We start from the raw sequence: 113,470 nt of genomic DNA, 5'->3' as shown, positions 1-113,470 counted from the left end.
TACGGAGGCGGGCGGGGGCGCGTGCCGCGTTTGAGCGTTCTTTCGTGGGTTGCTCACGGTGTTGCTCGCGGGGTGGCCACTATGGCTTCCACTGGGGATCACGTCCGCTCAGTCCGATCGCCCGGTCGAGCAGTGGCTCGTCGTCCGGGACGGGCACGACCGGACCGAAGATCTCGCCGCGCGACGGGTCGTCGACCGACTCCTCGAGGAAGGCGTGCGTCGCGGTGAGGGCCGGCGGATCGGCTTCGTAGGGCTGACCGGTCGCCCGGGCGAGGTCCCAGCCGTGCACGACGAGTTCGTCCGTCGCCACGGCCCCGGCGACGGCCCCCGGCAGCGGCACCCCGCCCGCCCGGGTCTCACCGGTCCACGCGGCCGGGTCCCGCCATACTTCCGCCAGCTCGTCGAGCACCCGGGGCAGCGCCTCGCGCCAGCCGGGCCCGAGGTCGGGCAGCGCCGCCTGCGGGGCGGTGTCCGTCGTGGCCCCCAGCTCCTTGCGGCCCGCGTCCCGGAAGGCGGTGGCGAGCCCGAGCAGATGCCCGAGGAGATGGCGCACCTCGTACTCGGGGCACGGGGTGCGGCCGGAGAGCTGGTCGTCCCGGACGGCCGCGACGAGCCGGGCGACGGTCCGGGTCTGCGGGCCGAGGTCGAGCGGGATCGAACCGTGGTCGGTCATGCGGTACTCCTTCGCCGGGCTTCGTCCTTCGTGTTCGGTAGACCGCCGCCGCCCCGGGAACTCATCGCCCGCGTGCCGCCCACCCTTCCCGGTGACGATTCCTAGGGCATCCGCCCGATCCGCCCACCCGGGCCTTAGAGCCACGCTGACCAGCCATGACACCCAAGACACCCAAGACACCCATGACATCCACGACATGGGCGGTGCGGCGCGTGCTCCGGGACCGCGACGGGGGGCTGTACCTGGCCGGGGTGGTGGTCTCGGGCCTCGGTTCGTCGGCGATGTGGCTGGTCGCGGGCGTCTGGGTCAAGGACCTCACCGGCTCGGACGCGCTGGCGGCACTGTGCGCGTTCGCGCTGTGGGCCCCGCTCCTCGCCGGCCCCGTCCTCGGCACGCTCGCGGACCGGGGCCACCGCCGCGTCCTCCTCATCACCACCGACCTCGCCCTGGCCGCCCTCCTCCTCACCCTCTTCACCGTCGACGCCCCGGGCGACCTGTGGCTCCTCTACGCGGTCCTCCTCGTATACGGCGCGGCGGGTGTCGTCCACGACGCGGCGGAGTCGGCCCTCGTCGCCACCGCCGTCACCCCCGCCCTCCTCGGCGACTTCAACGGTCTGCGCATGACGGCGAACGAGGGCATGAAGCTGCTGGCGCCCCTGGCGGGGGCGGGCCTGTATACGGCGTACGGCGGAGCGACGGTGGCCCTGCTGGACGCGGTGACGTTCGTCGCGGCCGCGGGACTGTACGGGCTGGTGCGGACCCGGGAGCCACGTCCCGCCCCCCTCGACCGCCCCGCCCCGGGCCTTCGCACCCGCACGGCGGAAGGTGCCCGCGCGGCGGAAGGTGCCCGCCACCTCCTCACAGACCGGCGCCTGCGGCCCCTGGTCCTGGCCGGCGGCACGACCATGCTGCTCTCCGGCGTGAACGGCTCCCTGATCTTCGCGGTGGTCGACTCCCTCGGCCGCTCCCCCGCCTACACCGGCCTGCTCCACGTGGCCCAGGGCGCCGGTTCGGTCGTCGTCGGCCTGGCCACGGGCTTCCTCCTGCGCCGCCTGGGCGAACGCCGCTTCGCCGCGTACGGGATCGCCCTGACCGGGGTGGCGGTGGCCCTGCGTGCCGTGCCCGACGACGCGGTGGCCCTCATGTGCGGCGCGGCGATCGGCGCCGGGCTGCCGTGCGTCCTTGTGGCCACGCTCACCGCGGTGCAGCACGCGACCCCGCCCCACCTGCTGGGCCGCGCCACGGCCACCGCCCAGACCCTGCTGTTCGCCCCGACGGCGGTGGGCATGGCGATCGGCGCGGCCCTGGTGGGACCGGTCGACCTCCCGGTGCTGTCGGTGACGGTGGGTGCCGTCTCCCTCCTGCCGGCGGCCGCACTGCTGCGCCGCCCCTGAGCCGTGGGGGACCCTGTACGCATGGGCAAAGTGGGCTGTGACATCACGATCTCGCTCGACGGCTACTCGGCGGGGCACCACCAGACCGAGGAACGCCCCTTCGGCGACGACGGCGGAGACGGTTCGGGCGCCGCGCTGCACGCCTGGATGTTCGACGCTCCCGACGAGAACCGGGCCGAGATCGACCTGCTGGGCACCGCCGGTTCCTTCGTCATGGGGCGCAACATGTTCGGCCCGGTGCGCGGTCCGTGGGACCGCCGGTGGAACGGCTGGTGGGGCGACGATCCGCCGTTCCACGCACCGGTGTTCGTCCTCACCCACCACCCGCGCGAGCCACAGCCGATGTCCGGCGGCACCACGTTCCACTTCGTCACCGAGGGCATCGCCGCCGCCCTGGACCGGGCCCGCGCGGCGGCCGGCGAGGAGGACATCACCGTCCTCGGCGGCGCGACCACCGTCAACCAGTACCTGGCCGCCGGCCTGATCGACGAACTACGCCTGCACGTCACCGCATTCACCCTCGGCTCCGGCACCCGCCTGTTCGAGGACGTCCCGCCCCTCCGGCTGGCGCAGGTGGCCTCCCGTTCGACCACCCTGGTCACCCACCTGACCTACCGCGTGCGGCGCTGAGCCGGGGGCGCCGCGATCCGCCCCGCCCGGCTCACCCCGCCCGCCTCACCCCACCGCCGTCAACGCCTCCCGTACCGCCGTCAGGTCCTGGTCCGAGGCCAGGCCCGCGTGGTACAGCCGGAGTTCCGTCGCGCCCAGTTCCGCCGCGCGGCCCGCGTCCTCGGCCAGGGTGACCGGGCTGCCGCCCATGCCCGAGACGATGCCGAAGTTGGCGGCCAGCACGGTGTTCTCCGCGCCGACCTCGGCGAAGGCCGGCAGCAGTCCCGGGCCGCCCGCGCACGGGACGACCACGCCGTCCGCCACGCCGAGGATGTGCGCGGGGTCGACCCCGGGGTTCGCGCCGCAGTGGTACGTCACCGGGTCCGCGTGCAGCAGGATCTGGAACCCGGCGGGCGCGGCGGCCCGTACCGCCTCGACGGCCGTCTCCTGGAGGGAGCGGGCGATCGCGTCGCGCCACGCGCGCGTGGCCGCCGCCGGCTCCGCGCCGAGCAGCTTCTCCACGGCCGGCCAGCCCTCGTCGACGGCCTCGCCCCGCCACAGCGGTTCCAGCGCACCACGGACGGCCGCCGCGAGCTCCTCGGGGTCCCGGCCCGCTTCGGCGTAACCGGCGCGGCAGGTCCCGCAGAAGCAGAGCGACATCAGGTACTGCCCGGCGTCCCCGAGCCCGACGCCGCCCGTCTTGTCGTGGGCGTGCAGGTGGGAGATCCCGTACCAGCCGAGCGACTCCAGTTCCGTGCCGCGGGCGCCCGGCCGGACCGCCGCCTCCACGGCCAGGTCGACCAGGTACTCCCGGGTCGCCTCCTGCGCGACACACGGGGCCCACGGATACCGGTCGCCGTAGGCGTTGACCACGGAGGTCGACGGGTGCTCGGCGCCGAGCCGGGAGTTGTGGGCGAGGACGACCCAGGTGTGCACCTCGAGGCCTGCGTGCGCGAGGGACGTCGCCGCCTCGCCGAACGCGTCGCCCGGCGCCCACTGCCCCGCCGGGTACGGCCGCAGCGTACGGCCCTCCCAGCGCACCCCCGGCGGATACAGCACGGCCGCGTGCTCGGCGGTGACGATGCGCTGCCGGGGGTGGCGGGGGGTGAGCGCGCGGGTGGAGTGGTACGCGGAGGCGAGCGTCACCTGACTCACGCCCAGCCCCGCGATGCGTTCCGCGGCGGCCGGGTCCCCGTTGACGTCCCACGGGTAGACGAACGTCGACGCCTTCACTGGCCCTCCTGGCACTCTTCCAGCAGCGCGTGTCCGCGCTCGATCAACTGGCCCAACTGCTTGACGTGTTCCTCGGCCGGCTCGTGCAGCGGCGGCCGTACCCCGCCCACGTCCAGTCCCCGTAGCCGTACCCCGGCCTTGACCAGTGACACGGCATAGCCCCGGCCCTTGGCGCGGAGTTCGACGAAGGGCCGGTAGAACCCGTCGAGCAGCTGTTCCACGATCGCACGGTCACCGGCTTCGAGCGCCCGGTGGAAGGCGAGGGCGATCTCCGGGACGAAGCAGAAGACGGCCGACGAGTACAGCGGGACCCCGACGCCCCGGTACGCGGGCTGGGTCAGCTCGGCGGTCGGCAGGCCGTTGAAGTAGAGGAAGTCGCCGGCGGCCGGGGCCTCGGCGCGTACCGCGCTCACGATCCGCGTCATCAGGTCGAGGTCGCCGACGCCGTCCTTGAGGCCGACGATCCCTTCCGTGCGGGCCAGTTCGACGACGGTCTCCGGGGTGAAGACCGCGTTGTCGCGCTGGTAGACGACGACCGGCAGGGAGGTCGCGGCGGCCAGTTCCCGATAGTGGCGCAGCAGCCCTTCCTGGGCCGCCACGACGAGGTACGGCGGCAGGGCGAGCAGGCCGTCGGCGCCCGCCTCCTCCGCGAGGCGCGCATAGCGCACGGCGAGGGCGGTGCCGTAGCCCGCGCCGGCCACCACGGGCACCCGGCCGGCCGTCTCCGCGACGGCGGCCCGGACGCAACTCTGGAACTCCTCGGGCGTGAGCGCGTGGAACTCGCCGGTGCCGCAGGCGACGAAGACGGCGGCCGCCCCGGCGTCGACGCCCTGGCGGACGTGCGCGCGACAGACGTCGAGGTCGACACCGCCGTCCGGGCCGTACGCCGTGACGGGGAAGAACAGCGGTCCGGTGGGGATCCTGAGCCGGGCGGCGAGAGGGGCTGACGTCACGGGCTCTCCCAAGTCCATGTCGCTGATCAGTGTTTACATTTCTGAACAGCAGCACGCTAAGGCGCATCCTTGCGGCCGGTCAAGCCGGGTAACCCGCACCGCACCAGCGATTTCGCGCCGTGGCGTCACACTTGACGCACGGGGCCCCCGCTCCCTAGCGTGTCCATGAATGTGAATAACGGACGCCCATGTGCACGGTTGGCGATGCAAGGAGACCCGAGGATGCCCGCTCCCCGCACCGTTCTGCTCACCGGCGCCGCCGGTGGACTCGGCACCCTGATGCGGGAGCTCCTCCCGGCGTACGGCTACGAGCTGCGCCTCCTCGATGTGCGCCCCATGGAGGGCGAACCGGACGCGATCGCCGCCGATCTCGTCGACAAGGAGGCCCTGCGCGAGGCCGTGCGGGGCGTCGACGCGATCATCCACCTCGCGGGCATCTCCCTGGAAGCCCCCTTCGAGAAGATCCTCAAGGCGAACATCGAGGGGACGTACAACCTGTACGAGGCCGCCCGCGAGGAGGGCGTGCCCCGGATCGTCTTCGCCTCCTCCAACCACGCGGTCGGCTTCACCCCGAGGCCCCGGGGCGACGACCCCCTCATCCCCGTCGACGTCCCCCACCGCCCCGACACCTTCTACGGCCTGTCCAAGTCCTTCGGCGAGGACCTGGCCCAGTTCTACTGGGACAAGCACGGCCTGGAGACGGTCTCGGTCCGCATCGGCTCCTGCTTCCCCGAGCCGACCAGCGTGCGCATGCTCTCGCTCTGGATGAGCCCGGCCGACGGCGCCCGCCTCTTCCACGCGGCCCTGACCGCCGAGCACGTCGGCCACACCGTCGTCTACGGCTCCTCCGCCAACACCCGCCTGTGGTGGGACCTCTCCACGGCCCGCGCCCTCGGCTACGAGCCGCAGGACGACTCCGAGCCGTACGCCGAGAAGCTCCTCGCCGAACAGGGCGAGCTGGACCCCGGGAACGAGGCCCACGCCAACCTGGGCGGTCACTTCGTGAGCGACCCGCCGATCTGGCCGTACTGACCGCGCCGGAGCGGACCCAAGGGTTCGTGCGCCGTACGGGAAACGAGGGCCGTGCGGCGCACGGAAGGAGCGGGCGGGCACCGAACGGGCCCGCCCGCTCCCGTATGCGGGCACGCCCGTTGCCCGATCCCCCCTCCGCCCCAGGTCCGCGACGGGCCCCGGCCGCCTGAAACGGTCAGGGACGGGCAGCATCGGACGCGCAACAGGCCTGGTCGGCGCCGCGCACCCGCTGTAGAACTTCCCCCAGGGCCCGCAGCGGGCCCGAACGGGCAGCAGCAGGGGAGGCGAGGGAGAGCGGGTGTCGGCCATGAGCGCGGAGGAGAGGCAGCGCGAGATCGTCAGGGCCGCCCGCCGCACGGGCGCGGTCGACGTCGCCGACCTCGCCGTAGCCCTGGGCGTCGCCAAGGAGACCGTACGGCGTGATCTGCGCGCCCTGGAGGACCACGGGCTGGTCCGCAGGACGCACGGCGGCGCGTATCCCGTCGAGAGCGCCGGCTTCGAGACGACGCTCGCCTTCCGCGCCACCAGCCACGTGCCCGAGAAACGCCGGATCGCCGCCGCGGCGGCGGAACTGCTCGGCGACGCGGAGACGGTCTTCGTCGACGAGGGCTTCACCCCGCAGCTCATCGCCGAGGCGCTCCCCCGGGACCGGCCGCTGACCGTGGTCACCGCCTCGCTCGCCACGGCGGGCGCCCTCGCCGAGGCCGGCAACACCACCGTGCTGCTGCTCGGCGGCCGGGTACGCCCCGGCACCCTCGCCACCGTCGACCACTGGACGACGAGGATGCTGGCCGGTTTCGTCATCGACCTGGCGTACATCGGCGCCAACGGCATCACCCGCGAACACGGCCTCACCACCCCCGACCCGGCCGTCAGCGAGGTCAAGGCCCAGGCGATCCGCGCCTCCCGGCGCACGGTCTTCGCGGGCGTCCACACCAAGTTCGGCGCGGTCAGCTTCTGCCGGTTCGCCGAGGTCGGCGACCTGGACGCGATCGTCACCAGCACGCTGCTGCCGACATCGGAGGCCCACCGGTACTCGCTGCTGGGACCCCAGGTCGTCCGCGTCTGACACCACCGCCCCCCTCCCCTCCCTACCTCACTCCACCCCACCCCACTCCATCTTCCCCTTGCCTCGAAGAGACCCTTTTCTCCCCATACCTCCAGGAGCGATCCATGCGAATCCCGAGCCGACGGAGGCCGCGCGCACTCGCCGCGGTCGCCGCAGGGACGCTGCTCGCCCCGCTTCTCTCCGGCTGCTGGACCGGGGCGGGCGGGGCGGGGTCCGGCGGCGACGCCATCAACGTGCTGATGGTCAACAACCCCCAGATGCAGGAGCTGCAGAAGCTCACCGCCGCGCACTTCACCAAGGAGACCGGCATCGAGGTGAACTTCACCGTGCTGCCGGAGAACGACGTCCGCGACAAGATCAGCCAGGACTTCGCCAACCAGGCGGGCCAGTACGACGTGGCCACGCTCAGCAACTACGAGATCCCCATCTACGCCCGCAACGGCTGGCTGGAGGAGCTGGACCCCTACGTCGCGAAGGACCCGGCCTTCGACCAGCAGGACATCCTGAAGCCGATGCGCCAGTCCCTGACCGGCGACGACGGCAAGCTCTACGGAGAGCCGTTCTACGGCGAGTCGTCCTTCCTGATGTACCGCAAGGACGTCTTCGCCGAGCAGGGCCTCACCATGCCCGACCGCCCCACCTGGCGACAGGTCGCCGACCTCGCCGCGAAGGCCGACGGGGCCGAGGACGGCATGAAGGGCATCTGTCTGCGCGGACTGCCCGGCTGGGGCGAGGTCATGGCACCCCTCACCACCGTCGTGAACACCTTCGGCGGCACCTGGTTCGACAAGGACTGGAAGGCACGGCTCAACTCCCCCGAGTTCGAACAGGCCACCAGGTTCTACGTCGACCTCGTGCGCGAGCACGGCGAGTCCGGCGCCGCCCAGGCCGGCTTCGCCGAGTGCCTCAACAACATGACCCAGGGCAAGGTCGCCATGTGGTACGACGCCACGTCCGCCGCCGGTTCCCTGGAGGCGGCCGACTCCCCGGTGAAGGGCAAGGTCGGCTACGTACCGGCGCCCGTCGAGAGGACCGAGTCCTCCGGCTGGCTCTACACCTGGGCCTGGGGGATCCAGGCGGCCTCCCGGAACCCGGACAAGGCCTGGAAATTCGTCTCCTGGGCGTCGAGCAAGGAGTACGAGGAACTGGTCGGCGACGAGATCGGCTGGTCGAACGTCCCCGCCGGCAAGCGGGAGTCCACGTACGCGAACCCCGACTACCGCGAGGAGGCCGCCGCCTTCCAGGAGATGACCCGCGAGGCCATCGAGGGCGCCCGGCCCACCGACCCCGGGGTGCAGCCGCGGCCCGCGCCCGGCATCCAGTTCGTCGGCATCCCCGAGTTCACCGACCTCGGCACCAAGGTCTCCCTGGAGATCAGCGCGGCCATCGCCGGACGCCAGTCCGTCGCGTCGGCCCTGAGGAAGTCGCAGGAGCTCGCCGAGCAGATCTCCGAGGAGTACGAGGGACGATGACCGCGACCACGACAGCGCCGGCGGCGGTGACCCCCGTACGCACCGAGAGCCGGCCGAACGCCCGGCTGCGGGCCTGGGCCACCCGCGCGCCGCTGCTGCCCGCCCTGATCTTCATGATCGCCGTGACCCAACTCCCGTTCGTGGCCACGCTGGTGATCTCCTTCTTCGACTGGAACTCCCTCTACCCGGACGCCCGCGGCTTCGCCGGCCTCGCCAACTACGCCGAGGTCCTCACCGACCCCGACCTGCGCCGCTCGGTGTGGACGACGATCCTGCTGACGGTTGCCGTGGTCCTCGCCAGCCTGGTCCTCGGCCTGGGGCTCGCCCTGCTCCTCGACCGAAAATTCCGGGGCCGGGGCATCGTCCGCACCCTCCTCATCGCCCCCTTCCTGGTGGTTCCGGTGGCGGCGGCCCTGCTCTGGAAGCACGTCCTCTACAACCCCGAATACGGCCTGTTCAACGGCCTGTTGCACTACGTCGGCGGCCCCCAGCCGGACTGGATCTCGGACACACCTCTGCTCGCGGTCGAGGCCTCCCTGGTGTGGCAGTGGACGCCGTTCATGATGCTGATCCTGCTGGCGGGACTGCAGTCCAGGGACCACCAGCAGATCGAGGCGGCCCGGGTCGACGGGGCCGGCGACTGGCAGATCTTCCGCCATCTGACGCTCCCCCACCTGCGCCGCTACCTGGAACTGGGCGCGCTGCTGGGCTCGATCTACATCGTCCAGAACTTCGACGCGGTCTTCACGATCACCTCGGGCGGCCTGGGCACCGCGAACCTGCCGTACACCGTCTACCAGACCTTCTACCAGGCCCACGAGAACGGCCTCGCCTCGGCCGCGGGTGTCCTGGTCGTCATCGGCTCCATCATCATCGCGACGTTCGCCCTGCGCGTGGTGTCGTCGCTGTTCCGCGAGGAGGTGGGCCGCTCATGAGGCCGACTGCCATGAAACACAAGGGAATCGGCCTGGGCGTGGCGGCCTGGCTGCTCGGTCTCCTCTTCTTCCTCCCCATCGCCTGGATGGTCCTGACCTCGCTGCACTCGGAGCCGGACGCGGCGACCAACCCCCCGTCCTGGGCGGCTTCCCTGACCCTCGACGGCTACCGCGAGTTCTTCGGCATGGGCGGCGGGGCCAGCCCCTGGCCCGCCCTGATCAACTCGACGGTGGCGTCCCTGGCGTCGACGCTCCTGGTCCTCCTTCTCGCCTTCCCGGCGGCGTACGCGCTGTCGATCCGGCCGGTGAAGAAGTGGACGGACGTCCTGTTCTTCTTCCTCTCCACGAAGATGCTGCCGGTGGTGGCGGGCCTGCTCCCCCTCTACCTCTTCGCCAAGAACACGGGCCTGTTGGACAACATCTGGCTGCTGGTCGTCCTCTACACCTCCATGAACCTGCCGATCGCCGTCTGGATGATGCAGTCCTTCCTGGCGGAGGTCCCGGTCGCGGTGATCGAGGCCGCGCAGCTGGACGGCGCACGGCTGCCGACCGTCCTGGCCCGCGTAGTGGCGCCCATCGCGGCCCCGGGGATCGCCGCGACCGCCCTGATCTGCTTCATCTTCAGCTGGAACGAACTGTTGTTCGCCCGCGTACTGACGGGCGTCGTCGCGGAGACCGCCCCCGTCTTCCTGACCGGCTTCATCACCAGCCAGGGCCTGTTCCTGGCCAAGGTGTGCGCCGCGTCGCTCGTCATCTCCCTGCCGGTGCTCGCCGCGGGGTTCGCCGCCCAGGACAAGCTGGTCCAGGGCCTCTCCTTGGGAGCCGTCAAATGAAGGCCGCCGTCATCGAGTCCGTGGGCAAGGCCGTCGTCGCCGAGGTCCCGGACCCGACACCGGGCCCCCGCGAGGTCGTCGTCGAGGTCGCCGCGTGCGGCCTGTGCGGCACCGATCTGCACATCCTGCAGGGCGAGTTCGCCCCGAAGCTGCCGATCGTGCCCGGCCACGAGTTCGCGGGCGAGGTGGTCGGCGTCGGCGGCCGCGTCACCGAACTGTCCCTCGGCGACCGGGTGGCCGTCGACCCGTCCCTGTACTGCCACGAGTGCCGCTACTGCCGTACCGGCCACAACAACCTCTGCGAACGCTGGGCCGCGATCGGGGTCACCACGGCGGGGGGCGCGGCACAGTACGCGGTGGCGCCGGTGGCGAACTGCGTGCGGCTCCCGGAGCACGTCCGTACGCAGGACGCGGCGCTGGTGGAACCGCTGTCCTGCGCCGTACGCGGCTACGACGTCCTGCGCGCCCGCCTGGGCGCCCATGTCCTGATCTACGGCTCCGGCACGATGGGTCTGATGATGCTGGAGCTCGCGAAGCGGACGGGCGCGGCGAGCGTGGACGTGGTCGACGTGAACCCCGCCCGGCTGGAGACCGCGCGGCAGCTGGGTGTCTCGGGGGCGGCGGCGGGGCCCGACGAACTGGACCGGCCCCAGGGCTGGGACGTGGTGATCGACGCGACGGGCAACGCCGCCGCCATCCAGGACGGCCTGGACCGCGTGGCCAAGGCGGGCACCTTCCTCCAGTTCGGAGTGGCCGACTACGCGACCCGGGTCACCATCGACCCCTACCGCATCTACAACCAGGAGATCACCATCACGGGCTCCATGGCCGTCCTGCACAGCTTCGAACGCGCGGCGGAACTGTTCGCGACCGGCGTCCTCGACCCGAACGTCTTCATCAGCGACCGTCTCCCTCTGGACCAGTACCCGCAGGCCCTGGACCAGTTCGCCTCGGGCATCGGCCGCAAGATCGTGGTGATCCCCTGACGGCACCCCGCCCGGCGCGGGTCCGGCGGTGTCGCCCGCTCACTTCTCCACGAAGACGATGTCCTTGCACGGGCGGGTCATCTTCACCGTGTTGTCGGTGGTGACCTCGACGATGTGGTGCAGGCCCCGGTGGAGCCTGCCGGAGTCCGGGAGGCGGTACTCGTCCTGGGCTCCGGCCAGGAAGGCGCGGAAGCAGGCCAGGGAGGGTGCCGGGCCCGCGAAATCCAGGTAGTCCTTCAGGCGGCGGAACAGCTTCGGCAGGATCACCACGCCGGTCTTGTCGTCCGTCAGGGAGGCCATTCCCAGGACCTTCACGCCGTCGAGAGTCCTGTCGACCTTCCACACACCGACCTCGGACGCTATCGCCTTCTCCGCGGCTTCGGCGAGCAGTTCGCGCAGGTGGAAGGGCAGGCCCGAATAGAAGGTCGGGTAGGCAAGACCGAGCAGGAGCAGGCGGTGGTTGGCGGTGCGCTTCAGCAGGTCCTCGTCGACGCCCGTCCAATAGCCGCTGTGGACGGGCGGGGTGCCCTTGCCGACGAAGCCCACGCAGCGGCCGTAGGTGTCGGCGCCCCGGGTGAGGATCCAGCCGGGCACGCTGTCCGGCACGGTGGCGACGGTCTCGTCGTCGTCCCGGAGAACGGTCTTGAAGTCGAGGAACTTCAGCAGTTGGTCGGCGGCCGCGTGGGCGAGACCCCTTGGCTGGTGCTCCACGTGCGGCTCCTCGCCGTAGTGGGTCTCCAGGGCGTCGATCCCTTCGAGCCGGATACTCGCGCGCCCGTCGGCCTTGGGCACGATCGGTGTGTCCCCAGGGACCAGTTTCCAGTCATCCACGTCGTCCGGGATGAAGGGGAGCGTGTCCCCGTCCGGCTTGGCACCCCCCTCGACCTTGAACCTTCCTCTGATCAGCAGCATGGCCATGGCGGCACCTTTCCTCACGGACGTCACTGTGGGTATGCATCCCACGGACAGCGCACACGCGGATGCATGTCCCAAACTAGGACAAAAGACTCCAACCGGCCCTTCCGGGAGAACTGATCATGGAGAGGGGGCCCGGCCGTGGATCCGTCCCGCCCTCCGCGGAGCCCTCGCCGCACCACCCCCACCCACACGGCCCCAACCCGGACGGTAAGGGAACGGTAAAGCGGCTTGAATCGTTCACCCGGCATGACCGCTATGACCCCCGGCTCGAACATCCCGCTGCCCGTCACCCGCGTCGCGGTGGACGTCGCCGCGCCCGTGCGGCTCGACGTCTCGGGCCTGCTGCTCACCGCCGACGGCAAGGTCCGCTCGGACGACGACTTCATCTTCTACAACCAGCCGAGCGGCCCGGGCGTGACGTACCGCTCCGGCGGCGGCACGACCCCCGACTCGATCACGGTGGACACCACGGCCGTCCCCCCGGGCATCGAGAAGATCGTCGTCACGGCCAGCCCCGACGCGGCCGGCCAGACCTTCCAGGGCGTCGAACCGACGGCCACGATCCGCGACGCGGCGAACGGCTCGGTGATCGCCACGTTCACCCCGCCGCAGCTGGGCACGGAGACGGCCCTGGTGATCGTGGAGGTCTATCTGCGCAACGGCGCCTGGAAGGCCCGCGCGGTGGGCCAGGGGTACGCGAACGGCCTCGCGGGCATCGCGACGGACTTCGGCGTCACCGTGGAGGAGCCCGCCCCGGCCCCGGCGCAGCCCGTCGCCCCGCCCGTCGCCCCGCCCGCCCCCGCGCCGCAGCCCCCGGCCATGGACCCCCGCGTCGCCGCGCCCCCGGCGCCCCCCGCCCCTCCGGCCCCGCCCGCACCCGGCGCCGGGAAGATCAACCTGGACAAGGGCCGCGTCAGCCTCCAGAAGAACCAGACGGTCTCCCTGGTCAAGGGCGGCCGCCCGCTGCTCTCCCAGGTCAAGATGGGCCTCGGCTGGGAGCCGGCGTACCGGGGCAAGGACATCGACCTGGACGCGTCGGTCATCGCGTACGGCCCCCAGCGCAACCACATCGACAGCTGCTACTTCGGCAAGCTGTCCATCGTCAACGGCGCGATCAAGCACTCCGGCGACAACCTCACGGGTGAGGGCGGCGGCGACGACGAGGTGATCGTGGTCGACCTCGGCCGGCTCCCCCAGGACGTCACCGGACTGGTCTTCACCGTGAACTCCTTCTCCGGCCAGAAGTTCACCGAGGTCGCCAAGGCCTACTGCCGTCTGCTCGACGCCGCGACCGGCGAGGAACTGGTCCGCTTCGACCTCACCAACGCCGAGGCCCAGACCGGCGTGATGATGGCCAAGCTGATCAAGCAGTTCTCCGGCGAGTGGGAGATGACCGCGATGGGCGACTTCGTGAAGTCCCGCACAGTCAGGGGGATGGTGAAGCCGGCGGCCCAGGCCCTCTGAGACAGATCGCCGGGCGCCCCGCCCAGTAGGGCGCCCGGCTCAAGAACGCGTCCCGCTCAGGAAGGCGCCCGGCGTCACTGGATCACGCCGCTGTACGCGTTCAGCGCCGGCTGTCCGCCGAGGTGTGCGTAGAGCACGGTGGAGTCCGGGGCGATCTCGCCGCGTTCGATCAGGTCGACCATGCCGGCCATGGACTTGCCCTCGTAGACGGGGTCGGTGACCATGCCCTCCGTGCGCGCCGCGAGCTGCATGGCGACCAGGGTGGCGTCGTCCGGGACCCCGTAGATCCCGGCGTGGTAGCGCTCGTCCAGCTCGACGTCCGCGACGGTCAACTCCCGCTTGAGACCTATGAGTTGCCCGGTGTTGTGGGCGATGCGCGCGACCTGTTCACGGGTGGTTGCCGGCTTGGCCGAGGCGTCGATGCCGATCACCCGGCGCGCCCGTCCGCCCGCCTCCTCCAGCGCGGCGAAACCGGCGACCATGCCGGCCTGCGTCGAGCCGGTCACCGAGCACACGATCACCGTGTCGAAGAAGACGCCCAACTCCCGCTCCTGCTCGGCGACTTCGTACGCCCAGCCGGCGAAGCCGAGGCCGCCGAGCGGGTGGTCGGAGGCGCCGGCCGGGATGGCGTAGGGCTTGCCGCCGCTCTCCTCGACCTCCCTGAGCGCCAGCTCCCAGCTCTCCTTGAAGCCGATGCCGAAGCCGGCCCGGACGAGCCGTACGTCGGCGCCGGCCAGTCGGCTGATCAGGATGTTGCCGACCTTGTCGTAGACGGCGTCCGGCCAGTCGACCCAACTCTCCTGCACGAGCACGCACTTGAGCCCGGCGCGAGCGGCGACGGCGGCGACCTGGCGGGTGTGGTTGGACTGCACACCGCCGATGGAGACGAGGGTGTCGCAGCCCTGCGCGAGCGCGTCGGCGACCAGGTACTCCAGCTTGCGGGTCTTGTTGCCGCCGTATGCGATACCGGAGTTGCAGTCCTCCCGCTTGGCCCAGACCGAGGCCCCGCCCAGGTGGGCCGTCAGGCGCTCCAGGGGGTGCACCGGCGAGGGCCCGAACAGGAGCGGATAGCGCGCGAAGGAAGAAAGGGACACGGGTCCTCCTGGAGTGGAGTGGGTCAGTGGTCGGCTTCGAGGGCGGGCCCGTCGACGGCCTCGCCCGCGGATCCCTCGACGGCCTCGTCGACGAGTGCCGCGAGGCCCCGCCAGATCTCCGCCGTCACGCGGACCGCCTCGTCCGTGTCGCCGGCCGCGCAGGCCTCGATGAGCTGGTCGTGCAGGCCGGCCGAGCGGCAGTTGCCGCCCTCGCCGAAGCGCCGGCGCTCCAGGCGGCGGATGAGCGGGGTGTAGCGGGCGATGGTGGCGGCGGCCGCGCGGTTGCCGCTGACGCGGACGAGGACGTCGTGGAGTTCGTCGTCGGCGACGAGGGCGGCGTCCACGTCGCCGGTGCGGACGGCCGCCGCGAACCGCTCGTTGGCCGAGCGCATCGTCTCGACGTCCGCCGCGAACAGCCGGGGCACGGCGATCCGGGTGGCCAGCTCGTGCATGGCCCCGACCACGGCCGCCGCGTCCCGCACATCGGCGGCCACGACGGCCGTGACCCGTGTGTAGCTCTGCGGCTTGGTCTCCAGCAGCCCCTCGTCGACCAGCCGGGAGAACGCCTCCCGCACCGGCGCCCGGGACAGCCCCAGCAACTCCGCGAGCTCGGCGTCGCGCACCACCGCACCGGGCTCGATCTCCCCGGCCACGATGGCGTCCCGGATGGCTTGGTAGGCACGGTCCCTGAGAAGGGTGCGCCCGACCGGTCGTATGGCCTCCATGACTGAAATGTTAGATGTCAGTGTGAAGTTCAGACAAGGGGGGCAGAAGCGTTGCGCCTCCCGGCCATGGAACAGCTCCAGAACCAGGCCGCGCGGATGCAGTTCGTGTGGCGGCGAGCGATACACCCATGTTTGGTGCGCAGAGCCTGGCAGGCTCGTCTTGATCTCAGACATGAGGACCTCCGCCAAAGACGCCCAGGTAGGTCTCCATGCTTGAGCTTCACGTCACGGCATCAGAGAATGCCGCTTGCTTCATCCTCCTGCTGACAGCGGCTGCAGGAGGCATCCCGTTGGAGCTGCACGAAGAATGTCGCTCTCTGGCTGGTACGCGGCCGTTCCGCGTACCAGCCGTTACCTGGCGCCTAGCACAAGGCCGTTGACCACGAACAAGCCAGAGGGAGATGCCAGTACACCATGAACGCTTTTGACACCAATCGACTCAATGGTCTTCACTCTGTCCAAGGCCACAGCTTCGTCGTAGCCATGCATATCGCTGCACGCCGGAGCTACGTGGCCGACCAGCTGGGCCAGTCGCTGCAACTTGCGAGCTTTGTATCCGATACGAAGCTCCAAAAGACCGGCAAGACGGACCAGCGCTGTCGCTCGCGAGACTTCGACGATGCAGATCGGGCGACGACTCTCAATCCGAAGGCCATTGATGGAATGATTCCCGCTGCGCCGCCGTTCGACGACAGTGAACCGACTGGCAACGCCGAGGCGCAACAAGGCATCGGAAACCTGAGTCGCCAACTCTGGCGATACTGTGGCGTACTCGACGGAGCCATGCGCCGTACCTCGCGGATTGATCCTCTCCCGCACACAGCCATCGGTGTCGATGAGCCCCGAGAGACATCCGAGCCAGAAATCACGGCTAAACGCATAAGAGGGCAAAGACTTCCGGTCGCACCGCTGACCCCACACACCGTAGCGACGAAGGCATTCAGTAATGGGGTTCCGATACCCTGACCTGAACGGGAATCGCATGCGCACGATCGAACCATTCGGGGTTTCACGCACACCGCATCCATGCTCAGAGGCAAAGTCCCGCATGAACGCTGCGACTCCGTCACACGGGTCACCGTGGAACTCAGGAGTACACGAAGTCATTCCACCATCGCCGAGCATCGCTCCAACGAAGTACCCTTCGCGAGCATCTCCCTCGTTTCCGAAGTAAGCAGCAGCCAATGGAAGCGGTACCCGGTCTCCAGTAGCCAGAGCGTCAGTCCGCTTCCATTCCCATGCCTGACGCCCCTTTCGTCGCTGTGTCACCCACGGCTGATCACCGCTCACTTCGATGATGCGTCCAGATACGAATCTGATGCTGTATGCCTCGCGCAGAACGCTACCGGACCAAGTACTCGGCACGACACTGGTAAGTTCGCCGACCGAATGGTCACGTGACCCTTGATTGGCTCCGTACCGAACTGGTCTGGTGTCCCACTCCTTGTTGTACGACAACACAGGAAGACGTTTCGCGACCACTTCCTCGATCGGTCTTGCCGAGCCATCCGGAAGCCACACGCGAGAACCTTCGGAGATGCCGCCCCGAAGTTCCTTGTCCATGATCCTCTCCGTCTCGAACGGCCATCAGTACGATGCCCAAACGCTATGTCGAGACGGAGAGGTGCTCAGGGTCTTCGATCAGAGCCACTCGATCGGGGGACCCGACGCCACTACCGCTTCTGCCGCTTCCAGGGACCGGTGATCGCGAGCAGGATTCCCGGGGTCTGGATGTTTGCGTAGAGGGTCTTTCCGTCGGGCGAGAAGGTGACGCCGGCGAACTCGCTGTACTCCGGCTCCTCCTCGGTGCCGATGTTCAGGTCGTTGCGCGCGATCGGGTACGTACGGCCGCTGTCGGTGGCGCCGAACAGGTGCGAGACGCCCTCACCGTCCTCGGCGAGGACGATGCCGCCGTACGGGGAGACGGTGATGTTGTCGGGGCCGTCGAGGGCGCCGTCGACGGACGGGTCCGGGTTGACGCCGAGGAGGACCTTCAGGGTGAGGGTGCGGCGCTTGGGGTCGTAGAACCAGACCTGGCCGTCGTGCGCGGCACCGGGGCTCTCGGCCCGGGCGTACGAGGAGACGATGTACGCGCCGCCGTCGCCCCACCACATGCCCTCCAGCTTGCGGGCGCGGGTGATCTCGGTGTCGGTGAACTGCTTGCGCACGGCGACGGTTTTGGCATCGCGGTCGGGGACGTCGATCCAGTCGACGCCGTACACCGTGCCGATCCGCGTGGCGCGGGACAGGTCGTCGACGAACCGGCCGCCGGAGTCGTAGCAGCGGGGGGCCTGGAGGACGCCCGCGTCGTCGGCGAGGGTACGGAACTTCCCGGGGCCGTAGGTGAATCCCTTGGGCGGGGTCCAGCGGAAGAAGAGGCCGTTGGGGGCCGCCGCGTCCTCGGTGAGGTAGGCGTGGCCGCGCTTGGGGTCGATGACGACGGCCTCGTGGTCGTAGCGGCCGAAGAACTTCAGCGGCTTCGGGGCGCGGTTGGCGCGGCGGTCGCAGGGGTCGACCTCGAAGACGTAGCCGTGGTCCTTGGTCATGCCGTTGACGCCGGCCCGGTCGGAGTTCTCCTCGCAGGTGAGCCAGGTGTTCCAGGGGGTGCTGCCGCCCGCGCAGTTGGTGGAGGTGCCCGCGATGCCGACCCACTCGGCGACGCGTCCGTCCGGCCGGACCTCGACCACGGTGCAGCCGCCGGCGGCCGCCGGGTCGTAGACGAGGCCCTCGGTGAGCGGCACCGGGAACTCCCAGTTGGCCCGGGGGCCCTTCAGCTCGTGGTTGTTGACGAGGAGGGTGGTGCCGCGGGGGCCGGGGAAGGCGGCGGTGCCGTCGTGCTTGCCCGGGGTGTACTCGCCCGACTCCAGCTTGGTCTTCCCGCTGTGGGTGAGGATCCGGTAGGTGAAGCCCGCGGGCAGGGCGAGGATGCCGTCGGGGTCCGGCACGAGGGGGCCGTAGCCGACGCCGCGGTGGCGGTCCGCGCCGCGCTCGGTGCCGTCCGCTGTGGCGTCGCGGTCCGCTCCGGTGTCCTGGTCCGTCGACGCGAGGGCGTTCGGCGCGGTGGCGAGGGCGCCCACACTGCCGGCCAGGGCGACACCGGTTCCGGTGGCCGCGGATCGTCTGGCGAAGTCCCTACGGGTGAGCGACATGCTGTCTCCTGCGTGGCGTGGGCTGACCGTGGGGGGCGGACCCTGACTGTCGCGCCACACGCTCGCGCTCCCGCCTGAACACCGACTGAACACCCCATGACTCGGGGGTGCCTGTGTGGGGACGGGTGCGCCCGGTGACTCGGGGGTGCGTGTGGGTTGGCGGCCGCGGGTCCGGTGGGGCTTCTCGCGCCGTTCCCCGCGCCCCCGAAAAGCATGGGGCTACGCCCCATGCTTTTCGGGCCCGCAGGGCCGTGGTCTTTCAGGCCCGCAGGGGGCCTGTTCTTTTAGGGGCGCGGGGAACGGCGCGAGAAGCCCCACGCACCCGAACCCGCCCACGCACCCGCACCCGCACCCCACCCCATCAAGCCCCCGGCCCCATCTGCGACCGTGCCTTGAACGCCGCCTTGCGTGCCTCCTTCGCCACCTTCTTGTCGGGGTGGATCCTCCCCATCGCCTCCAGCACATCCGGTGTGGCAGGGTGATCCACCCGCCACGCCGCCGCGAAGAACGACCCGTGCTGCGCCGCCAACCCCTCGACCAGCGCCCGCAACTCCGCCGAGTTCCCCTCCGCGGCCAGCTGCGCGGCAACCGTGTCGATGGTGAGCCAGAAGACCATCGCCTCCGACGGCGCGGGCACATCCCCGGCACCCCGCTCGGTCAGCCACACCCGGGCCAGCCCACCCAGCTCGGGGTCGTCCAGGACGTCCCGGAGGGCCGGCTCCGCCACCGCCCCCACGAGCGACAGCGCCTGCTGACAGCGCAGCCGCCGCAACGGCGCCCCCGGGTCGGAGCCCCGCGCGGCGGCCAGCAGCTCCCGCGCCGCGTCGAGCGACTCACGCCGCGCGAGCCACTGCTCGGTCTCGGCCTGGGCCGCCCCCGGCGGGAACCCGGCGGTGCCGTCGAGGAGCACGTCCGCGCCCTTGTCGACGAGGTCCCCCACGGCGGGCGCGACCACGCCGGCCTCCTGGAGCCGCGCCCGCACCCCGTACAGACCCAGCGGGGTGAGCCGGACCATGCCGTACCGGGTGACATCGGTGTCGTCGACGGCAGGCGCCCCCGCCCCCTCGGCGGCGGCCGCGACCTCCTCCGCGTCCGTCATCAGCGCCTCGTCCACCGGCTGGTACTCCACCAGCCCGATCGGCTCCAGCACCCGGAACTGGTCGTCGAGCCGCATCATCGCGTCCGAGACCTGTTCCAGGACGTCGTTGGTGGGCTCCCCCATGTCGTCGGGGACGATCATCGACGCGGCGAGGGCGGGCAGCGGCACCGGCCCGTCGGGGCCGTCCTCGTTGACGGTGAGGAGGTAGAGGTTGCCGAGCACCCCGTCGAGGAACTCCGCCTCGGCCTCGGGGTCCCAGTCCAGCTCGGAGAAGTCGATCTCGCCGCCGGTGTCCATGGCCTCCACGAGGCCGTCGAGGTCGGGCACACTCGCGTCGGCGAGGGTGGTCTCCAGGGCGGTCAGCCAGATGCCGAGCACGTCCTGCGGTCCGCCCGAGGTGAGGAGCGCGAGGTCCTCGCCCACGGCGACCGTCCCGGCCTCCTCGTCCACGATCTCGACGAGCCCGGTGTCGACGGCCACTCGCCACGCCTCACTCGCGAGGGCCGCCGCGTCGCCCCCATCGACACCGTCGCCCCCGCCGGCCCCGTCGACACCATCGGCGCCACTGAGCCCGAGCACCTCGGCGGCCGCGGGCAACTGCTCCTCGACGAGTTCGCCCCCGGCGCCCACCCGCGTGTCCGGGCCGGCCCAGCGGGCGAGCCGCGCGGCGCGCGAGAGCAGCGGCGTGGCGAGAGCCTCCCGCGCCAGCTCCGCTTCGGGGAGGAGCCGCACCGGCGGCAGTGGCGAGCTGTCTGACATCGGCGGGGATCTCCTCGGAACATCGGAACGTCGGAACATCGGAACGTCGGAACAGATTCGGAACATCGGCACAGATGGTGACGTACGACGGCGAGCGGTTCGGGGCCGCCGGGGGACGTCGCCCGTGAGCGATACGCGTACGAGTACGCAGCCGCTCAGCCTAGACGGATTTGAACCCATGCCGCCCGGTTCATGTACCTGCCAGGAGTCGGGTGTGGCTGAAACCTTGACAACTGGCCTGAGCAGGCAGGAGATTGACGCGCGTAGAAACTCGCGGGTAGCTCTGGGCGGATTCCAGGGCCGCCCACAGAGGCGACCGTCCGGGTCCACCGGATCCCTCGGTGCCCGTCGGAGTTCTACGCGCGTCGCACCGCCCCACCGGTCGCAGGCCACCCCCCGTCCACTCTCGTCCCGGCGCTCACGTACGTCCCCGGAGGGATCCCCTTGCCGAGCAAGAGAACCGCGCGCATCGGCGCGCTGACCGTCGCCACCATCTGCTCCACGGTGTCCGCCGTGGTCCTGACCTCGCCCGCCGAGGCGGACTCCATACGCATCCACGACATCCAGGGCACGACCCGGACGTCCCCGCTCGCCGGTCAGCAGGTGACCGGGGTGGAGGGGATCGTCACGGGCGTCCGCACGTACGGTTCGCGCGGCTTCTGGATCCAGGACACCCGGGCGGACGCCGACCCGGCCACGAGTGAGGGCGTCTTCGTCTTCACCAGCTCCCGGCCGACCGTTTCCGTGGGCGACGCGGTGACCGTCGCGGGCACTGTCTCCGAGTTCGTGCCGGGCGGCACTTCGTCCGGAAACCAGTCCGTGACGCAGATCACCCGCCCGACGATCACCGTGGTCTCCACGGGCAACGCCGTCCCGGCCGCGACCGTCGTGAACGCCAGGTCGGTGCCGAGCCGGTACGCCCCGACCGGCGACACCGCCGCCGGCGGCTCGGTCAACGGCCTGAAGCTCGCCCCGGCCACGTACGCCCTGGACTTCTACGAGTCCCTGGAGGGCATGAACGTCCAGGTCGCCGACGCCCGCGTGGTGGGCGCCACCGACCCGTTCACCGAGCTGTGGGTCACCGTCAAGCCCCTGGAGAACGCCAACCGCCGCGGCGGCACGGTGTACGGCTCCTACTCCTCGCAGAACACCGGCCGTATCCAGATCCAGTCGCTCGGCGCGGTCGCCGACTTCCCGAAGGCGAACGTCGGTGACGTCCTGGGCGGCACGACGGCCGGCCCGCTGGACTACAACCAGTTCGGTGGCTACACGCTCGTCGCCAACCAGCTCGGAACCTTGAAGCAGGGCGGCCTGGAGCGCGAGACGACCCGCAGGCAGGGACGCGGCGAGCTGGCGGTCGCCACGTACAACGTCGAAAACCTGGACCCCTCGGACGCCACCTTCGCGGACCACGCGGCGGCGATCGTGCACAACCTCCAGTCGCCCGACATCGTGACCCTGGAGGAGATCCAGGACAACAACGGCGCCACCAACGACGGTACGGTCGCGGCCGACCAGACGGTGAAGAAGCTGGTCGAGGCCATCGCGGCAGCCGGCGGACCGACGTACGACTGGCGGTCCATCGACCCGGTGAACCTCGCGGACGGCGGCGAGCCCGGCGGCAACATCCGCCAGGTCTTCCTGTTCAACCCCGAGCGGGTCTCCTTCACCGACCGCGCGGGCGGCGACGCCACGACCGCCGTCGGGGTGACGAAGGCGTACGGCAAGGCGCGGCTGACGGTCTCCCCCGGCCGTATCGACCCGGCGAACGCCGCCTGGACGAACAGCCGCAAGCCGCTCGTCGGCGAGTTCTCCTTCCGCGGCAAGTCCGTCTTCGTGATCGCGAACCACTTCGCGTCCAAGGGCGGCGACCAGTCGCTGCACTCGGAGTTCCAGCCGCCGAAGCGGAGCTCGGAGACCCAGCGCCACCTCCAGGCGACCGCCGTGAACACCTTCGTCAAGGAGATTCTGGCGAAGGACAAGAACGCGGACGTCATCACCCTCGGCGACATCAACGACTTCGAGTTCTCGAGGACCACCGAGTTGCTGGAGGACGACGGCGCCCTGTGGTCGGCGGTCAAGTCGCTGCCGAGGAGCGAGCGTTACTCCTACGTCTTCCAGGGCAACACGCAGGTCCTCGACCAGATCCTGATCAGCCCCTCGATCCGGCGCTCGTGCGAGTTCACCTACGACAGCGTGCACACCAACGCGGAGTTCAACGACCAGATCAGCGACCACGACCCGCAGGTGCTGCGCTTCAAGCCGTAACGGGCGCGGCAGGCAGTGGTTTCTCAGGGCTGGCTGAACACCCCGTTCAGCCAGCCCTTCCACGCGGTCTCGTCGGCCTCCACGTCGGCGCCCGGCGCGAAGTCGTGGACGCTCATGCCGACGACGTGGCCCCAGTGGTTGCGGCCGAAGAACCGGATGAGGGCGTCGTCGGTGCGCAGCCCGATGAAGTACGGGTCGCGATAGTCGACGACGGCCTCGAAGCGCTGCCCGCCGGGCCCCTCGGCCTGGACACGGGCGCCTTCGGAGGTGTCGTCCGCGAGGCCGAGCGCCCGCCCCACGACGGTGAGCGCGTCGGCGCCGCCGGACGCCTCGGGTCCGTCGAAGGTGGCGAACGCGCTGATCTTCCGGCCCGCGAAACGCGTCAGGTACTGACGCAGGGTGTGCAGGTAGAAGACGGTGTGCTTGGCGGCGCCGTCGTACTGGTTGTCCCAGTCGTCGACGAAGACGCCACTGTGCACGTACCGCACCCAGGCGCGCCGGCCGTCGTCGCGCGGCTCGATCGTGTAGTCGAGCTGGTTGAGGGTCTGCTCGGAGATCCCCTCCACGTCCTCGACGCGGTTGGTGTAGCGGTGCGGCGGGTCCCACACGGTGACTTCGGAGCCGAACGGCCCCTTGCCGCCGACCCGCGGCTCGGGTGCCTCCATCGGCCACAGCCACCCGCCGGTTCCGGCGGTGACGGCCTCCCACACCTCCTCGGGGGTGGCGTCGACCTCGAACTCACGGGCGATCTCGAATTCCTTGGGCATGACAGGCTCCTCAGCGGGTCTCAACGGGTCTCAACGGGTCTCAACGAAAGGGCGGTTCGGGTCGGACGGGAAGGGCGGACGGGTCGGGCTCGCCGACGGACCGGTCCGGCTCGTCGGCGGATGGTTCTGGCTCATCGGCAAGCCGGTCCGGCTCGTCGACGGACCGGCCGGGCTCATCGGCGGGCTGCGGCTTGAGTGTCGGATGGACGGCCACGACGATCCGGTGCCCCCGGCCGCCCTGGGCGTCGGGGGCGTCGTACTTGCGGACGAGCGCGCTCACCCCGGCCGTCAGCTCCTGGACGAACGCGGCCCGGTCGGCGGCCGAGGCGAAGGTGACCTCGCCGTCGAGCGCGTAGGTCGCGAGGCGCTTGCGGGCCTTGGCCGCGCCGGTGATCAGCGATCCGACGTCCCGGACCAGCCGGGCACCGAGCGCCAGCAGCCACCGCGCGGAGAGCTGGTCCCGGAAGCGGTCCGGGTCCGGCTGCACGGCGGCGAGCGCGAGCGGTGAGATCACGTACGACGCGGCGGTGGCCCGCATCAGCCGCTCGGTGACGTTGCCCTTGCGGCGCTCCCCCGCCAGCTCGACCAGGCCGTGCTTCTCCAGGGCCCTCAGGTGATAGTTCACCTTCTGCCTGGGCAGCCCGACCTTCCCGGCCAGCATCGCCGCCGACGCGGGCCCGGCCGCCAGCTCCGCGAGCAGCCGGGCGCGTATGGGATCCAGCGAGACGGCCGCTGCCTCGGGGTCCTCGATCACGGTGACGTCCAACATGACTCCACCGTCTCACCGACAACTTTTTTTGTCCAGACTGTTGGAATTTTCGGTGCGCGGCGGGCCGCCCGCGAGTGGCCGGGAGCCAGTCGGGACTCGGGCGGGAGTCGGGCGGGAGCCGGTCGGGAGTCGGTCGGAACTCGGGCGGTGCAGGAGAGAGCCTCCGGCCTCAGTCGGGGACGAGGCCGAGGGCGTACTCGTACCGCTTGACGGAGCCGGTCCGCAGCAGTCCGGGCCAGTTCTGGACGCGCTCCCAGAGCGGTGAGGGCGAGCCGACGCCGTCGCCGGGTGCGGCAAGGGCGTCGATGTGGTGCCGGGCGGTCTCCCACTCGGCGTAGTTGAGGACGCGGGTGCCATCGGTGCCGAGGTGGAAGTGGGCGGAGATACCGCCGGGGTGCGCGTCCGGCTCGGCGGCGAGCGCCTCCTCCACGGCGTCCACCCAGGCCCGCTGCCGCGCCGGGTCCGGCCCGTCGAACCGGACGTCGACGATCACGACACACCCCGGCACGCGCGCGGGCCGCCCCTCGCCGCCCGTGAGGCTGCGGTACCGCCGATAGCGCGCCAGGCCCACCCGCTCGATCCCGGGCACGGCGGTGTCGATGGCGTCGTTGCGCTCCTGCCGATGCGTCTTGACGAAGGCTTCGTACGCCTGCTCGTCGGCCCACTGCGAGTGGTGCAGCAGACCGGAACCGTCCTCGGCGGTGTAGACGAAGTACCCCAACAGCCCTGCCGCCGGCCACGGCCGCCGCTCCCAGGTGTCGGCGATGGCCTCGACGGTCCGCCGCTGCCGCTCGGGCGTGCCCACCTCCCAGGTGCTGAAGAGGGACGCCCCTACATCGGTGCGGTCGAGGACGGGATGGAGGTCCGTACGACGGGTCATGCCACTCTCCCAAGATCGGTGCTCGGTGGATGCATGACCACCTTTCAACCTCAACCAAGATTCAGGTCAAGTCCGCGATTCGGGGCCCGGTTTCGGGAGACCCGCCCGCTCATGGACGAGAAGCGGCCGGAGGCCGAGCGGGTGGGGAAGGCGCCGGAGACTGGCGGGGAGGGTGGTCCCACGGGGCTGCCGAAACGCTCGTGGTGGGCGGTGGTGCGGCGTACGGTCGAGGAGTTCCAGGACGACGAACTCTCCGACCGGGCGGCCGCGTTGACGTACTACGGCGTCCTGTCGCTGTTCCCCGCGCTGCTGGTGCTGGTGTCGATGCTGGGGGTCGTCGGGCAGCGCGCGACCGACAAGATCCTGGACAACGTCGGCGACCTGGCCCCGGGCCCCGCGCGGGACATCCTGCGGGACGCGGTCGTCCAACTGGGGGACAGCGGCGGTACGGGCGGGGTGCTGGCGATCGTCGGCCTGCTGGCGGCGGTGTGGTCGGCGTCGGGATACGTGGCGGCGTTCATCCGTACGTCCAACGCGGTGTACGACCTGCCGGAGGGCCGCCCGGTGTGGAAGCTCACGCCGCTGCGGATCGTGCTGACCCTCGTGCTGATGCTGATGCTGGCGGCGAGCGCGCTGATCGTCGTCTTCACGGGTCCGCTGGCCGAACGCGCGGGCACGACGATCGGGCTCGGTGACGCGGCCATCGCGGTGTGGGACATCGCCAAGTGGCCGGTCCTGCTGGTGCTGGTGACGCTGATGATCGCGTTGCTGTACTGGGCCGCGCCCAACGTCCGTGGCCGGGGCTTCCGTTGGGTGAGCCCCGGTGGTGTCCTCGCCACGCTGATCTGGCTCGCCGCGTCCGCGGGGTTCGCCGTCTACGCGGCCAACTTCGGCTCCTACAACAAGACCTACGGCACGCTCGCCGGAGCCGTCGTCTTCCTCATCTGGCTCTGGCTCACCAACCTTGCGATTCTCCTGGGCCTCGAATTCGACGCGGAACTCTCCCGCGAACGCGCCATCGTCGACGGCCGCTCCCCCACGGACGAGCCCTACGTAGAACCCCGCGACACCCGCACCTGGCCACCCCGCCTACGAGCCCTACGGGAATCCCACGGCCGAACGACGGCCGGGCCGGAGTCGCTGGGTGAGAAGTGAGGGGAGGGGGCGGGGCCGGGGGGCCGGGGCCAAGGAGCCGGGGGCCGAGGAGCGCCACGCGGCGAAACGCACCCAAGCCGTGGACCGGAGAGGGAAACCGGAAACCGCTGCAGGTGCGCCGACAGCCGTCGAGGCAGCGCATCCCCGTCCACAGCCGCAGCACGCCGCGCTCAACCAGGGCGCGGGGCGCGGGCAGCGCGGGGCGCGGGCAGCGCGGGCCGCGGGCAGCGCGGGCCGTGAGGTGACGGCGGGGTCCGCGTCGTTACCGGCCGGCACGCCCCGCCCTGCCTCGGCGCACCCCTCCGACAGCCAACCCGAACCACAGCGCCGCAGGCCAGCCACAGCGCCCAGCACCGACCCCCAACCCTGCCGCTCCCATGTGGCCGCCCAGACCCACAACCCGCCCCCTCCGGCGTCCCGCATACCCACAGCCCAGCGGGCCAGTCGGGGGGTCTCAGCGCCCAGCACCGCCCGCCCCACCGCCTCCGTCCCGCCCCGGCGGCACCGAGCCCGCCGGGTACTCGGTGCGGGTGGCGGTCAGGCGGCCGTGGGGGTCTTCAGGCTGGGCTTGTCAGCGGGGCGAGTCGGGTGGGTGGGCGGGCAGGGCAGGGCAGGGCAGTTGGAGCGAGGCGTGATGTGGGCCGGCAGTCACTCGTGGTAGTGGCGCCAGGCCAGCACCCCCGCCGCCACCGCCACGGTCGCACCGCCCACGACGACCGCCTCCCTCGGCACCCGCTCCCACGCCGAGTGCACCCTCGCCTTCACATCGGCCTTGGCGGCCAGTTCCTCGACCGTGTCGCCGAGCTGCGCCCGGGTCTGCTCGATCTGCCGCCGCAGTTCGTCGGGCCCCTTGGCGCCCACCGAACCATTGGTCTCGCCGCCGGAAGCACCGGCCGTACCGGATGCGTGCGTCATCGCCGAGCCCTCCCCTTGATCTCGTCCACGTCGGCCTTGACGCTGTCGAGCGCCTGCTCCGGCCGAGGAGGTGTGGCCCGCCGCAGCTGCGCGCGCCCCATGGCGGCCAGCACACCGGCGATCACGAACAGCACGGCCATGACGATGAGCGCGGCGGCCCATACGTCCAGCACCAGCGACAGCGCGGCGACCCCGGCGCCGGCGAGGGTCATGAACCCCACGTAGGCGACAGCCCCGGCCATGCCGAGGAGCCCACCGCCGCGCCCCGCGCGCCGCCCCTTCTCCGCCAGCTCCTCCTTCGCGAGGGCGATCTCCTGTCGTACGAGCAGGGAGAGCTGTTCGGTGGCCTGCCCCACCAGCTCGCCCACGGAGTGATGATCGTGTTCTACCGGCCCCGGACGCGCAGATCGCACAGAGCGCACGAATCGCGTGGGCCTGGTCTCGGTGGTCCCGGTCACGGTGTCGCCTCCTCACACATCGGGACGCCCCGAGTACCCGCACCGGCCCGCGCTACCCCTGCGTCACCAGCGCGTCCTGCCACGGCGGGGCAGGCGGCGCCCCCGCCTGTAGCGATGCTTCGCAATATCTCGTAGAAGAATTAAGTGGAGCTTCACAATGAGCCCGCCGAGACTACCCCCATGACACGCATCCACCGCCCCGCCCCCTTCGGCCGCGCCCTCTGCGCGATGGTCACGCCCTTCACCGCGTCCGGCGCGCTCGACCTCGACGGGGCGCAGCGGCTGGCCGACCGGCTGGTGCGGGAGGGGTGCGACGGGCTGGTGCTGTCCGGTACGACGGGCGAGTCGCCGACCACGACGGACACGGAGAAGGCGGAGCTGGTCCGCGCGGTGCGCGCGGCGGTCGGCGGGCGGGCCGCGATCGTGGCCGGGGTGGGCACCGCCGACACCCGGCACACCGTGGAGCTGGCGCTGGCGGCGGAGAAGGCGGGCGCGGACGGCCTGCTGGCGGTCACGCCGTACTACAGCCGGCCTCCGCAGGACGCCGTCGAGGCCCACCTCCGCGAGCTGGCCGACGCCTCGGGGCTGCCCGTCGCCCTGTACGACATCCCCGGCCGCACCGGTACCCGCATCGAACCGGAGACCATGATCCGGCTGGCGGAGCATCCCCGGATCGTGGCGGTGAAGGACTGCGCGTACGACCTCCTCGGCACCCAGAAGGTGCTGGCCGAGACGGAGCTGGCGTACTACACCGGCTGCGACGAGTACGTTCTCGCGCTGTACGCGCTCGGCGGGTCCGGTTACGTGGGTACGGTCGCGAACGCGGTGCCCCGGCACTTCCGCTCGATCCTCGACGCGTTCGACGCGGGCGACACCGGCGAGGCGGCCCGCCTCCAGCGGCTGGCCGTCCCGCTCACCGAGCTGATGATGGCCCGCGGCCTGCCGGGCTCCGTCACGGCCAAGGCGCTCCTCGGCCGGCTCGGTCTCCCGTCGGGCCCGGTCCGCGCACCGCTGCGGCCCGCCGGCCAGATGGTGACCGACGGGCTGCTGGCGGCGTACGAGGAACTGGTCGGCTCCGGCCACCCGGTAGGAAGGTAGGAAGGTCAGTCGGCCCAGCGCTCGGTGAACACCGGGACCCAGCGGCCGGGGTAGTCGGCTGAAGCCTTGCGGAACCCGCTGAGCTGGACGACCTTGTCGCTGCCGATCGTGAGGAGGATGAGCTGGTTGCGGAACTCACCCTTGCCGCTGCACCTCTTGGGGTCGCAGCCCCAGGCGATGACCCGCTCGTCGTCCGCCCAGGCCAGGAGTTGCTGGCCCGGCACGGTGGTGACCCTCTTGCCGGTGCGCGAGTCGACGATCGCGGAGGAGATCTTCTCCCCCTCTCCGGCGAACTCGCCCCCGATCAGCTTCCCGTTGGGCGACAGACCGGCCTCCGCGTAGTTCACGTACTTCTCAGCGGCGGGCACATCGATCTTGTCGCCCTTCAGGTCGTAGTACTGCCGGAACGGCTTCTCCCCGATGTCCGAGAAGACGGACCGGCCGTCCTGGCTCCACTCGATGTCGTCCCGGCTGTTGTAGAAGAAGCCCCACTCGTCCTTCCAGTGCGGTGCCTTGTGCCAGGTCTCCTCACCCGAGTCCACGTCCACGACGGAGAACCCCGTACGGCTGGCGACGGGGCCCGGCACTTCCTTGCCGTTGACGTTCTGCGGGTGGTCGGCGAAGTTGCGGTCGGGGTTCTTGGAGTACGTCGTCGCGAGGAGCTTGGTGCCGTCCGGGGAGAATTCGACGGACGCGACGCCGTGGTCCACCGGGATCCAGCGGTCCACCTTGCCTGTGATCATGTCGAGCAGCCCGATTCTTCTGGCGGGCAGTTCGCCCTCCAGTACGGCCGCGGTGCGCATACCGGGTGCGACATCCAGGAAGGCCCACTTGGTCTTGCGGTACTCGGCCGTCTTCTGGTCGAGGAGGCCGTACACGCGGGTGTTGACGATGTCCCCGCCCGGCTGCTTGACCGCCTCGCGCACATAGAACGCGGAGAGCGCGGTGTCGCCCGCCGCGATCATGTTCCGGGGCGGCGACTGGTTGGGGTGACCGATGATGTCGCTCTTGTTCATCTCGCTGGCGGGCCGCACCTCGTCCCCACCATCGGTCGTCAGCAGGGGCACGCCCACCGCGACGGCCACGACCGCGGCCGTGGCGGCGGCGGTGCCCGCGATCGCGCGGGTCCGGCGGCGGCGCCGGACGGTCAGCACCCGTTCGGCGAAGTCAGCCCCCAGGGACGGCTGTTCGGCGGCCTGCTCACGCAGGGCGTCACGCACGAGTTCGTCGACGTTCACGGACGCACCTCCACGGGCGAGAAGTCACGGGACGGCTGCTGCTCGACCGCTGCGGGGCCGAGTGCGGCCAGTTCGGGCGCGAGTTCGCGCAGGCGGGCGAGCGAGCGGTGGGTCGTGGACCGGACGGTCCCCACGGAGCACCCGAGGATCCGCGCCACGTCGCCTTCCGGCAGGTCCTCGAAGTAGCGGAGCACGAGCACGGTCCGCTGCCGGGCGGTCAGCCGGGCCAGCGCCCCGCGCATCACCAGCCGCAGCTCCACACCGGCCACCCCGTCGACGGCGCCGCCGCTCTCGGGCGGCTCGGCGACGGTCAGCTCCCGCCGACGCCACTTCAGCCGCCACCGGCTGACCTGCTGCCGGTAGAGGATCTGCCGTACGTACGCCTCCGGCTCGTCGATCCGCTGCCAGCGCCCGGCTGCCTTGATCAGCGCGTTCTGCAGCAGGTCCTCGGCGGCGTGCCGGTCCCCGCCGCTCAGCAGCACGGCCGTCTTCAGCAGTGCCGACGACCGCCCGGCCACGAATTCCCGGAAACTCTCCTGCCCCGCGGCATCCATCGTCACCTTCTCTTCCCCCGGCGGTCCCTGTGTCCGCCCTGTGTCCCATGAGACGCCTCGCCAGGCCCACCGCTATGCCAGTCCGACGAAGAAAGTGCCGGGAAACGGGTCCGGGGCCCGCACACGTGTGAACGCGCGCGGGCCCCGGGCCGTGTGACGGCCGTGCCGTGCCGGTCAGCCCCAGCGGTACCCGTCGCCGAACAGCAGGGTGTGCTCCAGCACGTCCTCCATCGGATCGTCGACCTGACCGACGTTGACGAGTCCGATCCGGGGACCGTTGTGCGAGGCCTTGTTCGTCTCGTCGGCGTGCGCGGCTCCGGCCGACACCCCGCACAGCAGCACCGTGGCCAGCCCTGCCATGCCCACTCGCGCCACGGTCCCCGCCCGGTCGTTCCTCATCCCTCGGCCCCTCATCTCATCGTTTCGGCCACTGATCGGACACTGCGTCCGACAGTTCATCTGCCAACCCCACGACGAGGTCACGCCGAGCAACCCTTACGGGGTCAGTTGTGGCTGTGCAGGATCTCGTTCAGGCCGCCCCAGACCGCGTTGTTCGGGCGGGCCTCGACCGTGCCGGTGACCGAGTTGCGGCGGAAGAGGATGTTCGAGGCGCCGGAGAGTTCGCGGGCCTTGACGACCTGGCCGTCGGGCATGGTGACGCGGGTGCCGGCGGTGACGTAGAGGCCGGCCTCGACGACGCACTCGTCGCCCAGCGCGATGCCGACGCCCGCCTCGGCGCCGATCAGGCAGCGCTGGCCGATGGAGATGATGACGTTGCCGCCGCCGGAGAGCGTGCCCATCGTGGAGGCGCCGCCGCCGATGTCCGAGCCGTCGCCGACGATCACACCGGCGGAGATCCGGCCCTCGACCATCGACGTGCCGAGCGTGCCGGCGTTGAAGTTGACGAAGCCCTCGTGCATGACCGTGGTGCCCTCGGCGAGGTGCGCGCCGAGCCGGACCCGGTCGGCGTCGGCGATCCGAACGCCCTTGGGGGCCACGTAGTCCGTCATGCGCGGGAACTTGTCGACGGAGGTGACCTGGAGGTGCAGGCCCTCGGCACGCGCGTTGAGGCGGACCTTCTCCAGCTCGTCCACGGCGACCGGGCCGAGCGAGGTCCAGGCGACGTTGGCGAGGAGGCCGAAGATGCCGTCCAGGCTCTGGCCGTGCGGCTTGACCAGGCGGTGCGAGAGCAGGTGGAGGCGCAGGTAGGCGTCGTGCGTGTCGATCGGCTTCTCGTCGAGCGAGGAGATGACCGTGCGGACCGCGACGACCTCGACACCCCGGCGCGTGTCCTGACCGATCGCGGCGGTCGCGCCACCGCCCAGCAGCTCCGCGGCCCGCTCGGCGGTCAGCCGCTCGGTGCCGGAGGGGCCCGGCTCGGCGGCGAGCTCGGGCGCGGGGAACCAGGTGTCGAGAACGGTGCCGTCGGCGGCGATCGTGGCGAGGCCGGCGGCCACGGCGCCGGTGGTACGAGGAGCAGTCGTGTCGGTCATGAGGGCAACCTAACCGGGAGGGGGCCACACAGGCCAACCCGCGGCGCGGGCGTCTCAGGGGCCGGGCACTTTGCGGACATACGGTACGGCGGACCTACGTGCGGCGGACATACGGCCCGCCCCACGGCGCCGGGCGGCCCGCCCACCCCCGTGGGGCGGGCCGTCCGTACACCGTGGGGGGTCAGCGGCGTTCGCCCGGCCTGTCGACGACGACGGCGACGACGAACGCCTTGCCGGAGACCATCTTCCCGTTCTGGAGCATCCGGTCGCCGAGCACCTCGTACGTCACCGGGTCGATCAGCCACTCCCGCTCGACGCGTTCGTCCCCCGAGTCGTTGCCGCTGTAGCGGAGGGCGATCGCCCGCTGCCCGGCCGCGTCCTCGACCATGCGGTCGACCACGTCGAGGTGCGGCAGCGTGGCGAGTGCGCGGTAGAGGCCCGCCAACCCCTGGGGCGGCTTGATCGGGGCACCCAGCAGGCCGGAGATCTCCATGTAGTCGGCGTGGGTCCGGTCCCTGCCGTGCGCGTCCGGTACCGCATTCTCTCTGCGAAGCGCCGTGAGCACGCCCTGCGCGTCGGGGGGCAGGGAGACGAGGAGGCGGTACATCTCGCGCGGGGAACGCCCGTCGTCCTCCTCCGTGCCGTTCTCGGCCTCGTTCTCCATGTCCGTCTCGTCGACGATCATCCTGGGCTTCTGCTTCTCGACTTCGGCATCCAGGAAGGCCATCTCCCCGCCGTCGTACCGGATCCATCTCTCGTCGGAGAAGCCTCCGTCCGACAGGCTCTTCGCGAGAACCGGCGTGTATTCGAGCGCGTGGCGGGTGTAGATCCACTGCTTCGCCCGCGGCTCCGCGACCGGCGGTCGCCCCTCCACCGCCTCCGCCGCCCGCTCCAGCAGCTCGGCCGCGGTCATCCCCTTCAAGTCCGCGTTCGTGAGGGTCGCCGGGGTCGTCAAACCCCGTGTGTCGTCCCTCCCCACCAGCAGCGACGCGGCCACCGCCACCGCGGTGACGGCCGCCGCCACCCCCACGATCACGAACCTGGGGCGCGCCCACACCCGGTGCCACCGCCGGTCCGTCCCGGCCGCGTGCAGCAGCCGGGCGCGGCCGGGGGCGAGGCGGGCGCGGTCGGGGGCCGGCACCTCGGCGCGCAGCTCCCGCACCCGGGTCACCTCGTCGATCAGCTCCTCCATGTCAGACCACCTCCGCCGTGTCCCCGGCGAACGCCGGACCGTCCCCCACGAAGGCCGGATCGGCCCCCAGCGCCGTACGCACCTTGCGCCGCGCGCGGTTGAGCCGCGAGCGGACCGTCCCCACGGGAATGTCGAGGGCCTCGGCGACCTCCTGGTAGCCGAGGTCGGCCCAGGCGACCAGCAGCAGGACGTGCCGGTCCCCGGCCGACAGCGCCGCCAACGCCCCGGCGAGCGGCCCCTGCGCCGCCACCCGGCTGTCGGTCCGCTCGACCCAGGTCTCGCTCCAGGACGCGGCGACCGGATCATGTCCGGTACGGGCCAGCGCCTTGAGCGCCCGGACCTCCGTACGGCGGTGCTTGCCGATGAGGTTGCCCGCGATGCCGTACAGCCAGGGGCGGGCGTTGGGGTGGGCCCCGTCGTAGCGGGCCCGGATACGGAACGCCGTCAGGAAGGTGTCGGCGGTGATGTCGTCGGCGAGGGAGTCACCGAGGCGCCGGGCCACGTACCGGTGGATGTCCGGCGCGTAGCGGTCGTAGAGCCGCGCGAACGCCTCCGGCTGTTCCAGCGACCGGGCGACGACCTCGGCGTCGTCCGCCTCGCTCCCATCGGCCCGGCTCGCATCGGCCCGGCTCGCGTCAACCCCGCCCACGCCCGCCCCGCCCGCCCGTGGTGGTGGTCCGCTCACCGGGTTCTCCCCCCGCTCGTCACAACCGCTCTCCTCCGCCGCATCCGACATGCCAGCGCATCCGACATGCCGGCGTGTCCGACATGCCGGCGTGTCCGCCACGTCCGTGCGTCCACGTGTCCGCCGCGTCCGCCGTGTTCCTGTCACCCCCTGTTTCCCGATGGCCCGAGAAAGGTTCACGGTTCGCGCGAAGTCGTCCTGCGAGCCGGTCAGGGGATGACGCGGGCCAGGGCCTCGCGCGCGTACCGCTCGTCGTAGGGCGCGCCGGTCAGCAGGACCTGGAGGCAGATGCCGTCGATGAGGGCGACCAGGGCCCGCGCGGTCACCGGGTCGGTGCGCTCGGTGAGGAAGTCGGCGAAGTCCCGGCCCCACTCTTCGGCGACGGGCCGGAGCGCGGGGCGGCGCAGGGCGGCGAGGTAGAGCTCGTACTCCACCTCCAGGCCCGTACGGTCCCCGGCGAACCATTCGCCGCCCAGCGCGGCCAGTTCGGCGGCGAGGTCGGTGGCGGGGTCCCGCAGGGCCTCGCGGGCGGCGACGGACTTCGCGTAGCGCTCGTTGGCCTGCCGCAGCGCGGCGACCATCAGGTCGTCGAGGGTCTTGAAGTGGTACGTCGTCGAGCCGAGCGGGACGTCCGCCTCGGCGGCCACGGTGCGGTGGCTCAGCCCGGCGATGCCCCTCTCCCCCACCACCCGGATCGCCGCGTCGATGATCCGCTGCCGCCGCTCGGGGTCGTAGCGCCGGGCCATCAGTGGGCGCCTCCCAGGTTCAGCACCACGACCCCCGCGATGATCAGCACGATCCCGGCGATCTTGGCGAAGCTCAACCCCTCCCCGAACAGCACCAGTCCGAGGGCGGCGACCGTCGCGGTGCCGACGCCGGACCAGATCGCGTAGGCCGTGCCGATCGACATCGACTTCAGTGCCTGGGCGAGCAGGACGAAGGAGATGACGTACCCCACCCCGGTGACCAGTGACGGCCACAGCTTGCTGAAGCCCTCGCTGTACTTCATGGCGGTGGTGGCGGCCACTTCGGCGGCTATGGCCGCGGCGAGCAACAGATATCCCATGTGTACGATCGTACACATGATGCGTACGCCTGTACACATCGCGTGGCACAGGCACGCTTATGGGCGGAATTGACCATCGCAGAGGGTCAAGAGGCCCTGCATTCGGGGCCGTTCCGTTATGGAAGCGCTCTCCGAAAGGGCTCCCCGCACGTCCCTTGGTCCACTACTGTTTCAACGGTCAATCTCCCGATTGTGTGACGACCGCCAGGGTTTGCGCACACGGGTGACACGTACCACCCTCCCTGATCCGCATGACGATTCGCGTCCGCCTTTGGCGACGCCGAAGGAACCGCGCATGCCGCCACACAAGCCCGGATCTGATCCGGACCAGACCACGCCCAACCTTCCGGTGCTCAGATCCGCGAAGGTGTGGGAGACGGGCGTCGCCCCGAACGACACCCGAATACCGGGCACGCGCCGCCTCTGGCTGGCCGGCGCCCTCGCTCTCGCCGTCGTGTCGTCCTGTGTCACCGCGATCACCCTTCAGGGCAGCGGACCTGACGACTCGTCGGAGACGAACGGGCGCACCACAGCCGCCGACGACCGGGTACTCCCCTCCCTCTCGCTCCCGCCCACGTCGCCCCCCGCGACCTCGGCACCGGACGGCAAGAGCGGACTGTCGGAGCCCCAGGGCGCCGAGGGCGCCGTCGAGGAGACCGACGGCAAGGGCAAGACCGAGGACGCCGACGGCGCCAAGGGATCCGACTCCTCCGACGACAAGCAGCAGGGCGGCGCGAAGCCGACCTCCGAGCCGCCGAAGGCGCCCGCGCCCCCGAAGAACCCGCCGTCCACCTCGACCACGCGCAAGTCCGTACGGTCCGTCAACCACCCGGACCGCTACTGGCATCTGCGCAACGGTGTGATCCAGCTGGACCAGGTGAGCTCCCGCAGCGGCAGCGAGACCAAGGAGGACTCCTCCTTCAAGGTCGTCTCCGGCCTCGCGAACTCCTCCTGCTACTCCTTCCGCATGGCGGACGGTCGCTACGTGCGTCACCAGAACTTCGTGCTCCGCGCGTCCGGCAACGACGGCTCCAGGCTCTTCCAGCAGGACGCCACCTTCTGCCCCCGCTCGGGCTATTCGGGCTCGGTCCTGCTGGAGTCGGTGAACTACCCCGGCTACTTCGTGCGCCACCGCAGCTTCCAGCTCCGCCTCGAACGCGCCGAACACAGCGGCTACTTCTACGCGGACGCCACGTTCAGCCTGGTGAAGGGCTTCTCCTGACCGGACGTCGGCAGTGCGGACAAGGGTGTGGCCCCCGGCGGTTCGCCGGGGGCCACACCCTTGTCACTGGTCTCAGACGTTGAACCCGAGCGCCCGAAGCTGCTCACGGCCGTCGTCAGTGATCTTGTCGGGGCCCCACGGGGGCATCCAGACCCAGTTGATGCGGAGTTCGTTGACGAGGCCGTCCGTGGCGGACTTGGCCTGGTCCTCGATGACGTCCGTCAGCGGGCAGGCCGCCGAGGTCAGGGTCATGTCGATCGTCGCGATGTTCGCGTCGTCGATGTGGATGCCGTAGATCAGGCCCAGATTGACGACATCGATACCCAACTCGGGGTCCACGACGTCGTACAGGGCCTCGCGGACCTCCTCCTCGGAGGCCGGCTTCATCTCCAGGGTCTCGCTCATGCCGTCTTCCTTTCGACGTCGGCGTCGGCGCCCAGCGCCTGGGCCGTCGCGTCCTTCCACGCCATCCAGCTGAGGAGGGCGCACTTGACCCGGGCGGGGTACTTGGAGACACCGGCGAACGCGACCGCGTCCTCCAGCACCTCCTCCATCGCGTCGTCCGGCTCGATCTTCCCCTTGGACTGCATCAGCTCCAGGAAGGTCTCCTGGATCTTCCGCGCGTCCATGAGGTCCTTGCCGACCAGGAGATCGTTCAGCACGGAGGCCGAGGCCTGGCTGATCGAGCAGCCCTGGCCCTCGTACGACACGTCCGCGATGGTCGTGCCCTCGTACTTCACTCGCAGGGTGATCTCGTCGCCGCACGTCGGGTTCACGTGGTGTACCTCGGCGTCACCGTCCCGCAAGCCCCGCCCGTGGGGGTGCTTGTAGTGGTCCAGGATGACTTCCTGGTACATCGAATCCAGCTTCATGCGATCGCTCGTCCCCTCAGCCGAAGAAGTTCCGTACGTGCTCCAGGCCGTCGACCAGGGCATCGATCTCGGCCGGCGTGGAGTACAGATAGAACGACGCTCGGGTGGTCGCGGGAATTCCGTACCGCAGGCAGACGGGGCGGGCGCAGTGGTGGCCGACCCGGACCGCGATGCCCTGCTCGTCGAGGACCTGGCCCACGTCGTGCGGGTGGATGTCGCCGAGGGTGAAAGAGATCGCCGCGCCCCGGTCCTCGGCCGTGGCGGGGCCGATGATCCTGAGGTCCGGGACCTCGGTCAGCCGCTTCACCGCGTACTCGGTGATCGCGTGCTCATGGGCGAGGATCTTGTCCATGCCGATGGAGTTCAGGTAGTCGATCGCCGCCCCGAGGCCGACCGCCTGCGCGATCGGCGGGGTGCCCGCCTCGAACTTGTGCGGGGCGGGGGCGTACGTCGACGAGTGCATCGACACCGTCTCGATCATCTCGCCGCCGCCGAGGAACGGAGGCAGGTCCTCCAGGAGCTCCTGGCGGCCCCAGAGCACGCCGATGCCCGTCGGACCGCACATCTTGTGGCCGGTGAAGGCAACGAAGTCGGCCTGGAGCGCCTGCACGTCCAGCGGCATGTGCGGTGCGGCCTGCGAGGCGTCGATGCAGACCAGGGCACCGACCTCCTGCGCCCGGCGCACTATCGCCTCGACGGGGTTGACCGTGCCGAGGATGTTGGACACCAGCACAAAGGAGACGATCTTCGTCTTCTCGGTGATGATCTCCTCGATGTTGGAGAGGTCGAGGCGGCCGTCGTCGGTCAGCCCGAACCACTTCAGCTTCGCGCCCGTGCGCTGCGAGAGCAGCTGCCACGGCACGATGTTGGAGTGGTGCTCCATCTCCGTGATGACGATCTCGGTCTCGGCGTCCACGCGGTAGGGCTCGTCGGCCCAGCCCAGCATGTTCGCCACGAGGTTGAGCGACTCGGAGGCGTTCTTGGTGAAGATCACCTCGTCGCGCGAGGGCGCGTTGACGAACTCCGCGACCTTGTCGCGCGCGCCCTCGTACAGCGCCGTGGCCTCCTCGGCGAGCACATGCACACCGCGGTGGACGTTGGCGTTGTAGCGCTCGTAGTACTCGCTCAGGGCGTCCAGCACCTGGCGCGGCTTCTGCGAGGTCGCCGCGTTGTCCAGGTACACGAGCTTCCGACCGTCGTGGACCTGACGGTCCAGGATGGGGAAGTCCTTGCGGATCGCCTCGGTGTCGAGGAGGCCCGGCAGCTGTGTCACGCGGATGCGCCACCCTTCACGTACTTGTCGTAGCCCTCGGCCTCGAGCTGGTCGGCGAGCTCCGGTCCGCCGGACTCGGCGATACGGCCGTTCGCGAACACGTGCACGTGGTCGGGCTTGATGTAGCGCAGGATGCGCGTGTAGTGCGTGATCAGCAGGGTGCCGACCTCGCCGGTCTCGCGGACGCGGTTGACGCCCTCCGACACGATGCGCAGCGCGTCGACGTCCAGACCGGAGTCCGTCTCGTCGAGGATCGCGACCTTCGGCTTGAGCAGCTCCAGCTGGAGGATCTCGTGGCGCTTCTTCTCACCGCCGGAGAAGCCCTCGTTGACGTTGCGCTCGGCGAAGGCAGGGTCCATGTTGAGGCGCTGCATGGCCTCCTTGACCTCCTTCACCCAGGTGCGCAGCTTGGGGGCCTCGCCGCGGATGGCGGTGGCGGAGGTGCGCAGGAAGTTGGAGACGGAGACACCCGGGACCTCGACCGGGTACTGCATCGCCAGGAACAGGCCCGCGCGGGCGCGCTCGTCGACGGACATCTCCAGGACGTCCTCGCCGTCGAGCAGCACGGTGCCGCCGGTGATCGTGTACTTCGGGTGACCCGCGAGGGAGTAGGCGAGGGTCGACTTGCCGGAGCCGTTGGGGCCCATGATGGCGTGCGTCTCGCCCTGCTTCACGGTGAGGTCGACGCCCTTGAGGATCTCCTTCGTGGCGTTGTCGGCCTCGACGGTGACGTGCAGGTCTCGGATTTCAAGCGTTGCCATGGGTGCCTCAGGACTCCTGGGTGAGGGAGACGAGCACGTCGTCCCCTTCGATCTTTACGGGGTATACGGGGACGGGGCGCGTCGCGGGTAGGCCGGACGGCTTGCCGGTTCTGAGGTCGAACGCGGAGCCGTGCAGCCAGCACTCGATCTGACAGTCCTCCACCTCGCCCTCGGAGAGCGAGACGTTCGCGTGGGAGCAGATGTCGTGGATGGCGAACACCTCCCCCTCGGTCTGCACGACCGAGACCGGCGTGCCGTCGAGTTCCACCCGCTTGGGGGTGTCCTCCTCCAGCTCGCTCAGCCCACAGGCTCGTACATAGGTCGACATCAGACCGACGCCTCCAGCTCCTCGTCGATCTTCACGAGAAGGCGTTCCTGGATGTCGTCCACACCGATCTGCTGGACCAGCTCGGCGAAGAAGCCGCGGACGACGAGGCGGCGGGCCTCTTCGGCCGGGATGCCGCGGGCCATCAGGTAGAAGAGCTGCTCGTCGTCGAAGCGGCCGGTCGCCGAGGCGTGGCCGGCGCCGACGATCTCGCCGGTCTCGATCTCCAGGTTGGGCACGGAGTCGACCCGGGCGCCGTCCGTGAGGACCAGGTTCCGGTTCATCTCGTAGGTGTCGGTGCCCTCGGCCTTGGCCTCGATCAGCACGTCGCCGATCCAGACCGCGTGGGCTCCGTCGCCCTGGAGCGCGCCCTTGTAGACCACGTTCGACTTGCAGTGCGGGGTGTTGTGGTCGACCAGGAGGCGGTGCTCCTGGTGCTGCCCCTTGTCGGTGAAGTAGAGCCCGAACAGCTCGGCCTCGCCGCCGGTCCCGGCGTAGGAGACGCGGGGGTGGAGGCGGACGACGTCGCCGCCGAAGGTGACGACGACCGACTTGAAGGACGCGTCCCGGCCGACCAGGGCGTTGTGCTGGGCCACGTGGACGGCCTTGTCGTCCCAGTCCTGGACGGAGACGACGGTCAGCTTGGCGCCGTCGCCCAGGACGTAGTCGACGTTGGCGGCGAGCACCGCGTCACCGGTGTGGTCGATGACGACGACGGCCTCGGCGAAGGCACCCAGCTCGATCACCTGGTGGGCGAAGGCGGTGCCGCCCTCGCCGTGCACGGCGATCCGGATCGGCTCGGCGAGCACCGTCTCCTTGGGGACGGTGATGACGCCGGCCTTCTCGAACGCCGAGTAGGCCTGGGCGGCGATGCGGTCCACCGGGGTGCCGGCCTTGCCGAGGCGGGCGTCGTCACGGCCGACGGCCTCGACGGTGACGCCCTCGGGGGCCTGGATGTCGACCTTCAGGCCGTCACCGGAGGCGACGGCGGTGCCGTCGTGCAGCCCGCGCAGGCGCTCCAGCGGGGTGAACCGCCACTCCTCCTCGCGGCCGTGCGGCACGGGGAAGTCCGCCACGTCGAAGGACGGGGGCGCGCTCATGCGCGTGGCGACGGTCGACTCGGCGGCCACCGCGATCGAGCCGGCGGTGGTGCTCCCCACCGGAATGTTCTGAGCCTCAGCCATGGCTGTCGGTCTGCTCTCTTCCTACGTTTACGATCTTCGGCCCGCCCCGGAGAGGCGGGCCGCCTGCTGCTGGACCGGAGGGCGGTGCTTAGCCGACCGCGCCTTCCATCTGCAGCTCGATCAGCCGGTTGAGCTCCAGCGCGTACTCCATCGGCAGCTCCTTGGCGATCGGCTCGACGAAGCCGCGCACGATCATCGCCATCGCCTCGAACTCGCTCAGACCGCGGCTCATCAGGTAGAAGAGCTGGTCCTCGGAGACCTTGGAGACGGTCGCCTCGTGGCCCATGGAGACGTCGTCCTCGCGGACGTCGACGTACGGGTAGGTGTCCGAGCGGGAGATGGTGTCGACGAGCAGCGCGTCACACAGGACGTTCGACTTCGAGCCGGGGGCGCCCTCGCCGATCTCGATCAGGCCGCGGTAGGAGGTGCGGCCACCGCCGCGCGCCACCGACTTCGACACGATGTTCGAGGACGTGTTGGGGGCCATGTGGACCATCTTGGCGCCGGCGTCCTGGTGCTGCCCCTCGCCCGCGAAGGCGATGGAGAGGGTCTCGCCCTTGGCGTGCTCGCCCATCAGGTAGACGGCCGGGTACTTCATCGTCACCTTGGAGCCGATGTTGCCGTCGACCCACTCCATGGTCGCGCCCTCGTAGGCGACGGCGCGCTTGGTGACCAGGTTGTAGACGTTGTTCGACCAGTTCTGGATGGTCGTGTAGCGGCAGCGGGCGCCCTTCTTGACGATGATCTCGACGACCGCGGAGTGCAGGGAGTCCGACTTGTAGATCGGGGCCGTACAACCCTCGACGTAGTGGACGTAGGCGTCCTCGTCGACGATGATCAGCGTCCGCTCGAACTGGCCCATGTTCTCCGTGTTGATACGGAAGTAGGCCTGGAGCGGGATCTCCACGTGCACGCCCTTCGGCACGTAGATGAAGGAGCCGCCGGACCACACGGCGGTGTTCAGCGACGCGAACTTGTTGTCGCCGACCGGGATGACCGTGCCGAAGTACTCCTTGAAGAGCTCCGGGTGCTCCTTCAGGGCGGTGTCGGTGTCCAGGAAGATGACGCCCTGCTCCTCCAGGTCCTCGCGGATCTGGTGGTAGACGACCTCGGACTCGTACTGGGCGGCGACACCGGCGACGAGGCGCTGCTTCTCCGCCTCGGGGATGCCGAGCTTGTCGTACGTGTTCTTGATGTCCTCGGGCAGGTCCTCCCAGGACTCCGCCTGCTTCTCCGTGGAGCGCACGAAGTACTTGATGTTGTCGAAGTCGATGCCCGACAGGTCCGAGCCCCAGTTCGGCATGGGCTTCTTCTCGAACAGGCGCAGACCCTTGAGACGGAGCTTGGTCATCCACTCCGGCTCGTTCTTCTTCGCGGAGATGTCGCGGACGACGTCCTCGTTGATACCGCGCTTGGCAGAGGCGCCGGCCTCGTCGGAGTCCGCCCAGCCGTATTCGTACTTACCCAGGCCCTCGAGCTCGGGGTGGGCTGTCTCCTCGATGGGGAGAGTCATGCGGGGTTCCTCCCGGCCGTGCTTGCAGATGCGTTGGTGGCTGTCTTGGAAACTCTGGGGATGAACGTCGTGCAGACGCCGTCGCCGTGGGCGATGGTGGCCAGCCGCTGGACGTGCGTACCGAGCAGTTCGGCGAAGAGCTCGGTCTCGGCCTCGCAGAGCTGCGGGAACTGCTCGGCCACATGGGCCACCGGGCAGTGGTGCTGGCAGAGCTGCTCACCCTGGTGGGGGTGGGGGGCACTGCGTGCCGTAGCAGCGTACCCGTCGGCGCTCAAGGCCTTGGCCAGGGCTTCGGTCTTCTCTTCGGGGTCCGCGGCCTCGACGGCCGCGCGGTAGGCCCCGGCCTGGGCGGCGACCCGGGCGCGGGCAAAGGCGGCGACCGCCTGCTCCCCGCCCTCCTGGTCGGCGATCCAGCGGAGCGCGTCGGCGGCGAGCTTGTCGTACGACTGGTCGAAGGCGTCCCGTCCGCAGTCCGTCAGGGCGAACACCTTGGCCGGGCGCCCGCGCGTACGCGTGCCGTAGACGCGCTGTTCGCGGGGTTGCACGACGTCGTCGGAGACCAGTGCGTCGAGGTGCCGGCGGACGGCCGCCTGGGTCAGCCCCAGACGCCCGGCGAGGTCGGCAACGGTGGACGGGCCGTGGGACAGGATGGACCGCGCGACCCGGTTGCGGGTGGACCGCTCACCGGTCGCGAGTTCCTCCTGCGGAGCCTCGCCGACGTTTTTCACAACGCCATTGTTGCGTAATTCCTCAGAGCGGGGCAAGCCACGTTCGGCCGGGCGGGCGGTGCCGTGCATCACTTAGGCATACCTAAGCTGACCTGGGGAAACGATCACTGATCGATCAAACCGGTGGCGCCCGCGCAGGGCGCTGGGGAAGACTGCCACACCATGTCGACAACCCCTCCCACCGGCCCTCTTGTCACCCGCGCCGGCTTGGCGGCGGACCTGCGCGCCGCCGGTGTCGAGCCCGGCGAGACCCTCCTCGTGCACTCCTCGCTCAGCTCGCTCGGCTGGGTCTGCGGAGGCGCCGTGACGGTCGTGCACGCGTTGCTCGACGCACTCGGCCCGGACGGCACCCTGGTCGTGCCCAGCCAGTCCGGCGACCTTTCGGACCCCGCGCTCTGGGCGAACCCGCCGGTGCCCGAGGAGTGGTGGCAGACCATCCGCGCCACCATGCCCGGCTACGACCCGGCGACCACCCCCACCCGCGGGGTCGGGGTGGTCCCCGAGACGGTGCGGACCTGGCCGGGCGCCCTGCGCAGCGCGCACCCCCAGACGTCCTTCGCGGCGATCGGCCCGGGCGCGTCGGCGATCCTCGCGGACCACGCCCCCGACTGCCGCCTGGGCGAGCGCAGCCCCCTGGCCCGGCTGGAGGCGGCGGGCGCCCGCGTCCTGCTGCTCGGCGCGGGCTACGACGCCTGCACCTGCTTCCACCTGGCCGAGTACCGGATCCCCGCACCGCTGGTGGAGGTCGGCCGACCCGGCCCGGACGGCTGGGAGGTGGTGACCGAGGTGTCGATCGACTCGGACCGGTTCGACGAACTCGGGTACGACTTCGAACGCGACCACGGCATCCCCCGGGCCAGGGTGGGCGGGGCGGACGTACGCCTGTTCCCGGTGGCCGACGCGGTGGCGTACGCCGAGCGCTGGCTCCCCGTGCACCGTCCCCGTGAGGAGGAGATCTCCGGACCCGCCCGCCTCGGCACCCGGCCGCGTACCTAGACTCGGGCCCATGCGAAGTGACCCCGTGGTCCAGGTCCGGTCCCTGGTGAAGCGGTACGGCGACAAGACCGCGGTGGACGGCCTGGACCTGGTGGCCGGGGCGGGCGTGACCGCCGTGCTCGGCCCGAACGGCGCGGGCAAGACGACCACGATCGAGACCTGCGAGGGCTACCGGAAGCCGGACTCCGGCACGGTGTCCGTCCTCGGCCTCGACCCGGTCCGCGAGGCCGCCGCGCTGCGCCCCCGGATCGGCGTGATGCTCCAGGCCGGCGGTGTCTACTCCGGCGCCCGCGCGGAGGAGATGCTCCGGCACGTCGCGAAGCTGCACGCCCACCCCCTCGACGTGGACGCCCTGATCGAGCGCCTGGGCCTCGGCAGCTGCGGCCGTACGACGTACCGACGGCTCTCCGGCGGGCAGCAGCAGCGGCTCGCTCTCGCGATGGCCGTCGTCGGCCGCCCCGAGCTGGTCTTCCTCGACGAGCCGACCGCCGGCCTCGACCCGCAGGCCCGCCGGGCCACCTGGGAGCTGGTGCGGGACCTGCGCGCGGACGGAGTCTCGGTCATCCTCACCACGCACTACATGGACGAGGCCGAACAGCTCGCGGACGACGTCGCGATCATCGACGGCGGCCGGGTCATGGCCCAGGGCTCGCCCGAGGAGCTGTGCCGGGGCGGCGCCGAGAACACCCTGCGCTTCACCGGCCGGCCCGCCCTCGACGTCGGCTCCCTGCTGAAGGCGCTCCCGGCGGACGCCACCGCCGTCGAACTGATGCCCGGTGTGTACCGGGTGACCGGCAAGGTCGATCCGCAGCTCCTCGCGACCGTCACCTCCTGGTGCGCCCAGCACGGCGTGATGCCGGACCGGATCTCGGTGGAACGGCACACCCTCGAAGACGTCTTCCTGGAGCTCACGGGCAAGGAGCTGCGGTCATGAGCGCGCGTACGGGCACGGGCTCCTACACACCGATGCCGGGGGCGGCCCCGCTGACCCGCATGATCGCGGCGCAGGCGGCGCTGGAGACGAGGATGCTGCTGCGCAACGGCGAGCAGCTGCTCCTGACGGTCGTCATCCCGACGCTGCTGCTGGTGCTGTTCGGCTCCGTGGACATCGTCGACACCGGCGAGGGCGAGGCGGTCGACTTCCTGGCGCCCGGCGTCCTGGCGCTCGCCGTGATGTCGACGGCGTTCACCGGGCAGGCCATCGCCACCGGCTTCGAGCGCCGCTACGGCGTGCTGAAGCGGCTGGCGGTCTCACCGCTCCCCCGCTGGGGCCTGATGGCGGCGAAGACCTTGTCCGTGCTGGTCACGGAGGTCCTCCAGGTCGTCCTGCTCACGGTGATCGCCTTCGCGATGGGCTGGGACCCGCACGGCAACCCCTTCGCCGTGCTGCTCCTGCTGGTCCTCGGCACGACCGCCTTCTCGGGTCTCGGTCTGTTGATGGCGGGCACGCTGAAGGCGGAGGCGACGCTCGCGGCGGCGAACCTGGTCTTCCTGCTGCTGCTGGTGGGCGGTGGTGTCGTCGTCCCGCTGGAGAAGTTCCCGGACGCGGCACAGAGCGTGCTCGGGCTGCTGCCGATCGCGGCCCTGTCGGACGGGCTGCGGGACGTCCTCCAGCACGGCGCCGGGGTGCCGTGGGGCGACCTCGGGATCCTCGCCGGGTGGGCGGTGCTCGGGCTGGGCGCGGCGGCACACTTCTTCCGCTGGGAGTAGCCGCAGGTCACGACCCTGGCCACACCCCTCGTGAATACGTGCACAAGCGGCGGCCTACGATGGGACGCGTGCCGAAAGTGACCCGTGACGACCTCGTCTCCGCCGCGCGCAACCCGCTCGCCTTCATCGCCGACCGCTGGACCCCGGACCCCAGAACGGTCCGGCGCGCGGCCCTCGCCGCCCTCGTGATGGCGGTGGTCATCGTGGTGACCGGCGGTGCCGTGCGGCTCACCGGGTCGGGCCTCGGCTGCCCGACCTGGCCCAAGTGCACCGACGACTCGCTCACCGCCACCCGCGCGATGGGCGTGCACGGCTACATCGAGTTCGGCAACCGCCTGCTGACATACGTGCTGTGCGCGGCGGTCGGCTGGGCGATCGTCGCCGCGCGCTCGCAGAAGCCGATGCGCCGCGGCCTCACCCGGCTGGGCTGGGCACAGTTCTGGGTCGTCATGAGCAACGCGGTGCTCGGCGGCATCGTGGTCCTGGTCGGTCTCAACCCCTACACGGTCGCGGCCCACTTCCTGGCCACCACCGCGCTCATCACCGTCGCCGTGGTCATGTGGCATCGCGTGCCCGAGAGCGACGCGGCACCCCGGCCGCTGGTCGGCAAGGCCGTGCAGCAGCTGGTGTGGGCCATGATCGGCGCCTGCGTGCTGCTGATCCTGGTCGGCACGGTGGTCACCGGCGCGGGCCCGCACGCGGGCGACTCCAGCGATGTGCCGCGCATGCCGGTCGACTGGGAGGCCGTCAGCAAGCTGCACGCCGTACTGGCCTGGATCGTGGTGACACTGACCTTCGCCCTGTGGTTCGTCCTGAAGGCGGTCGACGCCCCCCGCGGGCCGCTGAACCGTACCCGTGAGCTGTTCCTGGTCCTCCTCGCCCAGGGCGCCATCGGCTACGTCCAGTACTTCACCGACCTCCCCGAGGTCCTGGTCGGCGCCCACATGTTCGGCTCCTGCCTGGTGTGGATCGCGACCCTGCGGGTGCTGCTGTCACTGCGGGAACGGCCGGTGGACGAGGTCGACGTGCCCGCTCCGGCGGCGGAGACTCCGGTCGCCGCGCACGGCTGAGTCAGCCGTAGGCCGCCACCAGGTCGTCGATCGCCGGGCCGAGGAACAGCCTGGTCAGTTCGCCCCGGTGGGGCATCTCCTCGGCCGGTTCGCCGTAGCGGCGTCGGCGGATGTCCTCGACGACCTCGGTGGGGGCGCCGAGGGTGGGCAGCAGGTCGAGGGCCTCTCGCTTGGAGATCAGCCGACCGTCGCGGAGGGTGGCCGTGGCGCGGGCGAAGGTGAGCATGCCGAGGTCGACCCAGACGTGCCGGTCCCACAGATGGGCCCTGTCGACCACCGGGCGCCAGAACTCCTTCTGGTCGCGGACGACGAAGGCGTCCAGTTCGATGTCGGAGACCGGCGGCAGCAGCGCCTTGGGCGGTTCGCCGTGCAGGACGAGGCCGAAGGTGTGCAGTTCACGCCGGGTGACCGGGGTGACCGTCCGCCGGAAGAGCCGCTCATGGGCCCAGGTCAGTTGGCGGCGCTCGGCGTCGGCCGTCGTGCCCGGCGTCAGATACGTGCAGTGCAGGAGGGGCGCGAGCGGTTCGTGGCGCAGCCGGGCGTGCAGCCGACCCGCCCGCCAGACCGTGCGGGTGGTGACCGGACCGTCCAGGACGGCGATCAGGTCCAGATCGCTGCGGCCCTCCTGGTAGTCGCCGCCGCCCAGGGAACCGTGGGCCCAGACGGCGAGCGGGGCGAGTTCCCCCAGCTCGTCGAGGAAGCGTTCGAGCAGGGCCGCGGTGGCGGCGGCCGTGTCGGGTACGAGGGCGGTCGCGTCGGGTAAGGGAGCGGTCGCGTCACTGCGTGTCATGCGCTCAGTCTCTCCGGCTCACTCCAGCCCGTACACCCGCCGTGCGTTCCCCGCCGCGATCAGCCCCGCCACACGCTGGGCGTCCGTCAGTGACCAGGCGCCCTCCGCGACCCACGTCCCCAGCACCCGTGCCAGCGCCTCGCGGAACAGCCGGGCCCCGACCACGTGCAGTTCGGGCAGGCCGTGGGCGCCGCTGGAGAAGAGGAGCTTGCCGAAGGGGGCGAGTTCCAGGATCTCGGCGAGTACGGCGGTGGCCCGGGCGCCGGTGCGGACCAGTTCGGCGCCGAGGTCGGCGTAGACGTGCGGGAAGACGGCGGCGAGGTGGGCGGCGTGGCGGTGGTACGGGTAGCCGTGCAGCAGGATCAGGTCGGTGCCGAGGCCCGCCGTGGCGCGGGCGAAGTCGGTGAGCAGGACGGGGTCGGTGGCGTCGATCCGCAGGCCCGGTTCGCCGAGGCCCGCGTGGAGTTGCAGCGGACGGCCCGAGGCGACGGCGATCCACAGCAGGTGGCGCAGGAGGACCGGGTCGGTGAGCGCCCCGCCGACCGGCCGGTGGGCGAGCCAGCGTCCCGCCGCACCGCGCACCTCCCCGGGGCCGGGTGGCTCGGGCGCGAACGCCAGGCCGTGCCGTACGCCCGCGACCGACGCGAAGGCGACGGCGTTCGCGGCGGCGGCGTGCACCGACTCGGCGAGATTGGCCAGGAACGACTCGACGGTGCCGGAGGTGTCGGCGACCTGTTCGGCGAGGAGTTCGAGGCGGATGATCTCGTGTGCGTCCGCGTCTCCGGTGGAGGCCATCTCGCGCGGGCCGGTGAGATCGCCCGGCAGGCCCGTGTCGACGAGGTAGGTGGTGACGCCGCTGCCGCGGAGGAGTCTGCGGCCGGCTTCCAGGACGCCCAGTTCACGGCGCCGGGCCAGATAGCGGGCCGGTGGGCAGTGCGGCTCCAGGCCCAGCAGGGGCGGGCACCAGCGGCGTACGGCGAAGCCCGTCTGGGTGTCGAAGAAGGTGGTGCCGGGGGCCGGTGGGCCCTCGCTGCGGGCGAGGTGGGCCTCGAAGGTGCCGAGGCCCAGCTCCGTGCGCAGTACGCCGTGGCAGTACTGGTCCACGAGGGACGGCATGTCGATCATCGGGCTCCCCGAGGCTGGACCTGTGAACTCCCACAGGTCCTAACGGGTGAGCCGGGCTCAGGTGTTGCTGTTGGCGGGGCCGCCGACCTGGATTCCGGCCATCCGCGACCACTCGTAGGGGCCGGTGCGCACCTTGGCGGCGAACTCGCCGTCGAAGTCCTCGTGGACGGTGACGCCGGCCTTGGCCACGGCCGCCTCGGCGATCGCGTACGTCGGGGCCACGAGGTCGCCCCAGCCGCCGTCCTCGCCGACGAGGACGATGCGGGCGCCGAGCTGGCCGATGTAGGCGACCTGGGCCTCGGCTCCTCCGTGGGCCTTGGCGAAGCTACCGATCTGCTGCGCGAGCTTGGCCGCCTTGCGCTCTGCGGTGCGCTCCGCCTTGGCCGCCTGCTTGGTGTCTGACATGGTCAGGATGCTACCGAGAGGTAGGGCGGGCGGCGATGGTGGGGCGAGTGGGCTTTGCCACTCGCCGTTGCGCGTTGCGGTCCGTGGGCGCGTGCGGGTTGTGCGTGGTTGCTCGCGCAGTTCCCCGCGCCCCTTAAGGGGCGGGGCTGCAGCTCATCTTCAGCGCAGGAAGGGGTCCACCGCCACTGCCACGAACAGCAGTGACACGTAGGTGATCGACCAGTGGAACAGGCGCATTTCCTTCAGCTTGCCGCCCGTCACGCCGCTCTTCGCGCGGTTCTGGAGGGCGTGGGCCTCCCAGAGCCAGAAGCCGCCCGTGACCAGGGCGACCGACGTGTAGAACCAGCCGGTGTAGCCGAGGGGGGTCAGCATCAGGGAGACCGCGACCATCACCCAGCTGTAGATGACGATCTGCTTGGCGACCACCTTGTTGGAGGCGACGACCGGGAGCATCGGGACGCCGACGCGGGCGTAGTCGTCCTTCACCTTCATGGAGAGGGGCCAGTAGTGCGGCGGGGTCCAGAAGAAGATGACGAGGAAGAGGATGACCGCGGCCCACGACATCGAGTTCGTCACCGCGGACCAGCCGATGAGGACCGGCATGCAGCCGGCGATGCCGCCCCAGACGATGTTCTGTGACGTACGCCGTTTGAGGATCATCGTGTAGACGACGACGTAGAAGAGGAGCGCCCCGAGCGACAGCCAGGCGGACAGCCAGTTGACGAGGACGCCGAACCAGGCGGTGGAGACGACCGCGAGGGTGATGCCGAAGGCCAGGCCCTCACGCGGGGTGACCATGCCGGTGACCAGCGGACGCTGGGAGGTGCGCTCCATGAGGGCGTCGATGTCGCGGTCGATGTACATGTTGAGCGCGTTGGCGCCGCCGGCCGAGAGGTAACCGCCGACGCAGGTGGCGAGGACCAGCCAGAGGTCCGGGACGCCCTGTTCCGCCAGGAACATCACCGGAACCGTGGTGATCAGCAGCAGTTCGATGATCCGCGGCTTCGTGAGCGCCACGAACGCCATGACGCGGGCCCCGATCGGCCGCTGACCCCGGCTGCTGCTCGTGCTGCTCGCGCCCAGCACTCCCGGTGGACGGGATTCGACGGCCGTCACGCACACCCCTGACAGAGACTCCCAGCAAGCCTCCGGATGTGAACTCCCCGTGACGGCTCGCGCGTACCACGCCACTGTAGACGTTGCCCAGAGCCAGCCTTTCAAGGGGGTGGGGTCGTGTTGGGAGGCCCCCGGCGGGGAGCCGAACACACTTCGGTTGAGCAGTCGGATGAGCGGCTGCGTATTCAGATGTCGAACAGCGGAACCCCCAGGTCTCACCATGCGGAACACGGGTCGGGAGGCGGACCGGACCCAGTCCCGTCAGTCTGGAATGACTCGAAAAAATGCGCGTTCCTACGGGGGTAGGCTCGACTACGGCCGGTGCCGTGAAGAACACCGGCACGAGACATGTGGAGAGGAGCCCTGACCCAGGGTGAGCACCAAGCCGACCACTACAGACCTCGCGTGGACCGAATTGGACCAGCGGGCCGTCGACACCGCCCGGATCCTGGCCGCCGACGCCGTCCAGAAGGTCGGCAACGGCCATCCGGGCACGGCGATGAGCCTCGCGCCCGCCGCGTACACCCTCTTCCAGAAGGTGATGCGCCACGACCCCGCCGACCCCGACTGGGTGGGCCGTGACCGGTTCGTCCTGTCCGCCGGCCACTCCTCCCTGACCCTCTACATCCAGCTGTACCTGGGTGGCTTCGGCCTGGAGCTGGCCGACCTGGAGGCCTTCCGCACCTGGGGTTCCAAGACCCCGGGCCACCCCGAGTACGGACACACCAAGGGCGTGGAGACGACGACCGGGCCGCTCGGCCAGGGTGTCGCCAACGCCGTGGGCATGGCGATGGCCGCCCGCTACGAGCGCGGTCTGTTCGACCCCGAGACCCCGCAGGGCGAGTCGCCGTTCGACCACCACATCTTCGCCATCGCCGGTGACGGCTGCCTCCAGGAGGGCATCTCCGCCGAGGCGTCCTCGCTGGCCGGTCACCAGAAGCTCGGCAACCTGGTCCTGCTGTGGGACGACAACCACATCTCGATCGAGGGCGACACCGAGACGGCCGTCTCCGAGGACGTCACCAAGCGGTACGAGGCCTACGGCTGGCACGTGCAGCGCGTGGAGCCCAAGGAGAACGGCGACCTCGACCCGGTCGCGCTGTACGCGGCGATCGAGGCCGCGAAGGCGGTCACCGACAAGCCGTCGTTCATCGCGATGCGTTCGATCATCGCCTGGCCCGCCCCGAACGCGCAGAACACCGAGGCCGCGCACGGCTCGGCGCTCGGCGCGGACGAGGTCGCGGCCACCAAGCGCGTCCTCGGCTTCGACCCCGAGAAGAGCTTCGATGTCGCCGCCGAGGTCATCGAGCACACGCGCGCACTGGGCGAGCGTGGCCGTGAGGCGCGTTCGGCCTGGGAGAAGCAGCTCCAGGAGTGGCGTGACGGCAACGCCGAGCGGGCCGCCGAGTTCGACCGGATCAGCGCGGGCGAGCTGCCCGAGGGCTGGGAGTCGCACCTGCCGGAGTTCGAGACGGGCAAGGGTGTCGCGACGCGCGCCGCGTCCGGCAAGGTGCTCCAGGCGCTCGGCGCGGTGATCCCCGAGCTGTGGGGCGGCTCCGCCGACCTCGCCGGGTCGAACAACACCACCATCGACAAGAACAGTTCGTTCCTCCCGGCGGACAACCCGCTGACGGAGGCGGACCCCTACGGCCGCACGATCCACTTCGGCATCCGCGAGCACTCCATGGCCGCGGAGATGAACGGCATCGCGCTGCACGGCAACACCCGTATCTACGGCGGCACGTTCCTCGTGTTCTCCGACTACATGCGCAACGCCGTGCGCCTGTCCGCGCTGATGCACCTGCCGGTGACGTACGTGTGGACGCACGACTCCATCGGTCTCGGCGAGGACGGCCCGACGCACCAGCCGGTCGAGCACCTGGCCTCGCTGCGCGCGATCCCGGGTCTGAACGTGGTCCGCCCGGCCGACGCCAACGAGACCGCCATCGCCTGGCGCGAGATCCTCAGGCGCTGGACCAAGGAGTTCGGCAAGGGTGCCCCGCACGGTCTGGCGCTGACCCGTCAGGGCGTGCCGACGTACGAGGCCAACGAGGACGCCGCCAAGGGCGGTTACGTGCTCTTCGAGGCGTCGAACGGCGCGCCGGAGATCGTCCTCATCGCCACCGGTTCCGAGGTCCACGTGGCCGTCGAGGCCCGTGAGCGGCTGGAGGCCGACGGGGTGCCCACCCGCGTCGTGTCCATGCCGTCCGTGGAGTGGTTCGAGGAGCAGGACCAGGGGTACCGGGACAGCGTTCTGCCGCCGTCCGTCAAGGCGCGTGTCGCGGTCGAGGCCGGCATCGGACTGACCTGGCACAAGTACGTCGGCGACGCCGGTCGCATCGTTTCGCTGGAGCACTTCGGCGCTTCGGCCGACGGCAAGGTCCTCTTCCGCGAGTTCGGGTTCACTGCCGAGAACGTGGCCGCGGTCGCGCAGGAATCCCTCGCCGCCGCCCGGCGCTGACGCTCACAGACGCTTACATACGACACGTAGGAGATGTAATTCCATGACAGACGCACTCAAGCGCCTCTCCGAGGAAGGCGTGGCGATCTGGCTGGACGACCTGTCGCGCAAGCGCATCACGTCCGGCAACCTCGCCGAGCTGCTCGACCAGCAGCACGTCGTGGGCGTCACCACCAACCCGTCGATCTTCCAGAAGGCGATCAGCAGCGGTGACGGCTACGAGCAGCAGGTCTCCGACCTCGCCGCCCGCAAGGTCACCGTCGAAGAGGCCATCCGCATGATCACGACGGCGGACGTCCGTGACGCCGCCGACATCCTGCGCCCGGTCTTCGACGCGACCGGCGGCCAGGACGGCCGGGTCTCCATCGAGGTCGACCCGCGCCTGGCGCACAACACCAAGGCGACGGTCGCCGAGGCCAAGCAGCTGGCGTGGCTGGTGGACCGTCCGAACACCCTGATCAAGATCCCGGCGACGATGGGCGGCCTGCCGGCCATCACCGAGGTCATCGGCCTCGGCATCAGCGTCAACGTCACGCTGATCTTCTCGCTGGAGCGCTACCGCCAGGTCATGGACGCCTACCTGGCCGGCCTGGAGAAGGCCAAGGAGCGCGGCCTGGACCTCTCCAAGATCCACTCGGTGGCGTCCTTCTTCGTGTCCCGGGTGGACACCGAGATCGACAAGCGGATCGACGCGCTCGGCACCGACGAGGCCAAGGCCGCCCGCGGCAAGGCCGGCGTCGCCAACGCGCGCCTCGCGTACCAGGCGTACGAGGAGGTCTTCTCGGACGGCCGCTGGGCCGCCCTGGAGAGCGCGGGCGCCAACAAGCAGCGTCCCCTGTGGGCCTCGACCGGCGTCAAGGACCCGGCGTACAAGAGCACGCTGTACGTCGACGAGCTGGTCGCGCCGAACACGGTGAACACCATGCCGGAGGCCACGCTGGAGGCCACCGCGGCGAGCGGTGAGATCCGTGGCAACGCGATCGCCGGGACGTACGAGCAGTCGCGTGCCGAGCTGGACGCGGTGGAGAAGCTCGGGATCTCGTACGACGAGGTCGTGCAGCTGCTGGAGGACGAGGGCGTCGAGAAGTTCGAGGCGTCCTGGAACGACCTGCTCAAGTCGACCGAGGCGGAGCTGCAGCGCCTCGCACCCTCGGAGGGCTGAACACCTTGTCGAGCAGCAATCCGCTGCGTGACGCCGCGGACCGACGGCTCCCGCGTATCGCGGGGCCGTCGGGCCTGGTCATCTTCGGCGTCACAGGCGATTTGTCACGTAAAAAGCTGATGCCTGCCGTGTACGACCTCGCCAACCGCGGACTGCTGCCGCCGGGCTTCTCGCTCGTCGGCTTCGCGCGCCGGGAGTGGGCGAACGAGGACTTCGCGCAGGAGGTGCACGACGCGGTCAAGGAGCACGCGCGCACGCCCTTCCGCGAGGAGGTCTGGCAGCAGCTCATCCAGGGCATGCGGTTCGTCCAGGGCACCTTCGACGACGACGAGTCCTTCGAGCGGCTGCGCGACACCATCCAGGAGCTGGACAAGGCCCAGGGCACGGGCGGCAACTTCGCCTTCTACCTCTCCGTGCCGCCGTCCGCGTTCCCGGTCGTCATCCAGCAGCTGAAGAAGCACGGGCTGGCGGACCAGAGCAGTGGCTCGTGGCGGCGCGCGGTCATCGAGAAGCCGTTCGGCCACAACCTGGCCTCAGCCGAGGACCTCAACACGACCGTGGAAGAGGTCTTCGCCCCGGACCAGGTCTTCCGGATCGACCACTACCTCGGCAAGGAGACCGTCCAGAACATCCTGGCGCTCCGTTTCGCCAACACGATGTTCGAGCCGATCTGGAACCGGTCCTTCGTCGACCATGTGCAGATCACGATGGCCGAGGACATCGGCATCGGCGGCCGGGCGGGCTACTACGACGGTATCGGCGCGGCCCGTGACGTCATCCAGAACCACCTGCTCCAGCTGATGGCCCTCACGGCCATGGAGGAGCCCGCCTCCTTCGACGCGGACGCGCTCGCGGCCGAGAAGACCAAGGTGCTCGGCGCGGTGAAGCTGCCGAAGGACCTGGGCCGGGACACCGTGTTCGCGCAGTACGCGGCCGGCTGGCAGGGCGGCGAGAAGGTCATCGGCTACCTCGAAGAGGACGGCATCGACCGCAAGTCGAAGACCGACACCTACGCGGCGATCAAGGTCGAGGTCGACAACCGCCGCTGGGCCGGAGTCCCCTTCTACCTGCGGACGGGCAAGCGCCTGGGCCGCCGGGTCACCGAGATCGCGGTCGTCTTCCAGCGCGCCCCGCACTCCCCCTTCGACTCCACCGCCACCGAGGAGCTGGGCCAGAACGCGATCGTCATCCGCGTCCAGCCCGACGAGGGTGTCACGGTCCGCTTCGGTTCGAAGGTGCCGGGCACCTCGATGGAGATCCGGGACGTGTCGATGGACTTCGCGTACGGCGAGTCCTTCACGGAGTCCTCGCCCGAGGCGTACGAGCGTCTGATCCTGGACGTCCTCCTCGGCGACTCCAACCTCTTCCCGCGCACCGAGGAGGTCGAGCTGTCCTGGAAGATCCTCGACCCGATCGAGGAGTACTGGGACAAGCACGGCAGGCCCGCGCAGTACCAGGCGGGCACGTGGGGTCCCGTCGAGGCGGACGAGATGCTGGAGCGAGACGGACGGAGCTGGCGCCGGCCATGAAGACGGATCTCACGGACACCACGGCCAGCAAGATCAACAAGGCGCTGGTGAAAGCCCGCCGGGCGATAGGCACCCCGGCCGTCGGCATGGTGCTCACGCTGGTCATCGTGACGGACGAGGAGAACGCGTACGACGCGCTCAAGTCCGCCAACGACGCCTCCCGCGAGCACCCCTCGCGCACGATCGTGGTGATCAAGCGCGTCTCCCGCTCCCCGCGCGACCGGACGAAGTCCCGCCTCGACGCCGAGGTACGGGTCGGCGCGGACGCGGGCACCGGCGAGACGGTCGTGCTGCGGCTCTACGGCGAGGTCGCGGACCACGCCCAGTCGGTGGTGCTGCCGCTGCTGCTGCCGGACGCGCCGGTGGTGGTGTGGTGGCCGGTGAACGCGCCGCTCGACCCGGCCCGCGATCCGCTGGGCGCGCTCGGCCAGCGCCGGGTCACCGACAGCTACGCCGCCGAGAAGCCCATCGAGGAGCTGCGGGCCCGCGCGGCCAACTACGAGCCCGGCGACACGGATCTGGCCTGGACCCGGATCACTCCCTGGCGCTCCATGCTGGCGGCCGCGCTCGACCAGGTCGACTGCGAGGTCATCTCCGCGGAGGTGCAGGGCGAGCAGTACAACCCGAGCGTGGAACTGCTGGCCATGTGGCTGGCGGACCGGCTCCATGTGCACGTACGGCGTGGGGTGTCGGCCGGGCCCGGCCTCAACGAGGTGCGGATGCTGACCAGCACGGGGCCCATCCGTCTGTACCGGCCCAACGGCGGCCTCGCGCTGCTCACGCTGGAGGACCAGCCGGACCGCGCGGTCGCGCTGAAGCGCCGCGAGACCTCCGAGCTGCTGGCGGAGGAGCTGCGCAGGCTCGACCCCGACGACACCTACGCGTCGGCGCTGCGGTTCGGGGTGGACCGGTTGGGTGGCGGACTGAGCGGTGCGGCGGGTGGCGCGCCGGCGGCCGGGGGTTCGGTCGGTAGTGCCGGTGCCGGGGGCGCTGGGGCGGTGACCTCGGCCGGGGTGCCGGGGGATGCCTCGGCGTTCGTTCCGGGTGCCGTGTCCGGGTCCGGTCCCGGGCTGGGTGCGGCCGTCGCGTCGGCCGCTTCCGCGGCGCGGGCTTCGGCCGCGGCGTTGCCTCCGGCCGCTCCGTCGGGTTCGGCGGGGTCGACGGGGTCCACGGGGTCGGCGTCGGCCGGTGACGGTGACTCCGAGCGGCCTACTCCCGCGCAGATGCCGCCCGTGAAGAAGGCGAACTCGTCATGAGCACACCGCAGTTGGTCGTCCACCGCGACAAGGAGCTGATGGCGCAGGCCGCGGCGGCCCGGCTGATCACCAAGGTCGTGGACGCCCAGGCCTCACGCGGCTACGCCTCGGTCGTCCTCACGGGCGGCCGCAACGGCAACGGGCTGCTCGCCGCGCTCGCGGCGGCGCCCGCCCGGGACGCGATCGACTGGGGCCGGCTGGATCTGTGGTGGGGCGACGAGCGGTTCCTGCCCGAGGGTGACGCCGAGCGCAATGTCACCCAGGCCCGGGAGGCGCTGCTGGACTCGGTGCCGCTGGACCCGAAGCGGGTGCACGCCATGCCCGCTTCGGACGGGCCGTGGGGTGCCGATGTGGACGCGGCGGCAGCGGCGTACGCGGAGGAGTTGGCGCGGGCGGCGGGGCCGGAGAACCACGGTTCGGTGCCGACGTTCGACGTGCTGATGCTGGGGGTCGGGCCGGACACCCATGTGGCCTCGCTCTTCCCCGAGTTGCCCGCCGTGCGGGAGACCGAGCGGACGGTGGTGGGGGTGCGTGGGGCGCCGAAGCCGCCGCCGACGCGGGTCACGTTGACGTTGCCGGCGATTCGGGCGGCGCGTGAGGTGTGGTTGCTGGCGGCCGGGGAGGACAAGGCGGGGGCGGCGGCGATCGCGTTGTCCGGGGCCGGGGAGATCCAGGCGCCGGCTGCGGGGGCGGCGGGGAGGTCGCGGACCCTGTGGCTGCTGGACGCGGCGGCGGCGTCCCGCCTGCCACGCGCCCTGTACCCACCGGCCTCACCGTGAAGGGTTGACTCGCCCCCGCCGCCCCTACCCGTCCCATCCCCAGGGGCTGCGCGCCGCCTTCGACCCCCGCGTCAAAGACTCGGGGCTCCGCCCCGGACCCCGTTCGCGCAGTTCCCCGCGCCCCTGAAAGGGGCGCGGGGAACTGCGCGAGAAGCCCCACCGGACGCGCGGATGGGGGTCGAAGGGGCGCAGCCCCTGGGGATGGGACGGGTAGGGGCGGCGGGGGCGAGGAAGGTCAGGCGGTGAAGTCGTTCTCTCGGGTTTCCGGGAGCGCCAGCAGGCACAGCAGGCTGACCAGGCACAGCCCACCCGTGTAGAACCCCAGCACCAACGGCGACGACCACTGACTGTTCAACCACGTCGCCACGAGCGGAGCGAACCCGCCGCCGAGCGTATTGGCCAGGATGAACGCCGCCGACGCCCCGGTGTAGCGCAGCCTCGCCGGAAACAGCTCCGCCAGGAACGCCGCCGCCGGTGAGAACATCAGCGCGAGCAGCCCGAGGCCCACGGTGTACGCGCCGGTGATGACGAACCCGTTGCCCGTGCTCAGCGACCCGTACATCGGCACGGCCCACACGACGGACCCGACCGCGCCCGCCAGCATCAGCGGACGGCGCCCGACCCGGTCGGCCAGCCGGGCGACGGGCAGCGTGATCGCGATCCCGGCCGCCGCCCCCACGCTCGCCGCGGTGAGCATCGTGTTCTGCGGGATGCCGAGCGACTTCGGCCCGTAGGACAGGCTGTAGACGATCGTCAGGTAGTAGACGGCGGACCCGCCGACCGCCGCGCCGGTGCCGAGCAGCAGCCGTCCGGGGTACCGCGCGAGGAGCGTGCCGAGCGGAAAGCGCGACACCTTCGTCGACAGGGAGGCGGGGGCGGCCTTGGGCGTTTCCGCCGAGGCGCGGTCCTGGAACACCGGTGACTCCGACACCGTCGTCCGCACCCACAGCCCGACCACCACGAGCACCGCGCTGAGCAGGAACGGCACGCGCCAGGCCCAGTCGGTGAAGCCGTCGCGGCCCACGATGTTCAGGGTCGGGAGGATGACGGCGGTGGAGAGCAGGAACCCGAGGGAGGGGCCGACGTTCGGGACGGCGGCGTAGAGGGCCCGCCGGCCGGGCGGGGCGTGCTCGGCGGCCAGCAGGACCGCGCCGCCCCATTCGCCGCCCATGCTGACGCCCTGCAGCAGACGGAGGGTCACCAGCAGGACGGGGGCGAGGAGGCCGGCGGTCTCGTAGGTGGGGAGCAGGCCGACGCCGACCGTCGCGAGGCCCATCAGCAGGAGGGAGGCGACCAGGGCGCGTCGTCGGCCCAGCCGGTCGCCGATCGTGCCGAAGAGCACGACGCCCAGAGGGCGGGACAGGAAGGCCGCGGCGAAGGTGAGGAACGCGGCGAGGGAGGAGACGGTCGGGTTGCCGGAGGGGAAGAACGCGGGGCCGAGGACGAGCGCGGAGGCCGTGCCGTAGACGGCGAAGTCGTAGTACTCGATGGTCGTGCCGATGAGACTCGCGGCGGCGACCCTGGGCGCCTTGCTCGACCCTGCCGACGGGGAGTCCGGTAAGGAGACGGGTCTGGGTTCCGCGGCCTCGGCGACGGTCCTGGACGGGGATTCGGGCATGGGGGGCTCACTTCCGGTACGCCCGGACACGAATGGTCCGGGCCCAGATGGGGACGGCCACGCATGAAACACGAACCGGAGTGTGGCTGTCACCCTAGGCCGGGAAATTCGAATCCCACAAGGAACCCTCGAAAAAGAACGCCCGCCCAGTACGTCGAATTGTTTCGACGGCGGAATGCGCGCGATTACGCAGGACAACGACATTTAAAGCATGTGATCCCGCTATGCGTTCGGACAGATCGCCAAAATACGCCACGAACACCACTCCTGGACCTCGTCAACCCTGAAGATCCTGTCAAAGCGCTGTCAATATTCATGTGTGGGTACGCATAAAAATTTGCCGACGGTCACGCCTTGCCAACTGCCGATCACGCACGGAATGCTGACGCCCGGCTGAACTTGAAAGTTCTACGACCATCGTTTTTCGGACATGGAGCGGAAGGCGCTTTTCCCATGCTGAAAAGTGGCAAGCCATTACGTTGGAGAAGACTTTCCCTGGCCGGCGACGACCGGCATTTGCTGATACCGCTCGACCACAGCGTTTCGGACGGTCCGGTCGCTCCTCCGGGTCAGTGGGAAGAGCTGTTGAAGGCTCTGGTGGCCGGCGGCGCCGACGGGATCGTCGTCCACAAAGGGCGCGCCCGCACACTCGACCCGGCCCTCCTCAGGAGCTGCGCGCTGGTGGTGCATCTGAGCGCCAGCACGGCCTGCTCCGCCGACGCCGACGCCAAGGTGCTGGTCGGCGACGTGGAGGAGGCGGTGGCCCTCGGCGCCGACGCGGTCAGCGTTCATGTGAACATCGGCTCGGACACCGAGGGGCGCCAGCTCGCGGACCTGGGCGCGGTGGCACGGTCCTGCGACACCTGGGGCATGCCGCTGATCGCGATGGTCTACCCGCGGGGCCCCCGGATCGAGAACCCGCACGATCCGGCGCTCCTCGCGCACATCGTCAACGTCGCCGCCGACCTGGGCGCGGACATGGTGAAGACCTCCGTGGCCCTGCCGCTCGACCGGATGGCCGAGGTGGTGGCCCACAGCCCCATCCCCGTCCTCGCGGCCGGCGGCCCGCCCGACGGCTCCGACCTCATCGAATACGGCACCGCCCTGATGGCCGCCGGCTGCCGGGGCCTGGCCGTCGGCCGCCGGATCTTCTCCTCCCCCTCCCCCGCCTCCCTGGTCTCCCGGCTCGCCGCGGTGGTGCACGGCGGCGAGGTCACCGATGACATGGGCATGACTACCCCTTCCCCTTACTCGACGATCGTGGCAGGTGTCGCATGAGGTTCGCGTGGATCGATCTCCGTGAAGTCCCCCGTCCGCAGCTTCAGGCGGTGGTGGACGCGGCCGTCCACGCCCGGATGGCCGGGGTGGTCTCCGCCGACGCCGAGCTGTTGGGGACACTGCCGCCGACGGTGACCCGGGTGCTGGCCGGTGGAGCCCCGGCCGCCGCTCCCCCGAAGAAGTCCGCGGACAAGGGCGACAAGGCAGACAAGGGCGACAGGGAGGCCAAGGGGGCCGCCGACGCCGAACCCGAGGGCAAGGTTCCGGTCGGCACCGGATTCGACGTCCTGCTGCGGAAGTTCACCGTCCAGGACGAGCTGGACGCCCTCGCCGCCGAGAACCGGGCCGCCACCGGCGCACCGGTCGCCGGCTTCGTCGACGTACGGGACGACCGCACCCTCCAGCTGTCGTGCAAGGGCGCGATGGCGCTGCCGTACACAGTGATCCACTTCGCCGATCCGACGAAGATCCCGCTGGAGATCGTGCTCGCGGCGGCCGAGTCGGCCGAGGGGAAGCTGGTCACCGTGGTCGGGGACCTGGAGGAGGCGGCCATCGTCTTCGACGTGCTGGAACGCGGCTCCGACGGCATCCTGTTCACCCCCCGGAGTGCGGACGACGTGTTCGCGCTGGCCCGGCTGCTGGAGGCGACCACCCCGCAGCTGGAGCTGTCCACGCTCACCGTCGAGAGCATCCGGCACGTCGGGCTCGGCGACCGGGTCTGTGTGGACACCTGCTCCCACTTCGAGGAGGACGAGGGCATCCTCGTCGGCTCGTACTCCTCCGGTTTCGTGCTCTGCTGCAGCGAGACCCACCCGCTGCCGTACATGCCGACCCGGCCCTTCCGGGTCAACGCCGGTGCCCTGCACTCGTACACGCTGGGCCCCGACAACCGCACCAACTACCTCAGCGAGGTCGGTTCCGGCAGCGCCCTGCTCGCGGTCGGTGCCGACGGCCGTACCCGGCGGGTGGTGGTCGGGCGGGCCAAGCTGGAGTCCCGGCCGCTGCTGGAGATCCGCACCCACGCGGAGGACGGGCGGCTGGTGAGCCTGACCGTGCAGGACGACTGGCACGTGCGGGTCCTCGGGCCGGGCGGCAAGGTCCTCAACGTCACCGAACTGCGGACCGGCGACGAGCTGCTCGGCTATCTGGCCCAGGACAAGCGCCATGTGGGCCTGCCCATCGGCGAGTTCTGCAAGGAGGTCTGAGGGCCCATGGGCGAACTCGTGGCGGCCGCGGCCGGCGTGGACGGGATGGGCGTCCTGGTCCAACGGCTGTTCGACGCGCGGGACGACGGTCTGCCGTATCTGACACACCAGCGGGAGACCGTCACACGCGGGGAGTTACGGGAGCGGGTGGCCAAGCAGGCCGCCGTGTTCGCCGGGTACGACATCGGGCCCGGCAGCACGGTGGGGCTCCGGACGCCGCCCAGCTTCACCCAGGTCGAGGTGCTGCTCGCGCTGTGGCGGCTGGGCGCGCAGGTGATGCTCTTCGACTTCCGGCTGAAGCCCGCCGAGGTCGACGCCCTGTGCGCCGTCTGCCGGCCGCAGTTCATGGTCCGGGCCGGCAGCAACGTACGGGCCGCGTTCGGCTTCCGGTCCGAGTACGAGGTCGCCACCGAGTGCCGCAGGGCGGGGCGGGCGGCCGACGGCGACCACCGGCTGGTCCAGTTCAGCTCGGGGTCGACCGGGCGGCCGAAGGTGATCGGCCGGACCGCCTCCTCGATCGCCGCCGAGGTCGAGTCGTTCGCGGCGGTTCCCGGGATGCCGGTCGAGGGCGACCGGCTGCTGCTGCTCAGCTCCACCGCGCACAGCTTCGGACTGCTCGGCGGGCTGCTGCACGCGCTGGCGGCCGGGGTCTCCGTCGTCTTCGCGCCCCGGGTCTCGGCTCGCGACATCCTGCGGACCTCCCTCGACCACCGGATCACCACCTTGTTCGGGGTGCCGATGCACTACGAGTTGCTCGCGGCCGCGCTCGATCCGCCCGCGCTGCCCGCGCTGCGGACCGCCGTCTCCGGCGGAGAGCTGATGCCCCCCGAGGTGGCCGCGCGGTTCGCCGAGCGGTACGGCGTGACGGTCGGCGAGGCCTACGGCACCACCGAGACCGGCATCGTCGCCATCGACGTCGGCGGCAGACTCCGGCCCTCCGTGGGCCGGCCCGCGCCGGGGGTGGTGGTCCGGGAGCACAAGGGCGAACTGGACGTCGCGCTCGCCGAGTCGCCGTACCTCTTCGACTCCGGCGGCACCCAGTACGCCGACGGCTGGCTGCACACCCGGGACCGGGCCGTGGTCGGCGGCGACGGCACGGTCACCGTGGGCGGCCGCGCCGACTCCCTCGTCGTCATCGGCGGCCTCAAGGTCGACCTCACCGAGGTCGAGCACGTACTGCGCGCGCACCCGGCCGTCGAACAGGCGGTCCTCGTCCACGAGGACGTCACCGAGGCGTACGTGACCGTCACCGCCGGGACCGAGCGTCCCTCGGCGGAGGAGCTGCTGCGCTGGTGCCGGGAGCGGCTGGCCGACTACAAGCTGCCCCGGGTGATCCGGCTGCTGGAGACCCTGCCCCGCACGTCGAACGGGAAGCTGGTCCGCCGGGCGGCGACGCTCCAGGCGGCAGCGACGACGAGCGACGCGTAGCGGCTCGGCCCAGCCCTCCGCGCGCAGCCCGCATACGACTTTTCGCACGACCTTCTCACGACCTTCCCCTCTGGAGATGGCGATCATGAGCACGTCCACCCTGGACAACGAGATCCGCGAGTTCGTCCTGACCACGGTCATCGACGAGATGAACATCCTGCTGAGCCGGGACGGCATCACCGACGAGAGCCCGGTGACCGTCGGCGGTCTGGAGCTGGACTCCCTGAGTCTGATCGAGCTGACGTTGCGGCTGGAATCGCGGTTCGGCGTGGAGATCCCGGACACCGACATCGAGCCGCTGGCCTCGCTGACCCTCGGCGGGCTGGTGGCCGAGGTCGTCCGGCGCGGGGCGAAGGCATGACGGCGGAGACCTCCCCGCCGGCCGTCCTCACCACCGGGCTCGTCCGGGAGCTGCTGTCCGACCGCAAGATCTTCCCCGGCGTCCCGGACGACCTCGACGAGGACGCCGAACTGGTCCTGGACTCCCTGGGGTTGGTGTGGCTGCTGCATGTGGTGGAGGAGCGGTACGGCCTGATCGTGGAGCCCCGCGACGAGGACATCGCGGGCCTGACTTCGCTCCGGCGGCTCACGGAGTTCCTGGGCGCGGCCGGGACGCCGGATTCGGCGGGGGCGTCGGGCGCGGCGGGGGCGTCGGGCGCGGCGGGGGCGTCGGGCGTGGCCGCAGCGCCGGGTGCGCCGGAGATGTCGGGTGCGCCGAGTGCGCCGGGTGGGGGTGAGCGCGGTGACCGGTGAGGTGACGGTGACCGGGTTCGGTGTCCATACCGCCTTCGGCGCGGGCGCGGACGCCCTGAGGCGCGGTGTCTTCGCCGGCGTCCCCTCCTTCGCCCCCACCACCCGGTTCGACACCGGCCCCTACCGCACCCCGATGGCCGGCGCCGCCCCCGACGGCCCCGACGCGGTGGAGCACTGGGCGCTGCGCCCCGCCCTCGCGCGCTGCGGAGCGGAGGCCCTCGACATGGCCGGTCTGCCCACGGGCACCGAGGCGGCGGTCCTGCTGGGCATCGCGGGCGACTGCACGAGCATCACGCGCTACTGGCGGGAGGCGGCGGCACCGGGGGCCGACGAGAACGGCGGCGCCGGTACGGGCCGAGCCACGACCCCGGCCCGCGGGCTCACCCGGACCGACGCGGGGCACGCACCCCCCGATGACGCGCCCGACGCCCGGTTCGCCTTCCCCGGCAACGGGACTGTCGGAGCGGTGGGGCTCGCCGCGTCACCGGCCGACGCGGCGGCTGCCCGGCTCGCCGACGCCGTCCCCGCACATCTCGCCGAGTCGCTGGCCGGAGGCCTCGGGCTGACCGGGCCCCGGCTGACTTTCACCAACGCCTGTGTGGCCTCCGCCGCCGCGATCATCCACGCCTGCCGGCTGCTCTCCTCCGGGCGGATCGATGTCGCGGTGTGTGCCGGCGGCTATCTCGTGGAGGAGGAGACGTTCGGGAAGTTCGACTCGGGGCGGGCGTTGTCGCGTGACGGCATGGTGCGGCCGTTCAGTGCCGACCGCACCGGGCTGCTGCTCGGCGACGGGGTCGCGGCGGTCGTACTGGAGTCCGCCGAGCACGCGCGGCGGCGCGGGGCACGGCCGTTGGCGGATGTGGTCGGCTGGGGTGCGGCGACCGACGCCCACCACATCGCGCAGCCGCATCCGGACGGCGTCGGCCTGGCCCGCGCGACCCGGCAGGCGCTGCGACTGGCCGGGGACCCCGACGGGTCGGGCCTCGGCTACGTCAACGCCCATGGCACCGGCACCAAGTACAACGACGGCGCCGAGACGCGGGGGCTGCGCGCCGCGCTCGGGGAGCGGGCCGAGTCGATCCCGGTCAGCTCGACCAAGAGCACCACGGGGCATCTCCTGGAGGCCGCCGGAGTCGTGGAGTTCGTGATCACGATGCTGGCCCTGACGGAGGGCGTGCTGCCGCCGACCGCCAACTTCACGCGGGCGGACCCCGAGTGCGACCTGGACTACGTGCCGAACAGGCCCCGCCCGACCGACCTCCGACGGGCCCTCACCGTCAACGCCGCCTTCGGGGGCGCCAACACCGCACTCGTCCTGGAGCGACCGTGACGAAGACGGACAGGAGAAGGACGACCGAAACCCGTTCCGACAGCGGGAGCGAGGCTCTCACGGCTGACGGAGTCGTGCCGCGTTCGCCGCTCGTGGTCCTGGCCGGCGCCACCGCGACCCATGGCACCGGACGGGACGGTGACATCCCGCTGCCGCGCCTGCCCGGGTTCGTGGAGTCGGCGTTCAGCCCGTTGGTGTACGAGGTCGCCGCGCGGTGTCTGACCGAGCGGCCCGGGGACGGTGCCCGCACGGCCGTCGTGCTCGCGAGCCTGATGGGCGACACCACGACGGCCGATCTGGCGAGTCGGCGCGTGGTCGCGGGCCGGGTCCACAACCCGCTGCTGTTCATGCAGGCCACGGCCAACTCCGTGCTGGGGCACCTCAGCCGGGAGTTCGGGATCACCGGGCAGATGTTCAGCCTGTCGACCCTCGACGACCCGGTGACCGAACTGCTGGCCATGGCCGACCTCCTCCTGGAGGACCCGGAGCTGGACCAGGTCCTGGTGGTGGGCGTGGAACTGGGCGGCGGTGAGCGGTGGGCCGCCGTGCACCGGGAGTTGTCCGCCGAGTACGGCCGCCCGGTCCCGGACCTGCCCGAGGCCGCCGCTCTGGCGGTGGCCGTCCTGCTCGGCCGCCCCGATTCCGGCGCGCAGCCCGAATCGGGTGCCCCCATCACCATCCGTTCGACGGATTCGACGGATTCGACGGATTCGACGGATTCGACGGAGACGTACGCCGGGGAGCGCTCGGCGGCGGCCGCGCACAACGGCAGCATCCAAGGTCTGTTCGACCTGGCCGCCGCCCACCGGCGGTTGCCGCGGGACGCGGAACGAGACGAGACGGAGAGTCATGCTCATCAGTAGGCAGGAGCGGGCACGGATCTGCTCCGACACGGAACTCGGCGCCGGCAACGTCCTGCAACGACTGCGCGCATATGAACGCCCGCTCGACGAAACGGTGGTGCACACCGACCGCACCTGGCGCGCACCGGACGGCAGCCGACCCGAGGTGCTGACGCTCGGGCAGTTGTACGAGGCGGTCGAGGCCTACGCGGGCTGGTACACGGCCCACGGGGTGCGCCCCCGCGACCCGGTGGCCATCCACTCCTCCTCCGCCACCGAGTTCGCGGTGAACTTCCTGGCGCTGACGTCGATCGGAGCCGTGCCGTCGTTCGTCAACGGCAACCTCTCGCCCGAGATCGCCCGGGAGTACGTCCGCCGCCAGGGCGCGGTGGGCGCCTTCACGGACGAGGCACACCGCGAGGTGCTGACCGGGGACGCGGGCGGAGAAGGTGGCGCCGGCGGAGAAGGGGGCGCGGACGGCTCCGGGGGGCGCGGCCTCGGGCTCGGCTTCCACCTGACCGCCGCCGACGTCCACCCGGAGCACCGCGCGTCGCTCCCGCCGTCGTACCCCTACCGGCACGACCCCACCGACCCGGTGCTCATCTCCCACTCCTCCGGCACGACCGGCCTGCCGAAAGGGGTGCCGCACACCCATCGGACGCTGATGTACGCCCAGCTGCACCGGCTGCGGTTCTCCACCGGCGCCGACATGGAACGCACGCTGGTGGGACTGCCGGGCGCGCACAACGCGATGGTGGCGACGCTGCTGTACTGCCTGCTGCTGCGCACGGACCTCAAGTTGCTCTCCAGCCAGCGCGGCACGGACGTGCTGGACGCGGTCGAGGCGTTCCGGCCGACCACCGTGCTGGCCTTCGCCGGGACCTTCGGCGAGATGGCGGCGGAGGACCTGACGGCACGTGATCTGTCCAGCGTGCAGGTGTGGTTCAACACGGGGGACGCGGCGCACGAGGCGCACATCCGGGCGCTCGTCCAACACGGGAGCCGGATCGAGATCCGGCGCGACCTGAGCCGCGTCCGGGTCGAGGGGTCGGTCTTCGTGGACGGACTCGGTTCGTCGGAGGCCGGCTACTCGGTCTTCCACAACCGGCACACCAAGGACACCTCCGCCTACTCCCGCTGTGTCGGCAAGCCGATCAGCTTCGCCGAGGCCGCCGTGCTCGCCGAGGACGGCGGCCCGCTGCCGCCCGGGCGGATCGGCCGTCTGGGCCTCAAGTCGCCCACGCTGACGCCCGGTTACTGGAACGACTCGCTCACCTGGCACCGGATGCGGCTCGGCGGCTACTGGCTCACCGGGGACCTCGCCCACCAGGACGAGGAGGGCAACTTCTACCACCTCGACCGGGCCCCGGACGCCATCCGCACCCCGGCGGGAATCGTCTTCAGCACCCGCACCGAGGAACTGCTCCTGGCCGCGCTGCCGGAGCTCAGCGACTGCACGGTGGTCGGGATCGCCCCCGAGGGCGTACGTGCGGACTGGGACGGCGACGGCGAGGCGGAGGCGTACGCGCTGCTCCAACTCGCCGACGAACTCGCCGATGAACGCACCGACGAACGCACCGACGAACTCGCCGACACGAGCGCCACCGGAGCGGGAGTCGACGAGGAGTGGACCGGGCGGGTCAACGCGGTGCTGACGGCCGCCGGGTTCCCCCCGGTGACCCGGGCGCTGCGGATGAAGGCCGGTGACGTGGCCAAGGGCGCCACCGGCAAGGTTCTCAAACGAGTGATGCGCGACCGGTTCGCCGCCGACACGGCCGCCGCGGTCGCCGCCGAGGAGCAGCACGCATGAGCACGCACTCCGACGCCGACGGCGTCAACCACCGTGCCCGGGCCGGTGAGGCGTACCGGCTGTGGTGGCAGCACGACGCCAACTGGTACCAGGGGGTGGCCGCCCGGTTCGGGCAGGAGGCCGCGAACGAGATCAACGCGGAGGCGATGGGGAAGGTCGCCCTGCACGTCGGGCAGCGGGTCGCCAAGCTGCACGGCCCGCTCCCCGACACCGGCGACGGCCGCAAGGACCTGGAGGAACTGCGCCGCCGTTACGACGACTGCGGCGACCGGATGTTCCCGCCGGAGCTGCGCAACGCCGCCACCGAGGTCGAGGACGACGACCTGATCGTCCTCACCCTCAAGCGGAACTTCGCGATCACCATGGTCCGGATGGCCGGCTCGCTGGAGGGCTACTGCTGCCCGTGCACCGCCGTCCACGCCGGCTGGTCCGAGGGACTGGGCGTGACCCTCACGGAGAACAGGGCCGAGACCTGTCTGCGCGACGGCGACAAGGCCTGCCGCCTCCTCATCCGGGTCGCCCCGACCGCCGCGACCGCGACCGACACCACCTCGCCCACCGCTCCCTCCGCAGTCACCGCACCCACCGCCGTCGTCCCCGGTTCGGAGGGCTGAGCCATGCGTGTACTCGTCGCCGGGGCCACCGGCGTGGTCGGACATCCCCTGGTGGGCGCGCTGCGGGCGCGGGGCCACCGGGTGAGCGCACTGGTGCGGCAGGGGTCGCGGGCCCGGGCCCCGGAGGCGGACGAGGTGGTGGTCGCCGACGCACTGGACCGCGAAGCCGTGCTGTCGGCGGTGTCGGCCGCCCGGCCCGAGGTGGTCGTCCACCAGCTGTCCGCCCTGCGTCTGCTGCGGGACGACCCGCCGGAGGCCTTCGCCCGCACCGCGCGCCTGCGCGTCGAGGGCACGGCCCACCTGATCGAGGCGGCCCGCGCGGCCGGCGCGCGCCGCCTGGTGGCCCAGTCCATCGCCTTCGCCGCCGCCCCGGCCGGCGACCCGGTCCTCGACGAGGACGCGCCCCTGTACGTCGACGCCCCCGACCCCGGCTGGGCCTCGACCGTACGGGCCGTCGCCGAGCTGGAACGGCAGGTGACGGCCGGCGACCTGGAGGGCGTGGTGCTGCGCTACGGCACGCTGTACGGACCCCGCACGGCGTACGCCCGTACCGGCGCCACCGCAGGATCCGTACAGGCCGGTCGGCTGCCGCTGCCGGGCGGCGGAGCCGGGATCATGTCGTTCCTGCACGTCGAGGACGCGGTGGGAGCGGCCGTGACGGCCGTCGAGTCCGACGCCACCGGGGTGTTCCATGTGACGGACGACGATCCGGCCCCCGCCGCGCAGTGGCTGCCGCACCTCGCCCGGATGCTCGCCGCTCCCTCCCCGCGCACGGTCCCGGCGGACCTCGCGCCCCGGCTCCTCGGCTGGTTCATGACCCACCAGCTCACCTCCGCGCGCGGCGCGGCCAACGACCGGGCCCGTACGGTCCTGGGCTGGAAGCCGACCAGACCGAGCTGGCGCGACGGGCTGGGCCGGGAATGACCCGTGCCGAGGACGCCCTCGCCGTCTGTGTGATCGGCGCCGGTCCGCGTGGGCTCTCCGTGCTGGAGCGGATCTGCGCCAACGCGGGCGGGGTCGGGCGGCCGGTCGAGGTCCACCTCGTCGATCCGTACCCGCCGGGCGCGGGCGCGGTCTGGCGCACGGACCAGCCGGGCGAGCTGCTGATGAACACGGTCGCCTCCCAGGTGACCCTGTTCACCGACGACAGCGTGGACTGCGCGGGACCGTCGGTGCCGGGACCGAGCCTGTACGCCTGGGCGTGCGCGATCCGCGACCGGGCCGTGGGGCAGGACCGGGAGCACGGCTACGGTCAGGAGGTCGGCCGGGACGTCGTACAGGCGCTGCCCGCGCGGGTCGTGGAGGAGGCCCGGCGGCTCGGCCCCGACACCTATCCGACCCGTGCGTTCCACGGGCACTACCTGGAATGGGTCTTCCGCCACCAGTTACGCACGGCCCCCGCCCACGTGACGGTCCGCACCCACCGGACGACGGCGGTCGCGCTGACCGACGACCCCGTGACCGAGCGGAACGAGCACACCGCGGGCCGCCGGAGCGTCGAGGTCACGGGCCGGCGGAGCGTCGAGGTCACGGGTCGGCGGAGTGAGGAGGCCACGGGCCGGCCGCAGCGGGTGACGCTGGCGAACGGTGACCGGCTGTCGGGGCTGGACGCGGTGGTGCTGGCCCTCGGCCACGGCGATCTGACGCCGTCGCCGGAGGAGCGCGCGCTGCGCTCCTTCGCCGACCGCCACGGCCTCGTCCACGTGGCCCCCGCGAACCCGGCCGACGCCGACCTGAGCGGGATCGCGCCCGGCACCCCGGTCGCCCTGCGCGGACTGGGCCTGAACTTCTTCGACTGCCTGGCCCTGCTCACCGAGGGCCGCGGCGGCACGTTCAAGGAGGGTGCGTCCGGTCTGGTGTACCTCCCGAGCGGCAACGAGCCCGTCCTGTACGCCGGTTCGCGGCGTGGCGTCCCGTACCACGCCCGAGGTGAGAACGAGAAGGGCGCGCTCGGGCGCCACGAGCCGCGTTTCCTGACCGCGGACGTCATCGCGGGGCTGCGGCGCCGGGTGGCCGACGGGCACCCCCTGGGCTTCCGCCGGGACCTCTGGCCGCTCGTCGACCGCGAGGTGAGGACCGTCTATCACGAGGCATGGATCCGCGCCGCCCGAGGACCGGAGGAGGCCGAGGAGTTCGTACGGTCGTGCCGCGCGGACGCGGACGGACGGGGCGAGGCGGCCCTGCTCGACCGTCACGCGGTCCCGCCCGGCGAGCGATGGGACTGGACGCGGATCGAACGCCCCTACGGCGAGCGGAGGTTCACGGGCCGCGCCGACTTCCGGAGCTGGCTGCTGGCCTATCTGCGCCGGGACGTCGCCGAGGCCCGCCGCGGCAATGTGCACGGCCCGTTGAAGGCGGCGCTGGACGCCCTGCGGGACCTGCGCAACGAGATCCGGCTCGTCGTCGACCACGGCGGAGTCTCCGGCGACTCGTACCGCGCCGAACTCGACGGCTGGTACACGCCGTTGAACGCCTTCACCTCGATCGGCCCGCCCGCCTTCCGTGTCGAGCAGCTGATCGCGCTGATCGAGGCGGAGGTCGTGCGGCTGCTCGGCCCGGGGATGCGGGTACGGACGTGGTCGCCCGGTGCCAGTCCGGCGGAGGGCGAGGGCGGATTCCTTGTGGACGCCGAGTCGGTGGACGACCCTCCGGTGCGGGTCGCCGCCCTGATCGAGGCCCGGCTGCCCGCCGTGGACCTGCGGCGGAGCACCGACCCGCTGCTCCGAGGGCTGCTCGCGTCCGGCGCGTGCGGCCCGTACCGGCTGCCGGGCGAGCCGGGTCACGAGCCCGGCGGACTGGCGGTCACCGACGGCCCGCCCCGGCTGGTGGACGCGGCGGGCCGGCCGCATCCGCACCGGTTCGCCTTCGGCGTGCCGGTGGAGGGGGTGCGCTGGGTGACGGCGGTCGGCATCAGGCCCGGCGTCGGCTCGGTGACGTTGGAGGACTCGGACGCGATCGCACGGGCGGCGCTGGGGCTGGGACCGGTACGGGCGCCGGGGCCGGAGGCGGCACCGGGGGCGGGGGCGAGACCGGGAACAGGAACGGGGCCGGAGCCGGAGCCGGTACCGGGGCCCGGGAGCCACGAGAGCACCGTCGTTCCATCCCCACACCGGACATCCGGCACGAGGAGTCGATGAGCATGAACGCGATGTCCGCGGGCACCGACGCGGGCCTGCTCGCCCCCACGTGGGCGGGCACCCCCGTCGCGGCCGAGGTGACCGACGAGGCGTGGTTGCAGGCCATGCTGGACGCCGAAGTGGCCCTCGCCCGCGCCCAGCACGCGGTCGGGCTGACGCCCGCCGCCGTCGTGGAGACGATCGCCGCGGCGGCCCGGGCGGAACGGCTCGACCTGGTCGCGCTGGCCCACGCGGCCCGGGCGTCCGCCAACCCGGTGGTCGCCCTGGTCACCGTCTTCGGCGAGGCCGTCGCCGCGAGGGATCCGGCCGCCGCGGAGTATGTGCACCGGGGCTCCACCAGCCAGGACATCCTGGACTCGGCGGCGATGCTGATCGGCCGTCGGGTGCTCGATCTGATCGCGGCGGACCTGTGCCGCGTGATGGCGGCCCTCGCCTCACTGGCCGACACCCACCGCCACACCGTTCTCGCCGGCCGCACCCTCGCCCAGCACGCGGTGCCGACGACCTTCGGGTTGAAAGCGGCGGGGTGGCTGGAACTGGTCGCCGACGCGTCGGTGCGGGTGCGGGCGGTGGCCGCGCGGCTTCCGGCGCAGTTGGGCGGAGCGGGCGGGACGTTGGCCGCGTATCGGGAGTACGCGGTGATGGACCGCGAGGCCCTGGCCGGAACGGACGGGGGAACGGACGGCGGAACGGATGGGGGAACAGGCGGCGGAACGGACGGCGGCGATCCCGGCGAGGGCGGGCTGGAGCTGCTCAAGCCGTTCGCCGAGGCGCTGGGCCTCGCCGAGCCCACACTCCCCTGGCACACCGTCCGTACTCCCGTCGCCGAACTCGGGGCCGCGCTCCAGCTCGTCACCGGGGCGCTCGGGAAGTTCGCGCTCGACGTGCAGACGCTGTCCCGTACGGAGATCGGTGAGCTGTCCGAGCCGGCGGGGGCCGGACGTGGCGCCTCCTCGGCCATGCCGCAGAAGCGGAACCCCGCGCTGGCCACGCTGATCGTGTCGGCCGCCCGGCAGGTCCCGGCGCACGCCCTGGTGCTGGCGCAGTGTCTGCTCGCCGAGGACGAGCGGCCCGCCGGGGCGTGGCACGCCGAGTGGCAGCCGCTGCGGGAGGCGCTGCGGCTGACGGGCGGGGCCGCGCACACCGCCGTGGAGCTCGCGGAAGGGCTGATCGTCCACCCCGAGCGCATGCGGGCCAACCTCGACCTGACCGGCGGCGCCATCGTCGCCGAACGCCTGAACGTGGCACTGGCCCCGGTGCTCGGCAAGGTCCGCGCGAAGAAGCTCCTGAGCGCCGCCTCGGCCGAGGCCGCCGACACCGGCCGCCCGCTGCGCGCGGTGCTGGCCGCCGACCCCGAACTGTCCGCCCGGTTCTCCCCCGACCGGCTCTCCGAACTGCTCGACCCCGCCCGGTACACGGGCGCGGCCGAGGCCCTGATCGACCGGGCCCTGCGCAGATACGACGAGCTGAGCGCGGAGCCGCGCGCTCACGAGAAGAACGGAGGCACGCGGTGAGCACCGTGAGCCGGACGACCGCGACACCGGCCGCCCCACCCACCCGCTCCTGGCCCGTCCTCCTGGTCGTGGTCTGCGCCCAGATGCTGATCTGGCTGGACACCTCGATCCTCAACGTCGCCGTCACCACCCTCGCCGACCCGGTGGAGGGGCTGGGCGCCACCCCCGGCGAACTGGAGTGGGTGGCGAGCGCGTACACCCTGGTCGTCGCCGGCACCCTGTTCGCGGGTGGCGCGCTGGCCGACCGTTTCGGCCCCCGGAACACGCTCGTCGCCGGACTCGCGCTGATCGGCGTGGCCTCCGGCGCGGGCGCGTTCGTGGACAGCCCGGAGTGGCTGATCGTGGCCCGCGTCTTCATGGGCACGGGCGCCGGCCTGTTGATGCCGGCCACGCTGACGGTCATCGTGCAGAGCACCCCGGAGGAGAAACGCACCCGGGCGATCGCGATCTGGAGCTCGTCGAGCGGTCTCGGCGTGGCCATCGGCCCGGTCGCCGGCGGGGCGCTGCTCAGCCACTTCTGGTGGGGCTCGGTGTTCCTGGTCAATGTGCCGATCGTCGCCCTGTGTCTGCCGGCGGTCCTGGCCGTCGTCCCCGACCTCGGCGGCTCCCGCCGCCGTGTGCTCGACCTGCCGGGCCTCCTCCTGTCTGTGCTCGGCCTGGGCGGGGTGGTCTACGGCATCATCGAACTCGGCGGCGGCAGCGCCTGGTACGGGCCGCACGTGCTGCTGCCCCTGGTGCTGGGCGCTGTCGTGCTGGCCGTCTTCGTCGCCGGTCAGCGCAGGTCCGCGACACCCAGCCTGGATCTGCGGCTCTTCCGGCAGCCCGGCTTCACGGCGGGCAGCGTGGTGCTGCTGATCGCCTTCATGGCGTTGGCCGGCCACCTGTTCTACGCGGCCTTCTATCTCCAGGGCCCCCGGGGCCTCTCCCCCGCCGACGCCGGAACCGTCATGATCGCCGCCGCGATCGGCATCGTCCTGGGCAGCCAGGCCTCCCCGGCGCTGAGCCGTCGGCTGTCGGCCCGCTGGACCGTCGCTGCCGGGGTCCTGGCCACCGCCGCCACCTACGTCGCGTACGCCTGGCTCGACGGGGAGACCCCGCTGTGGGTGGTCGTCGCGCTCCTGTGGATCCAGGGCTTCGGCATGGGAGTGGTCGGCACGCCGGTCACGGCCGTGATGATGCGCGGGGTGCCGCCACAGCTCGCGGGCGCCGGTTCCGCCGTCAACAGCGTCACCCGGCAGGTGGGCGGCACCCTCGGTGTGGCCATGGCCGGCTCCATCCTCTCGGCCGTCTACCGGGACCGGATGGCCGAGGCCGAACTGCCCGGCCCCGCACAGGGCTTGTCCCCCGCCGCAGGGGAACAGGCCCGCGCCTCCGCCGAGGCCGCCCGCGCCCTGGCCGACTCGCTGAACCTGCCCGACCTGGCGACCGCTGCCGACCGCGCCTTCCTCGACGCCATGTACGCCGCCACGCTCTCCGTCGCCGCCCTCGCCCTCATCGGCTGCGCGGTGGCGGTGACGGGCCTGCGCAACCGCACGACACCGGAGCACCGAAAACCCGAACGCGAACGCGAACCAGAACCAGAACCAGAACCAGAACGCGAACGCGAACGCGAACCCGAATCCACCCCACAGATCCGGACGCGACCGCAGAAGCCCACCCAGGTGTCGGACCCGGCGCGGAGAGGAACCGCACGATGACACAGCCGCCGACCACGGAGACGGCTGCACCCACCACCCCGGCCACGGCCACAGCGGCTGCCGCTTCCCCGACGCCCGCGGCCCGCTCGGTCCTCGTCACCGGAGGCAACAGGGGCATCGGACTGGCCATAGCCCGCCGCTTCGCGGCAGCCGGGGACCGGGTCGCCGTGACCTACCGGAGCGAGGCGCCCCCCGCCTCCGAGGGCTTCCTCGCCGTACGGTGCGACGTGACGGACAGCGCCCAGGTCGACCAGGCCTTCAAGGAGGCCGAGACGGCCCACGGCCCGGTCACCGTCCTGGTCGCCAACGCGGGCGCTACCCGGGACCGGCTGCTGGTGCGGATGTCGGAGGAGGACTTCGTCTCCGTCGTCGACACCAACCTCACCGGCGCCTTCCGGGTCGCGCGGCGTGCGGTGCGCGGCATGCTGCGCGCGGGCCACGGCCGGATCGTCCTGCTCTCCTCCACGGCGGCCCTGCACGGCTCGCCCGGCCAGACCAACTACGCGGCGGCGAAGGCCGGCCTCGTCGGCTTCGCCCGTTCCCTCACCCAGGAGCTCGGTTCCCGGGACATCACCTGCAACGTCGTCGCCCCCGGGCTCACCGAGACGGACATGAGCCACGCCCTCACCCCGGAACAGCGCCGCGCACTGCTGAGCACCACCCCCGCCGGGCGCCCCGGCACCCCGAAGGAGGTCGCCGACGCGGTGGCCTTCCTGGTCGGCGCGGGCTACGTACGCGGCGCCGTGATCCCGGTCGACGGGGGCGCCGGGCTGGGCCACTGAGGCACTCCGGGACCGGGTGGGGAAGCGGACGTCGCGCGGCCGCCCGTTTCCCCACCCCCGTTCGGAACGCCGATGAGGACTAGCTCCGCCCGCGCAGCGCCCGGTACTTGGCGACCAGGGCCTTCGTGGACTCGTCGAGCCCCGGCACCTCGGCCCCTTCCGTGAGCGCCGGCTCCACGCGCTTGGCGAGGACCTTGCCCAGCTCGACGCCCCACTGGTCGAAGGAGTCGATGTTCCAGACGGCGCCCTGGACGAACACCTTGTGCTCGTACAGTGCGATCAGCTGACCGAGGACCGACGGGGTCAGCTCCTTCGCCAGGATCGTGGTCGTCGGGTGGTTCCCCTTGAAGGTCTTGTGCGGCACCAGCTCCTCCGGCACGCCCTCCGCCCGCACCTCGTCCGGCGTCTTGCCGAAGGCCAACGCCTGGGTCTGGGCGAAGAAGTTGGCCATCAGGAGGTCGTGCTGGGCCTTGAGCGTGTCGCTGAGCTCGGCGACCGGCTCGGCGAAGCCGATGAAGTCCGCCGGGATCAGCTTCGTGCCCTGGTGGATCAACTGGTAGTACGCGTGCTGCCCGTTGGTCCCCGGCGTGCCCCAGACCACCGGCCCGGTCTGCCACTCCACCGGCACCCCGTCCCGGCCCACGTACTTGCCGTTGGACTCCATGTCCAACTGCTGGAGGTAGGCGGTGAACTTGGAGAGATAGTGGCTGTAGGGCAGCACCGCGTGCGACTGGGCGTCGTGGAAGTTGCCGTACCAGATGCCCAACAGGCCCAGCAGCAGCGGCACATTGGACTCGGCGGGTGCCGTACGGAAGTGCTCGTCGACGATGTGGAAACCGTCGAGCATCTCCCGGAAGCGGTCGGGCCCGATCGCGATCATCAGGGACAGCCCGATCGCCGAGTCGTAGGAGTACCGCCCGCCGACCCAGTCCCAGAACTCGAACATGTTGGCCGTGTCGATGCCGAAGTCCGACACCTTCTCGGCGTTCGTCGAGAGCGCCACGAAGTGCTTGGCGACGGCCTCGGAGCCGGCCTTCAGCTCGGTGAGCAGCCAGTCGCGCGCGGAGGTCGCGTTGGTGATCGTCTCGATGGTGGTGAACGTCTTGGAGGCGATGATGAACAGCGTCTCCGCCGCGTCCAGGTCCCGCACCGCCTCGTGCAGGTCGGCCCCGTCCACGTTGGACACGAAACGGACGGTCAGATCGCGGTCGGTGTAGGAGCGCAGCACCTCGTACGCCATCGCCGGGCCGAGATCGGAGCCGCCGATGCCGATGTTGACGACGTTCTTGATGCGCCTGCCTGTGTGGCCGGTCCACTCGCCGGAGCGGATGCGCTCGGCGAAGGCGGCCATCCTGTCGAGCACGGCGTGCACACCGGGCACCACGTTCTCGCCGTCGACCTTGATCACCGCGTCGCGCGGGGCGCGCAGCGCGGTGTGCAGGACGGCACGGTCCTCGGTGGTGTTGATCTTCTCGCCGCGGAACATGGCGTCCCGCAGCCCGAACACGTCGGTGGCGGCGGCCAGCTCGCGCAGCAGCCGCAGTGTCTCGTCGGTGACCAGATGCTTGGAGTAGTCGACGTGCAGATCGCCGACCTCCAGTGTGTACCCGGCGCCGCGCCCCGGGTCGGCCGCGAACAACTCCCGCAGCCGGACGTCACCCTGCTGTTCCCGGTGCTCGGCCAGCGCGGTCCACTCCGGCGTCTGGTTGAGCCTGGTACGGCTTTCTGCGTTCATCTCGGACTTCAGCCTTCTTTCCTACCTGGTCCTGCCTGCGTACCTTGCCCCGCTGCCGTTCCAACCTAATTGATCACGACGAAACACGAGCCGTCGTCCCCCGGTCGTCGGGCACAACAACAGATACGTCCGCCCCGAGCGCCGGTATCAGCGTGATCACGGACACGACGAAGAAGGCGGCGAGCAGGGACGGCGTGTGCGTCCCCCAGGCCGTGGCGACGGCTCCGCCCAGGGCACCGAGGGGTGGCTCCGAGGGGTGCGCTGTTACGGGGCCACCGTCGCGAACCCGACGTCGCACAGCGCGGTGGCGGCGCGAGAGCGGTCATCACGCCATACACCCCCAGCGCCATACGCCTCCGGCCGGGCACCCTCGGTGCCCGGCCGGTGTCGTTCGCTAGATCTCGCCCCGCAGTTTGGCGAGCGCCTCGGCGAGGATCGCCTCGCCGTCCGCGTCGCTGCGCCGCTCGCGGACGTAGGCGAGGTGCGTCTTGTAGGGCTCGGTGCGCGGTGGGTCCGGCGGGTTGTCCCGGTCCTGTCCGGCCGGGAAGCCGCAGCGCGGGCAGTCCCAGGTGTCGGGGACCTGAGCGTCGCTGGCGAAACTCGGCTGGGTCTCGTGTCCGTTGGAGCACCAGAAGGAGATGCGCAGCCGGGGTGCGGACTCGCCGCGCTCGGCTTCGCCCATCGGCCCCGCCCCGACCCGGCTTCCTCGGATCGCGTTGCCACTTGCCACGGTCGTAACTCCCTGCGTGATGGTGCGGCGAAGCGAGTCGGCGTTTCGCTTCGCTGCGAGCGCCTCAGTCTACGTAAGGCCCAACGCGCGTCCAGTGATTGGAGTTACATCCCGCCCACAGACGCAAGCCCCATGATAGGCCGCGCTCGAAGTCGCGTACCCGGCATGGGGCTTTACGTGCGGAATGGTGCGTCCGTGACGCGTTGTTCGCCGGTGTCGGCCTGAGGGTCAGTTGTTGACCTTCATCAGGATGCCGAGTACGACAATGCACGCGAACCACAGCAGACCGACCACGACGGTGATCCGGTCGAGGTTGCGCTCGGCGACCGAGGAGCCGCCGACGGAGGACTGCATACCGCCACCGAACATGTCGGAGAGGCCGCCGCCCTTGCCCTTGTGCATCAGCACCAGCAGCATCATCAGCAGGCTGAAGACGATCAGGGCGATCGAGAACCCCATAACCACGGCTGGACCAACTTCCTCGGATTCTGATGGACTGCGGGGACCGGCCGCGGCGGCCGGTCCCCGCAAGAGTACGACGTCTCGCTGCTACCGCCTACTCGCTGGTCTTCGGTTCGCCGCCGGGGCGCTCCGATCCGGTGTCGACGAGCCGACCGTGCTCGGCCCTTCGGGCCTCCGCGCGCTCGACTCGTCGACACCGGCCGCGCCCCGGCGACTCACTGGTCGCGGAAGCGCACGATCTTGACGAACTCGTCGGCGTCCAGCGAGGCACCGCCTACCAGGGCCCCGTCGATGTCGGCCTGGGCCATGATCTCGGCGACGTTCCCGGCCTTGACGGAGCCGCCGTACTGGATGCGGACCTTGTCGGCCAGCTCCTGGCCGTACAGCTCGGTGAGCTTGGCGCGGATGGCGGCGCAGACCTCCTGGGCGTCCTCGGCGCCGCAGACCTTGCCGGTGCCGATGGCCCAGACGGGCTCGTAGGCGATGACGACGGTCTCGGCATGCTCGGCGGGGACGTCCTTGAGGCCGCCCTCGACCTGGGCGAGGGTGTGGGCGACGTGGTTGCCCGCCTCGCGGACCTCCAGCTCCTCGCCGACGCACAGGATCGGGGTGAGGCCGTGCTTGTAGGCGGCCTTGACCTTGGCGTTGACGATCTCGTCGGTCTCGTCGTGGTACTGGCGGCGCTCGGAGTGGCCGATCGCCACGAAGGTGCACTTGAGCTTGGCCAGCATCGGGCCGGAGATCTCGCCGGTGTAGGCGCCGGAGTCGTGGGCCGAGAGGTCCTGGGCGCCGTACTTGATCTTGAGCTTGTCGCCGTCGACCAGGGTCTGGACCGAGCGCAGGTCGGTGAAGGGCGGCAGGACCGCGACCTCGCAGGCCTCGTAGTCCTTGTCGGCGAGGGCGAAGGCGAGCTTCTGGACGTGGGCGATGGCCTCGAGGTGGTTGAGGTTCATCTTCCAGTTGCCCGCCATCAGGGGCGTACGCGTGCTCATTGAGGGTCAGTCCTCCAGTGCGGCGAGACCGGGGAGCGTCTTGCCCTCGAGGTATTCGAGGGAGGCGCCGCCACCGGTAGAGATGTGGCCGAATGCGTTCTCGTCGAAGCCCAGGATCCGTACGGCCGCGGCGGAGTCGCCGCCGCCGACGACCGTGAAGGCCTTGGAATCGAGGAGTGCCTGGGCGACCGCCTTGGTGCCCTCGGCGAAATCGGGGTGCTCGAAGACGCCCATGGGGCCGTTCCAGAAGACGGTGGCGGCGTCGGCGATCTTCGAGGCGTACAGCGTGGCGGACTCCGGACCGATGTCCAGGCCCATCTGCCCGGTGGGCATGGCGTCCGCGGCGACCGAGGTGGCGTCGGCCGGAGCCTTGCTCTTCAGGTCCGGGAAGGCGGGCGCGACGACGGCGTCGACGGGCAGGACCAGCTCGACACCGGTCTTCTCCGCCCGCTCCAGGTACTCGGTGACCGCGCCGAGCTGATCCTCCTGGAGCAGGGAGCCGCCGACCTCGTACCCCTTGGCCTTGAGGAAGGTGTAGGCCATGCCGCCGCCGATGAGGATGCGGTCGGCCTTGCCGAGCAACTGGTCGATGACGGCGAGCTTGTCGGAGACCTTGGCGCCGCCGAGCGCGACCACGTAAGGGCGCTGGACGTCGTCGGTGAGCTTCTTGAGGACGCCGACCTCGGTGGCGATGAGGTACCCGGCGTAGTGCGGCAGCCGGGCCGGGAGGTCGAAGACCGAGGCGTGCTTGCGGTGCACCGCGCCGAAGCCGTCGCCGACGTAGACGTCCGCGAGGGCGGCCAGCTGATCGGCGAAGGCGCCGCGCTCGGCGTCGTCCTTGCTCGTCTCGCCGGCGTTGAAGCGCAGGTTCTCGACGACGGCGACCTGACCGTCGGTCAGGCCCGCGACCGTGGCGGTGGCGGACTCGCCGACCGTGTCCGTCGCGAACGCCACGTCGGCGCCGAGGAGTTCACCGAGGCGGGCGGCGGCCGGGGCGAGGGAGAAGGCCGGGTCCGGGGCGCCCTTGGGGCGGCCGAGGTGGGAGGCGACGACGACGCGCGCGCCCGCCTCGGCCAGCGCCTTCACGGTGGGCAGGACGGCGCGGATCCGGCCGTCGTCGGTGATGGTGGTGCCGTCGAGCGGCACGTTGAGGTCGGCGCGGACGAAGACCCGCCGGCCGGCGACTGGCTCGGCGAGGAGCTCGTCGATCGTCTTCATGGAGAGGGCTCCCGAGGAGGACTTGTGGTGCTCGTGATCGTAGGAGGAACCGCTTTTGTACGTGCGGCAGGGCTCGGGCGACGCGTCCCTGCGCCGCCCGAGCCCTGCTCTCACACGGAAGTGCCCGCTCTGCCGATCAGAGCTGGCCGCCGACGAAGACCGTGAGGTCGACGAGGCGGTTGGAGTAGCCCCACTCGTTGTCGTACCAGCCGAGGATCTTCACCGAGTTGCCCTCCTGGACCATGGTCAGGGAGGAGTCGAAGGTGCAGGAGGCCGGGTCGCTGACGATGTCCGAGGAGACGATCGGGTCCTCGGTGTAGGCCAGGTAGCCCTTGAGGTCGCCGTCCTCGGATGCCTTCTTGAACGCGGCGTTGACCTCGTCCTTGGTGACCTCGCGCTGGAGCGTCACGACCAGGTCGGTGGCCGAGCCGGTCGGGACCGGGACGCGCATCGCGATGCCGTCGAGCTTGCCCTTGAGCTGCGGGAGGACCAGCGCGGTGGCCTTCGCGGCGCCCGTGGTGGTCGGGATGATGTTCTCGGCGGCGGCGCGGGCGCGACGCAGGTCCGAGTGCGGGAAGTCCAGGATGCGCTGGTCGTTGGTGTAGGCGTGGACCGTCGTCATCAGACCCTTGACGATGCCGAAGTTCTCGTCGAGGACCTTGGCCATCGGCGCCACACAGTTGGTGGTGCAGGAGGCGTTGGAGATGACGTGGTGGTTCGCCGGGTCGTACTTGTCCTGGTTGACACCCATCACGATAGTGATGTCCTCGTCCTTGGCCGGAGCCGAGATGAGGACCTTCTTGGCGCCGCCGGCGAGGTGCTTCTCGGCGTCGGCCTTCTTCGTGAAGATGCCGGTGGACTCGATGACGATGTCGACGCCCAGCTCGCCCCACGGGATGTCCGCGGGGTTGCGCTCGGAGAGGACCTTGATGGTGTGGCCGTCCACGGTGATCGTGTCGGCGGTGTTCGACACCTCGGCCTTGAGACGGCCGAGGATGGTGTCGTACTTCAGCAGGTGAGCGGTGGTCGCGGTGTCACCCAGGTCGTTGACAGCCACGATCTCGATGTCCGCACCCTGCTCCAGCAGCGCGCGGAAGTAGTTACGACCGATGCGGCCAAAGCCGTTGATGCCTACGCGGATCGTCACGAACCGATCTCCTCGTTGGTACGCCGGCTCAGTGCCGGCGAGCTGTATGGGATGTCCCCGACCGCCTACGACCCTACCTCCCCGGCACCCGTCGAGTGACATCGAGATGCCCTATACATGCCGGTGCGGTCCGTACTCACCGGTAGGGGTACGGACCGCCCTGGTTTTACAAGGTGATTACCTTTTGAGCGGCCCCCCGATCATCTGATTTCCGATGTCCGGAGGGCCGCCCACGAGGTCTTTCCTCACCCCTTCGGCCCAGTCGGCACTCAGTTCCTCAGTGCCGCCAGCGCCTTGCCGAGCAGTGCCTTGCGGTCGGCCGCCGAGACGACCTGCTCCAGACCGAAGCCCAGCAGCACCGTGTCGTCCGTGGTGACCGCGCCGAAGGTCTTGAACAGTTCACCCGACAGGCCCCAGTCCTTCACGACCGCCGGGCTGCCCGCGGGCGGGCCGGGGGTGCTCCACGCGCCGAGCGAGGTCTCGAAGCCCTCCACCGCGCCGGGCGTGCCGCCGATGACGACGATGGCGTTGTCGGCGAGGAGGCCGCGACCGCCGCTGCCGGGGTCGGTGACGTAGCTGAGCGAGACCTCGACCTTCTTGCCGGCGTAGGCGGACAGGTCGAACTCGACCTGCTGCCAGCCGTCCGAGGCCCCGGTGAAGCTGTTCCAGGCGCCGCTGGTGCCGCTGGGCGTGCAGCCCCCGGCGCCCACGGTCAGGTACCGCTTCAGCGCGGGGTGCCCCTGGACGAAGAACCCGGCCTCGCACTCGGTGGGCACGGTGGTGGAGGTGGCACCGCCGGCCTCCGGCAGCGTCGTCCAGTCGTCCGCGCCGACCGTGTGCGCCTCCAGGAGGGCGTGGTCGTACCCCTCCTCCGTGCTCCACAGCAGCTGGGTCCGCAGGGTGGGCCTGTCCGCCGCGGTCACCGAGGTGAGGTCGATGGTGCGGGTGAGCCGGTTCCAGGCGTAGTCGGTGTGCGTGGCCGCCGCCATGGAGGCGCCCTCGTAGGGGCCGTACGGGTTGACGGTCCCGGGGTACTGACCGGCGCCCGCGCTCGCGAACTGCGGGAACGTCTCCACGGGCAGGGCGTCGGAGGTGACACCGAACGATCCGGCGGTGTTCAGCGGGTTCCCGGGCGCGTCGCCGAGGGTTCCCGAGAAGCCGTCGAGCTTGGCGAGACCGGCGAAGGCGGTGGCGTTCGGCAGGGAGGTACGGCTGTACGCGCCCAGGTAGTACTGGCTGAAATCGTTCGACAGCGTGCCGCCGCCGAGGTCGACGGAGCCGCCGGCGCTCTCGCCCGACTCGATCAGCTTGCCGCCCTCGTTGAGGTAGGCGCGCAGGGCGAGCTGGGTGGCGACGCCCGGCCGGACGGCGCCCGTGTAGTGCACGACCTGCTTGAAGTGCTTCAGTACGCCGAGCGCGTCGGGCGCGCCCTGGGTCGCGACGTCCCAGACGAGCGCCTTCTTGCCGTTGGCCTTCAGCGCGTCCACGTAGACCTGCGTCTGGGTCGCGGTCGCGCCCTCCTCGGCGACGACGAGCGTGTCGGCCTTGGGGCGTTCGGCGATCGTGTAGGTGAAGCGCTCGCTCCTGGTCGGCTTGCCGCTCTTGGTCTCACCGGTGAACCAGACCTCGACCTTGTCGCCCGGCTCGCCGTCCTGCACCTTGGCCCGGTACTCGTCGAAGTACAGGTTGTCCGCGCCGCCGAACGTCTCGCCGCCCTTCCATGCCTTGAGCGTCTGGTCGTACGTGGGGCCGCGGCCGTTGATCCGGTACTTCAGTTCCTTGTCGCGCACGGACTTGCGGGCGACGACGGAGATCGTCTGGTCGGCGCCGCGCGAGTACGACGTGGTGAAGGCGGCCGGGGTGAAGTCGGGGGCGTCGATGCCGACCGAGGACTTCGGCTGGTCGGGCTTGACCGCGGACTCGGCGACGGAGAGCGCGAAGGGGATGTTCTTCTCGAACTCCTGCTGGATCAGCTTCTCGTCGTCCGGGAACGTGAAGACCGAGGCGCAGTCCTCGGGTTTCCAGGCGTCGTCCGGGTCGATGTTCGACGCGGTCTGGCAGGTCGACATCTCGGGGGTGAAGAACGCCGCGCCGTTGACGTTGGAGGCGTGGCCGTTCGCCTCGCCGTTCGTCGTGTACAGCTCGGAGGAGAGCTGGGGGTGGTACCCGGGGATCGCGGGGTTCTCCGGGGTGCCGGCCAGCGACTTGTAGAGCACGTCGTCGGGGCTGGGGCTGGCCACCTGCCAGCCGACGCCGTAGAGGATGAGTTCGGCGGCCGAGTGGTAGTTGATGCCGTACTCGAAGCCGATGCGCTTCTCGAAGGCGTCCAGGACCTTGGTCTCGGGCTCCGAGTTCGGGCCGTCGCCGCGGTAGGTCTCGCTGGTGGGGAACGGGGAGGAACCCTCGTTGTCGTAGCCCCACTTGTAGGCGAAGTTGCGGTTGAGGTCGACGCCGTCGCCGACGGTGATGACGTTGTCGCCGTTGACGTCCCGCAGGTTCTTGCGCCACTGGCGGTTGCCGTCGGCCTGGTGCGTGAAGTCGTAGCCGTCCGGGTTGGCGGAGATCACGAACCACAGCTCGGTGGAGTCGACGATCTTCTTGATCCGCTTGTCCGTCTTGTAGTTGTCCAGGTAGTGGTGCATCAGGCGCCGGGTCATCTCGGGCGTGATCCACTCACGGGCGTGCTGGTTGGACAGGTACAGCACCGACGGCTTGGCGCCGTCCTTGGTCTTCTTCGCGTTCTTGGTCAGTTTGACCGCGAGGATGTCCTGGCCCCGCAGGGTCTTGCCGAGGGAGACCACCTTGGTCAGGGAGGGGTGCTCCTGACCCGTCCGGAGGATCTCCTCCTTGAGGTTGCCGGCGCCGCTGTAGGGGCGGTAGACCCCGTCGCCGGCGGCGTCCACACGGGCCTCGGCCTTGCTGGTGAGGCGGTGTTCCCTCAGCGAGACGCCCTGCTCCTCCAGGGCGTCCGCCTGCTTGTCGGTGAGGTAGACCTCGACCGACGCGGTGCCCTTCTCCGGCGCCTGCTCGCTGAGTTCGTGACCGTCCTGCCCGGCCGCGAGCAGCAGCGGTATCTGCTTCTTCGTCACCTCGGCGCGGAAGACCTTCACGTCGTCCGCGTCCGAGCCGTCGTTCTCGGCCGCCTGGGCGAGCGGTGCGAGTCCCGCACCACCGCCCAGCAGGAGCGCGCCGGCAGCGAGGATCGATCTCGCTCTTCGTCTCATGAGCCCCCCTTGCAGTGGTTCGCCCCAGCGGCGAACAGACGCCAGGCTCATGTCAGACATGGGTCACGTCAAGGGTGCCTCACAGGCCATACACGGAATTCACGCAGAAAGCCGAAGGCCGGTGCCGACAGCACCCAAATGGGTGTCGGCACCGGCGAGTTGAGCTGTACAGGGGTGCTGTCACCCCACGAGGTTATCGGCCATCTCCTCGGTGAGGCTGGCCTCGGTCCCCGGGATGCCGAGGTCCGACGCGCGCTTGTCGGCCATGGCGAGCAGCCGCCGGATCCGGCCCGCGACGGCGTCCTTGGTCAGCGGCGGGTCGGCGAGCGCGCCCAGCTCCTCCAGGGAGGCCTGCTTGTGCTCCATCCGCAGCCGTCCGGCGGCCGCGAGGTGCTCGGGGACGTCGTCGGCGAGGATCTCCAGGGCGCGGCCCACCCGGGCGCCGGCGGCGACGGCGGCCCGCGCCGAGCGGCGCAGGTTGGCGTCGTCGAAGTTGGCAAGCCGGTTCGCCGTGGCCCGGACCTCGCGGCGCATCCGCCGCTCCTCCCACGCCAGCACGGACTCATGGGCGCCGAGGCGGGTCAGGAGCGCGCCGATGGCGTCCCCGTCGCGTACGACGACCCGGTCCACGCCCCGCACCTCGCGCGCCTTGGCCCCGATCGACAGCCGACGGGCGGCGCCGACCAGCGCGAGGGCGGCCTCCGGGCCCGGGCAGGTCACTTCCAGGGAGGACGAACGGCCGGGCTCGGTGAGCGAGCCGTGGGCCAGGAAGGCGCCGCGCCAGGCCGCCTCCGCGTCACAGGTGGCACCGGAGACCACCTGGGGCGGCAGACCGCGGATCGGGCGGCCCCGGCCGTCCACCAGGCCGGTCTGGCGGGCCAGCTGGTCACCGCCGGCGACCACCCGGACGACGTAACGGGAACCGCGGCGCAGGCCGCCGGGGGCCATCACGATCAGTTCGGAGCCGTGGCCGAAGATCTCCGCGATGTCCCGCTTGAGGCGGCGGGCCGCCATCGCCGTGTCCAGCTCCGCCTCGATCACGATGCGGCCGCTCACCAGGTGCAGCCCGCCCGCGAACCGCAGGATCGCCGAGACCTCCGCCTTTCTGCAGCAGGTCCGGGTGACGGGTAGCCGAGAGATCTCGTCCTTCACCGCTGCCGTCATCGCCATGGGCCGATCCTTCCATGCATCCGAAAAATACGGTCGTACGCGGCGGCCAACAGCTCCGGGTCATGCCGCGGAGATCCGTCGGTCCGGGCCACCGGCGCCAGCTCGACCGCGGCGCCGAACCGTTTGGCGGCGTCGGTCAGGGAGTCGCGGTCGGGCACGGCGGCCTCGTCGGCCAGCACCACGTCCAGGGCGAGTTTAGGGGCGTGTCGTGCCAAAACCTCCAAATGACGCTGCGGGGAGAAGCCATCGGTTTCTCCGGGCTGCGGGGCGAGGTTCAGCGACAGCACGAGACGGGCCTTGGTCTCGGTGAGGGCGTCGAGCAGCTCGGGCACGAGCAGGTGCGGGATCACCGAGGAGAACCAGGAGCCGGGGCCGAGGACCACCCAGTCGGCGTCGCGGACCGCCGCCACGGCCTCGGGGACGGCGGGCGGGTCGTGCGGCACGACGTGCACGGACTGGACCTCGCCGGGGGTGAGCGCGACGGTGGCCTGTCCCCGCACGGTGTCGACCTCGTCCGGGCGGGCCGGGTCGTGCCCCTTGACCAGTGCCTGGAGCTCCAGCGGGACCGCGGACATGGGCAGCACCCGACCCTGGGCGCCGAGCAGCCTGCCGACCAGGTCGAGGGCCTGGACGTGGTCGCCGAGCTGTTCCCACAGGGCGACGATCAGCAGATTGCCGACCGCGTGCTCGTGCAGGTCGCCCTTGGACTGGAAGCGGTGCTGGATGACGCGGGCCCAGGTCTGGCCCCAGTCGTCGTCGCCGCAGAGCGCGGCCAGCGCCTTGCGCAGATCGCCGGGCGGCAGAACGCCCAGCTCGTCACGGAGGCGTCCGCTGGAGCCACCGTCGTCGGCGACGGTGACGACGGCGGTGAGGTCGCCGGTGATCCGGCGGAGCGCGGCGAGCGAGGCGGACAGGCCCATGCCGCCGCCGAGCGCGACGACCTTGGGCTGGGCTCCCCGGCGGCGCGGCCTGGCCCCGCGGGCCTCGGCGGGCCGGTCGGTACGGCCCTCCGGGACGACCCGGCGCAGTCTGCTCAGCCTGCTCAGCCGGGACGAGGTGGGTCCGGTCACTCGCGCCCCATGTCCCGGTGCACGACCACGGTCTCGACGCCCTGGGAGGCGAGGCGGGCGGCGAGCTTCTCGGAGGTGGCGACCGAGCGGTGCTTGCCACCCGTGCAGCCGACCGCGATGGTCACGTACCGCTTGCCCTCGCGGCGGTAGCCGGCGGCGATCATCTGGAGCAGCTCGGTGTAGCGGTCGAGGAACTCCTTGGCGCCGGGCTGGTTGAAGACGTACGCGGACACCTCCTCGTTCAGGCCGGTGAACGGGCGCAGCTCCGGGACCCAGTGCGGGTTGGGCAGGAAGCGCATGTCGACGACCAGGTCGGCGTCGACCGGGAGGCCGTACTTGAAGCCGAAGGACATGACGGTGGCCCGCAGCTCGGGCTCCTCCTCGCCGGCGAACTGGGCGTCCATCTTGGCGCGCAGCTCGTGCACGTTCAGGCTGGAGGTGTCGATGACCAGGTCGGCGTCGCCGCGCAGCTCGCGCAGCAGCTCCCGCTCGGCGGCGATGCCGTCGGTGATCCGGCCGTCGCCCTGGAGGGGGTGCGGGCGGCGCACCGACTCGAAGCGGCGCACCAGGGCGTCGTCGGAGGACTCCAGGAAGACGATTCGCCGGGTGACGTGCTTGGTGGCCAGGTCGGCGAGGGAGTCGCGCAGGTTGTCGAAGAAGCGGCGGCCGCGAACGTCGACGACGACCGCGATCCGGGCCACGTTCCCCTGGGAGCGGGCGCCGAGCTCCACCATGGTGGGGATCAGCGCGGGCGGCAGGTTGTCGACGACGAACCAGCCGAGGTCCTCCAGACACTTGGCGGCCGTGGACCGTCCGGCACCGGACATGCCGGAGATGATGACCAGCTCGGGGATGGCCGCCTCGGGGACCCCGGCTGTTTCGCTGCCCGTACTCACGTGTGCTCCGTCTTCGTGTGGCGCTGGGTGCTGCGGGGTATCGTCGCCCGCCGCGCTGTGGGCTGCCCCGCGCTCCGCTGTGTGCTCGTGGTGCTGTTCTTCTGGACGCTCTGAGCGCTCCTGGGGTTCTGAATGTTCCGGGAGGCCCGGGCGCTCGTCGTGCTCGGTCATGTCTCCTGCCCTCGCCGCCGGTCCGGGGCGCCCGCGGCCACGGGCTCCCCAGAGGGGTCCGCCGTCGTACCGGGCTCCTCTTCCTCCATGATCTCTCCGGTCGCCGTGTTCACGGCGGGTGCGGCCGGAGTCGCCAGGGCGAGGGCCGCCGCGATCGTCTCGGCGGTCTTGCGCCCTATGCCGGGAACCTCGCAGATCTGCTCGATCGTCGCGGAACGCAGCTTCTTCAGCGAACCGAAGTGCTTCAGCAGGGCCTGCTTGCGAGCCTCCCCGAGGCCGGGCACGTCGTCCAAGGGGCTCGCCCGGAACCGCTTGGCGCGTTTGGTCCGCTGGTAGGTGATGGCGAAGCGGTGGGCCTCGTCGCGGACGCGCTGGAGCAGATAGAGGCCCTCGCTGGTGCGGGGCAGGACCACGGGGTCGTCCTCGCCGGGCACCCAGACCTCCTCCAGGCGCTTGGCGAGGCCGCACACGGCGATGTCGTCGATGCCCAGTTCGTCGAGGGCGCGCCGCGCGGCGGCCACCTGCGGCTGCCCGCCGTCCACGACGACGAGCTGAGGTGGGTAGGCGAACCGTCTGGGACGGCCGTCGTCGTCCTTGAGACCGCCCGTCGGGCCGCCGTCACCGGATTCGGCGGCGTCCTCCTCCACCCACTCGCCGGTTTTCTCCTTCTCCGCGAGGTACCGCCGGAAGCGGCGGGCGATGACCTCGTGCATGGAGCGGACGTCGTCCTGGCCCTCGCCGTGCCAGACCTGTGTGTCTCCGACACGACCCTTGATCTGGAAGCGGCGGTACTCGCTCTTGCGGGCGAGGCCGTCCTCGAAGACGACCATGGAGGCCACGACGTCGTCGCCCTGGAGGTGGGAGATGTCGTAGCACTCGATCCTGAGCGGGGCGCTGTCCAGGTCGAGGGCCTCGGCGATCTCCTCCAGGGCGCGGGAGCGGGTGGTCAGGTCGGAGGCGCGCCTGGTCTTGTGCAGCACGAGCGACTGCTGGGCGTTGCGCGCGACCGTCTCCATGAGCGCCTTCTTGTCGCCGCGCTGCGGGATGCGCAGGGAGACATTGGCCCCCCGACGCTGGGTGAGCCACTCCTGGACGGGCTCGAGGGGGTCGGGCAGCGCCGGGACGAGGACCTCCTTGGGCACGGAGTCGCCCGTCTCCTCGCCGTACAGCTGCTGGAGCGCGTGTTCGACGAGGTCACCGGTGGTGACGGCCTCGACCTTGTCGGTGACCCAGCCGCGCTGGCCGCGCACGCGTCCGCCGCGGACGTGGAAGATCTGGACGGCCGCCTCCAGCTCGTCCTCGGCGACGGCGATCAGGTCGGCGTCGGTCGCGTCGGCGAGCACGACCGCGTTCTTCTCCATGGCCTTCTTCAGGGCCTCGATGTCGTCCCGCAGCCGGGCGGCCCGCTCGTACTCCATCTCCTCGGCCGCGTCCGTCATCTGCTTCTCCAGACGGCGGATGTACGTGCCCGTGCGCCCGGCCATGAAGTCGCTGAACTCCTCGGCCAGTTCGCGGTGGTCCTCGGCGGAGACGCGGTCGACGCAGGGGGCCGAGCACTTGCCGATGTAGCCGAGGAGACAGGGGCGGCCGGTGCGGGCCGCGTTCTTGAACACCCCGGCCGAGCAGGTGCGCACGGGGAAGACCCGCAGCAGCAGGTCGACGGTGTCCCGGATCGCCCACGCGTGCGCGTACGGCCCGAAGTACCGCACGCCCTTCTTCTTGTGACCGCGCATCACCTGCACGCGCGGGTACTGCTCGTTCATCGTGACCGCGAGGTACGGGTAGCTCTTGTCGTCGCGGTACTTGACGTTGAACCGGGGGTCGAACTCCTTGATCCAGGAGTACTCCAGCTGCAGCGCCTCGACCTCCGTGGACACCACGGTCCACTCCACGGAGGCGGCCGTGGTGACCATCGAGCGGGTGCGCGGGTGGAGGCCGGCCAGGTCCTGGAAGTAGTTCGCCAGGCGCTGGCGCAGGCTCTTCGCCTTCCCGACGTAGATCACCCGGCGGTGCTCGTCACGGAACTTGTACACCCCGGGGGAGTCCGGGATCTGTCCCGGACTGGGGCGGTAGCTGGAGGGATCGGCCATGCACCACACCCTACTGGCGGGGAGTGACAACACGGGGGCCCTGTGGACAAGGGCCGGTCCCCCGCCCCTAGCGCGTCTCCAGGAAGGTCAGCACGGCCAGTACCCGGCGGTGGTCGTCCGGCTCCTCGGGCAGTCTCAGCTTCCCCAGGATGCTCCGCACATGCTTCTCGACCGTCCCCTCGGTGACCCACAGCCGACGGCCGATGCCCGCGTTGGACCGCCCCTCCGCCATCAGACCGAGAACCTCCCGCTCCCGGTTGCTGAGCATCGACAGCGGATCGTCACGGCGCTGCGCGGCGACCAGTTCCTGCACCAGCGACGGATCCACCACCGACCCGCCTCGCCGGATCCGGTCCAGCGTCTCCAGGAACTCGTCCACGACGGTGATCCGGCTCTTGAGCAGATATCCGATGCTGCGCCCACCGGCCAGGAGCTCCAACGCGTCCTCGACCTCGACGAACGCCGACAGCACGAGGATCCCGACGGACGGATACCGCTCCCGGATCTCCCGCGCCGCCTTCAACCCCTCCGTGGACTGCGTCGGCGGCATCCGGATGTCGACGATCGCGATGTCCGGCAGCTCGTTCTCCACCAGCTCCAGGAGCCCGGCGGCGTCGCCAGCCTGCCCGGCCACCTCGTAGCCGACGCGCTCGCAGAGGCTCGCCAGGCCCTCCCGCAGGAGCACGTCGTCGTCCGCGAGCACCACTCGCCCGCGCACCGGATGCTGATCGGCCTCCATGGTCTCGGTCTCCCCCTTGCCCGACCTGTCCCGTTCGTCCCAACAGCCTGCCTGAACATGGTCTTACGGCTAGCCGGAAGCCTAGTTGGGGGCGGGCCGTGAAGACACCTGAACGTTTGCCCGCAATGCTCGAAGAAGCACAGCCGCGGGTGGAACCGGCGCCTCTGACGAGAGACGGCGAGACCTCCGCATGCCCGAGAGCCGGACGGCCGTCTCCGCCGTCCGATTCGACCGCCCGGAACGTACGCCCGTACCGAGTCCCGGACTCCCCCCTTTGAACGGGCCTCACCGCGTACGCTTCGGGCGGTCACACCCGCGTCGCGACGGCTGTCGCGGTTTCCTCGGGCGGGGCCAGCGGCAGCCGCACGCTCAGCGTCGTCCCGCCGCCGGGCGGGCTGGTGACCGTCAACCTGCCGCCCGTCGCTTCCACCCGGTCGATGAGCCCGATCAGTCCCGATCCCTTGTCGGGCTCGGCTCCGCCGACGCCGTCGTCCCGGATGAGCAGCTCCAGCACGCCCGCGCGTTCCTCGGCCGCCACGGTCACCACACTCGCGCGCGCGTGCTTGACCGCGTTGGTGAGGCTCTCGGAGACGACGTAGTACGCGGCCACCTCGACCTGTTCGGGGAAGCGGGTGCGGGCGAATCCGAGGTCGAGCTCCACGGGGACGGCGGCGCGGCGGGCCAGGGCGCGCAGGGCGGGGCCCAGACCGCCCTTGGAGAGCACGGACGGATGGATGCCCCGGGCGATCTGGAGCAGGTCCTGGAAGGTGTCGTCGAGGCCCTTGGCCAGATGGTCGAGTTGCCGGGCGAGTTCCGAGGAGGGGTCGTCCACCAAGGTCTCCGTCATTCGCAGCTCCAGTTGGAGGGAGACCAGGCGCTGCTGGACGCCGTCGTGCAGGTCGCGTTCGATGCGGCGCCGTGAGGCGTCCCCGGCGGCCACCACGCGCGCGCGTGAGGCGGTCAGCTGATCACGGCTGTCGGCGTTGGCGATCGCGGTGGCGATCAGCGCGGTGAAGTCGGCGAGCCGGGACTCGGCACCGCCGGGCAGCGGATCGGTCAGCGAGGCCGCCACGACCACGCCCCAGATCCGGCCGTCGACGACGATGGGGGCGCCCACGGAGGTCTCCGCCCGGACCGCGCACCGGGTCCGGGCCACCTCGTCGATGGTCCTGACAGCCGCCTCCCGGCGGGTCAGGCAGGCCGCCTCGACCTCGTTCGCGCGCGCGTGCGCGACCCCGAGGACCTTCACGCCGCCGTCGGGCTCGTACCGGATGACGGCCGAGGCCGTGCCCAGCAGCGACGCGACCTCCTCCGCCACCGTCGCGAACACGTCGGACGGCGGCACGCCGCGCGCGACCGCGGTGGCGACCCGGCGCAGCGCGGCCTGTTCGAGCGCGGCTCGGCGGCTCTCGGTCACGTCGCGGGCGGCGGCGTAGATGAGGCCCTCCTCGGGGACCGACCGGGCGCTCCACTGGAGCCAGCGCTCGGTGCCGTCGGCACGCAGGTAGCGGTTCTCGAACTCGGCGACCTCGGCGCCGCTCGCCAGCAGCGCCATGGCCGCCCGGGTGCTGTCCCGGTCGTCCTCGTGGACGAAGTCGAGGAACGGCCGGGAGGTCAGTGTCCGGACCGGATAGCCCAGAGTGTGTTCGAAGGCCGGGTTGACGCGCTTGAAGTAGCCGTCGACGCCGCTGATGCAGAGCAGGTCCAGGGAGAGGTTGAAGATGCCCTCCAGTTCCCGTTCGGCGCGTCGGCGTCGGCCGTGGGCCGCGGCGAAGGAGGCCATGGTGCCGTTCATCCCGCCCAGCAGCTGGGCCCAGGTGCCGTCGAAGGAGTCGACGTCGGCGCGGTGTCCGAGCCGCCCCGCGTCGATCGCCGTGTTCATGTCCCTGATCTCGCCCGCCAGGCGCTCGCTGGTCACGCGCAGCTCGCGGAACGTGTCGGCGACGTCGCCGAGCTCGTCCCGTCCCGCGTAGCGGATGTCGTACGAGAGGTCGCCGTCCGACAGGGCCCGGGCGCCCTCGGAGACCTCGCCGAGGGGACGGGTGATCGAGCGGCGCAGGGCCAGCGCGAGGAAGGTGACGAAGGCCAGGACGACGAGGGAGACCGTCAGTTCGGTGAAGGTCCGGGCGCGGGTGGTGCGCAGGTCGCGGTGGGCGGTCTCGTCGAGTTCACGGGCGGCCCGGTCGCGGATGCCGCGCAGGGCGTCGGCATAGTCCTCGGACTCGCTGAGCCAGTCCTCGTACGAGGGCCAGTCGGCGGGCCGGGGCCGGGGGTCGGCGACCAGGTCGCGGGCCGTGCGGACCGCGCGTCCGGGGGCCCGGAAGATCGCGGTGTGCAGTTCGGCCTTGAGCTCGTCCGAGGCGGTCTGCTGGAACGCCCTGAGCTGGGCCTTCTCCAGTTCGGTCCAGCGGCCCGCGGCGGCGGTGGCGTGTCCGTCGCCGGGTGCGTGGAAGAGGATGGCGAGCTGCGCCCGTTCGCTCTCGGCGGCGGCGACGGCCCGCAGCATCGCGATGTGGGCGTCCGCCGCTCGGCCCGAGGCCCGGGTGGGGCGCCCGGCTTCGAGGTCGGAGACGATGTCGAGCACCTTGTTCTCGATGGTCTCGTACCGCTGGGCGACGGTCTGCGCCTCCAGCGACCCGGTGCCCGTCTGGACCCTGAGGGCGTGCAGCTGGCGGCGTACGGCGTCGAGGATCCCGGCGTCGTCGGACTCCGTCCGGCCGACGGTCTCCTCGAAGGCCCGTCGCAGCGCGTGGTCGGTGGTCCGCTGGGCCTGCGACCGTTCACGCAGGGTGGCCGGCTCGGCGCTCAGCCGGGCTTCCACCGCGGCGATCCGCTCGCGGGCGACGGCGTCGGAGACCTCACTGATCTCGAAGGACACCTCGATGGCGGTGTCGAAGTCGCGCAGGGTCCGGGCCTCCCGCCACTGGGCGACGGCGGTGAACGCCGTGACGGTCAGCAGGACGGTGACCGGGAGCAGGACGAGCAGCATCAGCTTGGGGCCGACGCGCAGCCGGGCCAGGAACGGGACGTTGTCCACGGCCTCGGCGCGCCGGGGTAGCGGCTTCGCCGCGCGGCGCGGCGCGGGGGCTGGTCGGCTGGGCGGTGGGCGGAGCACGGCCGGGCCTCACGGTCCGGTCGGCGGGTAGTGGCCGTGGTCCGCCAGGTCCTTGTCGACGGCGCGCACCGCCTCGTCCAGGGCGGGCCGTACCGCCGCTCCCTTCATGATCTTCGCGAACGCCTCGGCGAAGGCGTCGGTGATCGCCGGGTAGGCGGGGGTCTGCGGCCGGGGGCGGGCGGTGCCGCTCCGCAGCTGGTCTATGTAGAGGCGCGCGGGCCCGCCCTCGGCGAACGCCTCGGTGCGTTCGATCGCGGTGCCGGTGGCGGGGATGCCGCCGTTGACGTCCGTCATCCGCAGGACTTCGTCGGGGCGCAGCAGGAAGGACAGGAAACGCCAGACCGCGTCGCCGTCGGCCGCGCCCGCGGGCACGCCCCACTGCCAGGAACCCATCCCGGTGGCGCTGCCCGTGCCGAAGTCGGGCAGCGGCACGATCGCCACGTCGCCCGGGTGGGCCTCGGTGTAGCGCCCGTACCACCAGTGGCCGGTCCAGGACACGGGACTTCGGCCCTTCTGGAAGGCCTCGGAGTCCTCGTTCGCGTCCACGTATCCCGCCTTCGCCCAGCCCTGCAGCGTCGTCAGCGCCTCGACCGTCTGCGGCCCGTTGAGCACTCCGTCGGCCGTGCGATAGGTGGAGCGTTCGATCAGGTCGCCGCCCGCCGACCAGACGGCCGGCGCGAAGCCGTAGGTGCCCCATTCGGTGCCGGCCCACGGCAGCTGGAGGTCGAGGGGCCTGTCGTAGCCCAGGGTGCGCAGCTTCTTCAGGATGCCGGTGAACTCGTCGGCGGTCCAGGCGTCGGAGACTCCCTTCGGGACGCGCACGCCCGCCTTCTTCAGCACCGACGGCCGTACGTACAGGCCGAGTCCGGAGTCGAACGTGCCGAGGCCCCACAGCCGGCCGCCGTAGGTGCCCTGTTCGAGGACGGAGGGGAGCAGGTCGGCGCGCAGGGACTCCGGGACGCACGAGTCGATCGGCCGGAGGTGGCCGGCCCAGGCGTGGCTGAACAGCTTCGGCGCGTCGAAGTCGAGCAGGTCGGGCAGTTCGCCGTCGGCGGCGGCCGTGTGGACCAGGTCGTCGTAGTCGCCCTCCGGGACGTCGACGAGGCGGACCGTCACCTCGTCCTGGGCGGTGTTGAACGCCCGGACCTGGGCGCGCACGGCCTCCAGCTCACCGCGCGCCGAGGGCTCGTGGAACCACATCGTGATCTGTGCGGGGGCGTCGATCCGCCCGTCACAGGTCGCGTCGGCGGCCCGCCGGGGGCGCTCGCCGTCGGCCCCGCCCGCTTCGCAGCCCGCGAGCAGCAGGGTCATGCAGAGCAGCAGTGCCGCCCGGGCGCGGGGCGTCCTGGGGGCGCCGAACCGTCCGGGCAGCCGGGGTGCGCTTCGCCGGGGTCGGGCGGCGCGGGTCACGGACCGCTCTTCGGGTAGCCGTCGTGGGCGGCGAGGTCCTGGTCGATGGCCTCGACAGCGTCGTCCAGCGTCTTCTCGACGGGCGCTCCGGAGAAGACGATGTCGGCGACCGCGTGCGAGAAGGCGACGGTGACCGCCGGGTACGCCGGGGTCTGCGGTCTGGGCCGGGCGGCGCCGCCGCGCAGCTGCTCGATGAACAGCCGCTCCGCGCCGTCCTCGTCGTACAGCGGGGAGAGCTTCACGGCTCCCTCGGTCCCCGGGATCGCGCCGTTGGCCTCGCTCATCCTGGCCACCTGCTCGGGGCGCAGCAGGTACTCCAGGAAGCGCCACACCGCGTCGCCGTCCGCGTCCCCGGAGGGGATGCCCCACTGCCAGGAACCCATGCCGGTGACGCTCCCCGTGCCGAAGTCGGGCAGCGGCACGATCGCCACGTCTCCGGGGTGCGCCTCGCTGAATTCCCCGTACTTCCAGTGGCCCATCCAGGAGATGGGCGTGCGGCCCTTCACGAAGGCGCTCTTGTCCTTCTTCCGGTCCCGGTCGACATATCCCTCCTCCACCCAGCGCTGCATGGTGGAGAGCGCCTCGACGGACTCGGGGCTGTTGAGGAACCCGTCGGCCGTGCGGAACTCCTCGGGGTCGATCAGGTCGCCGCCCGCGGACCACACGGCCGGCGCGAAGGCGTAGGTGTTCCACTCGTCGGCGGTCCGGGAGTCGATGAAGTTCAGGTCGAGCGGCGCCTCGTAGCCCGCCTCGCGCAGGGTGCGCAGGATCCCGGTCAGCTCGTCGGCGGTCCAGGCGTCGTCGACGCCCTTCGGGATGCGCACACCCGCGTCCTTCAGCACCGACGGCCGTACGTACAGGCCGAGTCCGGAGTCGAACGTGCCGACCCCCCACAACCGGCCGTCGTACGTGCCCTGTTCCCGGAGGGAGGGCAGCAGGTCCTTCCTGATCCTCTCGGGTACGCAGGAGTCGATCGGCCTGAGCGTGCCGGACCAGGCGTAGCTGTAGAGGTTCGGGCCGTCGAAGTCGAGCAGGTCGGGCAGATCACCGCTGGCCGCCGCGGACAGCACCAGTTCGGTGTACGGGCGCTGCTCGGGCAGGGTGACCAGTTCGACCCGTACCTGTTTTTGGGCTCTGTTGAACTCCTTGACCTGACGCTTGAGCGTGGTCTGCTCGCCGCTCTGGCCCGCGTGGAACCACATCGTGATGTGGGCGGTACCGTCGATCCTGCCGTCGCAGGTCGTGTCGCCCGCCGCCTTGTTCTCCTCGTCCACCCGGCCGTCGCCGTCACCGGCACCGCAGCCGGCCAGGAGCAGCACGACGGCCGCCGCGCCCGACATCAGGGCACGGCGGACAGGACGTTTTCCGAGGTCCCGGCGTTGCGTCTGCATCGCACACCCCCACTCGACCGGACGGCACGGCCCCCAGGGCGACGACATGCTACTCCTTGTGTCGCGTGCGATTCCCTGAGTGAGGGTGAACGCGTCGACCCGGCACAGGACTTCGGCACTTTCCCGCTGACGGGTGTCCGTCGGCGACGACACTTTACGGCTAGCCGGAATGCATGCCCCTTACCCCCTTGGGAGGCTGTGCCCATGTCCATGCGCTGTCTCATCGTCGATGACAGTGCCCGGTTCCTGGAGGCCGCCCGTACGCTGCTGGAACGCGACGGCGTCCACGTCGTCGGTGTGGCGTCCACCGGCGCGGAGGCGCTGGCACGGGCCGTGGAACTGGCCCCGGATCTGGTGCTGCTGGACATCGACCTCGCCGGCGAGAGCGGACTGGAGCTCGCGCCGAGGCTCGCGCGCACGGCGGCCTCCGCCATCGTCCTCATCTCCACGCACCCGCTGGACGACATCCAGGAACTGGTCGCCGCCAGTCCGGCCCGGGGTTTCGTGCACAAGTCGAAGCTCTCGGGACAGGCGCTGCGGGACCTGTCGGGGCCCGATCACGGGCCGCCCGCTCGGTGAGGATCCCGGCGACGGTGTCCGGCCATGTCACGCGGCAGGTGTTGTCGGGACTTGGTCAACACGCTTCAATGCGGAGGAACTCGGGGCGTGGAACGCGGTCGTACGGATGTGAAGACGGACGGCCGCCCGGGGTTCCTGGAGCCCCGAGCGTCCGCCGGGCGCCCGATCGGCACGCGCGGTCCCGAGCACGCGTCGCGCACTCGCACTCGTCTACGGAAAGGTCCCTGCATGCGGCACGCCACAGAGCACGCGGACGTCGCGGCGGTCACGGACGTCGCAGCCGTCGCGGACGTCGCAGCCGTCGCCACGGGGGAGCTGGAGTCGGCCCTGCGGGGCGGCCCCTTCCATGTCGCCCTGCGCGCCGCGATCGCCGCCCGCGGACTGCCGCTGCAGCGCGTGCAGCACCATCTGACACGCCACGGGGTCAAGGTCGGCGTCACCAGCCTGAGTTACTGGCAGCAGGGTGCCCGGCGCCCGCAGCGGCCCGAGTCGCTGCGGGCGGTCCGGGCGCTGGAGGAGATCCTCCAGCTCCCGGACGAGTCGCTGATCCGGCTGCTCGCCCGGGACGACGAACCGTCCGGGCCGGAGCGCCCCGCCGGCCGCTCGTACCGCTCCGTCGTGGAGGCCTCCGGCGTCCTCGAACGACTCCTCGCCGAACTGGAGGTGCCGCTCCACGGCGGGGTGCACACCGTCGGCCACCACGAGCGGGTCCGGATCGGTGCCGGTCGGGAGCTGCTCGGCCGCGAGTCCCAGCAGATCGTGCGCGCCCACAAGGACGGTGTGGACCGCTATGTGGCCGTCCACCACGGCGACCCGGGCTGCGCGCCGGAGCGGATGGCCGTCCGTGCCCTGGAGAACTGCCGCAGGGGACGGGTGCGCTGGGACCGGGACACCGGTGTCCTGGTCGCCGAGCTTCTCTTCGACACCCGGCTGCGCAGCGGCGACACCCATCTGTTCCGCTACGGCTTCGACGACGGCACGGCCGGTGTCTGCACCGAGTACGTCCGCGACTTCCGCTCCACGGGCGGCCAGTACGCCCTCCAGGTCCGCTTCGACGAGCGTGCCCTGCCGTTGCGATGCCACCGCTTCAGCCAGCACTCCGCCGCGGCCCCGCGCGGCGGCCGGCAGAACCTCGCCCTGAGCGGCCTCCACCGCTCGGTGCACCTCGTGGAACCCCGGGTGCGGACGGGGATCGTGGGGATCGGCTGGGACTGGGAGTGAGCGGCCGGGTCTGAACCGCCGCGAGAGGGCCCGGCGACGAGGCGGGCGTCCATCGCAAGGCGCACGCCTTTGCGATACTTTCCGGCCGACAGCCCCCAGAAAGGATCCGCCTCGTGATCGTCGTCGCCGGTGAAGCCCTGATCGACCTCGTCCCGCAAGGCGCGGGCGCGCTCGTGGATCTGCGGCCGGCCCGCGGCGGCGGCCCCTACAACACGGCCGTGGCGCTCGGCCGTCTCGGCTCCCCCACCGCCTTCTGTTCCCGGGTGTCGTACGACGTGTACGGAGAGGCCCTGCTGACCGGTCTGCGCGAGGCCGGCGTGGACGTGGCCGCCGTGCAGCGGGGCCCCGAGCCCACGACCCTCGCCCTGGCCTCGATCGGCACGGACGGCTCGGCCCGTTACTCCTTCTACGTCGAGGGCAGTGCCGACCGCCTGTTCGAGACACCCGACCGGCTTCCCCAGGACACCCGGGCCGTCTCCTTCGGCACCTGCTCGCTGGTCCTGGAGCCTGGCGCGAGCGCGTACGAGAAGCTGCTCCACTCGACCGCCGCCCAGGGGGTGTTCACCGCGCTCGACCCCAACGTCCGGCCGGGTCTGATCCCGGACGCGGACGCCTATCGGGCCCGTTTCCTGAGCTGGCTGCCCTCGGTGTCGCTGCTCAAGCTCTCCGAGGAGGACGCCCGGTGGTTGGGCGGCACCCCGCGTCTGTGGCTGGACTCCGGCCCCGCCGCCGTCGTCATCACCCACGGCGGCGACGGGCTGACCGTGCACACCCGGGCCGGCGGGGAGCACTCCGTACCGGGCGAGAAGATCGACGTCGTCGACACCATCGGAGCCGGTGACACCGTCAACGCGGCCCTCCTGCACGGTCTGGCGGCCCGGGACGCCCTCTCCGCCACGGCCCTCGCGGCTCTGGGCGCCGAGGACTGGACCCGCCTGCTGCGCTTCGCGGCCCGCGCGGCGGCGATCACCTGCTCCCGAGCGGGCGCGGAACCGCCGTACGCGGCGGAGGTGGGCGAGCTGCGCCCCCTCACCTCCGAATCCCGGGAGGGCTGACAACAGGCCGAGTGTCGCGCGGGCGACGCGGGCGGCGCGGGCGGCGCGGGCGGCGCGGGCGGCGCGGGCGGCGCGGGCGGCGCGGGCGGCGCGGGCGGCGCGTGAACGGGTGGCGGCCCGTGGGGAGTTCCCACGGGCCGCCGTGTTCTTTCGGCTGCGACTGCGCTCGCCGCTCGGACGCCTCAGGCCTTGGGCGCCCGCGTGGTCTTCTTCGCGGGAGCGGCCTTCTTCGCGGTCGCGGCGGCCTTCTTGGCTGCCGTGGACTTGGCCGCCGACGTCTTCGCCGCCGTGGTGGTCCGGGCCGTCGTCGTCTTCCGTGCCGTCGAGCCGGCGGCGACGGTCTTCTTCGCCGCGGCCTTGCGCGGGGCCTTCACCGGGGCCGCGTCACTGATCCGGTCGGCGCCGAGGATCTCCCGCAGGAACTTGCCCGTGTGGCTGGCCGGAACCCCGGCAACCTGCTCGGGCGTGCCCTCCGCGATGACGAGGCCACCGCCGGCGCCGCCCTCGGGCCCCATGTCGACGACCCAGTCGGCGGTCTTGATGACGTCGAGGTTGTGCTCGATGACGATGACCGTGTTGCCCTTGTCGACCAGGCCGGACAGCACCGTGAGGAGCTTGCTGATGTCCTCGAAGTGCAGACCGGTGGTCGGCTCGTCCAGGACGTAGACCGTGCGGCCGGTGGAGCGCTTCTGCAGTTCGCTCGCGAGCTTCACACGCTGTGCCTCGCCGCCGGACAGGGTGGTCGCGGCCTGGCCGAGCCGGACGTAGCCGAGGCCGACGTCCTTGAGGGTCCTGAGGTGGCGGGCGATCGCGGGGACGGCCTCGAAGAAGTCGGTCGCCTCCTCGATCGGCATGTTCAGCACATCGGCGATGGACTTCCCCTTGTAGTGGACCTCCAGCGTCTCCCGGTTGTACCGGGCGCCGTGGCAGACCTCGCACGGGACGTAGACGTCCGGGAGGAAGTTCATCTCGATCTTGATGGTGCCGTCGCCCGCGCAGTTCTCGCAGCGGCCGCCCTTGACGTTGAAGGAGAAGCGCCCGGGCAGATAGCCGCGGACCTTCGCCTCGGTGGTCTCGGCGAACAGCTTGCGCACGTGGTCGAAGACACCGGTGTACGTGGCCGGGTTGGAGCGGGGCGTCCGGCCGATCGGCGACTGGTCGACGTGCACGACCTTGTCGACGAGGTCGTCGCCGTCCACGCGCGTGTGCCGTCCGGGGACGCTTCGGGCGCCGTTCAGCTCGCGGGCCAGGTGGGTGTACAGGATGTCGTTGACCAGCGTCGACTTGCCGGAGCCCGAGACGCCGGTGACGGCTGTGAAGACACCCAGGGGGAACGAGACGTCGATGTCCTGGAGGTTGTTCTCGCGGGCGCCGTGCACCGTGAGCTGCCGGGTCGGGTCGAGCGGGCGGCGGATGTCGGGCAGCGGGATGGCCTTGCGGCCCGACAGGTACTGCCCGGTCTGCGACTCGGCGTTGTCGAGCAGTTCCTTCAGGGAGCCGCTGTGCACGACCTTGCCGCCGTGCTCACCCGCGCCGGGGCCGATGTCGACGATCCAGTCGGCCATCTTGATGGTGTCCTCGTCGTGCTCGACGACGATCAGCGTGTTGCCCATGTCGCGCAGCCGGACCAGGGTCTCGATGAGCCGGTGGTTGTCCCGCTGGTGCAGACCGATGGAGGGCTCGTCGAGGACGTAGAGCACGCCGACGAGGCCGGAGCCGATCTGGGTGGCCAGGCGGATGCGCTGGGCCTCGCCGCCGGAGAGCGTGCCGGCCGCGCGGTTCAGCGACAGGTAGTCCAGACCGACGTCGACCAGGAACCGCAGCCGTTCGTTGACCTCCTTCAGCACCCGCTCGGCGATCTTCTTGTCACGGGCGCTCAGCCTCAGCTCGCCCAGGAAGTCCGCGCAGTCGCTGATCGACATGGCGGAGACCTCGGCGATCGACTTCTCCATGATCGTGACCGCGAGGACGATCGGCTTCAGTCGTGTGCCCTCACAGGTGGGGCAGGGCACCTCGCGCATATAGCCCTCGAAGCGCTCACGGCTGGCGTCGCTCTCGGCCTCGCTGTGCCGCCGCTTCACGAAGGGGACGGCGCCCTCGAAGGCCGTCGTGTACACCCGCTCGCGGCCGTACCGGTTGCGGTAGCGGACCTCGATCTGGGTCTTGTGGCCGTACAGCAGGGCCTTCTTCGCGCGCTGCGGGAGCCCGGCGAAGGGGATGTCGGTCCGGAATCCCAGGGCGTCCGCGAGGGCTCCGATGAGGCGGCCGAAGTAGTCCTTGGTGTGGCCGTGCGACCAGGGGTGGATGGCGCCCTCGTCGAGCGACTTGTCCTCGTCCGGGACGATCAGCTCGGGGTCGACCTCCATGCGCGTACCGATGCCGGAGCAGTCGGGGCAGGCGCCGAAGGGCGAGTTGAAGGAGAAGGAGCGGGGCTCCAGCTCCTCGAAGGACAGGTCGTCGTACGGGCAGTACAGATGCTCCGAGAACATGCGCTCACGCTCGGGGTCGTCCTCGGGGAGGTCGACGAAGTCGAGCACGACCATGCCGCCGGAGAGGCCGAGGGCGGTCTCCACGGAGTCGGTGAGGCGGCGCTTGGCGGAGTCCTTCACCGTAAGGCGGTCGACGACCACCTCGATGGTGTGCTTCTCCTGCTTCTTCAGGGTGGGCGGGCTGGAGAGCTGGACGGTCTCGCCGTCCACCCGGGCGCGGCTGTACCCCTTGGTCTGGAGGTCCGCGAAGAGGTCGACGAACTCGCCCTTGCGCTCCCGCACGAGCGGGGACAGCACCTGGAAGCGGCTGCCCTCGGGCAGCTCCAGCACCCGGTCGACGATGGCCTGCGGCGACTGACGGGAGATCGGCCGGCTGCACTGGGGGCAGTGCGGCTTGCCGATGCGCGCGAAGAGCAGGCGCAGGTAGTCGTAGACCTCGGTGATGGTGCCGACCGTCGAGCGCGGGTTGCGCGAGGTCGACTTCTGGTCGATGGAGACCGCAGGGGACAGACCCTCGATGAAGTCGACGTCCGGCTTGTCCATCTGCCCGAGGAACTGCCGGGCGTAGGAGGAGAGCGACTCGACGTACCGGCGCTGCCCCTCGGCGAAGATCGTGTCGAAGGCCAGCGAGGACTTGCCCGACCCCGACAGGCCCGTGAAGACGATGAGCGAGTCGCGTGGCAGGTCGAGCGAGACGTTCTTCAGGTTGTGCTCGCGCGCGCCACGGACGATGAGACGGTCGGCCACGCCGGTCCGCACCTTTCTTGAGTGAAGTGACAGGGGCCCGGGAGCCCCCGTCCTCCACAGACTAGGGGGAGCCACTGACAGCGCCGGTCCTGTTTCCCCGTTCCCACAACAATCCCGGGCCTTCCAGCATGCCCGACGCCACGACCGACCATATAGCACGCGCATTCGATTTCCGGCCGTGCTCCGCCACCTTCACCCGATGGTGTGGCCGAGGCTAGGGTCGACGGCATGATGGATCACGCGCGTGACCTGGCCTCTGTACGTGAAGCGACGGACCGGCTCCTCACCGCAGCCGCCCGCCTGGACAACGCCGCTGTGACCCAGCCGTCACGGCTGCCCGACTGGACCCGTGGTCACGTCCTCGCCCACCTCGCCCGCAACGCCGACGCGCTGGTGAACGTCTTCGCAGGACGCCCGATGTACACCTCGGGCGACGCCCGGGACGCCGACATCGAGCGGGACGCGCGCCGACCTCTGAAGACACAGCTCGCCGACGTGCGCGACAGCGCCGACCGCCTCCAGGACGCCGCTTCGACCCTCAGTGACTGGTCCCGGACGGTGGAGTTGCGCAACGGGGTCACGGACTCCGCGTCGCGGGTGCCGTTCCGGCGGTGGATCGAGGTGGAGCTCCACCACGTGGATCTGGGGATCGGGTACGAGCTGGAGGATCTACCGGAGGAGTTCATGGAGCGGGAGATCGCCTTCCTCGTCGACCGGTTCGCCGGTCATCCCGACGTGCCGCTCACCCACGTGACGGACGGCACGCGCGCGTGGACCACCGGTAGCGCTCCCTCCGGATCCGGGGTGACGGTGACCGGGACCGCGCCGGCACTCCTCGGCTGGCTCGCCGGCCGCCGCGACGGCACCGCGCTGCGCGTCGAAGGAGGCGCGCTCCCCTCGCTGCCCCCGCTATAGGCTGCTGTCATGACGTACAGCGGAGCGGTGAAGGTCGGCGGTCCTGCGGATGTGCACGAGCTGCCGGACCTGATGATCTCCAAGGTCGCGGTGGGCCCGATGGACAACAACGCCTATCTGCTGCGCTGCCGCGCCACCGACGAGCAACTGCTGATCGACGCCGCGAACGACGCCCGCACCCTGCTCACCCTGATCGGCGACGACGGCATCGCCTCCGTCGTCACCACGCACCAGCACGGCGACCACTGGCAGGCGCTCGCCGAGGTCGTGGCGGCCACCGGCGCCCGTACGTACGCGGGCCGGGACGACGCCGAGGGCATCCCGGTGCCGACCGACGTGCCCGTCGGCGACGGGGACACGATCCGGGTGGGGCGCGTGGAGCTCACCGCGCGCCACCTGGTGGGTCATACGCCGGGCTCGATCGCCCTGGTCTACGACGACCCGCACGGGCATCCGCATGTGTTCACCGGGGACTGCCTCTTCCCCGGCGGCGTCGGCAACACCCGTAAGGACCCGGAGGCGTTCGCCAGCCTGATCCACGACGTCGAGACCAAGATCTTCGACGTGCTGCCCGACGAGACCTGGGTCTACCCGGGCCACGGCAACGACACGACGCTCGGCGCGGAGCGCCCGCACCTGCCGGAGTGGCGCGCACGGGGCTGGTGAACTCCCCGGTGCCGTAGGGCAGTTGGGGGGACGACCGGTCAGGGGCGTGAGCGCTCCCGCACGCGCCCCGTGTGAATCGAACGCACACGCCGGTGTCCCGCGCGCGCTCCCGGCGTACGCCGTGGCGTAGTCCACTGGAAGCAGGTCCGCACGGGATGACGGCTCCCGCGCGGATGGGCCGCCGGCCTCACCAACCCCGCCCTCGGCCGGCGGCCCCGCCCACTCGGTCGCACGCGTTCACGCAGCCGCAACACCCGTTCCCAGAATGCGGACAAACACCCGCGTGACCTCGACAGACAGCACATAGCGCTGCCAATCTCACGCCATGCGTCCTGTCCTGCGAACCGCGCGCTCCCCGCGCCGTGCCGTCCCCGCCGCCATAGCCACCCTGCTCGCCGTCGTCGCGGTGGGCTGCGCCCCGCAGCCGGAGGAGGACGCCTCCGGCTCGGCCTCCACCTCGGCGTCCGGATCCTCCTGCGCCAAGGGCGACTTGAGCACGAAGACGTCCGGCAAGCTGACCGTCGCCACCGACGAACCGGCGTACGAACCCTGGTTCAAGGACGACGACCCGAAGAACGGCGAGGGCTTCGAGTCGGCGGTCGCCTACGCCGTGGCGAAGCAGCTCGGCTACGACGAGGCCGATGTCGTCTGGCAGAGCGTGCCCTTCAACAAGGCCTTCGCGCCGGGGGCGAAGACCTTCGACTTCGACATCAACCAGGTCTCGATCAGCGACGAGCGCAAGAAGGCCGTCGACTTCTCGTCCGGCTACTACGACGTGCGCCAGGCCGTCGTCGCGCTCAAGGGCTCCGCCGCCGCGAAGGCGACGGGCATCGCGGACCTCAGGAAGCTGCGTCTGGGCGCCCAGGTCGGCACCACCAGCCTGAACTACATCCAGGACGTGGTGAAACCGACCCGGGACGCCGCCGCGTACGCGAAGAACGACCAGGCCAAGTCCGCTCTGAAGAACGGCCAGATCGACGCGATCGTGGTCGACCTGCCGACAGCGTTCTACATCACCTCGGCCGAGGTGACGGACGCGAAGATCGTCGGCCAGTTCGAGAACCAGGGCGGCACGCCCGAGCAGTTCGGGCTCGTCCTCGACAGGGGCAGCGCCCTCACGTCCTGCGTGACGACCGCCGTGGACGCCCTGCGTGAGGACGGCACACTGGCGAAGATCGAGCAGGAGTGGCTCTCCGACGCCGTCGACGCCCCGGTCCTCAAGTGACGGTCGTGAAGCAGGAGCCCGGCCCGGAGGACGCGGGCGAGGGCGGTGACCCGTCCGGTGCGGACGACGGCTACGTCCCCTCGCGCCGGCGGCTGGACCGGGAGCGCTACCGGCGCGACCGGGCCCGCCGCGCCACCGCCGTCGCCGCCCTGTCGACCCTCGTCACGGCCGTCGTCCTCTACCTGGTCGTCGTCAACGCCCCCGGCTGGCCACGGACCAAGGAGACGTTCTTCAGCGCGGAGTACGCGCGCGAGGCGCTCCCCAAGGTCCTCGAAGGGCTCTGGCTCAACGTACGGCTGCTGCTGGTCTGCGGCGTCGCCGTGCTCGTCCTCGGCATGCTCATCGCCGTCGCACGGACCCTGCGCGGCCCGGTGTTCTTCCCCCTGCGGGCGCTGGCGGCCGCGTACACCGACTTCTTCCGCGGCCTGCCGCTGATCATCAACCTGATGATCGTGGTCCTGGGCGTCCCCGCGCTCCGCCTCCAGGGAGTGACCGTCGACCCGGTCCTCCTCGGCGGCACCGCCCTGACGCTCACGTACTCGGCGTACGTCGCCGAGGTGTTCCGCGCCGGCATCGAGTCCGTGCACCCCTCGCAGCGCGCGGCGGCCCGCTCACTGGGCCTGACCAACCGGCAGGCCCTGCGGCACGTCGTGCTCCCCCAGGCGGTACGCCGTCAGGTGCCGCCGCTGCTCAACGACCTCGTGTCGCTGCAGAAGGACACCGGCCTGGTCTCGATCGGCGGTGCGATCGACGCGGTACGCGCCGCCGACATCATCGTGGGCCGCAGCCTCAACTACACGCCCTACATCGTCGCGGGACTGGTCTTCGTCGCCCTGACCATCCCGATGACCCGCTTCACCGACTGGGTCACGGCCCGTATGGACCGGCAGCGGGCGCAGGGAGGGACGACATGAGCGACAGCCGTGACACCGTGGAGTCCGGGCAGGCCTTTGAGGGCGCCCCCGTGCTGCGGATGGAGTCCGTGCGCAAGACCTTCGGCGGCTCGGTCGTGCTGCGGGACGTCGATCTGGAGGTCGCCCCGCACTCCGTGACCGCGCTGATCGGCGCCTCCGGGTCCGGCAAGTCGACGCTGCTGCGCTGCGCCAACCTCCTGGAGGACATCGACGACGGGGCGATCTGGCTGGACGGCGAGGAGATCACCGACCCGCGCGTCGACCAGGACGCGGTCCGGCGGCGTATCGGCGTGGTCTTCCAGTCGTACAACCTGTTCCCGCACATGACGGTGCTGGACAACATCACTCTCGCCCCGCGCCGGGTGCACGGCGTTCCCCGCGCGGAGGCCGAGGAGCGGGCCCGGGGCCTCCTGGACCGGCTGGGGCTGAGCGGAAAGGCGGGCGCCTATCCCGACCGGCTCAGCGGCGGTCAGCAGCAGCGCGTGGCGATCGTGCGCGCCCTGGCCGTACGCCCCCGGCTGCTGCTCCTCGACGAGATCACCGCGGCCCTCGACCCGGAGCTGGTCGGCGAGGTCCTGAACGTCGTCCGTGATCTGAAGGCCGACGGCATGACCATGGTGCTGGCCACGCACGAGATGGGCTTCGCCCGCGACGTCGCCGACCAGGTCTGCTTCCTGGACGGAGGCGTCGTGCTCGAACGCGGCACCGCCGACCAGGTCTTCGGCGACCCGCAACGGGAACGGACGCGTCTGTTCCTGCGCCGGATCGTCGAGGCGGGCCGCCTGTAAGGCGAGCCGGTAAGGGGCGCCTGCCAGGAGATCGGGCATTACCGCGCAGGGCACGCCCCCGTCTCGACGGCGTCGGCCGCGGGGCTCAGGCGTCCGCCCGGCCCGCCCCGGCGAGCGCGGCGACCCGCTCCACGCCGAACACATAGCCCTGCACCCCGCACCCGGCGATCACCCCGTCGGCCCGCAGGGAGACGTACGAGTGGTGCCGGAACGTCTCGCGCTGGTGGATGTTGGAGATGTGCACCTCCAGCACCGGCAGCCCGTCACAGGTGTTGAGGGCGTCCAGGATCGCCACGGAGGTGTGCGAGTAGGCGCCCGGGTTGATGACGATCCCGCTGTGGTGGAGCCGGGCCTCGTGGATCCAGTCGACCAGTTCGCCCTCGTGGTTGGACTGCCGGAAGTCCACCGTGCCGCCGTGCGCGGCCGCCGCCTTGGCGCACATCGCCTCGACGTCGGCGAGGGTGTCCGAGCCGTAGATCTCGGGCTGGCGCTGTCCCAGGAGGTTCAGGTTGGGGCCGTTGAGAATCATGATCGGGGCGTGGGCCAGGCTGCGGGGCACGGTTCCTCCGGTCCGTTCGGGGTGGGCGGCCCGTCGGGGCCGCCGCTCGCCCCCGGTTTATCACGGTGAAACCGTGCGGCAGGAGGCCGTACCCTCCCCGCATGACCACGCCCTCGTACCCTCCCAAGCCCTCCCCCGGTGACCGGGTCGCCGTCGTCTCGCCGGGTGCCGGCCTGCCGGAGCTCTTCCCGCGCCCCTTCGAACTGGGCCTGAAGCGGCTGCGCGAGGAGTACGGTCTCGTGCCGGTCGAGTATCCGACGACACGGAAGATGGGCACGACGCCGAGGGAGCGGGCGGACGACCTGCACGCGGCCTTCGCCGACCCGGACGTCAAGGCGGTGTTGACGTCGATCGGTGGCGACGACCAGATCACCGTGCTGCCCTTCCTGGACCGGGAGTTGCTGCGGGCCAACCCCAAGCCGTTCTTCGGACTGAGCGACAACACCAACCTGCTGGCGTATCTGCACAACACTGGGATCGTCGGCTACCACGGCGGCACCGTGATGACCGCGCTGGGCAGGCCCGGCGCCATGGAGCCGCTGACCGCCGACTCCCTGCGCGCGGCCCTGTTCACCTCGGGCCCGTACGAACTGCGGCCCGCCGGGCGCTTCAACGACATCGACCGCGACTGGGCCGACCCGGCGACCTTCGACGCGGAGCCGGAGACGGTGCCGGGCTCCGGATGGACCTGGGTGAACGCCGACCGCGTGGTGGAGGGCCGGAGTTGGGGCGGCTGTCTGGAGATCGTCGGCTGGCTGCTGATGGCCGACCGCGAGGTGCCGCGCGATCTGTCCGTGTTCGACGGCGGGGTGCTCTTCCTGGAGACCTCGGAGGAACTGCCCAGCGGCGAGGAGGTGTTCCGTACCCTGCGCAACATGGGCGAACGCGGCCTGCTGCGCCGTTTCTCCGCGCTGCTGATGGGCCGCCCCAAGACCTGGTCCTTCGACCGGCCCAACACTCCGGAGGAGGCGGTCCGTTACGCGTCCGGGCAGCGGGAGGCCGTCCTGCGCGCCATGCGGACGTACGCCCCCGACGCCACGATCGTCTTCGACGTGGACCTCGGGCACACCGATCCGCAGGTCGTCATCCCCTACGGGGGCGTGGTCCGGGTGGACGGGCCCGCCCGGCGCATCACGGTGAGCTACTGAGACCCCTTGACGCCACCTGAACCACCTTGGCCACGCACGGGCCCCCGCACGCCCCCGTAACCGCCCGTCACCGGGGGTAGTTGAGGCGGCATGCAACCTGCACGCACCGTGAAACCGCCTTCCATGCTGCGCCTGGCGTCCGCCTCGCTCGCCGGGACGGCCATCGAGTTCTACGACTTCTTCGTCTACGGGACGGCGGCGGCCCTCGTCCTGGGGCCGCTGTTCTTCCCGACGTTCTCACCCCTGGCCGGGACTCTCGCGGCCTTCGCGACCTTCGGGGTCGGGTTCGTGGCGCGTCCGCTCGGCTCGGTGCTGTTCGGGCACATCGGGGACCGGCACGGACGGCGGCCGGTCCTGGTCGCCTCGCTGCTGCTGACCGGGGGCGCGACCGTGGCCGTCGGCTGCGTCCCCACGTTCGACTCGATCGGTGTCACCGCCCCCTTCCTCCTGCTCGTGCTGCGCTTCCTGCAGGGGCTCGGGCTCGGCGGGGAGTGGGGCGGCGCGGTGCTGCTGACGGCGGAGCACGCTCCGGCCGACCGCCGCGGACTGTGGTCGAGCTTTCCCCAGGTCGGGCCCGCGGTGGGATTCCTGCTGGCCAACGGGGTGATGCTGGCGCTGTCGGCGAGCCTGACGGAGGCCCAGTTCGCCGCCTGGGGCTGGCGGGTGCCGTTCTGGGCGGCCGGTGTGCTCGCCCTCGCGGGACTGTGGCTGCGGTCCTCGCTCACGGAGAGCCCGCGGTTCCTGGAGATCGCCGAGCCCGCGCGTGTGCCGCTGGCCGAGGTGGTGCGCGACCACTGGCGCCTGGTCCTGCTGACGGCCGGCGCCCTCGCGATCGGGTACGCGGTGTTCTACTCCGTGACGACCTGGTCCCTCGCGTACGGCACGGAACGCCTCGGGGTGAGCCGCACGGTCATGCTGACCTGCATCATGGGCGCCGTCGTGGTGAAGGGCGCCCTGACACCGGTGGCGGCGGTGCTCGGCGACCGGTACGGGCGGCGCCCGATGTGTCTGATCGGCTGTGGCGTCACCGTGCTGTGGATGTTCCCCATGGTCGCGCTCCTGGCGACCGGCGAACCCCTGCTGATCTTCTTCGGTTTCCTCGTGGCGATGCTCGCCTTCGTCACCATGTTCGCCGTCATCGCCGCGTACCTGCCCGAGCTGTACGAGCCCCGGGTGCGCTGCACGGGGGCGGCCGTCGGCTACAACCTCGGCGGGGTGCTCGGCGGCGCCCTCACCCCGATCGTGGCCACCGCCATGGCCCAGGGCGGACGGGTGCCTTGGGGTGTGGGCGCCTATCTCACCGGGATCGCCCTGCTGAGCCTGGGCTGCTTCGCCCTGCTGCCGGAGACCCGGCCCGTACCCCTGACGACGCAGGCGGAGGCGGAGCCCGCGGCGGGATGAACCCGGGCCTACGGGTTCACCGCCAGTTCCAGATACGCCGCGAACAGCACGAGGTGCACCCCGCCCTGCAGCGGTGTCGCGCGTCCGGGGACCACGGTCAGCGAGGCCACGACGACGGTCAGGGCGAGGAGCACCATATGGGTGGCGCCGAGGCCGAGGACGAGCGGTCCGGAAAGCCAGACCGAGGCGAGGGCGACGGCCGGGATGGTGAGGCCGATGCTGGCCATGGCGGAGCCGAGGGCCAGGTTGAGGCTGGTTTGGACGCGGTCGCGGCGGGCTGCGCGCAGCGCGGCGATCGTCTCCGGCAGCAGCACCAGCAGCGCGATGATCACACCGACCACCGCGTGCGGCAGTCCCGCCCCCTCGACACCGGACTCGATCGTCGGCGAGACGCCCTTGGCGAGGCCGACCACGCCGACGAGCGCCAGGCCGAGCAGTCCAAGGCTGATCCCGGCGGTACGGGCGGACGGTGCCTCGGCGTGGTCGTCCTGGGTGATCACCTCGCCCAGCCTGGTGATCGGCAGGAAGTAGTCCCGGTGGCGCACGGTCTGCGTCGCGACGAACAGCCCGTACAACGCCAGTGAGGACAGGGCGGCGAAGGTGAGCTGGGGCGTGGAGAACTCGGGGCCCGGCTTGCTGGTGGTGAAGGTGGGGAGCACCAGGCTGAGCGTGGCCAGTGTCGCGACCGTGGCGAGGGCGGCGCCGGTGCCCTCCGGGTTGAAGACCGCGAGTCCGTGGCGCAGCGAGGCGACGAGCAGGCAGATGCCGACGATGCCGTTGCAGGTGATCATCACGGCGGCGAAGACGGTGTCGCGGGCGAGGGTCGAGCTCTTGTCCCCGCCGTCGGCCATGAGCGTGACGATCAGGGCGACCTCGATGATCGTGACGGCGACGGCGAGGACGAGGGAGCCGAAGGGTTCACCGACCCGGTGTGCGACGACCTCGGCGTGGTGCACGGCGGCCAGGACGGCTCCCGCGAGCACCAGGGTCACCAGGGCGACAGCCGCAGGGGGCAGATCACGCCCCCAGGTGAGAGCGAGCAGGACGACCGCGGCCACCGGGACGACAGCAGTCCATCGCGTCGTGAGCGACCGGAGCCGAGCGAGCATGCGGTGATCCTTTCAGACGTGCAGGGGCCCCGCACTCCGGTGGACGCGTGGAACTGCGTCTCCGTCGTGCGGGGCCCCATCCGTGTGCGCTGTGTGCGGTGTCGGCCTCCGTCAGGCCTCGACGCTGTCCTTCTCCGCGCCTTCGGCCTTGTGCTGCTCGGCCTCGGCCTGCGCCTGCTTCTTGGACGCGATCAGGCTGGTGATCGTGGTGACGATCAGCACCGCGCAGATCACGCCGAGGGACACCGGGATGGAGATCTCAGGGACGTGTACCCCGGACTCGTGCAGGGCGTGCAGCACCAGCTTCACACCGATGAAGCCGAGGATGACCGAGAGACCGTAGGACAGGTGGACCAGCTTCTTCAGCAGCCCGCCGATGAGGAAGTACAGCTGTCGCAGACCCATGAGCGCGAACGCGTTGGCCGTGAACACGATGTACGGGTCCTGGGTCAGGCCGAAGATCGCGGGGATGGAGTCCAGGGCGAAGAGGACGTCGGTGGTGCCGATGGCGAGCATCACGACGAGCATCGGCGTCATGACGCGCTTGCCGTTCTCCTCGATCCACAGCTTGGTGCCGTGGTACCGATCGGCGACACCGAAGCGCTTCTCGGCGGCCTTGAGGAGCTTGTTCTCCTCGTACTCCTCGTCCGCCTCGTCGGCCCTGGCCTCCTGGATCAACTTCCAGGCGGTGTAGATCAGGAACGCGCCGAAGATGTAGAAGACCCAGGCGAAGCTGGCGAGGATGGCCGCGCCGGCGGCGATGAAGATCGCGCGCAGCACCAGGGCTATCAGCACACCGATCAGCAGCACCCGCTGCTGGTACTGCGACGGCACCGCGAACTTCGCCATGATCAGGACGAAGACGAAGAGGTTGTCGACGCTCAGCGACTTCTCGGTGATGAAGCCCGCGAAGAACTCTCCGGCCGGCTGACCGCCGCCGAAGACGAGGAGCCCGAGTCCGAAGAGGGCGGCCAGGACGATCCAGACGACCGTCCAGATCCCGGCTTCCTTGATGGACACGTCATGGGGCTTGCGGCCGATGAAGAAGTCGACCGCGATGAGGGCGGCAAGGCCCACCACTGTGAGGACCCAAAGGGTCACGGAAACATCCACTGCGCCTCCGGCAGTACGTAACGGCAAATTTCAGCGTCGTCGCTACCGGAGGTCTCTTCCACCCGGTCCTCCAGGGCGTTCCACAACGCCTGGTGCCGCCGGGCCGACGCCCCGGGATCTGGATCGATCCGTATTGACGGGTACGCCGCAGCATGTAGGGAGTACTCCCCTCCGCACGAAAAGAGTACCCAATCACCAAGAATAGGTAAAGGGCGAGGCAAAGAAAGGATCAAAACCGCAGGTCAGGTGCCTTTACGAGGGCTTGGTGCGGACTGCCTGCGGGCTGGGGGACGACGGTTCTCAGCGGTTCCAGGAGCGGCGAGCCTCCGCGACCCGGGCCAGCACGTCGCGCATGACGCTGCTGCCGGGCGGGATGCTCGACGGCTCGTACGTCCACGCGTGCCCGACCCAGGGATCGGCGAGGTGGTCGTCCGGGGTGGGGGTGAGTCGCATCAGCGAACGCCACAGTGGGTCGAGCAACGGCCCGTAGGCGGCGGCTTCCTGCCGGTCGGCCACCATCATCAGGTGGACCCCGACGGCGGGGCCCTCGTCCGCGAGATAGCGGAGCTGGGTGACGGCACGGTCGTCGAAGCCGTGCGGGAAGTCGTTGACGATCAGCAGCTGTTCGGCGGTGTCGAAGCCCGGGGGCAGTGCGTCGGCCGCGCCGCCGCGCACCGCCATCTGCACGAGGTCGACGCGCTGGGTGAGCCGCCCCAGCACCTCCGAGACACCCGCGGCTCCGGCGGCGGGCGGCCCGGCGA

The 113,470-nt window shown here is 71.1% G+C and carries 100 protein-coding genes and 1 pseudogene (1 of these 101 running past the window's edge); 46 read left to right on the top strand and 55 right to left on the bottom strand.

Annotated features, from left to right (window positions below; genetic code table 11):
* Nucleotides 1-79: 79 nt before the first annotated feature.
* Nucleotides 80-673: a TIGR03086 family metal-binding protein gene (locus PUR53_RS42720; RefSeq protein WP_329912124.1), complete on the bottom strand. Its 594-nt coding sequence runs from the start codon at nt 671-673 to the stop codon at nt 80-82.
* A gap of 182 nt (nt 674-855) precedes the next feature.
* On the opposite strand from PUR53_RS42720, the gene PUR53_RS42715 reads away from it, so the two are divergent.
* Together PUR53_RS42715 and PUR53_RS42710 are read left to right on the top strand one after the other, a co-directional pair.
* The gene (locus PUR53_RS42715) at nt 856-2,067 is read left to right on the top strand and encodes an MFS transporter (protein ID WP_329912123.1); all 1,212 of its coding nucleotides are present in this window, start codon (nt 856-858) and stop codon (nt 2,065-2,067) included.
* Nucleotides 2,068-2,088: 21 nt separating this feature from the next.
* Complete coding sequence (locus PUR53_RS42710; RefSeq protein WP_329899207.1) at nt 2,089-2,697, top strand: dihydrofolate reductase family protein; 609 nt, start codon at nt 2,089-2,091, stop codon at nt 2,695-2,697.
* A gap of 45 nt (nt 2,698-2,742) precedes the next feature.
* On the opposite strand, the gene PUR53_RS42705 is transcribed toward PUR53_RS42710, so the two are convergent.
* Nucleotides 2,743-3,909 carry a hypothetical protein gene (locus tag PUR53_RS42705; RefSeq protein ID WP_329899206.1) on the bottom strand — a complete coding sequence of 389 codons (1,167 nt, stop codon included), beginning with the start codon at nt 3,907-3,909 and terminating at the stop codon, nt 2,743-2,745.
* Nucleotides 3,906-4,880: a 5-dehydro-4-deoxyglucarate dehydratase gene (locus tag PUR53_RS42700; RefSeq protein ID WP_329912122.1), complete on the bottom strand. Its 975-nt coding sequence runs from the start codon at nt 4,878-4,880 to the stop codon at nt 3,906-3,908. Before PUR53_RS42700 ends, PUR53_RS42705 begins: the two co-directional genes overlap by 4 nt.
* A 204-nt stretch (nt 4,881-5,084) precedes the next feature.
* Here PUR53_RS42700 and PUR53_RS42695 point away from each other — a divergent pair, with 204 nt between their 5' ends.
* The 6 genes from PUR53_RS42695 (at nt 5,085) to PUR53_RS42670 (ending at nt 11,189) form a co-directional block, all read left to right on the top strand.
* Nucleotides 5,085-5,894 carry an NAD-dependent epimerase/dehydratase family protein gene (locus PUR53_RS42695; protein WP_329899204.1) on the top strand — a complete coding sequence of 270 codons (810 nt, stop codon included), beginning with the start codon at nt 5,085-5,087 and terminating at the stop codon, nt 5,892-5,894.
* A 307-nt stretch (nt 5,895-6,201) separates the two neighbouring features.
* A complete protein-coding gene (locus PUR53_RS42690) occupies nt 6,202-6,963 on the top strand; it encodes a DeoR/GlpR family DNA-binding transcription regulator (protein WP_329912175.1) in 762 nt (253 codons plus the stop codon).
* A 104-nt stretch (nt 6,964-7,067) separates the two neighbouring features.
* The gene (locus PUR53_RS42685) at nt 7,068-8,435 is read left to right on the top strand and encodes an ABC transporter substrate-binding protein (protein WP_329912121.1); all 1,368 of its coding nucleotides are present in this window, start codon (nt 7,068-7,070) and stop codon (nt 8,433-8,435) included.
* Nucleotides 8,432-9,370, top strand: a complete 939-nt coding sequence (locus tag PUR53_RS42680) for a carbohydrate ABC transporter permease (RefSeq protein ID WP_329912120.1) — start codon at nt 8,432-8,434, stop codon at nt 9,368-9,370. Before PUR53_RS42685 ends, PUR53_RS42680 begins: the two co-directional genes overlap by 4 nt.
* Nucleotides 9,367-10,203, top strand: a complete 837-nt coding sequence (locus tag PUR53_RS42675; RefSeq protein ID WP_443080431.1) for a carbohydrate ABC transporter permease — start codon at nt 9,367-9,369, stop codon at nt 10,201-10,203. The genes PUR53_RS42680 and PUR53_RS42675 overlap by 4 nt, the downstream gene beginning before the upstream one ends.
* Nucleotides 10,200-11,189 (top strand): zinc-dependent alcohol dehydrogenase family protein, encoded by a 990-nt coding sequence (locus PUR53_RS42670; RefSeq protein ID WP_329912118.1) that lies wholly within the window; start codon nt 10,200-10,202, stop codon nt 11,187-11,189. Before PUR53_RS42675 ends, PUR53_RS42670 begins: the two co-directional genes overlap by 4 nt.
* Before the next feature lie 39 nt (nt 11,190-11,228).
* Here PUR53_RS42670 and PUR53_RS42665 read toward each other — a convergent pair whose 3' ends face one another.
* Entirely contained in the window at nt 11,229-12,107 is an 879-nt protein-coding gene (locus PUR53_RS42665; RefSeq protein WP_329912117.1) for a thermonuclease family protein, read from the bottom strand.
* A gap of 255 nt (nt 12,108-12,362) precedes the next feature.
* Between PUR53_RS42665 and PUR53_RS42660 the strand changes: the two genes are divergently transcribed.
* A complete protein-coding gene (locus PUR53_RS42660; protein WP_329899329.1) occupies nt 12,363-13,571 on the top strand; it encodes a TerD family protein in 1,209 nt (402 codons plus the stop codon).
* A 74-nt stretch (nt 13,572-13,645) separates the two neighbouring features.
* Here the strand turns inward: PUR53_RS42660 and PUR53_RS42655 are convergent, their stop codons facing one another.
* The 5 genes from PUR53_RS42655 to PUR53_RS42635 form a co-directional block, all read right to left on the bottom strand.
* The gene (locus PUR53_RS42655) at nt 13,646-14,665 is read right to left on the bottom strand and encodes a 1-aminocyclopropane-1-carboxylate deaminase (protein ID WP_329912116.1); all 1,020 of its coding nucleotides are present in this window, start codon (nt 14,663-14,665) and stop codon (nt 13,646-13,648) included.
* A gap of 23 nt (nt 14,666-14,688) precedes the next feature.
* Entirely contained in the window at nt 14,689-15,390 is a 702-nt protein-coding gene (locus PUR53_RS42650; RefSeq protein ID WP_329899197.1) for a GntR family transcriptional regulator, read from the bottom strand.
* A gap of 351 nt (nt 15,391-15,741) precedes the next feature.
* Entirely contained in the window at nt 15,742-16,953 is a 1,212-nt protein-coding gene (locus tag PUR53_RS42645; RefSeq protein ID WP_329899196.1) for an LAGLIDADG family homing endonuclease, read from the bottom strand.
* A gap of 110 nt (nt 16,954-17,063) precedes the next feature.
* On the bottom strand, nt 17,064-18,539 hold the full coding sequence (locus tag PUR53_RS42640; RefSeq protein ID WP_329899195.1) for an alkaline phosphatase PhoX: 1,476 nt from the start codon (nt 18,537-18,539) through the stop codon (nt 17,064-17,066).
* A 361-nt stretch (nt 18,540-18,900) separates the two neighbouring features.
* Entirely contained in the window at nt 18,901-20,397 is a 1,497-nt protein-coding gene (locus PUR53_RS42635) for a hypothetical protein (RefSeq protein ID WP_329912115.1), read from the bottom strand.
* Between the two features lie 444 nt (nt 20,398-20,841).
* Here PUR53_RS42635 and PUR53_RS42630 point away from each other — a divergent pair, with 444 nt between their 5' ends.
* A complete protein-coding gene (locus PUR53_RS42630; protein WP_329899193.1) occupies nt 20,842-22,665 on the top strand; it encodes an endonuclease/exonuclease/phosphatase family protein in 1,824 nt (607 codons plus the stop codon).
* 23 nt (nt 22,666-22,688) lie between these two features.
* Here PUR53_RS42630 and PUR53_RS42625 read toward each other — a convergent pair whose 3' ends face one another.
* The 3 genes from PUR53_RS42625 to PUR53_RS42615 all read right to left on the bottom strand — a co-directional run bounded on the left by PUR53_RS42625 (nt 22,689) and on the right by PUR53_RS42615 (nt 25,081).
* Entirely contained in the window at nt 22,689-23,432 is a 744-nt protein-coding gene (locus PUR53_RS42625) for an SRPBCC family protein (protein WP_329899192.1), read from the bottom strand.
* Nucleotides 23,433-23,472: 40 nt separating this feature from the next.
* A complete protein-coding gene (locus PUR53_RS42620) occupies nt 23,473-24,201 on the bottom strand; it encodes an ArsR/SmtB family transcription factor (RefSeq protein ID WP_329912114.1) in 729 nt (242 codons plus the stop codon).
* 169 nt (nt 24,202-24,370) lie between these two features.
* Nucleotides 24,371-25,081, bottom strand: a complete 711-nt coding sequence (locus PUR53_RS42615; RefSeq protein ID WP_329899190.1) for an antibiotic biosynthesis monooxygenase — start codon at nt 25,079-25,081, stop codon at nt 24,371-24,373.
* Nucleotides 25,082-25,192: 111 nt separating this feature from the next.
* On the opposite strand from PUR53_RS42615, the gene PUR53_RS42610 reads away from it, so the two are divergent.
* Complete coding sequence (locus tag PUR53_RS42610) at nt 25,193-26,236, top strand: YihY/virulence factor BrkB family protein (protein ID WP_329899189.1); 1,044 nt, start codon at nt 25,193-25,195, stop codon at nt 26,234-26,236.
* Nucleotides 26,237-26,989: 753 nt separating this feature from the next.
* Here PUR53_RS42610 and PUR53_RS48445 read toward each other — a convergent pair.
* Both PUR53_RS48445 and PUR53_RS42600 read right to left on the bottom strand, forming a co-directional pair.
* Nucleotides 26,990-27,151, bottom strand: a pseudogene (locus tag PUR53_RS48445) (DUF3618 domain-containing protein); the annotation flags it as partial.
* Nucleotides 27,148-27,609, bottom strand: coding sequence for a phage holin family protein (locus PUR53_RS42600; protein ID WP_443078202.1), 462 nt, complete (start codon nt 27,607-27,609; stop codon nt 27,148-27,150). The pseudogene PUR53_RS48445 and the gene PUR53_RS42600, both read right to left, overlap by 4 nt.
* A gap of 180 nt (nt 27,610-27,789) precedes the next feature.
* Between PUR53_RS42600 and dapA the strand changes: the two genes are divergently transcribed.
* The gene (gene dapA / locus PUR53_RS42595) at nt 27,790-28,707 is read left to right on the top strand and encodes a 4-hydroxy-tetrahydrodipicolinate synthase (RefSeq protein WP_329912113.1); all 918 of its coding nucleotides are present in this window, start codon (nt 27,790-27,792) and stop codon (nt 28,705-28,707) included.
* 5 nt (nt 28,708-28,712) lie between these two features.
* Here dapA and PUR53_RS42590 read toward each other — a convergent pair whose 3' ends face one another.
* The 8 genes from PUR53_RS42590 to PUR53_RS42555 form a co-directional block, all read right to left on the bottom strand.
* Nucleotides 28,713-29,945: a WD40 repeat domain-containing protein gene (locus PUR53_RS42590; protein WP_329912112.1), complete on the bottom strand. Its 1,233-nt coding sequence runs from the start codon at nt 29,943-29,945 to the stop codon at nt 28,713-28,715.
* Nucleotides 29,942-30,499, bottom strand: coding sequence for a SigE family RNA polymerase sigma factor (locus PUR53_RS42585; protein ID WP_329912174.1), 558 nt, complete (start codon nt 30,497-30,499; stop codon nt 29,942-29,944). The genes PUR53_RS42590 and PUR53_RS42585 overlap by 4 nt, the downstream gene beginning before the upstream one ends.
* Before the next feature lie 174 nt (nt 30,500-30,673).
* Nucleotides 30,674-30,898 (bottom strand): hypothetical protein, encoded by a 225-nt coding sequence (locus PUR53_RS42580; RefSeq protein WP_329899184.1) that lies wholly within the window; start codon nt 30,896-30,898, stop codon nt 30,674-30,676.
* 104 nt (nt 30,899-31,002) lie between these two features.
* Complete coding sequence (gene dapD, locus PUR53_RS42575) at nt 31,003-31,992, bottom strand: 2,3,4,5-tetrahydropyridine-2,6-dicarboxylate N-succinyltransferase (RefSeq protein WP_329899168.1); 990 nt, start codon at nt 31,990-31,992, stop codon at nt 31,003-31,005.
* Between the two features lie 181 nt (nt 31,993-32,173).
* Nucleotides 32,174-33,184, bottom strand: coding sequence for a CU044_5270 family protein (locus PUR53_RS42570; RefSeq protein WP_329912111.1), 1,011 nt, complete (start codon nt 33,182-33,184; stop codon nt 32,174-32,176).
* A 1-nt stretch (nt 33,185) separates the two neighbouring features.
* Entirely contained in the window at nt 33,186-33,869 is a 684-nt protein-coding gene (locus PUR53_RS42565) for an RNA polymerase sigma factor (protein ID WP_329912173.1), read from the bottom strand.
* 209 nt (nt 33,870-34,078) lie between these two features.
* Nucleotides 34,079-34,615, bottom strand: coding sequence for a TetR/AcrR family transcriptional regulator (locus PUR53_RS42560; protein ID WP_329899166.1), 537 nt, complete (start codon nt 34,613-34,615; stop codon nt 34,079-34,081).
* Nucleotides 34,615-34,935, bottom strand: a complete 321-nt coding sequence (locus tag PUR53_RS42555) for a DMT family transporter (protein WP_329899165.1) — start codon at nt 34,933-34,935, stop codon at nt 34,615-34,617. Before PUR53_RS42555 ends, PUR53_RS42560 begins: the two co-directional genes overlap by 1 nt.
* A 295-nt stretch (nt 34,936-35,230) precedes the next feature.
* Here PUR53_RS42555 and PUR53_RS42550 point away from each other — a divergent pair, with 295 nt between their 5' ends.
* Nucleotides 35,231-36,157, top strand: coding sequence for an AbfB domain-containing protein (locus PUR53_RS42550; protein ID WP_329899164.1), 927 nt, complete (start codon nt 35,231-35,233; stop codon nt 36,155-36,157).
* 72 nt (nt 36,158-36,229) lie between these two features.
* Here PUR53_RS42550 and PUR53_RS42545 read toward each other — a convergent pair whose 3' ends face one another.
* The 8 genes from PUR53_RS42545 to PUR53_RS42510 all read right to left on the bottom strand — a co-directional run bounded on the left by PUR53_RS42545 (nt 36,230) and on the right by PUR53_RS42510 (nt 42,813).
* The gene (locus PUR53_RS42545) at nt 36,230-36,562 is read right to left on the bottom strand and encodes a metal-sulfur cluster assembly factor (protein ID WP_020130530.1); all 333 of its coding nucleotides are present in this window, start codon (nt 36,560-36,562) and stop codon (nt 36,230-36,232) included.
* Nucleotides 36,559-37,029: a Fe-S cluster assembly sulfur transfer protein SufU gene (gene sufU, locus PUR53_RS42540; RefSeq protein ID WP_329912110.1), complete on the bottom strand. Its 471-nt coding sequence runs from the start codon at nt 37,027-37,029 to the stop codon at nt 36,559-36,561. The genes PUR53_RS42545 and sufU overlap by 4 nt, the downstream gene beginning before the upstream one ends.
* 16 nt (nt 37,030-37,045) lie before the next feature.
* The gene (locus PUR53_RS42535; protein ID WP_329899162.1) at nt 37,046-38,302 is read right to left on the bottom strand and encodes a cysteine desulfurase; all 1,257 of its coding nucleotides are present in this window, start codon (nt 38,300-38,302) and stop codon (nt 37,046-37,048) included.
* Nucleotides 38,299-39,063, bottom strand: a complete 765-nt coding sequence (sufC, locus tag PUR53_RS42530) for a Fe-S cluster assembly ATPase SufC (protein WP_329899161.1) — start codon at nt 39,061-39,063, stop codon at nt 38,299-38,301. Before sufC ends, PUR53_RS42535 begins: the two co-directional genes overlap by 4 nt.
* 7 nt (nt 39,064-39,070) lie before the next feature.
* A complete protein-coding gene (locus tag PUR53_RS42525; RefSeq protein WP_239753293.1) occupies nt 39,071-39,391 on the bottom strand; it encodes a non-heme iron oxygenase ferredoxin subunit in 321 nt (106 codons plus the stop codon).
* Entirely contained in the window at nt 39,391-40,572 is a 1,182-nt protein-coding gene (sufD, locus tag PUR53_RS42520) for a Fe-S cluster assembly protein SufD (protein WP_329899160.1), read from the bottom strand. The genes PUR53_RS42525 and sufD overlap by 1 nt, the downstream gene beginning before the upstream one ends.
* Nucleotides 40,573-40,660: 88 nt before the next feature.
* Nucleotides 40,661-42,085: a Fe-S cluster assembly protein SufB gene (sufB, locus tag PUR53_RS42515; protein WP_045560921.1), complete on the bottom strand. Its 1,425-nt coding sequence runs from the start codon at nt 42,083-42,085 to the stop codon at nt 40,661-40,663.
* Nucleotides 42,082-42,813: a helix-turn-helix transcriptional regulator gene (locus PUR53_RS42510; RefSeq protein ID WP_329899159.1), complete on the bottom strand. Its 732-nt coding sequence runs from the start codon at nt 42,811-42,813 to the stop codon at nt 42,082-42,084. Before PUR53_RS42510 ends, sufB begins: the two co-directional genes overlap by 4 nt.
* A 162-nt stretch (nt 42,814-42,975) precedes the next feature.
* Between PUR53_RS42510 and PUR53_RS42505 the strand changes: the two genes are divergently transcribed.
* Genes PUR53_RS42505 through PUR53_RS42490 form a run of 4 tightly spaced genes read left to right on the top strand, consistent with a single transcriptional unit; the run spans nt 42,976 to nt 46,589 of the window.
* Nucleotides 42,976-43,809 carry an aminoglycoside N(3)-acetyltransferase gene (locus tag PUR53_RS42505; protein ID WP_329912109.1) on the top strand — a complete coding sequence of 278 codons (834 nt, stop codon included), beginning with the start codon at nt 42,976-42,978 and terminating at the stop codon, nt 43,807-43,809.
* Between the two features lie 10 nt (nt 43,810-43,819).
* A complete protein-coding gene (locus tag PUR53_RS42500) occupies nt 43,820-44,743 on the top strand; it encodes an ABC transporter ATP-binding protein (RefSeq protein ID WP_329912108.1) in 924 nt (307 codons plus the stop codon).
* Nucleotides 44,740-45,519: an ABC transporter permease gene (locus PUR53_RS42495; protein ID WP_329912107.1), complete on the top strand. Its 780-nt coding sequence runs from the start codon at nt 44,740-44,742 to the stop codon at nt 45,517-45,519. The genes PUR53_RS42500 and PUR53_RS42495 overlap by 4 nt, the downstream gene beginning before the upstream one ends.
* A 59-nt stretch (nt 45,520-45,578) precedes the next feature.
* Complete coding sequence (locus tag PUR53_RS42490; RefSeq protein ID WP_329899155.1) at nt 45,579-46,589, top strand: COX15/CtaA family protein; 1,011 nt, start codon at nt 45,579-45,581, stop codon at nt 46,587-46,589.
* Between the two features lies 1 nt (nt 46,590).
* On the opposite strand, the gene PUR53_RS42485 is transcribed toward PUR53_RS42490, so the two are convergent.
* The 4 genes from PUR53_RS42485 to PUR53_RS42470 all read right to left on the bottom strand — a co-directional run bounded on the left by PUR53_RS42485 (nt 46,591) and on the right by PUR53_RS42470 (nt 50,025).
* Entirely contained in the window at nt 46,591-47,379 is a 789-nt protein-coding gene (locus tag PUR53_RS42485) for a nucleotidyltransferase domain-containing protein (protein WP_329899154.1), read from the bottom strand.
* Nucleotides 47,380-47,397: 18 nt separating this feature from the next.
* On the bottom strand, nt 47,398-48,504 hold the full coding sequence (locus tag PUR53_RS42480) for an amidohydrolase family protein (RefSeq protein ID WP_329912106.1): 1,107 nt from the start codon (nt 48,502-48,504) through the stop codon (nt 47,398-47,400).
* A 57-nt stretch (nt 48,505-48,561) separates the two neighbouring features.
* A complete protein-coding gene (locus PUR53_RS42475) occupies nt 48,562-48,909 on the bottom strand; it encodes a hypothetical protein (RefSeq protein ID WP_329899152.1) in 348 nt (115 codons plus the stop codon).
* A 159-nt stretch (nt 48,910-49,068) separates the two neighbouring features.
* Nucleotides 49,069-50,025 (bottom strand): heme o synthase, encoded by a 957-nt coding sequence (locus PUR53_RS42470; protein ID WP_329912105.1) that lies wholly within the window; start codon nt 50,023-50,025, stop codon nt 49,069-49,071.
* Between the two features lie 373 nt (nt 50,026-50,398).
* On the opposite strand from PUR53_RS42470, the gene tkt reads away from it, so the two are divergent.
* The 5 genes from tkt to pgl are packed head-to-tail and all read left to right on the top strand — an operon-like array spanning nt 50,399 to nt 57,212.
* Nucleotides 50,399-52,486 carry a transketolase gene (tkt, locus tag PUR53_RS42465; RefSeq protein ID WP_329899150.1) on the top strand — a complete coding sequence of 696 codons (2,088 nt, stop codon included), beginning with the start codon at nt 50,399-50,401 and terminating at the stop codon, nt 52,484-52,486.
* A 43-nt stretch (nt 52,487-52,529) separates the two neighbouring features.
* On the top strand, nt 52,530-53,648 hold the full coding sequence (tal, locus tag PUR53_RS42460) for a transaldolase (RefSeq protein ID WP_319235517.1): 1,119 nt from the start codon (nt 52,530-52,532) through the stop codon (nt 53,646-53,648).
* Nucleotides 53,645-55,177, top strand: a complete 1,533-nt coding sequence (gene zwf, locus PUR53_RS42455) for a glucose-6-phosphate dehydrogenase (RefSeq protein ID WP_443078206.1) — start codon at nt 53,645-53,647, stop codon at nt 55,175-55,177. The genes tal and zwf overlap by 4 nt, the downstream gene beginning before the upstream one ends.
* Nucleotides 55,174-56,433 carry a glucose-6-phosphate dehydrogenase assembly protein OpcA gene (gene opcA, locus PUR53_RS42450; protein ID WP_329912104.1) on the top strand — a complete coding sequence of 420 codons (1,260 nt, stop codon included), beginning with the start codon at nt 55,174-55,176 and terminating at the stop codon, nt 56,431-56,433. Before zwf ends, opcA begins: the two co-directional genes overlap by 4 nt.
* On the top strand, nt 56,430-57,212 hold the full coding sequence (pgl, locus tag PUR53_RS42445) for a 6-phosphogluconolactonase (RefSeq protein WP_329899147.1): 783 nt from the start codon (nt 56,430-56,432) through the stop codon (nt 57,210-57,212). The genes opcA and pgl overlap by 4 nt, the downstream gene beginning before the upstream one ends.
* 235 nt (nt 57,213-57,447) lie before the next feature.
* Here pgl and PUR53_RS42440 read toward each other — a convergent pair whose 3' ends face one another.
* A complete protein-coding gene (locus tag PUR53_RS42440) occupies nt 57,448-58,830 on the bottom strand; it encodes an MFS transporter (RefSeq protein ID WP_329912103.1) in 1,383 nt (460 codons plus the stop codon).
* 453 nt (nt 58,831-59,283) lie between these two features.
* On the opposite strand from PUR53_RS42440, the gene PUR53_RS42435 reads away from it, so the two are divergent.
* The 14 genes from PUR53_RS42435 (at nt 59,284) to fabG (ending at nt 75,220) form a co-directional block, all read left to right on the top strand.
* Nucleotides 59,284-60,108: a class I fructose-bisphosphate aldolase family protein gene (locus PUR53_RS42435; RefSeq protein ID WP_329912102.1), complete on the top strand. Its 825-nt coding sequence runs from the start codon at nt 59,284-59,286 to the stop codon at nt 60,106-60,108.
* On the top strand, nt 60,105-61,313 hold the full coding sequence (locus PUR53_RS42430) for a 3-dehydroquinate synthase II family protein (RefSeq protein WP_329899144.1): 1,209 nt from the start codon (nt 60,105-60,107) through the stop codon (nt 61,311-61,313). The genes PUR53_RS42435 and PUR53_RS42430 overlap by 4 nt, the downstream gene beginning before the upstream one ends.
* A 6-nt stretch (nt 61,314-61,319) precedes the next feature.
* Complete coding sequence (locus PUR53_RS42425) at nt 61,320-62,741, top strand: class I adenylate-forming enzyme family protein (protein WP_329899143.1); 1,422 nt, start codon at nt 61,320-61,322, stop codon at nt 62,739-62,741.
* A gap of 76 nt (nt 62,742-62,817) precedes the next feature.
* The gene (locus PUR53_RS42420) at nt 62,818-63,102 is read left to right on the top strand and encodes an acyl carrier protein (protein WP_239753312.1); all 285 of its coding nucleotides are present in this window, start codon (nt 62,818-62,820) and stop codon (nt 63,100-63,102) included.
* Nucleotides 63,099-63,494, top strand: coding sequence for a hypothetical protein (locus PUR53_RS42415; protein ID WP_329912101.1), 396 nt, complete (start codon nt 63,099-63,101; stop codon nt 63,492-63,494). Before PUR53_RS42420 ends, PUR53_RS42415 begins: the two co-directional genes overlap by 4 nt.
* Nucleotides 63,484-64,824: a beta-ketoacyl-[acyl-carrier-protein] synthase family protein gene (locus tag PUR53_RS42410; RefSeq protein WP_329912100.1), complete on the top strand. Its 1,341-nt coding sequence runs from the start codon at nt 63,484-63,486 to the stop codon at nt 64,822-64,824. The genes PUR53_RS42415 and PUR53_RS42410 overlap by 11 nt, the downstream gene beginning before the upstream one ends.
* A gap of 74 nt (nt 64,825-64,898) precedes the next feature.
* Entirely contained in the window at nt 64,899-65,687 is a 789-nt protein-coding gene (locus tag PUR53_RS42405; protein ID WP_329912099.1) for a hypothetical protein, read from the top strand.
* Entirely contained in the window at nt 65,674-67,476 is a 1,803-nt protein-coding gene (locus PUR53_RS42400; RefSeq protein ID WP_329912098.1) for a class I adenylate-forming enzyme family protein, read from the top strand. Before PUR53_RS42405 ends, PUR53_RS42400 begins: the two co-directional genes overlap by 14 nt.
* Nucleotides 67,473-68,090 (top strand): hypothetical protein, encoded by a 618-nt coding sequence (locus PUR53_RS42395; RefSeq protein WP_329912097.1) that lies wholly within the window; start codon nt 67,473-67,475, stop codon nt 68,088-68,090. The genes PUR53_RS42400 and PUR53_RS42395 overlap by 4 nt, the downstream gene beginning before the upstream one ends.
* 3 nt (nt 68,091-68,093) lie before the next feature.
* Entirely contained in the window at nt 68,094-69,014 is a 921-nt protein-coding gene (locus tag PUR53_RS42390) for an NAD-dependent epimerase/dehydratase family protein (protein WP_329912096.1), read from the top strand.
* Nucleotides 69,011-71,227, top strand: coding sequence for an FAD/NAD(P)-binding protein (locus tag PUR53_RS42385; protein WP_329912095.1), 2,217 nt, complete (start codon nt 69,011-69,013; stop codon nt 71,225-71,227). Before PUR53_RS42390 ends, PUR53_RS42385 begins: the two co-directional genes overlap by 4 nt.
* 2 nt (nt 71,228-71,229) lie before the next feature.
* A complete protein-coding gene (locus tag PUR53_RS42380) occupies nt 71,230-72,741 on the top strand; it encodes a class-II fumarase/aspartase family protein (RefSeq protein WP_329899135.1) in 1,512 nt (503 codons plus the stop codon).
* Nucleotides 72,738-74,438, top strand: a complete 1,701-nt coding sequence (locus tag PUR53_RS42375; RefSeq protein WP_329912094.1) for an MFS transporter — start codon at nt 72,738-72,740, stop codon at nt 74,436-74,438. Before PUR53_RS42380 ends, PUR53_RS42375 begins: the two co-directional genes overlap by 4 nt.
* Nucleotides 74,435-75,220 carry a 3-oxoacyl-ACP reductase FabG gene (gene fabG / locus PUR53_RS42370; protein WP_329912093.1) on the top strand — a complete coding sequence of 262 codons (786 nt, stop codon included), beginning with the start codon at nt 74,435-74,437 and terminating at the stop codon, nt 75,218-75,220. The genes PUR53_RS42375 and fabG overlap by 4 nt, the downstream gene beginning before the upstream one ends.
* Nucleotides 75,221-75,299: 79 nt before the next feature.
* On the opposite strand, the gene pgi is transcribed toward fabG, so the two are convergent.
* The 15 genes from pgi to PUR53_RS42295 form a co-directional block, all read right to left on the bottom strand.
* Entirely contained in the window at nt 75,300-76,955 is a 1,656-nt protein-coding gene (pgi, locus tag PUR53_RS42365; protein ID WP_329912092.1) for a glucose-6-phosphate isomerase, read from the bottom strand.
* Between the two features lie 394 nt (nt 76,956-77,349).
* Nucleotides 77,350-77,685, bottom strand: coding sequence for an RNA polymerase-binding protein RbpA (locus PUR53_RS42360; RefSeq protein ID WP_003957010.1), 336 nt, complete (start codon nt 77,683-77,685; stop codon nt 77,350-77,352).
* Nucleotides 77,686-77,913: 228 nt separating this feature from the next.
* Complete coding sequence (secG, locus tag PUR53_RS42355; RefSeq protein ID WP_029181151.1) at nt 77,914-78,144, bottom strand: preprotein translocase subunit SecG; 231 nt, start codon at nt 78,142-78,144, stop codon at nt 77,914-77,916.
* A 218-nt stretch (nt 78,145-78,362) separates the two neighbouring features.
* Nucleotides 78,363-79,139 (bottom strand): triose-phosphate isomerase, encoded by a 777-nt coding sequence (gene tpiA, locus PUR53_RS42350; RefSeq protein WP_329912091.1) that lies wholly within the window; start codon nt 79,137-79,139, stop codon nt 78,363-78,365.
* A gap of 6 nt (nt 79,140-79,145) precedes the next feature.
* On the bottom strand, nt 79,146-80,357 hold the full coding sequence (locus PUR53_RS42345; protein WP_329899130.1) for a phosphoglycerate kinase: 1,212 nt from the start codon (nt 80,355-80,357) through the stop codon (nt 79,146-79,148).
* Nucleotides 80,358-80,493: 136 nt separating this feature from the next.
* Nucleotides 80,494-81,504 (bottom strand): type I glyceraldehyde-3-phosphate dehydrogenase, encoded by a 1,011-nt coding sequence (gene gap, locus PUR53_RS42340; RefSeq protein WP_033526621.1) that lies wholly within the window; start codon nt 81,502-81,504, stop codon nt 80,494-80,496.
* A 269-nt stretch (nt 81,505-81,773) separates the two neighbouring features.
* Nucleotides 81,774-84,728 carry a M14 family metallopeptidase gene (locus PUR53_RS42335; RefSeq protein ID WP_329912090.1) on the bottom strand — a complete coding sequence of 985 codons (2,955 nt, stop codon included), beginning with the start codon at nt 84,726-84,728 and terminating at the stop codon, nt 81,774-81,776.
* 180 nt (nt 84,729-84,908) lie between these two features.
* Nucleotides 84,909-85,898 carry a DNA-binding protein WhiA gene (gene whiA / locus PUR53_RS42330; RefSeq protein WP_329899128.1) on the bottom strand — a complete coding sequence of 330 codons (990 nt, stop codon included), beginning with the start codon at nt 85,896-85,898 and terminating at the stop codon, nt 84,909-84,911.
* Nucleotides 85,889-86,968 carry a gluconeogenesis factor YvcK family protein gene (locus PUR53_RS42325; protein ID WP_329899127.1) on the bottom strand — a complete coding sequence of 360 codons (1,080 nt, stop codon included), beginning with the start codon at nt 86,966-86,968 and terminating at the stop codon, nt 85,889-85,891. Before PUR53_RS42325 ends, whiA begins: the two co-directional genes overlap by 10 nt.
* A complete protein-coding gene (gene rapZ, locus PUR53_RS42320) occupies nt 86,965-88,035 on the bottom strand; it encodes an RNase adapter RapZ (protein WP_329899126.1) in 1,071 nt (356 codons plus the stop codon). Before rapZ ends, PUR53_RS42325 begins: the two co-directional genes overlap by 4 nt.
* Complete coding sequence (gene uvrC, locus PUR53_RS42315) at nt 88,032-90,125, bottom strand: excinuclease ABC subunit UvrC (RefSeq protein ID WP_329912089.1); 2,094 nt, start codon at nt 90,123-90,125, stop codon at nt 88,032-88,034. The genes rapZ and uvrC overlap by 4 nt, the downstream gene beginning before the upstream one ends.
* Nucleotides 90,126-90,192: 67 nt before the next feature.
* On the bottom strand, nt 90,193-90,864 hold the full coding sequence (locus tag PUR53_RS42310) for a response regulator transcription factor (RefSeq protein ID WP_215454519.1): 672 nt from the start codon (nt 90,862-90,864) through the stop codon (nt 90,193-90,195).
* A 307-nt stretch (nt 90,865-91,171) separates the two neighbouring features.
* Entirely contained in the window at nt 91,172-93,853 is a 2,682-nt protein-coding gene (locus PUR53_RS42305) for a PAS domain S-box protein (protein ID WP_329899325.1), read from the bottom strand.
* 135 nt (nt 93,854-93,988) lie between these two features.
* Nucleotides 93,989-95,389, bottom strand: coding sequence for an ABC transporter substrate-binding protein (locus PUR53_RS42300; RefSeq protein WP_443080430.1), 1,401 nt, complete (start codon nt 95,387-95,389; stop codon nt 93,989-93,991).
* Nucleotides 95,386-96,780: an ABC transporter substrate-binding protein gene (locus PUR53_RS42295; protein WP_329912088.1), complete on the bottom strand. Its 1,395-nt coding sequence runs from the start codon at nt 96,778-96,780 to the stop codon at nt 95,386-95,388. The genes PUR53_RS42300 and PUR53_RS42295 overlap by 4 nt, the downstream gene beginning before the upstream one ends.
* A gap of 204 nt (nt 96,781-96,984) precedes the next feature.
* Here PUR53_RS42295 and PUR53_RS42290 point away from each other — a divergent pair, with 204 nt between their 5' ends.
* From PUR53_RS42290 to PUR53_RS42280, 3 genes are all read left to right on the top strand, one after another.
* Nucleotides 96,985-97,359: a response regulator gene (locus PUR53_RS42290; protein ID WP_329899123.1), complete on the top strand. Its 375-nt coding sequence runs from the start codon at nt 96,985-96,987 to the stop codon at nt 97,357-97,359.
* A gap of 228 nt (nt 97,360-97,587) precedes the next feature.
* Nucleotides 97,588-98,580: a hypothetical protein gene (locus PUR53_RS42285; RefSeq protein ID WP_329912087.1), complete on the top strand. Its 993-nt coding sequence runs from the start codon at nt 97,588-97,590 to the stop codon at nt 98,578-98,580.
* A 113-nt stretch (nt 98,581-98,693) separates the two neighbouring features.
* Complete coding sequence (locus tag PUR53_RS42280) at nt 98,694-99,635, top strand: carbohydrate kinase family protein (protein WP_329912086.1); 942 nt, start codon at nt 98,694-98,696, stop codon at nt 99,633-99,635.
* 182 nt (nt 99,636-99,817) lie between these two features.
* On the opposite strand, the gene uvrA is transcribed toward PUR53_RS42280, so the two are convergent.
* On the bottom strand, nt 99,818-102,871 hold the full coding sequence (uvrA, locus tag PUR53_RS42275) for an excinuclease ABC subunit UvrA (RefSeq protein WP_329912085.1): 3,054 nt from the start codon (nt 102,869-102,871) through the stop codon (nt 99,818-99,820).
* A gap of 228 nt (nt 102,872-103,099) precedes the next feature.
* Here uvrA and PUR53_RS42270 point away from each other — a divergent pair, with 228 nt between their 5' ends.
* The 5 genes from PUR53_RS42270 (at nt 103,100) to PUR53_RS42250 (ending at nt 107,379) form a co-directional block, all read left to right on the top strand.
* Entirely contained in the window at nt 103,100-103,786 is a 687-nt protein-coding gene (locus tag PUR53_RS42270) for a maleylpyruvate isomerase family mycothiol-dependent enzyme (RefSeq protein ID WP_329912084.1), read from the top strand.
* Nucleotides 103,787-103,795: 9 nt separating this feature from the next.
* A complete protein-coding gene (locus PUR53_RS42265) occupies nt 103,796-104,452 on the top strand; it encodes an MBL fold metallo-hydrolase (RefSeq protein WP_239753338.1) in 657 nt (218 codons plus the stop codon).
* 325 nt (nt 104,453-104,777) lie between these two features.
* Entirely contained in the window at nt 104,778-105,677 is a 900-nt protein-coding gene (locus PUR53_RS42260) for an ABC transporter substrate-binding protein (protein WP_329912083.1), read from the top strand.
* Nucleotides 105,674-106,591 carry an amino acid ABC transporter permease gene (locus tag PUR53_RS42255; RefSeq protein ID WP_329899117.1) on the top strand — a complete coding sequence of 306 codons (918 nt, stop codon included), beginning with the start codon at nt 105,674-105,676 and terminating at the stop codon, nt 106,589-106,591. Before PUR53_RS42260 ends, PUR53_RS42255 begins: the two co-directional genes overlap by 4 nt.
* Nucleotides 106,588-107,379, top strand: coding sequence for an amino acid ABC transporter ATP-binding protein (locus PUR53_RS42250; protein WP_329912082.1), 792 nt, complete (start codon nt 106,588-106,590; stop codon nt 107,377-107,379). Before PUR53_RS42255 ends, PUR53_RS42250 begins: the two co-directional genes overlap by 4 nt.
* A gap of 85 nt (nt 107,380-107,464) precedes the next feature.
* Here PUR53_RS42250 and aroQ read toward each other — a convergent pair whose 3' ends face one another.
* The gene (gene aroQ / locus PUR53_RS42245) at nt 107,465-107,938 is read right to left on the bottom strand and encodes a type II 3-dehydroquinate dehydratase (RefSeq protein ID WP_045560964.1); all 474 of its coding nucleotides are present in this window, start codon (nt 107,936-107,938) and stop codon (nt 107,465-107,467) included.
* Nucleotides 107,939-108,039: 101 nt separating this feature from the next.
* On the opposite strand from aroQ, the gene PUR53_RS42240 reads away from it, so the two are divergent.
* Nucleotides 108,040-109,086, top strand: coding sequence for a S66 family peptidase (locus PUR53_RS42240; protein ID WP_329912081.1), 1,047 nt, complete (start codon nt 108,040-108,042; stop codon nt 109,084-109,086).
* 123 nt (nt 109,087-109,209) lie between these two features.
* Nucleotides 109,210-110,487 (top strand): MFS transporter, encoded by a 1,278-nt coding sequence (locus tag PUR53_RS42235; RefSeq protein ID WP_329899323.1) that lies wholly within the window; start codon nt 109,210-109,212, stop codon nt 110,485-110,487.
* An 8-nt stretch (nt 110,488-110,495) separates the two neighbouring features.
* Here PUR53_RS42235 and PUR53_RS42230 read toward each other — a convergent pair whose 3' ends face one another.
* From PUR53_RS42230 to PUR53_RS42220, 3 genes are all read right to left on the bottom strand, one after another.
* The gene (locus PUR53_RS42230) at nt 110,496-111,596 is read right to left on the bottom strand and encodes a calcium:proton antiporter (RefSeq protein WP_329899114.1); all 1,101 of its coding nucleotides are present in this window, start codon (nt 111,594-111,596) and stop codon (nt 110,496-110,498) included.
* A gap of 111 nt (nt 111,597-111,707) precedes the next feature.
* Nucleotides 111,708-112,709: a TerC/Alx family metal homeostasis membrane protein gene (locus PUR53_RS42225; RefSeq protein ID WP_329899113.1), complete on the bottom strand. Its 1,002-nt coding sequence runs from the start codon at nt 112,707-112,709 to the stop codon at nt 111,708-111,710.
* Nucleotides 112,710-113,009: 300 nt separating this feature from the next.
* Nucleotides 113,010-113,470 carry the final stretch of a TerD family protein gene (locus PUR53_RS42220; protein WP_329912080.1) on the bottom strand. It continues 1,615 nt past the right edge of the window, so the window shows 461 of its 2,076 coding nt (coding positions 1,616-2,076); the start codon falls outside the window, past its right edge — the gene reads right to left on this strand; it ends in the stop codon at nt 113,010-113,012.

Origin of the sequence: Streptomyces sp. SP18BB07, assembly GCF_036322545.1 — a bacterium.
In the GTDB taxonomy this organism is placed as follows: domain Bacteria; phylum Actinomycetota; class Actinomycetes; order Streptomycetales; family Streptomycetaceae; genus Streptomyces; species Streptomyces deccanensis.
The sequence above is the reverse complement of the archived record's forward strand: the minus strand, read 5'-3'. Positions and strand labels throughout refer to the sequence as shown.

Bases quoted from the DNA above. Each gene is read 5' to 3' on its own strand.
- PUR53_RS42720 (WP_329912124.1), bottom strand. From the start codon at position 673: ATGACCGACCACGGTTCGATCCCGCTCGACCTCGGCCCGCAGACCCGG.
- PUR53_RS42715 (WP_329912123.1), top strand. From the start codon at position 856: ATGACATCCACGACATGGGCGGTGCGGCGCGTGCTCCGGGACCGCGAC.
- PUR53_RS42710 (WP_329899207.1), top strand. From the start codon at position 2,089: ATGGGCAAAGTGGGCTGTGACATCACGATCTCGCTCGACGGCTACTCG.
- PUR53_RS42700 (WP_329912122.1), bottom strand. From the start codon at position 4,880: ATGGACTTGGGAGAGCCCGTGACGTCAGCCCCTCTCGCCGCCCGGCTC.
- PUR53_RS42695 (WP_329899204.1), top strand. From the start codon at position 5,085: ATGCCCGCTCCCCGCACCGTTCTGCTCACCGGCGCCGCCGGTGGACTC.
- PUR53_RS42690 (WP_329912175.1), top strand. From the start codon at position 6,202: ATGAGCGCGGAGGAGAGGCAGCGCGAGATCGTCAGGGCCGCCCGCCGC.
- PUR53_RS42685 (WP_329912121.1), top strand. From the start codon at position 7,068: ATGCGAATCCCGAGCCGACGGAGGCCGCGCGCACTCGCCGCGGTCGCC.
- PUR53_RS42680 (WP_329912120.1), top strand. From the start codon at position 8,432: ATGACCGCGACCACGACAGCGCCGGCGGCGGTGACCCCCGTACGCACC.
- PUR53_RS42675 (WP_443080431.1), top strand. From the start codon at position 9,367: ATGAGGCCGACTGCCATGAAACACAAGGGAATCGGCCTGGGCGTGGCG.
- PUR53_RS42670 (WP_329912118.1), top strand. From the start codon at position 10,200: ATGAAGGCCGCCGTCATCGAGTCCGTGGGCAAGGCCGTCGTCGCCGAG.
- PUR53_RS42665 (WP_329912117.1), bottom strand. From the start codon at position 12,107: ATGGCCATGCTGCTGATCAGAGGAAGGTTCAAGGTCGAGGGGGGTGCC.
- PUR53_RS42660 (WP_329899329.1), top strand. From the start codon at position 12,363: ATGACCCCCGGCTCGAACATCCCGCTGCCCGTCACCCGCGTCGCGGTG.
- PUR53_RS42650 (WP_329899197.1), bottom strand. From the start codon at position 15,390: ATGGAGGCCATACGACCGGTCGGGCGCACCCTTCTCAGGGACCGTGCC.
- PUR53_RS42645 (WP_329899196.1), bottom strand. From the start codon at position 16,953: ATGGACAAGGAACTTCGGGGCGGCATCTCCGAAGGTTCTCGCGTGTGG.
- PUR53_RS42640 (WP_329899195.1), bottom strand. From the start codon at position 18,539: ATGTCGCTCACCCGTAGGGACTTCGCCAGACGATCCGCGGCCACCGGA.
- PUR53_RS42635 (WP_329912115.1), bottom strand. From the start codon at position 20,397: ATGTCAGACAGCTCGCCACTGCCGCCGGTGCGGCTCCTCCCCGAAGCG.
- PUR53_RS42625 (WP_329899192.1), bottom strand. From the start codon at position 23,432: ATGCCCAAGGAATTCGAGATCGCCCGTGAGTTCGAGGTCGACGCCACC.
- PUR53_RS42620 (WP_329912114.1), bottom strand. From the start codon at position 24,201: ATGTTGGACGTCACCGTGATCGAGGACCCCGAGGCAGCGGCCGTCTCG.
- PUR53_RS42615 (WP_329899190.1), bottom strand. From the start codon at position 25,081: ATGACCCGTCGTACGGACCTCCATCCCGTCCTCGACCGCACCGATGTA.
- PUR53_RS42610 (WP_329899189.1), top strand. From the start codon at position 25,193: ATGGACGAGAAGCGGCCGGAGGCCGAGCGGGTGGGGAAGGCGCCGGAG.
- dapA (WP_329912113.1), top strand. From the start codon at position 27,790: ATGACACGCATCCACCGCCCCGCCCCCTTCGGCCGCGCCCTCTGCGCG.
- PUR53_RS42585 (WP_329912174.1), bottom strand. From the start codon at position 30,499: ATGGATGCCGCGGGGCAGGAGAGTTTCCGGGAATTCGTGGCCGGGCGG.
- PUR53_RS42580 (WP_329899184.1), bottom strand. From the start codon at position 30,898: ATGAGGAACGACCGGGCGGGGACCGTGGCGCGAGTGGGCATGGCAGGG.
- dapD (WP_329899168.1), bottom strand. From the start codon at position 31,992: ATGACCGACACGACTGCTCCTCGTACCACCGGCGCCGTGGCCGCCGGC.
- PUR53_RS42570 (WP_329912111.1), bottom strand. From the start codon at position 33,184: ATGGAGGAGCTGATCGACGAGGTGACCCGGGTGCGGGAGCTGCGCGCC.
- PUR53_RS42560 (WP_329899166.1), bottom strand. From the start codon at position 34,615: ATGGCCCGGCGCTACGACCCCGAGCGGCGGCAGCGGATCATCGACGCG.
- PUR53_RS42555 (WP_329899165.1), bottom strand. From the start codon at position 34,935: ATGGGATATCTGTTGCTCGCCGCGGCCATAGCCGCCGAAGTGGCCGCC.
- PUR53_RS42550 (WP_329899164.1), top strand. From the start codon at position 35,231: ATGCCGCCACACAAGCCCGGATCTGATCCGGACCAGACCACGCCCAAC.
- PUR53_RS42545 (WP_020130530.1), bottom strand. From the start codon at position 36,562: ATGAGCGAGACCCTGGAGATGAAGCCGGCCTCCGAGGAGGAGGTCCGC.
- sufU (WP_329912110.1), bottom strand. From the start codon at position 37,029: ATGAAGCTGGATTCGATGTACCAGGAAGTCATCCTGGACCACTACAAG.
- sufC (WP_329899161.1), bottom strand. From the start codon at position 39,063: ATGGCAACGCTTGAAATCCGAGACCTGCACGTCACCGTCGAGGCCGAC.
- PUR53_RS42525 (WP_239753293.1), bottom strand. From the start codon at position 39,391: ATGTCGACCTATGTACGAGCCTGTGGGCTGAGCGAGCTGGAGGAGGAC.
- sufD (WP_329899160.1), bottom strand. From the start codon at position 40,572: ATGGCTGAGGCTCAGAACATTCCGGTGGGGAGCACCACCGCCGGCTCG.
- sufB (WP_045560921.1), bottom strand. From the start codon at position 42,085: ATGACTCTCCCCATCGAGGAGACAGCCCACCCCGAGCTCGAGGGCCTG.
- PUR53_RS42505 (WP_329912109.1), top strand. From the start codon at position 42,976: ATGTCGACAACCCCTCCCACCGGCCCTCTTGTCACCCGCGCCGGCTTG.
- PUR53_RS42500 (WP_329912108.1), top strand. From the start codon at position 43,820: ATGCGAAGTGACCCCGTGGTCCAGGTCCGGTCCCTGGTGAAGCGGTAC.
- PUR53_RS42495 (WP_329912107.1), top strand. From the start codon at position 44,740: ATGAGCGCGCGTACGGGCACGGGCTCCTACACACCGATGCCGGGGGCG.
- PUR53_RS42490 (WP_329899155.1), top strand. From the start codon at position 45,579: ATGGGACGCGTGCCGAAAGTGACCCGTGACGACCTCGTCTCCGCCGCG.
- PUR53_RS42485 (WP_329899154.1), bottom strand. From the start codon at position 47,379: ATGACACGCAGTGACGCGACCGCTCCCTTACCCGACGCGACCGCCCTC.
- PUR53_RS42480 (WP_329912106.1), bottom strand. From the start codon at position 48,504: ATGATCGACATGCCGTCCCTCGTGGACCAGTACTGCCACGGCGTACTG.
- PUR53_RS42475 (WP_329899152.1), bottom strand. From the start codon at position 48,909: ATGTCAGACACCAAGCAGGCGGCCAAGGCGGAGCGCACCGCAGAGCGC.
- tal (WP_319235517.1), top strand. From the start codon at position 52,530: ATGACAGACGCACTCAAGCGCCTCTCCGAGGAAGGCGTGGCGATCTGG.
- opcA (WP_329912104.1), top strand. From the start codon at position 55,174: ATGAAGACGGATCTCACGGACACCACGGCCAGCAAGATCAACAAGGCG.
- pgl (WP_329899147.1), top strand. From the start codon at position 56,430: ATGAGCACACCGCAGTTGGTCGTCCACCGCGACAAGGAGCTGATGGCG.
- PUR53_RS42440 (WP_329912103.1), bottom strand. From the start codon at position 58,830: ATGCCCGAATCCCCGTCCAGGACCGTCGCCGAGGCCGCGGAACCCAGA.
- PUR53_RS42435 (WP_329912102.1), top strand. From the start codon at position 59,284: ATGCTGAAAAGTGGCAAGCCATTACGTTGGAGAAGACTTTCCCTGGCC.
- PUR53_RS42430 (WP_329899144.1), top strand. From the start codon at position 60,105: ATGAGGTTCGCGTGGATCGATCTCCGTGAAGTCCCCCGTCCGCAGCTT.
- PUR53_RS42425 (WP_329899143.1), top strand. From the start codon at position 61,320: ATGGGCGAACTCGTGGCGGCCGCGGCCGGCGTGGACGGGATGGGCGTC.
- PUR53_RS42420 (WP_239753312.1), top strand. From the start codon at position 62,818: ATGGCGATCATGAGCACGTCCACCCTGGACAACGAGATCCGCGAGTTC.
- PUR53_RS42415 (WP_329912101.1), top strand. From the start codon at position 63,099: ATGACGGCGGAGACCTCCCCGCCGGCCGTCCTCACCACCGGGCTCGTC.
- PUR53_RS42400 (WP_329912098.1), top strand. From the start codon at position 65,674: ATGCTCATCAGTAGGCAGGAGCGGGCACGGATCTGCTCCGACACGGAA.
- PUR53_RS42395 (WP_329912097.1), top strand. From the start codon at position 67,473: ATGAGCACGCACTCCGACGCCGACGGCGTCAACCACCGTGCCCGGGCC.
- PUR53_RS42390 (WP_329912096.1), top strand. From the start codon at position 68,094: ATGCGTGTACTCGTCGCCGGGGCCACCGGCGTGGTCGGACATCCCCTG.
- PUR53_RS42385 (WP_329912095.1), top strand. From the start codon at position 69,011: ATGACCCGTGCCGAGGACGCCCTCGCCGTCTGTGTGATCGGCGCCGGT.
- PUR53_RS42380 (WP_329899135.1), top strand. From the start codon at position 71,230: ATGAACGCGATGTCCGCGGGCACCGACGCGGGCCTGCTCGCCCCCACG.
- fabG (WP_329912093.1), top strand. From the start codon at position 74,435: ATGACACAGCCGCCGACCACGGAGACGGCTGCACCCACCACCCCGGCC.
- pgi (WP_329912092.1), bottom strand. From the start codon at position 76,955: ATGAACGCAGAAAGCCGTACCAGGCTCAACCAGACGCCGGAGTGGACC.
- secG (WP_029181151.1), bottom strand. From the start codon at position 78,144: ATGGGGTTCTCGATCGCCCTGATCGTCTTCAGCCTGCTGATGATGCTG.
- tpiA (WP_329912091.1), bottom strand. From the start codon at position 79,139: ATGAGCACGCGTACGCCCCTGATGGCGGGCAACTGGAAGATGAACCTC.
- PUR53_RS42345 (WP_329899130.1), bottom strand. From the start codon at position 80,357: ATGAAGACGATCGACGAGCTCCTCGCCGAGCCAGTCGCCGGCCGGCGG.
- PUR53_RS42335 (WP_329912090.1), bottom strand. From the start codon at position 84,728: ATGAGACGAAGAGCGAGATCGATCCTCGCTGCCGGCGCGCTCCTGCTG.
- whiA (WP_329899128.1), bottom strand. From the start codon at position 85,898: ATGGCGATGACGGCAGCGGTGAAGGACGAGATCTCTCGGCTACCCGTC.
- rapZ (WP_329899126.1), bottom strand. From the start codon at position 88,035: ATGACCGAGCACGACGAGCGCCCGGGCCTCCCGGAACATTCAGAACCC.
- uvrC (WP_329912089.1), bottom strand. From the start codon at position 90,125: ATGGCCGATCCCTCCAGCTACCGCCCCAGTCCGGGACAGATCCCGGAC.
- PUR53_RS42310 (WP_215454519.1), bottom strand. From the start codon at position 90,864: ATGGAGGCCGATCAGCATCCGGTGCGCGGGCGAGTGGTGCTCGCGGAC.
- PUR53_RS42305 (WP_329899325.1), bottom strand. From the start codon at position 93,853: ATGCTGCTCGTCCTGCTCCCGGTCACCGTCCTGCTGACCGTCACGGCG.
- PUR53_RS42295 (WP_329912088.1), bottom strand. From the start codon at position 96,780: ATGCAGACGCAACGCCGGGACCTCGGAAAACGTCCTGTCCGCCGTGCC.
- PUR53_RS42290 (WP_329899123.1), top strand. From the start codon at position 96,985: ATGTCCATGCGCTGTCTCATCGTCGATGACAGTGCCCGGTTCCTGGAG.
- PUR53_RS42285 (WP_329912087.1), top strand. From the start codon at position 97,588: ATGCGGCACGCCACAGAGCACGCGGACGTCGCGGCGGTCACGGACGTC.
- PUR53_RS42270 (WP_329912084.1), top strand. From the start codon at position 103,100: ATGATGGATCACGCGCGTGACCTGGCCTCTGTACGTGAAGCGACGGAC.
- PUR53_RS42265 (WP_239753338.1), top strand. From the start codon at position 103,796: ATGACGTACAGCGGAGCGGTGAAGGTCGGCGGTCCTGCGGATGTGCAC.
- PUR53_RS42260 (WP_329912083.1), top strand. From the start codon at position 104,778: ATGCGTCCTGTCCTGCGAACCGCGCGCTCCCCGCGCCGTGCCGTCCCC.
- PUR53_RS42250 (WP_329912082.1), top strand. From the start codon at position 106,588: ATGAGCGACAGCCGTGACACCGTGGAGTCCGGGCAGGCCTTTGAGGGC.
- PUR53_RS42240 (WP_329912081.1), top strand. From the start codon at position 108,040: ATGACCACGCCCTCGTACCCTCCCAAGCCCTCCCCCGGTGACCGGGTC.
- PUR53_RS42235 (WP_329899323.1), top strand. From the start codon at position 109,210: ATGCTGCGCCTGGCGTCCGCCTCGCTCGCCGGGACGGCCATCGAGTTC.
- PUR53_RS42230 (WP_329899114.1), bottom strand. From the start codon at position 111,596: ATGCTCGCTCGGCTCCGGTCGCTCACGACGCGATGGACTGCTGTCGTC.